Below are 115343 nucleotides of genomic sequence, written 5' to 3'. Positions count from 1 at the left end.
TTTGATACCGAAGTATCGAATTGGATTATCATCAACGAGTGCCCACACAGATTGATAGGTCTATATTTTTAAAGAGCACACTTCGAAGTTCTCTTCAAAGTGGACGGCTATTTTAGCTAGATAACTTATCGTGTCAAACACTTTTTTAAGTTATTTATCTGCGAGTTAATTTTAACTCACTAACCGTAGTTGTTTAGGTTCCGCTTCACTTGCTTTCCCGTGACAACGGAGGCGCATTATAGGGAGTTCATTAAAGAACACAAGTGCATTTTTTAAAAAAACTCACCTTTTTAGTTTATTCGTATAGAAAACAGACAAAAGACTCTAAAAAACTATAGAAAAGGGGCCAAACGGCCCCTTTAGTGTGATTTTTATCTCAATTTTACTGTATCCATACAATTATTGATGAGCACAAATTTGGTCATTAGTAACAATTAGCTGCACTGTCTTGTCTGGAACGATTTCACCAGAAAGAATTGATTTGGCTAACGGGTTCTCGACATTCTGCTGAATTGCACGTTTTAAAGGACGCGCACCATACACAGGATCGAAACCAACTTGAGCGATCAAGTCGAGTGCTTTGTCGGAAACTTCTAGTTGATAGCCTTTCTCCTCTAGTCGTTTCGCCAAACGTTCCAATTGAATAGAAGCAATGGACTTAATGTGCTCTTGACCAAGTGGATGGAACACCACGATTTCGTCAACACGGTTCAAGAACTCTGGGCGGAAGTGTTTGCTAACCACATCCATCACTTCACTCTTGATACCTTGATAGTCTAATGTTGCGAAATTCTCTTGGATACGAGATGAACCCAAGTTAGATGTCATGATCACAACCGTATTACGGAAGTCAACAGTACGACCTTGACCATCCGTTAAACGCCCATCATCGAGAACTTGCAGCAGAATGTTAAATACATCCGGATGCGCTTTCTCTACTTCGTCTAACAAAATTACCGAATACGGCTTGCGACGAACCGCTTCAGTTAAGTAACCACCCTCTTCATATCCGACATAGCCTGGAGGCGCACCCACCAATCTTGCCACTGAGTGTTTCTCCATGAACTCAGACATATCGATACGGACCATCGCATCTTCACTGTCGAACATAAAGCTCGCAAGTGTCTTACAAAGCTCTGTTTTACCCACACCAGTTGGACCTAAGAATAAGAAGGAGCCAATTGGTCGGTTTGGATCAGAAAGCCCAGCTCGACTACGACGAATGGCATTCGATACAACAGAGACCGCTTCGCTTTGCCCTACCACACGATTATGCAGCACGTCTTCCATACGAAGTAGTTTCTCTTTTTCCGCTTCTAGCATCTTGGATACCGGAATGCCGGTTTGCTTAGAAAGTACTTCTGCAATCTCGTTGTCGGTTACTTTATTACGCAATAGCGTCATTTCCTGCATTTCAGCTTGGGTTGCAAGATCTAACTGCTTCTCAAGTTCAGGAATACGACCATATTGAAGCTCCGACATACGGTTTAGATCGCCAGCACGGCGAGCAAACTCCATGTCCATACGAGCTTGTTCAAGCTCAGACTTAATATGTTGAGTGCCAGAAAGAGCTGCTTTTTCTGTATTCCAAACCTCTTCTAGTTCAGCGTACTCACGTTCTTTTTCATTGAGTTCTTCATTAAGCGCTTTCAAACGCTTTTCACTCGCTTCATCGTGCTCGTTACTTAGTGCTTGTTGCTCAATTTTGAGTTGGATGATTTTACGCTCAAGCTTATCCAAGGACTCTGGCTTAGAGTCAATTTGTAAACGAATGCTTGAAGCCGCTTCGTCAATCAAGTCAATCGCTTTATCCGGCAACTGACGGTCGGAGACATAGCGATGTGACAAACTCGCCGCAGCAACAATCGCTGGGTCGGTAATTTCGACGTGATGATGAAGCTCATAACGCTCCTTCAAGCCACGTAAAATCGCCACGGTATCCTCAACGGTCGGCTCATCCACCAGCACTTTTTGGAAACGACGTTCTAATGCTGCATCTTTTTCGATGTACTGACGATATTCATCCAATGTTGTTGCGCCAACACAGTGCAGCTCACCACGAGCTAATGCCGGTTTTAGCATGTTGCCCGCATCCATTGAGCCTTCACCTTTACCAGCACCGACCATAGTGTGTAGTTCATCAATGAAGAGGATGACGTTGCCTTCTTCTTTAGCAAGTTCATTCAATACTGATTTTAAACGCTCTTCAAATTCCCCACGGTATTTCGCGCCAGCAACCAGTGCGCCCATATCCAGTGATAGCACACGGCGACCACGCAGACCTTCAGGTACTTCATTGTTAACTATGCGCTGCGCTAAGCCTTCAACAATTGCTGTCTTACCTACGCCTGGTTCACCGATAATCACAGGGTTGTTTTTAGTACGACGCTGCAATACCTGGATAGTACGACGGATTTCATCATCACGGCCGATAACCGGATCCAATTTACCTTGCTCTGCACGTTCGGTAAGGTCTATGGTGAACTTTTCCAATGCTTGACGAAGCTCTTCTGCATTCGGATCATTGACCTTTTGACCACCTCTGATCTTTTCGATTGCCTGGCTGACTTTTTGCTCTGTTAAGCCGATCTCTTTGAGCAATTGCCCCAATGGTCCGCGATCTTCTAAAGCGGCAAGCAGGAAGACTTCAGACGAGATATAGGAGTCTTGACGCTTTTGCGCCACTTTGTCACACAGGTTAAACAATGTGCCCATCGAGCTAGAGAGCTGAACATCCCCACCGATGCCACTGACTTTTGGTAATCGATCTAACATTTCACTCAATTTAGAGCGTAAATGCGTTACGTCCACATCCAGCATAGTAAGCAATGGACGAATTGGACTGCCATTTTGATCAAGCAAAGCCACCATGAGGTGAACTGGCTCGATATATTGATGATCGCGCCCTAACGCTAGTGATTGAGCATCAGAGATAGCGATTTGAAACTTACTTGTGAATCGATCAAGACGCATATCTACCTTCCTAACCTCAACTAAAGGAAATTCTTTTGACAGTTAGAAAGATGGATACTCGGGTGGGGAATTTCAAGGGAGTGAATGAATAAAGATAGCTTTGCAAAAATAGTAGTATGCATCTTAGCACTTTGGTGCTTATAGCTAGTCTTCGATCCAAATAAAGGTTGCTTGTCGACCAGTCTTACCATCACGGCGATAAGAGTAAAAAGAGGCTTTATCTTGGTAAGTACAAAGTCCAGAATCAAACACTTGTGTCACACCAGCCCGGTTTAGACGTTGCGTTGCCAGCACCGACATGTCAGCAAACCATTTACCGTCGATATCGCGTGGAGCAAATGCTTGATTCGCCTGTGAATCAAAATCAACAAAAGCTTGCAGAACATCTTCACCCACTTCGAAGGCTTGAGGGCCAATGGCGGGGCCAAGCCACGCTATCACTTCACCAGAAAACAACGCTAACGCATTTTCGACAATGCCATTTGCTAAGCCGCGCCAACCTGCGTGAACAGCGGCTACTTGCGTACCTTGTGTATTAGTCAATAATACAGGTAAACAATCGGCGGTCATCGCTGAACAAACAACATGGCTTGAAGAAGTAAATACACCATCCGCATCAAGCACCTGTGTTGTTGGTTCATTTGCTTGAGCCACAACGGTTGAATGCGTTTGGTTTAACCAGATTGGCGCATTTGGCATGCTTGCCTGTTGCGCCAACCAAGCTCGGTTCTTCTCTACTAAAGACAAATCATCCCCAACGTGAGTACCTAAATTTAGCCCTTGGTAAGGGCCTGTCGAAAATCCGCCTATGCGTGTTGAGGCGAAAGCTTTGACATTTTTAGGCGCTGGCCAGTTCGGAATGATCGTCTTCATATTAGAATTCTTCCGGTAAGCCGTGCTCTTCTGTATCTTGACGAAGCGCTTCAGTCATCACAACCATGTCATCAGGCACTGGAGCATGAAACTCAAGAACTTCGCCCGTAATTGGGTGCTCAAAGCGCAGCATTACTGCGTGCAATGCTTGGCGATCGAAGCCCCGGATCATTGCCGTTAGCTCTTCAGACGCACCTGTCGGGATGCGAGCACGTCCACCATATGCAATATCACCGAGCAGCGGATGCTGAAGATAAGACATGTGCACACGAATCTGGTGCGTACGACCCGTTTCTAGACGCAAACGAATACGCGTGTGTTCGCGGAAGCGTTCAGCAACACGGTAGTGCGTTACTGCTGGTTTGCCCATTGGTGCCACCGCCATAAGCGTGCGCTTAGTAGAGTGACGACCAATAGGTTGATCCACTTTACCGCCCGCAGTCATACGACCAATAGCGATCGCTTCGTACTCACGAGTAATATTACGTTTTTGCAGTGCGCGAACCAGACGAGTTTGTGCAGGAACGGTTTTCGCCACCACCATCAAACCCGTTGTGTCTTTATCCAAACGGTGCACGATACCTGCACGAGGTACTTCTGCAATATCAGGGTAATGATGCAACAACGCATTAAGTACAGTGCCATCAGGCGTACCAGCGCCCGGATGAACCACAAAGTCACGAGGTTTGTTGATAACGATAATATCTTCATCTTCATAGACAATATCTAGCGGGATATCTTGCGCTTCCCAGCGTTCTTCATCTTCTAACTCGGCTTGCAATGTAATTTCCTCGCCACCCATTACTTTGGTACGAGGTTTAGTGACAACTTCACCATCAACTTGAACTTTCCCATCAAGCAGCCACTCTTTTAGGCGCGAGCGAGAGAAGTCCGCGAATAATTCGGCGATAGCTTGGTCTAAACGTTGACCTAACTGGCTATCTTTTACGGTATTTGTTAATACAATCTGCTGAGCCATATCGAACTTTTTTAAAAACTGTGAGACTAATGCTCACGACTGTGAAAAAATAGACTATTACGTCATTGTATCTGTTACTGGAAAGAAAGTAACGGCAGCTTAAGAAATATTTAGATTCAAGGAACAGACTCCTGATATGAAACGTCAGACTTTAACAGGCCTTTTAGCGGTATCCCTTCTGTTTGGATGTGCAAGCAAAGAAGAAATCGTTCCTGATGTGCCGCCTTCGGAACTGTATGCAGACGCACAGATTTCTCTTCAAAGTGGTAATTGGCTTTCTGCAATTGAGAAACTGGAAGCATTAGACTCACGTTACCCATTCGGTGCCTACTCTGAACAGGTGCAGCTTGACCTAATCTATGCGTACTACAAAAACGACGACCTTGCTTTGGGCTTGGCAACCATTTCTCGCTTTATGCGTTTAAACCCAACCCATGAAAAGATGGATTGGGTGCTGTACATGCGAGGTCTAAGCCACATGGCGCAAGATCGTAACTTTATGCATGATTTATTCAGCGTAGATCGAAGCGATCGCGATCCTGAACCGGTAAAAAAAGCGTTTGATGACTTCAAAAAACTACTTCAACGTTACCCGAATAGCCCATATGCAGAAGATTCACAAAAACGTATGGTCGCGCTGAAAAACCGTCTAGCGAACTATGATTTAGCGACTGCTGACTTCTACCTTCGCCGTGAAGCTTGGGTCGCTGCTATTAATCGCAGCCAAGAGCTACAAAAAGCGTATCCAGACACAGAAGCTGCACGTAAGTCACTGACTATCCAGCTAGAGGCCTACAAGCAACTTGGTTTGGAAGACGCCGTAGCAAGAACTGAAAAGCTTATAGAGCTCAACCCTGTGAAGTAATTGAACTTGCTTTAAACTGAACCGCCACCGTTTTTACCGTGGCGGTTTTTTACTACTCTCAATAGTGTATTCAGCCCTTTCTTGATGATCTTCCTAGCTCCACATATGCTTAAAGTTCTCCTCCCCCCTTTATAAAAAGGATGTGAACGTGACGATATCTAAGCTTTGCGCAGTTATGCTGCTCCTATTGTCTGCTTCCGTTTGCGCACTGCAAATCTCGCCGCTCAAACAGCCTCCTTATACTGGGGACCTCGATGTCATCAAGGAGAAGAATGTACTGCGCGTCTTAGTTTCTGCTGATTTAGGCTTTTACTACATTGAGGGCGGCACACCAAAAGGCATAGGCGCGGAATTGCTGGCGCATTTCGAAAAAGACCTTCGTAAAATCAAACCAAAGCTTAACGTACAAATTATTCCTGTTGCCCGCGACCAGCTACTGCCAGCCTTAGAAAACGGTTCAGGTGACTTAGTTGTCGCCAACCTGACTATTACCGACACGCGCAAACAGAAAGTGGAGTTCAGTTCACCCATTCTCACTGACATTCAAGAGTGGGTAGTGACAAACAAAAGCACACCAACGATGACGAAAATCGAACAACTGAGCGGCAAAGAGATTTGGGTGCGCGCCAGCTCTAGCTACTTTGAAAGCATTCAGACACTAAATAAGAAACTAAACAAAAAAGGCTTACCGCCTGTTATCGTGCACTTTATTGAAGAAACACTTCAAGATTATGAGCTGGTCGGAATGCTCAACAATGGTTACGTCAAAGCCATTGTTCTCGATAGCCATAAAGCCAAGCTTTGGCTGAAAGTGATGGATGATATTCGGGTGCACAAAAAAATCCCTATCCGCAAAAATGGCAAAATTGCTTGGGCAATGCGAGAAAATAGTCCCAAATTAAAAGCCGTCGTGAATAAGTTCATCCAGAAGTCTCGCTCTGGGACACTACTCGGTAACGTTATTTACGGTAAATACATCGATAACACGGGATGGTTGAACAGAGCTCTTAACCCTAAGAAAATTGCTCAACTAGAAAAACTCGCAGCGCTATTTTCACGCTATGGTGAGAAATACGATATCGACTATTTACTGATCGCAGCAATCGCTTACAAGGAATCAGGATTTAATAACGACCTAGTTGGAAGCCGAGGTGCCGTTGGCATAATGCAAGTCCTACCCAGCACCGCTCAAGATCCGAATATCAATATCAAAAATGTTCGACAATTAGAAAACAACATTCATGCTGGAGTGAAATACTTAGCTTTTTTGCGTAAGCAGTACTTCAGTGATCCTGATATTACTGCACAAAATAAACTCTACTTTACATTGGCGGCTTACAATGCGGGCCCCGGCAATGTAGAGCGTATTCGTAAGCGTGCAGCCCAACAAGGTTACGATCCTAATGTTTGGTTTAATAACGTGGAAGTCGTTATGCGGAAAAGTTTAAGCTCAACGGTTGGGTACGTCACAAGCATTAATCGCTACTACATAATATACAAACAACTAGAAAGTTTGGACCAAGTCAAAAGTCTAGAAAGGGTTTCACTAGCCCCAAAAGACCCCATTTTCATGATACCGCTACGAAAAGTCAGCCAAATGCCAGACAGTAAAAAGCCGCTTGTACAGTAAGCGGCTTTTTAAATGGATTCATTGGAAAGACTCAGTGATCGTCATCACACCTTACGTGTAGTTAAATTTTAACCACCTCAAATATTAGGCCGTAAAACTTCCCTAAAAACGAGGCCGTTTTCAGCTGAGTACTCTATTCAATCTACGGATTTACTAACCGATAACAAGCAATTTCACGATAAATCTCAGAAGTTCTTGAGTGAGATCACATTCATTTTTCATCATAAAAAACCCGAGCAAAATAATGATCTGAATCACATTTTTTTATGCTTAAAGCGGTAATCTGAACTCAACCCATGAGGGATGCAACAGAGGAAAAACACTTATGACAATGAATATCACTGGCAAAAACATCGAAATCACCTCTGCAATCCGAGCTCATATTGAGAGCAAATTTAAAAAACTGGAGAAATGGCAAGTAGACCTAATTGGTTGCCAAGCAACTTTCAGTGAGGAACCAAACAAACAGAAGAAATTCGAAGCGGTTATCAAAGTTCCTAAAGGCCAGCTCATTGCCTCAGCAACTCACGAAGATCTTTACGCAGCTATCAACGAAGTGGAGCAAAAACTAGAACGACAATTGAACAAGCTGACCCACAAACCTGAAGCTCGACGTGCAAGTAAGCCTGAGCTAGTGGAAGAAGAAGAGTAAACTGAACAGATTGAGGAAATAGCGCCGAAAGGCGCTATTTTTTTGCTTGACGCTCTCCCCAGCCTTGCTTATTGTGTTTAAACACTCATAAATTAAGCACTATTTATGCATTTAACCTCACTGTTTATTTTTGACTTCTTTTTCCTCCCATAGTTGGAGGGGCTAACTCGTTTGTGAAAGAAAAGTCAAAAACAAACAGAAAGCCTCCCAAATCGGGAGGCTTTTTTATAAGGAAAGAATTGATGACTGACCAACCTATTTCCCTCGAAGAAATTCGTTTACGCTTGAATGAGTTGGATGACCAACTTCTCAGCTTATTGTCTGAGCGCCGTAAACTCAGCATTGAAGTAGCCAAAAGCAAAGTACAAACCTCAAAGCCTGTTCGCGACGCCGTCCGTGAACAGCAATTATTGGTCAAGCTGATTTCTAATGGCCAAGATAAATACGAACTTGACGCGCAGTACATCACCAAACTTTTCCATACCATCATTGAAGACTCAGTTCTGCTTCAACAAAGTTATCTGCAAAATCTCGTTAACCCACAGCAAAGCCGTAAGCCACTTGCTCGCGTCGCTTTTTTAGGAGCCAAAGGCTCTTATTCGCACTTGGCAAGTCGCGAATACTTCAGTCGTAAAAATACAGAGCTTATCGAGCTCAACTGCGAGCACTTTAAAGAAGTGACTCAAACGGTTGAATCTGGCCATGCTGATTATGGCGTTCTGCCAATCGAAAACACCAGCTCAGGCTCTATTAATGAAGTGTATGACTTACTACAACACACGACGCTTTACATCGTTGGAGAGCTAACTCAACCAATCGAACACTGCTTGGTTGCGAAAAAAGACATTCGTCTGGAAGATATTAAAACGCTGTATTCTCACCCTCAGCCACACCAACAGTGCAGTGAGTTTTTAAGCCGTATGAAAGGGGTAAAGCTGGAGTCCTGCGCGAGCACAGCAGATGCAATGCAGAAAGTCCAAGAGATGGATCGTGATGATGTGGCTGCAATTGGTAATGCATCAAGCGGTAAGCTATATGGCTTGCAAGCAATTCAAGGCAACATCGCAAACCAAACCGAAAATCATACTCGCTTTATCGTGGTTGCTCGTAAACCGGTTGAAGTTTCTACTCAGATTCCAGCAAAAACCACATTGATCATGTCGACCTCCCAAGAGGCAGGCTCATTGGTTGAAACACTATTAGTGCTGCAACGTTACGGCATCAATATGACCAAGCTAGAATCACGCCCAATTATGGGGAACCCGTGGGAGGAGATGTTCTACGTAGACTTGACATCACATCTTGCTTCGACAGAAATGCAACAGGCACTTGAAGAGCTAACAAAAATCACTAAGCACTTGAAAGTATTAGGCTGTTACCCGAGTGAGAACGTAAAGCCTACGCAAGTAAAATTGAGTTAATAGACACCAGTGAGTAAAAAGATCATGGCAACCCAAAAAGTCGTAATCGCATCGCTAAACCCAGCCAAAATTAATGCAGTTCAAAGTGCATTTCGTAATGCATTTCCGCATCAAGAATTCAACTTCGTTGGCGTCAGTGTACCGAGTGAGGTCGCAGATCAGCCCATGACGAATGAAGAAACTCATCGTGGTGCGCTAAACCGCGTTAAAAACGCAAAAGTAGAGATGCCAAACGCGGATTACTATGTCGGTCTCGAAGCGGGAATTGAAGCAAACGTGACGTTTGCTTGGATGGTGGTTGAATCAGAGACTCACCGCGGTGAATCTCGTTCTGCAAGCTTAATGTTGCCGCCAAAAGTCTTGGAAAAACTCAAGGATGCGAATGAATTGGGAGATGTAATGGACGAAGTGTTTGGTACTGATAATATCAAACAGAAAGGTGGCGCTATTAGCCTGCTAACCCAAAACCAGCTAACTCGAAGCTCGGTCTATCACCAAGCCTTGATTCTGGCTTTAATTCCATTCACAAACCCTGAGCATTTTCCTTCAAATTTATAACACTCAGCCTAGTCTCTAGATACGCAAAAGGGCGGATATTTCCGCCCTTTGTAATACGTTATCTTAGTCACTTGTAACACCAAGGCCTAAAAGCAAATTGGATATACTGTCTACTTAGATACCGCAACTTGTTCTAACAAGACTTTCAACTTGTCTTTTTCTTCATCAGATTTCGACTTTAGTTCGTTAGAGCCACGAGTAATGGTGGCAATGCCCACACCAAGCATCTGACTGATCTGACGTTGAGATAATTCTCCTTTAAGAAGTTCGTTAATTATATTAACGCGTGATATTAATGACTCTCTCTCATCACGTGACATCAGCATAGTTAACAGCATGTCATCTTGCTGGGTGCCCATACTTGTTCGAATTAGCTCAATAATCTGTTGCCAGTCTTTGTACTCGGGTTCGTGCGACATCAAGTTACCTCACTCAATACTTGGTATTGATCTCATGTTGATTCAAGAACGCGCCATCGATACCCAAAAGATCACGATAGTATGTTTCAAACATCAAGATGTTTTGTACATAACCGCGCGTCTCTTTAAATGGAATTGCCTCAATAAAGGCATAAGCATCCACTTTTCCTTGGGTACGCTCTCGCCACGTTTTTACTCTGTTAGGACCTGCATTATAAGCAGCAAGAGCAAAAATACGATTATTATCGTAATCCTCTAATAAACCTTGCAAATAATGGCTACCAATTTCGATATTTTTTCCTACATTGTAGAGATCCTGCGTACCTTGATAACTCAACTTATATTTACGTGCCGTGTACTTCGCCGTCGCAGGCATGATCTGCATAAGACCACGAGCGCCAACTGGAGAGCGGGCTTCAACATCTAACGCACTTTCCTGTCGAGCGAGAGACATCATCGTGACGGGATCAATGTTGTGCTTTTTCGCATAAAAGTTAAACCACCAGCGGTGTGCTATTGGGAACCTAAGTTCGATATTATCCCACATCTGCGCTTGAATACTCGCGGTCACCGTTAGGTGATGCCAACGTTTAAATGATGCATAAGCCGCCAACATCGCCTTTTCATCTTTTCCTACGCGGCGCAGTAAGTGTGCCCATTCACTCTTCGCTGCTGCGATTTTATCCGTCGCGATCAACTCTTCGATACGAGCTAACGAGTCTTGATAGGGTTGAACAACTTTCTTATCCAACTTAACCGTATGCGTTGGGTATTTGATTGATTGTCCGATTGCATTGGCGGCAGCCACACTGTAGAAGTTTCGTTGCCCAAGCAGAGTTGCTAAACGCTGTTTCCCCGCGATGTCATCACCTAACGCTATTTCACTTCTTCCAAGCCAATATTGCCAGCGTAGCGTGGCTTGTTCTTCTTTATTTAGAACAGCAATCCACTCTTGTACGCCTTTCCAATCTGCATTTTGAATCGCTAAGCGGATGCGCGTTTCAATCAACGGTAAGTACTGACTGGTTTTCGTTTTATCATCGCGCCATTTAGCTAATGACTCAGACTCCGTACGAGTCAATCGAAATGCAATATAGTCGGCAAGTTCTTGCGCTTTTTCTGGAGAAAACTTCTGTCCTTTAATGACGGCATCGTACGCACCTTGTGCTTGGCTAGTGTTCATACGAGCCAACTTTTCTAACGCATATTCACTTTGCGCTCGATTAAAATCATTCGCAGGTTTTTTCTTCGCGAATTCCGCAACACTTGAAGGATTATCAAACAACGCTTTCATTTCTTTGGCTTGTTGCTTTGCCTGCGCTGATTTAGGCAGTTTGAGCAAGTAACTCATCAAACCGCCATTACGAGCATCAAACGCCAGTAACATACGCTGTAGAATCAGTTCATCGGTACGCTCACCCGCCTTGTCCCATGCCGCAAATAATGGGTCACACTCATCAGCAATGCTGATGCCACGTAACCACATATGTTCAGCCCCTTTAAATGCCGCGACTTTCTTGCCTTGCTTTAACTGAGCGACGTAGAAAATACATTGGTAACGCTCACCACTAGGAATGACTTTTTGAAACTCAGTAATGGTTTTCCAATCTTTTTGCTTATAAAGATGATTGAGGTATGGAGCGCGAACTCGACGAGAAAATGGAAAAGACTCGTGCTCAGAAATAAACTCGTTTACCTGTTGTGGTGACTTTTCCGGTAACTGTCTAATAAAAGTGCGGTAATCCACATAAGGCGTTAGTGGATAGTTAGAAATTTTAGGACGAATCGAAAGGTATCCATCGATGTCATTTTTATCTAATAAATCTTGAGCTTGCTCATATACTTCGCGCTGCTTTTCCAAACTCAGCGCGGCATTAGCACTCAAACTCATAGCACACAACGCGGCGGCGCAGCATACGTTTTTAGCCAATTCAGATACGTTGAATCTCATTTGTGTCATTTTCCCCAGACATATACTGCCCTAAAGCCTAGTTTTGTTAGAGTTCATGTGATGTTAAGGCAATTTTCACACATGCATCTATTTACACAGAATGCAGATGTCCATGTAAAGCAACTTAGTGTATTAAAAATTGTACTCGTCAAACTTTTAAGACGATGGAGACAAAGCGTTTCTAACTCGCATAGAAAACACTTCGTCATTCTTAACGAATAACAAAAGTGTATACCCTAACCGTGTAAGTTTCCGGTCAGCTCAAAATAAGAAATCCATTCGTTAGGGAAATTCTTGCAATGCGGTAACAAAAACAAAGCACTTGGTATAAAATGATGGGTTTGAATGACAGTTAATTTAGGAACGATCGGCAATGGCTGAATACGTATATACCATGTCGCGGGTGAGCAAAATTGTGCCACCTAAGCGTCAAATTCTTAAAGACATCTCTCTGAGCTTCTTCCCTGGTGCGAAAATCGGTGTTTTAGGTCTGAACGGTGCAGGTAAATCCACACTGCTACGTATCATGGCAGGTATCGACACGGATATCGACGGTGAAGCGCGTCCACAACCTGGTCTAAACGTAGGTTACCTACCTCAGGAACCAGTATTAGACGAATCAAAAACCGTTCGTGAAGTTGTTGAAGAAGCGGTTGCTGACGTTGCTGACGCTCTGAAACGTTTGGACGCAGTCTACGCAGCATACGCTGAACCAGATGCAGACTTCGACGCACTTGCAAAAGAGCAAGGCGAGCTAGAAGCCCTTATCCAAGCGAAAGATGGCCACAACCTAGAAAATGCGCTTGAGCGTGCGGCAAACGCACTTCGTTTACCTGAATGGGACCAAAAAATTGCGCACCTATCAGGTGGTGAACGCCGCCGTGTGGCTATTTGTCGCTTGCTACTTTCTAAGCCAGACATGCTACTGCTTGATGAACCTACCAACCACCTAGATGCAGAATCAGTGGCTTGGCTAGAGCGCTTCTTAGTGGATTACACAGGTACCGTAGTAGCCATCACCCACGACCGTTACTTCCTAGATAACGCTGCGGGCTGGATCTTAGAACTGGACCGTGGTGAAGGTATCCCATGGGAAGGCAACTACACCTCATGGCTGGAGCAAAAAGACGCTCGTCTACAACAAGAAGCCTCCCAAGAGAGTGCTCGCCAAAAGACTATCGAGAAAGAGCTTGAGTGGGTACGTAAAAACCCTAAAGGTCGTCAAGCGAAGTCAAAAGCACGTATGGCTCGCTTTGAAGAACTGCAAAGCTCTGATCATCAAAAACGTAATGAAACCAATGAACTATTTATCCCACCAGGTGAGCGTCTAGGTGATAAGGTTATTGAAGTGAAGAACCTGACCAAGTCATTTGACGGTCGAGTTCTAATTGATGACCTGTCATTCAGCATCCCTAAAGGTGCAATTGTTGGTATCATCGGTGCTAACGGCGCAGGTAAATCGACGCTATTCAAGATGTTAAGTGGTACTGAACAACCAGACTCGGGCACAATTGAGATGGGCGATACAGTAAAACTAGCATCTGTCGATCAGTTCCGTGACAGCATGGACGATTCTAAAACCGTATTCCAAGAGATCTCTGAAGGTGCTGATATCATTAAGATCAACAACTTCGAAATCCCAGCTCGTGCATACTGTTCACGCTTTAACTTTAAAGGCAGTGACCAACAAAAGATTATTGGTGAACTATCGGGTGGTGAGCGTAACCGTGTCCACCTTGCGAAGCTGCTTAAAGCGGGCGGTAACGTGTTGCTACTCGACGAACCAACCAACGACCTTGACGTTGAAACACTGCGTGCTCTAGAAGAAGCGTTACTAGAGTTCCCTGGTTGTGCAATGGTTATCTCGCACGACCGTTGGTTCCTTGACCGTATCGCTACCCACATCATTGACTACCGTGACGAAGGCCAAGTTAACTTCTACGAAGGTAACTACACAGAGTACATGGATTGGTTGAAGAAAACATTGGGTCCTGAAGCCGCAGAACCACACCGTATCAAATACAAGCGTATTGCGAAGTAATCGCAACCCACAAAGTTTGATTGTAATTTGTACAAAGGCCGCTATCATAGCGGCCTTTGTTTTCTTTGTTATAAAAAGAGCTCATTAGCCCGTCTCGTTCGTTAAGAACATGACATAGCACTTACGTCACTCTGTAGCGACCTCGACACTTTTCAAACAACAATCGAACATTTTTTGTTCGTATTGATATACTATTCAATTCTGTTTGACGACCTGACGAGAATATTCATATGACAGAGAGACGACGCTTTTCACGTATTCTCCATCAAGCTCCAGCTAAGATAGAACAACGTGACTTGGCAATTGAAGCTAGGATTCAAGATCTTTCCTTGCATGGTTTACTCATGAAAGTGGAAGAGACTGAGGCTTTGGATCCAACCCTTCCAGTCCATGTGACTTTTTCATTTGATCAATCCGAACAAGTGATTACGTTAAAAGCGCAAGTTGTGGATCTCTCTAAGTGTGAGATTAGGTTGAAGATCGCTAAGATAGACATCGAAAGCATTAGCCAACTAAAACGATTTATAGAATTGAATGTAGGCAATAACGACCTTCTGAATCGAGAGTTAGAGCACCTCTCTGGTTTTTAGGAGAAAAATAAATGAACGCCTATTTAAGTAACAATAACTATGTCTAAAAAAATCATCATGCAGATCCCGACGAAAGACGGCGATCAGCAGTTCTATTTGGGCCGCAGTTCGGTCCTAGCAGTATTTGCTTCAGTATTGGCATTACCCGCCGTCGTTGGTGGCGCGTGGTACCTTAATCAGCAGCAGATGCACAATAAAGACGAACTAACACAAATCATCGCCAAACTGGAAAGTGAAAAGGCCGAAGTGACGGCTCTTTACGAAGAACAGCTTGATACCAATCATTCGCTTTCCCAGTCTTTGACGGACAAAAACAATCAAATTCAGCTATTGGGCAAACGGGTATTCGACGTTGAATCGGTTTTAGGTCTCGCAGACGAAGAGTTGATGATCGATGAGAACAGCATGGGGTTAGAGGAGCGAATTGACGCAGCCGCTATCGATTCTGCTGTTCGCGCGACGATGTTCCGTTTGATACCAAATGACAGCCCAGTCACATACCAACGTATTTCTTCTTCTTACGGCAGTCGTATTAATCCGATTTCAGGTAAGAGGCATGTTCATACTGGTATCGATCTGACTTGTAAAAGAGGAGAAGAGATCCTGGCACCGGCTGACGGTGTGGTGGAAACCGTTCGCCCGAGCAATCGTGGTTATGGTAACTATGTCACCATTCGTCACTCATTTGGCTTTATGAGCTCCTTTGCTCATCTACAACGCTTCAAAGTGAAAAGCGGTCAGTTTGTTAGTAAAGGCGACATCATTGCTCAATGCGGTAACTCTGGCAACTCCACAGGGCCACACTTGCACTATGAAGTACGCTTCCTCGGACGAGCACTCAACCCTCAATACTTAATGGAGTGGACGCCAGAAAACTTCAATGACGTCTTTGAAAAAGAGAAAAAAGTGAAATGGGGACCTTTGGTTCAATTGATTGATAACGTTGTACGCCTACAAGTCAATTTAACCAATTCACCCTATCGCGATACCAGTATCAACACAGTATCAAGTGAAGATACGAGTAATACTGCGACGAACTGATTTGTCCATCAACACGAAAAAGAGCAGCTTACGCTGCTCTTTTTGTTTCGGACTCTGCACGGCTAAATGACCCGTGATTAGCCGCGATGAATATTATCATTCGCCTGTTTGAGTAAGTTTTGGCTCTCATTCATAAATTGTTGAGAATAAGTACCAAACCAATCACTCACCTGCTTAAAGCTTTCGATGAATCGCGCTTTGTCTCTGCTATCCAGAATCGCTACTGCATCACCTAAACGCTGATGGAATCGCTTGATCATATCGATATTCTCTTGAGAAGAGAAAATGATATCACCGTACAAGTTCGGATCCTGACCAAACAGTCGTCCCACCATCGCCAATTCAAGGCGGTAGATTGGCGAGCTTAACTTCAACAACTGATCGATGTTCGGATTCTCTTTGCTAAGGTGCATACCGTAAGCAAACGACGTGAAGTGGCGCAGCGCCTGAATCAACGTCATGCCATGATCGTGCTCTTGTGCATCGATTTGGCACAAGCTTGCGCCCCAAATCCCAAACTGTTGCAATAGCCATTGGTAATGCTCGTGACCACGGCCATCACAGTACACAATAACCTGCTTGGCAAGGCTCGGAACATCTGGGCCAAACATTGGGTGCAAACCAACCACAGGACCTTGATGCACATTCAACATTGCTTGCAGAGGCTTCGATTTGATAGAAGTCAGGTCACACAGAATACAGTCTTGCGGCAAGTTCCCCAGTTTTTCGATCACCCCTTCCGTTAGATGAATCGGCACCGTGACCACGACTAAACCCGCGTTGTCTAGAATCTCATCCGCATGATCCCAGTCTTTACTACCGAGAACTTTGACCTGGTAGCCCGACAATTTGAACATACGCCCAAACAGGCCACCCAATTGACCATTACCACCAATAATAACAACTGAGCGTAAATCAGGGTTCAAACACTTAAAACCGGAATCTTTCTCGCTGGCATAAGACTCACGCATTGTTCGACGCAGAATATCTTCAATAAGCTGTGGAGGAATTCCCATTTTTTCAGCTTCAGCGCGACGAGAAGCTAACATCGCCGCTTCGCGGTCTGGAGCATAAATTGGCAAACCATGTTCGCTTTTTACTTCCCCAACTTTCTCTACGAGCGCTAAACGCTGAGCCAATAGCTCCAACATTTGCTTGTCGACTGCATCAATCTGATCGCGTAATGCGTTAAGTTCAACTGCCATTGATGTTCCTTAAATCCTGTATTAATTAGCCTTTAGACGATTTTCTAAGAAAGGCACTAGCTCTTCATGTGCATGACGTAATAGTGTCTCAGTTGAATCCCAATTGATACATGCGTCAGTGATAGATACACCGTATTTCATCTCTTCAAGAGCTAAGTCAGAAGATTGATTTCCTTCATTGATATGGCTTTCAATCATAAGACCGATAATAGATTTATTGCCTTCACGGATTTGATGAATCACATCCTCCGCGACTAATGGCTGGCGACGGTAATCTTTACGTGAGTTGGCGTGACTGCAATCCACCATTAATGAAGCATCAAGACCAGATTTCGCCATCTCCTGCTCACACTCAGTGACGGATACCGAATCGTAGTTAGTTTGCTTGCCGCCACGTAAGATCACATGTCCATTAGCATTGCCCTGGGTGGTTAATAGTGCGACTTGTCCCTCACGATTAATTCCCATAAAACGGTGGCTAGAGGACGCAGCTTGCATCGCGTTAATTGCGGTTGCCAAACTGCCATCCGTGCCATTCTTAAAACCGATTGGCATAGACAGGCCGCTTGCCATTTCACGGTGAGTTTGTGACTCCGTCGTACGAGCACCGATGGCTGCCCAGCTAAAAGTATCCGCCAAGTATTGTGGGCTAATTGGGTCTAGAGCCTCAGTCGCGAGCGGGATTTCCATCTCTGCCAGCTCCACCAGAAGTTCGCGTCCAACATGCAGACCGTGTTCAATATCGAAACTGCCGTCTAGGTGTGGGTCATTGATCAGGCCTTTCCAGCCGACCGTGGTGCGCGGCTTCTCAAAGTAAACACGCATAACAATATACAGTTGGTCACTTAGTTGTTCAGAGAGTGCTTTAAGGCGCTTTGCGTAATCCTTCGCCGCTTCTACGTCGTGGATAGAACATGGACCGCATACAACAAGCAGGCGGTGATCCTTCTTGTGAATAATATTAGCGATAGTTTGACGAGACTCTTGAATAAAGCGACGTGCTTTTTCACTCAAAGGAAGCTTGGTTTTTAGTTCCTCCGGAGTAATAAGAACCTGTTCTTCGATAATATTAATATTGCTCAACTCACTTTTCTGCATAACTCTAACCTGTATATTTATTTTTACAACCAACCAAACCCTTGGTGAGACAACTAAGCTTTAACGACAAGATAACAGGCTAAAAAAGAAAAACAAGCGTACATAATAAAAAACATTTAGTGTAAATTAAAGTTTACAGTTAAATAAAAAGCCAAAGCATAATTAACTTTGGCTTCTCATCGCCGTTTTGAATCTTTTACAAGAGGTTTAGCTAGTCAAGCGTTTCATCGCTTCACTCGCCGCTTTCCACTCTTGAGATAGCTTAAGTTCGCTTGGAGAAAATGACTGTTTTTTCAGTAATGCATCCGCGAGTGGCACGGTTGAAACCGGTAAGTTGTCTAATACTTCAACGTGCGCTTCTCGTTTATTACACATTAACAACATATCGCAGCCAGCTCTCAATGCTTGAGCACCTCGCTCGGCTGGGCTGCCCATAATCGCAGCGCCTTCCATGGTCAAGTCATCCGAAAAAACCAAACCTTTAAAACCCAATTGCTGACGCAGAACCTGTTTTAACCAGTATTCAGAACCGCTGGCTGGTTGAGCATCATAATGTGGGAAAATCACGTGAGCAGGCATCATGGCATCTAAAATACCGGCATCAATTTGCGCTTTGAAGATCGCCATATCTTGTTCAAAAATATCACTGCGCTCGTCGTATGGTGTTTCTAGATGTGAGTCTGCAATCACGCCACCATGTCCAGGGAAGTGTTTGCCTGTCGTTGCCATGCCAACACTCTTCATTCCTTGCATATAAGCAGTGCTATAGCGAAGAATGGTATCGGCATCTTCACCGAATGCACGGTTACCGATCGCTTTACATTGATGGCCTTGGTCAAGTACCGGGGCAAAGCTTAAATCAATATCATGGGCAATCAGCTCTGCTGCCATTAACCAACCGCCCATACGAGCAAGCTCTTCACCATTTTGATGTTTAGCGTACTCATCAGCAGCAGGAATTAATGAGAAACCTTCACGAAAGCGCTGCACTCGGCCGCCTTCTTGATCCACACCGATCAAAAACGGGCGCTTAGCCGCCTTTCGGATGGATTGAGTAAGTGCTTGAAGCTGTTCGCTATCATGATAGTTGCGAGCAAATAGAATTAAGCCACCAACCGTAGGATGCTCCAAGATTTCTTTGTCTTCAGCGGTCAGTTCATACCCCGCAACGTCAACCCATAACGGTCCCATGTTTTCTCCTCAAAATCGGCTGAATATCTCGTATTCGATGAGGTTATTCGCTTCAGATTTGCTTTACAATAAGTGAATGAAGAATTGACGAGATCGGCTATGAAATTTAACGAACTGTACATTGGTGTGATGTCTGGAACGAGTATGGATGGTGTTGATACCGCTCTAGTTGAAATAAGCGATGAGCACGTTCGTCTGATTGCGCACGACGACTACCCAATGCCCGCAGCACTAAAAGACATGCTGTTATCTGTTTGTACCGGTCAAGCAACAAATTTAAAAGCCATAGGTGAACTTGACCACCAGCTCGGCCACCTATTTGCAGATGCCGTGTTACAGCTGCTCAATAAGTCTGGTTACGTCGCAGAGCAAATTCGTGCGATTGGTAATCACGGTCAAACAGTGTTCCATCAGCCTACCGGAAACTTGCCGTTTACCACTCAATTGGGCGATGCCAACATTATCGCGGTCAAGACAGGCATTGATACGGTAGCGGATTTTCGTCGTAAAGACATGGCGCTAGGTGGACAAGGTGCCCCACTCGTCCCTGCTTTCCATAAAAGCATTTTTGCGATGCAGGATTCCACAACTGTGGTACTTAACATTGGAGGCATTGCCAATATCTCGGTACTGCATCCAGAACAACCAGTCATTGGCTATGACACAGGCCCGGGCAATATGTTGATGGACGCATGGTGTGCGCTGCATACTGGGCAAAGCTTCGACGAAGATGCACAATTTGCACTTAAAGGAACGGTAAACGCTACTTTGTTGACTCAATTACTCAAAGAAGCTTACCTCGCCATGCCTGCCCCTAAAAGTACCGGGCGAGAACTGTTCAATATTGACTGGCTGCATCTACAACTGGCCCATCACAATTTACCAATCGAAGACGTACAACGTACACTTTGCGAGTATTCTGCAATTACCATTGCCAACGAAGTCGACAAGTTTTCTCATGGCATCACACCTCAACTATTGGTCTGTGGCGGTGGAGCAAGAAACCCACTTTTGATGCAGCGACTAGCTAAGTTATTGCCACAATGGAGCGTTGCGACAACGGCAGAAAAAGGCGTTGATGGCGACTACATGGAAGCAATGGCGTTTGCTTGGCTTGCGCAGCGCCATATTCACGGCCTCCCTAGCAACTTACCGGAAGTTACGGGGGCAAGTCGTCTCGCTTCACTGGGTGTACTCTATTCAAAAAATTAAGGGCAATAGATCCTAAACAAAAAGGCTTAATTCATTATGACGAACGATGCACTTATCGCAGCTTTATCCCATCTGGTATCTGAAGGGCGAAACCCAGACACCATGGACATCGACTTGCTGCCTTCTCTCGATATTGTTCAACGCATCAACCAACAGGACAAACTCGTTCCTCTTGCCGTTGAAAAAGTGTTGCCTGAGATCGCTGAAGCCGTTGATAAGATCACGGAAGCATTTAAGGTCGGAGGTCGGTTGTTTTACATCGGTGCGGGTACCAGTGGTCGACTTGGCGTTTTGGACGCTTCAGAATGCCCACCAACTTTTGGCACAGATCCAGAGATGGTCGTTGGTATTATTGCCGGTGGAAAAGAGGCAATGTTCCGTGCAAAAGAAGGGGCGGAGGACGATCCAGCATTGGGTGAGCAAGATCTTAAAGAGAATACTCTAACACAACGCGATGTCGTCGTTGGTATTGCGGCAAGTGGACGAACACCTTACGTGATTGGTGGCTTAGAGTATGCGAACGAGCTTGGTGCCACCACTGTAGCACTATCTTGTAACCCTGACTCTCCGATTGCAGATATTGCTGATATTGCGATTAGCCCCGTTGTTGGACCTGAAGCGTTAACGGGATCCACTCGCTTAAAATCAGGGACGGCACAAAAACTCGTACTAAACATGCTCACTACCGCAAGCATGATTCGCCTGGGCAAAAGTTATCAGAACTTAATGGTAGATGTGAAAGCGACGAATGCAAAGCTAGTTGCAAGAGCGGCTCGTATTGTTATGCAAGCAACAGATTGTACTAACCAAGAGGCTAAAACGGCGCTCAAAGAAACGGACTACGACGCCAAGTTAGCGATTTTGATGATTTTAACCGGGCTGGATAGAGAAAGCGCGACTGAGCAACTGAACGCCAAGCAAGGATATTTAAGAAAAGTCGTGATCGCGCAAACTAATCAATCTTAATCAATAAAGCGCCTCACTTATTTAAAAGTCAGGCGCCTTTTATGGCTTAATTTAGTAGTTCAATCGTTCAATGTGAGTAATACCGACTTTACCTTCAAGGTCACTGAACATATGAACCATTGCTGGGTATGGTTGTGCTCCAGGGTAGACAACTTCTGCATTACAGAAAAACGCATAGTTTTGTCCGGCTACGACTTGAGTAGCCACAACCAAAGGGGAGTATTTGACACCGACAAACCCCTCGATACCTTTAGCAAATACTTCTTTATTATCTGCTGTGAGTTCATGAAATGGACTCCAGCCACCAGCCATTTGCGTTGACATAATGTGATTCCTTTTTTCTGTGCTCACTATCAAGCAGTATGAACATAGTTTAATAAGAAAGATTTTGCCACATTTATGTGATGCAGACAGTGTAACAACGGCTTTATTGACTATTAATTTGAGTATTCATTCCAACCACGTTGCCATTCCATGCGGAATTTTTGCGCTTGCTCAGTACCTTCACAAACCCCTTCGTAATACTGACCAGATAACCCCATTTGATACGCAAAAGCAGGATTACAGTACTCACGTAAACCTTCTAAATAACCTTGGTCGTAGTCACTTTGCTTAACACTACCCAACTCACGAAGCTCGCTCATCGTGCGCGATGTGTGTCCGGTTATGCCATCTTGATATCCGATCTGATGCCAATCTCCCGACTTGGCAAGATCTGCTGTCGTTGCTGTGCATCCTGCAAGTAAAGCCAGTGCCAGACCTACCGTTACCTTTTTCATGGTTCTTCCTTAAGTAATTGTTTTCAAAAATAAGCTTACCACTAATTATTGGCGCTTGCCGCTGAGCTTGCAGATTGAACCACTGATGACTCAAATCAGCCACTCAAGACTGTCATCAACCTTTCGCCATTTTTAAAAACCGCTCAAGCAGCATATCGACCACTCAGTGCTCTATTCGACCACTCATCTACTAACCGAATGCATTTAACACAAGCGACGCATAACATGCATCCTGAGATTAAAAAATTACCCTACCCAACTAAGACCAAGGACAATTGCTATGATGTGGTTTCTAACCTGTGTCGCAGCCCTAATCGGCGGATACTTCATCTACGGCGCTTTCGTCGAGAAGATTTTCGGCATCAATGAAAAACGCCAAACGCCAGCTCACACCAAATCGGACGGTGTTGACTTCGTTCCAATGTCAACAAAGAAAGTTTACCTAGTTCAACTACTTAACATCGCAGGTGTTGGTCCAATTTTTGGCCCGATCATGGGGGCACTATACGGTCCTGCGGCGATGCTTTGGATTGTAGTCGGTTGTATTTTTGCTGGTGCAGTACACGATTACTTCTCAGGCATGCTTTCAGTGCGTAACGGCGGTGCATCTGTACCTACCATTACAGGTCGCTACCTAGGTAATGGCGCAAAACACTTTATGAATATTTTTGCCATTGTCCTATTGCTTCTAGTTGGCGTAGTGTTCGTTTCAGCCCCTGCTGGCATGATTACTAACCTCATCAATGATCAAACAAGCTTGAGCGTAAGCATGACTACAATGGTTATTGCTATCTTTGCTTACTACATCATTGCGACGATTGTTCCTGTCGATAAAATCATTGGTCGTTTCTACCCACTGTTTGGCGCCCTACTTATCTTTATGTCTGTTGGCCTAATGACAGCCGTTGCTTTCTCTAGCGAACACACAGTAATGGGTGACTTCCAAGTTTCGGACATGTTCTCTAACCTCAACCCAAATGACATGCCGTTATGGCCTGCATTGTTCATCACTATCGCATGTGGCGCTATCTCTGGCTTCCACGCAACTCAGTCTCCACTGATGGCGCGTTGTATGGAAAATGAGAAAAACGGTCGCTTCGTATTCTACGGTGCAATGATTGGTGAAGGTGTTATCGCGCTAATTTGGTGTGCTATCGCTCTGTCTTTCTTCGGCTCTCTAGACGCTCTATCAGAAGCTGTGAAAAACGGTGGCCCTGGTAACGTGGTATACAGCGCATCATTTGGTCTGCTAGGTGTGTTCGGTGGTATCCTTGCGTTCCTGGGGGTGGTTATCCTACCAATTACGTCTGGCGATACAGCGTTCCGTTCAAGCCGCTTGATCCTTGCTGAATACTTCAACATGGAACAAAAAACGCTACGTAACCGTCTACTGATGGCACTTCCACTGTTCGTTATCGGCGGTATCTTAACTCAAGTAGACTTCGGCATTATCTGGCGCTACTTCGGTTTTGCAAACCAAACAACAGCGGTAATGATGCTTTGGACTGCGTCCGCTTACCTTCTGCGTCACAACAAGCTGCACTGGATTACCACTATCCCAGCTATCTTCATGACCACGGTATGTGTCACGTTCATCTTAAACAACAGCTCGCTAGGTTTTGGTCTGCCAATGCAACTATCAACTATCGTAGGTATTGTGTTTGCCCTAGCTGTGACAGGTTACGTTATCAAAACCTCTAAGGGTAAAGGTGAAACTGAACTGGCTGACGAAGAGAAACCACAAGCCGTATCAGAAACAGCGTAATACTCGTCACATCTGAGTGACTAAGATAGGAGCCTGCCAATTGCAGGCTCTTTTTGTTTTATACCCAAGTCACTTTAAGGTTCAGAAAGCACAGCGCAGCATCATTTACTTAGCTGTTCTTATCTATCTGAGCCAAGCATCTTGAGGTTACTTAGGTATACAATAACAACATTGATTCTAGGTTAGGTTCACTATGGAACTGGTCATCTCCCTTTTACAACAGATGTGTGTGTACTTAGTTTTGGCTTACATGCTAAGTAAAACGCCAATCATCTTACCTTTGCTGAGTATTTCTTCGCGCTTAAGCCACCGCCTAATTTGTTACGTACTCTTCTCTGGCTTTTGTATTCTCGGCACCTATTTCGGTCTGCACATCAACGATGCTATTGCCAATACTCGTGCGATCGGCGCAGTTATGGGCGGGCTGTTTGGTGGACCTGTTGTAGGTTTCGCCGTCGGATTTACTGGTGGCATCCATCGATACTCTCTTGGTGGCTTTACTGACCTAGCCTGCGCAATTTCAACCACCGCCGAGGGCGTAATTGGTGGCTTACTCCACGTTTACCTTATCAAGCGAAATAAAGGCGCATTGCTGTTTAATCCAAGCGTCGTATTCAGCGTCACGTTTGTTGCAGAAGTGGTGCAAATGATTTTGCTGCTCGCCGTCGCGAAACCTTTTGATCAAGCCTATGAACTGGTGTCCGCTATTGCAGCGCCTATGATCATCGCGAATTCATTTGGTGCGGCGTTGTTCATGAGTATCCTGCAAGACAGAAAAGCAATCTTTGAAAAGTTTTCTGCGACGTTTTCGCGTCGAGCGCTCACCATTGCTGATCGCTCAGTGGGAATTCTAAGCAACGGCTTCAACACCGAAAACGCAGAGAAAATCGCGCGTATTATTTACGAAGAAACCAAAGTGGGCGCTGTCGCGATTACTGACCAAGAAAAAATCTTGGCGTTTGTGGGTATTAGCGATGATCACCATAAACCAAACACGCCGATTTCATCGCAAAGCACATTAGACTCCATGGAGAAAAACGACATCATTTATCTTGATGGCGCGGAGCGTCCATACCAATGCTCCATTGCAAAAGATTGCAAGCTCGGATCTGCGCTGATCATCCCACTGCGTGCAGGGAAAGAGGTCATTGGTACCATAAAGCTGTATGAACCGAAGCGTAAATTGTTCTCGACGGCCAACATGTCGATGGCGGAAGGAATAGCCCAGCTTCTATCTAGCCAAATCCTTTATGGCGATTACCAACAACAACAAGCCTTACTCGCCCAAGCAGAAATAAAATTGCTTCACGCTCAGGTGAATCCACACTTTTTGTTTAATGCACTCAATACTATTAGTGCGATTACTCGTCGTGACCCTGACAAAGCGCGCGAGCTAATCCAAAATCTATCGCACTTCTTCCGCAGCAATTTAAAGCAGAACATTAATACCGTGACGTTAAAGGAAGAGCTTGCACATGTGAACTCGTACTTGAGCATCGAAAAAGCGCGTTTTACGGACCGCTTAGAGGTTGAAATCGATATTCAACCTGAATTGCTGGACATCAAATTACCAAGCTTTACACTCCAGCCTTTGGTTGAGAATGCCATTAAGCATGGCATTTCAAACATGCTTGAAGGTGGTAAAGTTCATATATACAGCGAAGCACACCCACAAGGTCACTTGATTACCGTCGAAGACAACGCAGGCAGTTTTGAGCCGCCAAAAGAAAACCACTCAGGGCTAGGTTTAGAAATTGTCGACAAGCGTCTCACTAATCAATTTGGACGTGATGCAGCGCTAAAAATTACGTGCGAGCCACATCAATTTACTAAAATGAGCTTTATCATTCCCCCAAAATCATAAAAGCACGCTGAAGCAATAAAGGTAATGTTGGATGTTAACCGCACTCGTCATTGATGATGAACAGTTTGCTCGTGAAGAGCTAGCAGAGTTACTGGATGAAACAGGCCAAGTTGAGGTCGTGGGCGATGCCTCAAACGCAATCCTCGGCCTAAAAAAAATCAATGAACTCAAGCCTGATGTGGTGTTTCTCGATATCCAAATGCCTCAAGTCACGGGGATTGAATTACTAGGGATGCTTGATCCAGAAACCATGCCTTATGTGGTTTTTGTCACGGCTTATGATCAGTATGCGATTCAAGCATTTGAAGACAATGCCTTTGATTACTTGCTCAAACCTGTCGACCCATGCCGGCTAACTAAAACGGTAAAACGACTAAACAAAGTCATTAGCCAATCCGCCCTAACGCAACAACTGTCTGCTATTACACCTGACACGTTGGATCAAATACCGTGCATCGGACACAACCGCATCGTTATCATGGCCACCGACACGGTGGAATGTGCTTACAGTGATATCAGCGGCGTGCATGTACGCTCCACCAGCCAAACCGCGAGCACCCAACTGACATTAAAAACGTTGGAAGAGAAAACCCCTCTAGTCCGCTGCCATCGTCAATACTTAGTCAGTATTAAAGCGATTAGCGAAATCAAGTTACTGGAAAATGGGTTAGCGGAAATCATCACCAAAACAGGCTTTGAGATACCAGTAAGCCGCCGCTACTTAAAGGTGCTCAAAGAGATGCTCGGCATTAGCCACTAACACAAAAACTTCACACATCATCGCTGAGTTTCCGCTAGCGTATAAATAGGACGCTCTGAAAAGACGAGGCGATGATGTATAAAGTTTTATTCATATGTAAGCACAACGCTGGACGAAGCGTCCTCGCGGAGTCAATCGCAACCAATATCCTGCCAGCAGATTTTAGTGTCACCAGTGGAGGCTCACATCCCACAGGCAAGGTGCACCCAGTGGTGCAAAAATATTTAGATGACCACCAACTCCCCATTCCGCATATCCACACGCATTCATGGGAGGAGCGAACTCAGTTTCTTCCCGACATCGTTATTATTCTCTGTGATTCTTTACATCAAGAAACCGCTCCTCAGTGGCTTGCAGGTGGTGTTCGAGTAAACTGGCAAGTTGATGCTTTTCCGACCGATGGTTCTGATGAAGACATGTACGCACATTGCGAAAAGGTTGCTCAGTCGCTTGAGCGAAGAATCACGAAGATGTCTGATATGATTATCGATGGTTTAGGAAAAGACCAAATTCGTGATTACCTAAATGAGTTAAGAGAGATGTAAAAAAGGCGACCCACAGGTCGCCTTTTGAATATTCGATAAATGGAGACTAATCCACTTGCTTGATTTGCAGTTCTTTAGGTACTTCAAAGAACATATTCTCTTCACGGCCAAGTACTTCATCAACCGCTTCGGCACCGACGAGTTCTTTGATTCGCTCTAGAATCTGATTAACGAGCTCTTCCGGAGCAGATGCTCCCGCAGTCACGCCGACCTTTGTTTTGCCTTCGAACCACTCAGGTTTGATATCTTCCGGACAGTCGGTTAAGTAGCCAGGTGTCCCTAGCTTTTCAGCTAGCTCTTTAAGACGTGTAGAGTTTGATGAGTTTTTAGAACCCACCACAACCATCACATCTACGTCACCAGCTAATTCACGTACGGCATCTTGGCGGTTTTGTGTCGCGTAACAGATATCGTCTTTACGTGGACCTTGGATATCTGGGAACACGCGGCGTAGCTCTTCGATAACATCGGCAGTTTCATCGACAGAAAGCGTCGTTTGGCTTACGTAATGAAGATCGGATGGATCTTTCACAATCGCCTTCAGTTTCTCGACATCGGCTGGAGTTTCAACCAAGTACATACCACCGGTTTCACTGGCGTATTGCCCCATCGTACCTTCGACTTCAGGGTGACCTGCGTGACCAATCAGAACCACTTCCATATTACGACGGCTCGCACGCGCCACTTCCATATGCACTTTGGTTACTAAAGGACACGTTGCGTCAAATACGGTCAAATCACGCAGCTTCGCTTCCTGACGAACCGCCTGCGATACACCATGAGCAGAAAAAATCACAATGTTGTTGTCTGGCACTTCGTGCAGTTCTTCAACGAAGATAGCACCACGCTGTTTTAGACCTTCAACCACAAAACGGTTATGCACCACTTCATGTCGAACATAGATAGGTGGCTGATACATCTCTAGCGCACGCTCTACGATGCTAATCGCGCGGTCAACACCAGCACAGAAACCACGTGGGTTAGCTAACAGGATTTTCATTTCATTGCTCATGGAAGTTATCTTTTATTTGGTTCGCTATTCTACTGACAAAATTTCAACTTCGAAAGTCACGTCTTGTCCCGCTAGAGGATGGTTGAAGTCCACAGTGACTGAATCGCCTGCAATCTCTGTAATAATGCCCGGGATTTCCATGCCATCAGGGCCACTGAAGGCCATGATTGTACCAACTTCCACTTCTGCATCACCTACAAATTTAGTGCGATCCATATAGTGAATATGATCAGGGTTTGGCATACCAAACGCGTCTTCTGCCTTTAGCTCAATCGCTTTTTGTGCGCCTGTTTCGAGGCCTATCAAGCACTGCTCAAAGTTTTCACTCAAGCTGCCATCACCCATAACAAATTTCGCTGGTTTACCCATGTTATGAGTACTATCTGCAACCGATCCGTCTTTCATTTTAATCGTAAAGTGAAGGGTTACTACCGATTCATTGGTTATTGTTGTCACGTTAATGCTTCCTTGTTCTTGGGTTATTACGCTGTCAGCTTGGTCTTTTTATACATTGATATGCTGATTGGCGCTCCAACATAATAAAAAGCATCGCTCGAATCAACGGACGACGCTTAGGGTTATTCGATATACCGCAAAAGATTACTTGTCAGCGTCTTTTTTACGGAAGCCATCCAGAATAATCATTGCCGCACCAATACAGATCGCCATGTCAGCAAGGTTGAATGCTGGCCAGTGGTAGTTACCCCAGAAGAAGTCTAGGTAATCAACAACAAAGCCATGAACGACGCGGTCAAACACGTTGCCCACTGCACCACCAATAATCAGTGCATAAGCAATGTTGTTCCATTTTTCTTTTGCTGGAAGCTTACTCATCCAGTAGGTCAAAAGACCCGTAACAACAAACGCGATACCTGTAAATAACCAGCGCTGCCAACCAGCTTGATCGCTCAAGAAGCTGAAAGCGGCACCGTAGTTATGAACGTAAAGTAGGTTGAAGAATGGCAACACCTCAATTCGGTTTGCCCATCCGTAGCCCATGTTGTCCATCACCACCAATTTGATGCCAATATCTGCAATAAATACCAGAATTGCTAACCACAGCCAGCGAACTCCAGATTGCTTTAACGTCAGTGCTTTTTCACTCATTACTTTACCTACAAACAGCCCCAGTAAATACTGGGGCTGTTAATTTTAAAAAAAGTTCAGTCGTTCTAGGCAATTACGCGAATTTACGTACTTCACCTTCGCCGTCTACGTTAGACACACAACGACCACAGATCTTCTCGTGACCTTCAATTGTGCCTACGTCTGGCGTGTGGTGCCAACAACGGTCACACTTCTCGCCTTCAGCTGCTGCTACTTCTACAAACAAGCCTTCGATATCTGTGGCTTGTGCTGCATCCGTCTTCTCACCTAGAGGCTTAACTTTCGCCGCAGAGGTTAGTAGAACAAAGCGCAGTTCATCTTCAAGTTTGTTGATCTTCGCCGCTAGTGCGTCATCAGCAAATAGAGTCACTTCAGCTTGTAGTGCACCACCAATGGTTTTCTCTTTACGCGCATCTTCTAGAAGTTTGTTTACCGCACCACGAACCGCTTGGATCTCAGACCAGAATTCGTTGTTCAGCTCTTCACCTTCAGCAAGACCGAATAGACCGTCGAACCACTCACCAGTGAATACGAACTTGTCGCGTTGACCTGGCATTTCGTTCCAGATTTCATCTGCAGTGAACGACATGATTGGCGCCATCCAACGAACTAGCGCTTCTACGATGTAGTAAAGTGCAGTCTGACAGCTACGTTGAGCGTTGCCGCCACGTTTTGCTGTGTACTGACGGTCTTTAATTACGTCTAAGTAGAAAGAGCCCATTTCGATTGAACAGAATTGCATTAGACGCTGAGTTACACCGTGTGTGTTGTACTCTTCGTATGCTTTAACAATCTCTTCTTGTGCTGCTAGTGCACGACCAACCGCCCAGCGATCTAGCGCAACCATCTCTTCAACAGGAACGATGTCTGTTTCAGGGTTGAAGCCGCTTAGGTTAGCAAGGAAGAAACGCGCTGTGTTACGGATACGACGGTACGCATCTGCGCTGCGTTTTAGGATTTCATCAGAAACCGCAACTTCACCAGTGTAGTCTGTAGAAGCAACCCATAGACGAAGAATGTCAGCACCTAGCTTGTTGGTTACGTCTTTTGGCGCAACCACGTTACCGATAGATTTAGACATCTTACGACCCTGACCGTCAACCACGAAACCGTGTGTCAGTACTTGTTTGTAAGGTGCTTCGTCTTTCATCGCAATAGATGAAATTAAAGAAGATTGGAACCAACCGCGGTGTTGGTCAGAACCTTCTAGGTATAGGTCTGCACTGTTGCCGTTGTACTCTTCACGAGCATCAACAACAGAGAAGTGAGTGACACCTGAATCGAACCATACGTCTAGCGTATCTAGCACTTTTTCGTATTGGTCAACGTCAGCACCTAGTAGTTCAGCGGCATCTACATCCCACCATGCTTGGATGCCTTTCTCTTCAACCAGCTTAGCGACTTTCTCGATCAGCTCTAGCGTGTTTGGATGAAGTTCTGCTGTTTCTTTATGAACAAACAGAGCAATTGGCACACCCCAAGTACGTTGACGAGAGATACACCACTCAGGGCGACCTTCGATCATACCTTCGATGCGGCTTTGACCCCACTCAGGCATCCACTCTACATTCTTGATTGACTCTAATGCTTTAGCACGTAGGCCAGCTTGGTCCATAGAAACGAACCATTGAGGTGTAGCACGGAAGATGATTGGGGTCTTATGACGCCAACAGTGTGGGTAGCTGTGCTCGTAAGCGTGGTGGTGTAGTAGTGCACCTTTTTCTTTTAGTACTTCTACTACTGCATCGTTCGCTTTAAATACGTGCTGACCAGCAAATAGCTCTGTATCTGGTAGGTAAACACCGTTTGAGCCAACTGGGTTTGCTACTTCTAGGTTGTACTTGTTACCAACCGCGAAGTCTTCTTGACCGTGACCAGGAGCAGTGTGAACAACACCAGTACCTGAATCAGTCGTAACGTGATCACCAAGGATCGCCGGTACAGTGAAATCGTAGAATGGGTGTTGGAATTGAGAAAGCTCTAGGTCCGCACCTTTAGCAAAGCCAAGGTTGTGGAAGTGCTCGATACCCGCACGATCCATTACGTCTTTCGCTAGCTCAGCAGCAACGATGATACGCTCAGCGTTGTCGCCTTCTGTTTGGATAAGCACGTACTCTAGATCATCACGTAGACATACTGCGCGGTTTGCAGGCAGTGTCCAAGGTGTTGTTGTCCAGATAACGATAGATACGTCACCGTGACCTTCATGACCTTCTGTCAGTTCAAATTTAGATAGCAGTGCCGCTTCGTCAGCCGCTTTAAAACGAACGTCGATAGATGGCGATACTTTATCTTTGTATTCTACTTCCGCTTCAGCAAGAGCAGAACCACAGTCTGTACACCAGTGAACAGGTTTGAAACCTTTTAGAAGGTGACCATTGCTTGCAATCTTACCAAGAGCACGAATAATGTTCGCTTCAGTTGCGAAATCCATAGTGCGGTATGGCTTGTCCCACTCACCCATGATGCCAAGACGTTTGAAGCTCTCTTTCTGACCTTCAACCTGACCTGCTGCGTATTCACGACATTTCTCGCGGAATTCCGCTGCTGTCACTTTTTGGCCTGGCTTACCTACTTTCTTCTCTACCATTAATTCGATTGGTAGACCGTGGCAGTCCCAGCCTGGGATGTAAGGTGCGTCAAAACCTGAAAGTGTTTTGGATTTAATAATAATGTCTTTAAGAATCTTGTTTAGTGCGTGACCAATATGAATGTCACCATTTGCGTAAGGAGGGCCATCGTGCAATACGAATGACTTTTTGCCTTTCTTAGCTTTACGGATTTCACCGTAAAGATCTTCTTTGTACCAACGCTTAAGCATTTCTGGCTCACGATTGGCCAGGTTGCCGCGCATTGGAAACCCTGTTTCAGGTAAGTTCAGGGTATCTTTATACTCACTCATCGATTCTTAATTCCGTTATATTGGGCGAAAATTAGACATTATGTTGAACGGTGGAATAAACCGCTCAACGCTTAAGCTGACGCAGCCACACCCTTGCTGCTTCAGCATCCAATTCAATTTGTTGTTTAAGTGCTTCAAACGACTCAAACTTTTGCTCATCTCGAAGTTTATGCAAAAGTTCCACTTCTAGTTGCTTGCCATATAAATTGGCATGAAAGTCGAATAAGTGCACTTCTAACTGTTGGCGAACACCATTGACGGTTGGTCTTTGACCAATATTAGCAACACCACCAACTGGCTTATTTCCTAAGCCAAGCGCTTGAACAACATAGACTCCGGAAACCGGAGAAACACAGCGTTTCAAAGGAATATTTGCAGTAGGGAACCCAATGGTTCGACCTAGCTTTCTTCCATGAGAAACACGACCGCTGATGCTGTAGTTTCTTCCCAGCATCTGTTGCGCGGAATGCAAATCGTCACGCGCCAGCGCTTGACGGATAGCCGTACTGCTGACACGTAATTGTTGTAAACAAAAGCTCTGGGTACTTACGACATCAAAGCCGTATTTTTCCCCTGCTTCCTGCAGCATTGCAAAGTTACCTGTACGGCCTTTGCCAAAGCAGAAATCATCACCAACGACAAGAAACTTAACACCCAAACGCTCGACCAACAAGTCACGGATAAACTCTTCCGCGGTTAAATTTGCAAAATGGCGATTGAAATTGACACACAGTAAGCGGTCAATATCGAGCTTACTCAATTGCACGAACTTATCGCGTAATCGAGTCAACCTTGCAGGTGCCTTGTCTTTGGCAAACAGCTCCATCGGCTGAGGTTCAAAGGTCATCACAACAGAAGGCAAGGATAGCCTGTCCGCTTGCTCAGACACTTGCTGCAATACTTGTTGATGGCCTTTATGGACACCATCGAAATTGCCAATAGTCAGCACACAACCATGATGTCGCGGGTTGATATTGTGAATGCCTCTAATCAGTTCCATTGGATACTGCTTTCTGCCTCTGTTTTACTTTACACTGTGTGAAACTGACGGATTATATACTAATCACCCTCAGTCTGTCCCAGCTTTTAGGTCTTTTAAACGCGCACCAGTTAAAAATAGAACCACTAGGTAAACTACGGCTCCTAAACCGATCAACATCCCTAGCACCGCGCTTCGGTGAGCAAAGCTCCAGCCCAGCCATACTGACATATCTTCCAGTTGCCATAAGATTGCCGCCACCATCGCCGCGCCAGCAATAGCTAAACGTATAATAAAGAAGACGGTTCGCTTAGTGATTTGGTATACCTCTGCGATGTGCAGGCCACGATACAGCAGTGCCATATTCACAAATGCCGATAGTGCCGTCGCGATAGCCAAGCCAACGTAGCCATAGAAGTACGCAAAAATTGCATTAAATACCATGTTGGTCACCATCGCAATGATGCCGTATTTCACTGGCGTTTTAGTGTCTTGACGCGAGTAATAACCCGGAGCGAGCACTTTAATCAGCATAAAGTTCAACAAGCCTGAAGCGTAAGCAAAGAGTGACAATGATGCTTGATGTACGTCTTGTGGCGAAAACTCACCTCGCATGAATAACACCATCAACATAGGTTTTGCCAGTACCATCAAACCAAGCATTGCAGGAAGGCCAAGTAAGATCACCATGCGCACCCCCCAGTCCATGGTTTGTGCGAATCCTTCATTTTGTGCGTCAACATGTTTGCGTGATAATGCTGGTAAAATCACCGTTGCAATAGCAATACCAAACAGACCTAACGGGAATTCCAACAAGCGATCTGAATAGTACAACCAACTGATCGAACCGGTTTGCAGAAAGCTGGCAATAAAAGTATCAAACAACAAGTTGATTTGGCTTACCGACACACCGAACAAAGCAGGAATCATTAAGGTTCGGATCTTCACCACGCCCGGATCGCGCCAGCCCCATTTCGGCTTAACCATAACCCCCGCTTTAATAAGGAAAGGGATTTGAAATAAGAACTGAACCAAACCACCAAGGAAAACACCGATGGCAAGACCAATCTCTGGCTGTGGCATCTGCGGCGAGATAAACCATGCTGCCAAAATGATCATCACATTGAGGAAGACAGGAGTAAACGAAGAAACCGCAAACTTACCTAGTGTATTGAGAATGGCTCCCGATAGGGCAACAAAAGTGATGAACCATAAATAAGGAAAGGTAATCTTGAGCATCACGCTAGCAAGTTCGAACTTCTCAGCCGCGGGACCACCATGCATCCAGTCTAGGAACCAACCAAAACCAAACAGTGCAGTCACCACTCCGGAACCTAGAACACCTAAGATGGTAACAATTGAGACTATCACCCCTAATGTACCCGCCGCACGAGCAATGAGCTCCCGAGTTTTATCCATGTCGCCTTGAGCATGGCTTTCCGTTAAAACAGGTACAAACGCTTGGGAAAAAGCACCTTCAGCAAACAAACGTCGTAAAAAATTAGGAATTTTATTGGCGAAGAAAAAGACGTCTGCGCTTGCTCCTGCCCCCATTAAATTTGCCACTACAACATCACGAACTAGGCCAAGAACGCGGGAAATAAATGTCATAGCACTGACGATCATGCCAGACTTGAGTAGTCGTTTACTCACTGTAACCTCGGAATATCACCATAAGACAGCTAACCCTATACTGTTTCTCTGACAGGTGCTGTAAATAGACGTCAAAAATCTATCCGCGGGTTGTAAGGAATAAGTGTGCCTTTCGCGGATAATTATTAGCATTGGTATAAAAATGCTGTTAGAATCCCCGCCATCTTAACCGCGATAACCTCTCTTACCAAAATTTGTTTTGGCTTAGATCGGTTTTTGCACAAATCATTTGACATTTAAGCGCAAATGAGGGATATTCCTCGCCCTTAAATTGTCACAGAACTAAGTTTTTGGGAGTTAGACCCTTGGCAAATAGTAAATCTGCTAAGAAGCGCGCTATCCAAGCTGAGAAACGTCGTCAGCACAATGCTAGCCGTCGCTCAATGATGCGTACTTACATGAAGAAAACTGTTGCTGCTATCGAAGCAGGCGACAAAGAAGCTGCAACTGCTGCATTCGCTGTAGTTACACCTATCCTAGACCGCATGGCAACTAAAGGCCTTATTCACAAGAATAAAGCAGCTCGCCATAAGTCTCGTTTCGCTGCACAAATCAAAGCTCTTTAATAGAGTCCTGATTTTACAGTGAAGAAAAAACCGACCTTGTGTCGGTTTTTTTATATCTACAAAATTTTCTTAATAAAAAAAGCTGGCAATGCCAGCTTTTCTTTTTCTGAATGTCCCATTTAAAGACATCAGCTTATTCATTACCCATATAACGCTCAAACTAGAAAGCACTAATAAAACACTTGAGAACAAAGCAAATTGGTCGATGAGTAGTACCCTATCATCAAAAGTTTAACGCCACTCTCAAATATTCCAACAAGTCAGATTCACACTCTAAGATGAGCAGTATATTAGGACTATTTAATTAATGTTGAGCACTCTCAGCACAATAAAGACTATGCAGTGTTTTTATTAACGCTTTCACTTCATCACTCTTTAATGTGTAGTACACCGTTTGTGCTTCTTTCCTTGTCGTGACTAACTCATCACGGCGAAGCCAAGCAAGATGCTGAGATAATGCCGACTGGCTTAGCTCTAACTTTGCACACAGCTCTCCCACGGACAGCTCTTGGTTATGCAGCATACAAAGGATTTGTAGGCGTCTCTCGTTTGCCATCGCTTTGAGCAACACGACGGCTTTTGCGGAGTTCTGCTCCATTTCTTGTAGATTCATGTGTTGGACCTCTAGCTACAACTTACTTATTCCAACCCTGGCCAGCTTGTTGTGTTGCACTGATTTATATATCTAAGAAAATCAAGATACACTTCCAGAGTCTTCATTATTAGAACCTCTAATTTAGTTGTTAGTGATACACCAATATTATCCACCAAGGATTTTAATTGGTGCGCCATCAATAATTAATAGTTTTGCTCACTAAAACAAGTATCTTGCTTACTTAGATATTATTTAGAATTATATTTTTATTGATAGTAATCTATTTATTTACGCAACGATACGGGTTTACTCAAACATTTGACTGAAATCAGCATCACAAACATTTTTTACCGCGGGGTGTTGGATCATTCGTTCCGCAAAAATCACGTAGTACTCTTCTTTTAGCCCATCGACATGGCCAATTAGCTGTAAATTTCGGTCGTCTTCAATCTCCGACATGTATACGGTCGGTGCCAAGAAAATCACATCATCGTGGTACCGAGCAAAAGCTTTCATCAACGCAACATCATCAAACTCCCCCAGCACATTGGGTTGAAGACCTTGACGATCAAACCATTGAATAACTTTACGCCCCATAGCCGTTCGGCTCGCGGGAATCAGAAGTTTTTTTTGTTCCAAGATCTCAGGGAATCGCACATTTTCAATTTCAGAAGAAGCAAAAAAGCTCATGCTACTTTCACCTAACTTTTTGCTATAAAGGCCAGGACTTTGAGTAGAATCAACGGGACAATCCGAAAGGATCATATCTAGCTTGTGCTGAGAAAGGCGTTCAAGTAGCAGTTCGTGGGTCGATTCATAACAGCGTAAATGAATACTGTTATCTTCCGGGACGGTCGTCATCAGTACTTTACTGACCAAGCGTTTAGATAATGCATCGGCTACACCAACTTCAAATAGAATGTTCGAGTGCTGGCTGTAATTGACGATATCTAACATCTCATAGCTCAAACCGAACATCCGGTCGGCGTACTTAAACACAAGCTGACCTAACTCAGTGGGCTCAACTGTACGACCATTGCGCTTGGTTAACTTTCCTTTCATGCGCTCTTCAAGCGCTTTAATCTGTCCTGTCACGGTTTGCGGTGTCAGGAAGAGCGCGTCAGCCGCCTTAGTTACAGAGCCCTGTTTGCACACCATCCAGAAATAATAGAGATGGTTGTAGTTTAGATGTGACATGATCGAGTCCCGAAAAGAAAGTGATACTTTTTATACCAAATGTGACAGAGACAAACAATAAACTCGACAAAACCATACAATACCTTACAAAAGCATAAGTTTTACCGAAAGTATAAAGTCAACACTGTCATAAAAGTTGAACTGAGGCGCATTTTCTCTACAAAAAAACGCAAAAACCAAACAAAACTAAATCAAAATTTAACCATTAAAATCAATAAGTTAAAAATTAATTTTCTTCCTCTTTTACGCCATTATCAAAAAGAACAATAAAAATCTCTCACAGCAAGAAATCTGTAATATTACTGAAATATTTGTTCTCTAACATCGCCCGCAGATTCAACTACAGACCGAAAAATGAACTGAAAGGTCAACGGAGAAAATTATGATGAACCAAGCTACTTCAACAGTGGCACCAATTTCGAGCACAGCTCGTTGGTTACGCTGGGCTAACTTGGCATTCATGTTATATCTGCTTCTTCTAGCAGTATCTATGGTTGGTAGTGGCTTTAAATGGGCAACTGGCGATCAAGCTAAGGTGCTATTTGAATTTGCCGCACACCCAGTTGCAGGTCTAATGATCGGCTTGGTGGCAACAGCCTTAATTCAGTCTTCAAGTACTGTAACGTCTATTATTGTAGGCTTGGTTGCAGGTGGCTTACCTGTAGAAACCGCTATCCCTATGGTGATGGGTGCTAACATTGGTACCACAGTGACCAATACGCTTGTGTCTCTTGGCCACGTGCGCTGTAAAGAAGAGTTCAAACGTGCATTTGCAAGTGCAACCATTCATGACTTCTTCAACTTGCTTGCTGTCGCTATTTTCCTTCCGTTGGAAATGATGTTCGGCATTTTAGAGAAAGTTTCTCACTGGCTTGTTTCTCCACTGCTTGCTACTGGTGATATGAGCATTAAAGGCTTCAACTTTATTAAACCAATTACAAAGCCAGTCGTAGGCGCAATTAAAGAGCCACTTTCTACCTTCGGTGATACTGTTGGCGGCGTCATGCTTATTGCTTTGGGTATTGCGACTATCTTCGTTGCAATCACAGTGATGGGTAAATTGATGAAGAGCCTAATGGTTGGTCGCGCACGTGAAATTTTGAAAAACGCCATCGGTCGTGGTCCTATTCACGGCATCGTATCAGGCTCAATCGTGACCGTTCTAGTACAATCTTCCTCAACCACGACAAGTTTAATGGTTCCGTTGGTTGGTACTGGCGTGTTGAAAGTACGAGATATCTACCCTTTCACTCTGGGTGCTAACATTGGTACTTGTATTACGGCACTACTAGCAGCGACAGCGGTGTCTGGAGAGTTCGCAGTATTCGCACTACAAATCGCTCTAGTCCACTTAGTATTTAACATCATGGCGACGCTGTTTATCTTTGGAATTCCATTCCTACGTGAGATTCCGGTTAAAGGCGCTGAGATGATTTCTGAAATGGCTATTAAGAATAAAGCAGTTGTTGGTGGTTACCTAATGTCAGTATTCGTTATTCTACCAGGTGCAATTCTAGCCCTAACAACGTAACAACAACGACATACCATCGCTTATTGTTTAGGCTCCACATCGTGGAGCCTTTTTTATGATAATTAAACTGTTCAAATCGATTGTCCGGTGATAATTTGAGCCACATCAGCATGCTTATGCTGAGCTATCTCATTTGGAGTCGACAACATGACGCAGCTTAATGACGCTATTTCTGATCAGCTACTCGCAATAGACGAAAACCTAACCCAACTGGTTGCTGATATTGATATCCTCAGTAGCGTGAATCCTCTTAATTATGCTCAAGAAAGAGAACGTTTCATTAAAAACAAATATTCTCAAGAGCCTAATTTTCAATATTCAATTACTAACGTAGATACCCACAGCGCAAAGCGACGTCTATATGAGCTACCTCTAGAAAACATTCAAGACACCCAACTGCAGAGGCTGTACGCGGATGTAATTCAGTCTTATGCAGATAAACTGGATCAAGTGAATACCATCGGCACGCAAGAGTTTCTTTATAACTCCTTACGCTATTATGGGGAACCGAGCGCCAAAGATATTGCCAACGCCCATTTCATATTGCACCTTCCTACAGAAGAAGAAAAAGAACCTCAGCACGATAGCCGTGCAATAGCACGTTTCATGCAAAATTTTGCTCTACGCAATGGGTATGAATGTGAAATACAGGTGTTGGACGGGATGTTAGCAAACGCACTAGTTTCAGGATCTCGAGTCAAAATTAACCACGCGGCGTACATCACCACTGATGAGCTGGAGGCTCTTGCACATCATGAAATGGGAGTACATCTCCTGACTACGCTTAACGGTCGTCAACAACCGCTAAAAGTCCTGAGCTTAGGTTGTCCTGCCAATACCAACACTCAAGAAGGGCTGGCTATATTATGTGAGTATCTGTCAGGACATTTCAGTATCAAGCGCCTAAGAACCTTAGCCTTACGAGTTCTGGCAGTAGAGTCGATGATCAAGGATCGCGATTTCCGCCATACGTTCATGCTATTAAAAGAACAGTATAAAGCTTCTGATCTTCAAGCATTTACAACGACTGCCCGAGTCTATCGAGGTGGAGGTTTAACGAAGGATTACTTGTATCTTAGAGGATTCCGAGAGGTGCTCAATGCCTATGATAAATTGGGCGATGACTTTTCACTATTGTTGTGCGGGAAAACAGAGCTGAAGTACTTTGAGCTTATCCGTTCATTAGTGAGTAAAGAAATATTCACTCAACCTAAGTTTATTAGCCCGGCACTGTCCACACCGATGCAGACCAACCCAATTCACCGTTATATTGTCAGTGCACTAAAATAATACCTTCTAAGTACAAAAAAGAAAAAAGCTCCATTCGGAGCTTTTTCTATATCTTGAAGAACGATACTCGTTACACTGAGAATGGGTAACGAATAGGATCGTGATGCTCGTACCCTTCAACCCAAAAGTCATCCAGTGTGACCCATGTTTCCAAATCTTCTAGAGATTTAATCTCTGGGTTGATATGGAACGTCGGCGCTTTTAATGGCTCACGTTTCAACTGAACATCGCGCATCAGTTCAAGCTGATCTTCATAAATGTGAGCATTCACAATCTTATGAAATGCCTGACCAGGTTTCTTGCCCGTAATTTGCGCCATAATCACCAAGAACACGTAAACTTGAACCATATTGAAGTTTAAGCCAAGCGGTACATCACACGAACGCTGAGTACTATTCAGGTAAAGCGTATCATCCAGCAATGAAAAATGGTGACTGTACATACAAGGACGCAAGCACCCCATGTGGAACTCACCCGGATTGTAGAAGTTCAAGATTTCACCGCGGTCATCAACACCACGCGTTAAGTCATCCACTATCTTACGTAGCTGGTCAACATGACCACCATCAGGTTTCGCCCAGGCGCGCCCTTGAACCCCATAGACACGGCCCATGTCGTCTTCACCTTTACGGTATGGGTTATTCAACCAGGCATCATTTAGGTTGGCATTGGCATCCCAGGTTTTCGTGCCCAGCTTACGAAAATCTTCCGCATTATCGTAACCACGAATATACCCTAATAGCTCTGCAACGGCCGCTTTCCAAAAACTTTTACGTGTGGTGACCAACGGAAATTGATTGTTCGCAACATCGTAGGTTAAATCCGCGTTGATTACGGTCAGGCAGCGCTTGCCTGTACGCTCATTTTCAACCCAAACACCTTGGTCAACGATGCGTTGACACAAATCTAAATACTGTTTCACACCAATACCTTACTTCGTCTTTTGTGGTAATTCGTCTTTGTAATGACCACGTTTGTATGCCCAAACCATCATGAGGACACCGATAACCACCATTGGCAGGGATAAAACCTGTCCCATGGAAATAAAGCCACCGAATAAACCCAAATGAGCGTCTGGTTCGCGCACGTATTCTACTAGGAAACGGAAGGTTCCGTAACCCGCAAGAAAGAGTCCTGAAACAGAACCTAGAGGACGAGGTTTCTTGATGAACCAATTCAAAATGAAGAAAAGGACGATACCTTCAAGCGCCATTTCATAAAGCTGTGATGGATGACGTGGCAGTGGACCGCCATTTGGGAAAACGATCGCCCAAGGCACATCCGTTACTCGGCCCCACAACTCGCTGTTCATGAAGTTACCTAAACGCCCCATACCCAAACCAAATGGCACAAGCGGCGCGATAAAGTCAGCAACACCGAAGAAAGTTCGCCCGTTTTTGTGTGCATACCAGAACATCGCAGTAATCACACCCAGTAAGCCCCCGTGGAAAGACATACCACCGGTCCACACTTTAAATAGATACAAAGGGTCAGCCAGGAAGAGCTCAAAATTGTAGAAAAGCACGTAGCCTACACGGCCACCAATCACCACGCCAAGGAAGCCTGCGAACAACAAATCAGAAACCTGCTCTCGTGTCCAACCACTTCCAGGCTTATCCGCACGTCGGTTCGCTAACCATAGAGCAAACATAAAGCCAACAAGGTACATCAAACCGTACCAACGAACCGAAACAGGACCAATAGAGATTAAAACCGGATCAATATTGGGAAATTCAATATATCCCTGAGACATAAATCATTCTCTTCTTATCACAACAAAATAAATATACCCAAGTAACCTCTAGATGCTTGGTTCAGCGAGAATGACTTGGGTACAAACTTAGAGCAGCATGGTCGCTGCAACAAACATTAAGAACACCGCGAATATCTTTTTTAATACCGCAGTTGGAAGGTTAGTTGCGAGCTTCGCACCCACTTTTGTTGTGAGCATCGAGGCCATAGCAATCGCTAATAAAGCGGGAAGATAAACATAGCCAATACTGTATGAAGGTAAGCCTTCCACTTTATAGCCATGTAAGATGAAGCCGATCATACCAGAAATAGCAATCACGCAACCACAAACGGAGGATGAGCCCACCGCTTTACGCATCTCTATCCCATGTTTATTTAAAAATGGTACCGACAGTGAGCCACCACCAATACCAGCAAGGCTTGATACGACACCAATTCCCGTGCCGTAAACTACAGTCACAGGGCTGCTCGGCATAGGTTTACTGCTCGTAACTTTAATGGAACGAAACATTTGTACTGACAGGCAAAGAACAATGACACCAAACACTTTCGGCAAATAGTGTGTAGGGATCCACTCAGCAATATTGGCACCAACAAAGCCACCAATGACCACACCAGGCATCAACCATTTTACGACAAACATATCGACATTGCCGAGCTTAAGGTGATTCATCGCCGATGAGCCAGACGTGACAATAATACTCGCTAACGAAGTGGCTAAGGCCATGTGCATACTCATTTCTGGAGAGATCCCAGCAAGAGGAAGCAAATACAACAAGGCAGGAACAACAATCAAACCACCACCGATACCGAGTAACCCCGCCATCACACCCACAAAAGCGCCTAGCGCCAACAATAACAAAAATAAAGAGACGGTCACGATTTCCTACTTTTTACCTGCACGGATAAAGCCCGCAAAGCCCTGTTGAATGAAGAAGTCATGCATCATTTGATGAATGTCCTCCCCATAGGATTTTGTCATTGCTTGCTCCGCTAATTTTTCTAATTCTTCTTGTTGACTATGACGAATCAAATATTTCACCTTAGCCACGTTGGAGGTGTTCATACTCAAACTGGTATACCCTAACCCAAGTAAGAGAAGAGCGCCAAATGGATCACCCGCTAGCTCACCACAAATACACACGGGCACCTGATATTTATCACACACCTCATGGATTTGCTTAAGCGCTAACAGTACCGCAGGATGCATAGATTCATAGACATCCGCTACGCGCGAATTGTTCCTATCTACCGCTAATAAATACTGAGTTAAATCGTTTGTCCCGACAGAAACAAAATCAACACGGTGAGCAATCGTTGGCAACAGATACACCATCGATGGTACTTCAATCATGACCCCAATTTGTGGGAATTGAATTCTATCATCAAGCAAAACGGCTTCGCTGTGAGCTTGATTAATCAAGCTAATGGCATCGTCTAGCTCTTTTACCCCTGACACCATTGGCAATAAGATACTTAAGTTTCCGCTTTCTGCACTCGCTCTTAACATTGCACGCAGCTGGATCAAGAAAATGTCTGGATGATCCAATGTAAAACGAATGCCACGCCAGCCTAGAAACGGATTATCTTCTTCGATGGGCAAATACGGCAAAGGTTTGTCACCACCAATATCCAAAGTACGCATCACTACTCGTTGATTCGGATAGCTGTTAAGTATTGCTTGGTATTGATGATACTGCTCATCTTCCGAAGGAAAGTGATGCTGAAGTAAAAATGCAATCTCAGTTCGGTACAACCCAACACCATCAACACCTGTGTTGATGGCAATATTACTGTCTGCACTGAGTCCCGCATTCAGCATAATTTCGATATGGTGATTATCTTGCGTAACCGCAGGGAGTGCGAGGTCCTTGTTTACCATGGCAAACAGTTCAGACTCTTCGCTTACTAAGCTGCGATACTCTCGCAACAACTGGCGGTTTGGCTCTAAGAAGATCTCACCCGTATAGCCGTCGACTATCCCGAGTTTGCCATTCACCACATCCGGATTAATGTTGGCGCCCATGACTGCAGGGACCCCAAGAGCTCGAGATAAAATGGCAGCGTGAGAGTTTGCGCCTCCCTCTAATGATACGACGGCTAACAAAAACTCTTTAGGTACAGAAGCGAGCAAGGTGGCAGTGAGTTCGTTCGCCACCAAAATAATGGGACGATCAATTGCAGAATTTTCTTGCTCACTGTTGTGCAGAAAATAGAGCAGCCTTTGCCCTAACTCTCGGATATCTTGCGCTCTTTCACGCATGTATACATCCGACATTCTTGCAAATCGATTCGAGTATGACTCTACAACTTGGCGTAACGCCCAGTCTGCCCTATCTCCTTTTTCAATCTGCTTCTTCAAATCACCGCGAAGCATCGGATCATTCAGTAAGTGAGTAAACAGATCGAAGATCGCCAGCGCATCTTTGTTGATTTCACTGTCCAGCTTTTTCCGCATACGGCGAAAGTCATTTAACGCTCGCTCTATGGCCACCAGTAATGTCTCGTGCTCGCGTTCCTTATCTAACGTGGACGAAGGGAAAACATCCGATAAACTCGGCTGGGTATTGTCGAACCAAAACTCTCCAATCGCGACACCAGTAGACGCAGGCAAACCTTTTAATACCGTGGGTTTAGATGCTAACTGCCAATGCCCAAGATTCTGCGCATGTGCAATGAGCACCGCTAACTGAGCGGATAAGGTAACAAGAAACGATTCTTCCATTTCACTAAACAAGCGCGGCGTTTTTTGTTGGATCACCAACACACCTAAAACTTGTTTACGATGAATGATTGGAGTAGCTAAAAAAGAGTGGTAAATCTGTTCGCCGAGTTGAGGAAAGAATTTGAACTCGGGGTGTTTTGAGGCTTCGGCAAGGTTAAGGGGTTCAGCGCTTCGTTTTACCAACCCAACCAAGCCTTCATTGAAGTTGATATGAATACTATCACCTTCAAAAATAAGGCCTTGAGTTGCCATTAACTCAAGGCGCTGCATTTCTTCATTAGCAAGATAGATAGTACAGCACTCAGTACTAAGGGCAGCACAAGTCTCTTTCACCAATATATCGAGTGCCAGATGCACATCATCGACCCTGGAGACTTTCTCAACTATTTCCCTTAGCTGACTGAGCATGATTATCCTCTACGTTGCTTTTTTCTTTTCCCTTTCGCTTTTCTCTCTCGAAAAGGCATGGCTAAGGATGCAAATTCTTTCATCGCTCGTCGATAAACATCTCGCTTGAAAGAAACAACTTGCCTAACTGGATACCAGTAACTTACCCAGCGCCAACCATCAAATTCAGGGGATTTTCCGCGTTGCATATTAATGCGAGACTCATCGCATTCTAATCTCAGCAGAAACCATTTCTGTTTTTGGCCGATACAAACAGGCTTGGAGTCCCAACGCACCAATCGCTTTGGTAGCTTATATCTTAACCAATGACGACTTGTTGCAATGATCTTAACGTCTTTTTTCGTTAAACCGACTTCTTCGTATAACTCCCTGAACATGGCTTGTTCAGGGGTTTCACCTTCGTCAATCCCACCTTGTGGAAATTGCCATGAGTGTTGCCCGTATCGTTTAGCCCAGAAGACCTGACCATGGTTATTACATATCACAATACCAACATTAAGTCGGTAACCATCGCCATCTATCACTGGCTAACCTCTATGAATAAATTTTTTATTACCGTGATTTTTCCACATATCCCCATTACTAGCAAACTTACTGATGTGATATGAGCAAGATTTATTACCTTTTCACCATTTTTGGATATCTTTTAATCAAACCATACCTTATCAACACAAGAGTGAGACATTGCCCACATTTATTCACCTTTTCTGTGAATAACTTTGTGAAGAATTCAATTCAAATGAGTAATTCAGTTCAATCCCATCAAAAGCAAAACAGATGAAGAAACAAAAAAACAAACATAAAACATTGATAAAAAAGTATTTATTTTTAAAAACAACGATAATTCGATCTTCAGTTTCTTGATGATCTTTTCACCAAACTCAGATCGGTCAAAGATCCACCAACAGGCTATTTATCCACACTCACCTGCTATTCGTTTAGATGATTACAACAAAATCAACCCCAAAAATGCATTTTAACCCCTGTTTATTCATACAGACCCCGCCAGGATCTTATCAATACCTCCTCCACCTGTGGATAAGTTATGAATTGATCGTTCTTACACCGCCTCGGTGAAATCTTAAACAGTAGATTTGGTCGGAGTTTGATAAACTATATTTTTTGTAATACCACCTTGTAACTATGAAACCAGAACCACAAACAGAAGCAGAGCTATTGGAACGAGCGCATGATATGGCAGGACTCTGTTTTGCTGAGTTGGCCGCCGAGGCGAATATGATTGTTCCTGAAAACTTAAAACGTGATAAAGGTTGGGTGGGTCAATTACTCGAATGGCACTTGGGCGCTCCAGCTGGCAGTAAACCTCAACAAGATTTCGCAAAACTAGGGATCGAGTTGAAAAGTATTCCGATCAGTTACTCTGGCAAACCTTTAGAAACAACCTTTGTTTCTGTGGCGCCCCTCACTGGTGTTCATGGTCTTACATGGGAAACAAGTCATGTTCGAAACAAGCTATCTCGTGTCCTTTGGGTACCCGTAGAAGGAGAACGAGAAATCCCACTCCCTGAAAGACGTGTGGGCAGTCCACTCATTTGGTCACCAGATGAAGAAGAAGAACGGATTTTGCGAAATGACTGGGAAGAGTTAATGGAGATGATCGTCTTGGGAAGATTTGATCAAATTTCCGCCAGACACGGAGAAGCGCTGCATCTTCGCCCTAAAGCCGCAAATGCAAAAGCGCTCACCGAAGCATATAACTCAAATGGTAAGCCGATGAAAACTCTGCCCCGAGGCTTTTACCTTAGAACACAGTTTACTGAACAGATCTTACTCAAGCACTACATTAACACTCAACCAGAATAAAACTATATCAGCTATTTAGTGCGTCACGAGCGATAACTCAATATCGCAGTATGAGGCTGCCTCTTCAGTGCCACATTCGTCATACGCATTGCGCAGCCTTAAATACGCTTTATCGACCCCTAGCCTCAATAGTTCTTCTTTTACTAAGTCTAGAGAGCCAAAATGTATCGGGTCTTCACCGTCTTTAATCGGCTCAAGTTGATGCTTGTACTCCACAGCTAAAAGATAGTCAGAGACATCAGAACACCCAATCACAAATACTTTGGGAGTTTTATAAGTATCTTTATGTGGACCATGTAGCCACATGTCCAATTGATGCTTCTGCATAACATACCTCCTTCACACGATCATTTAAGTGTAGTTAGGCTAACTGTAGCTTTCGAGTTTGCTCTTCCTTTATACGTAAATCATTTGCGATTGCGGCTACAAATCCCCTATATTGGAGTCACTTATTTAGTCGGTAACTCTTCAAGGACGTGATATGCAATACACAAAACTACCGCACTCATCACTTGAGATCAGTAAAATCTGCCTCGGCACTATGACGTTTGGCGAGCAAAACACAGAAAAGGACGCCTTTGAACAGCTCGACTTTGCCCTCGATCATGGGGTGAACTTCATCGATACCGCAGAGATGTACCCTGTACCGCCAAACTCGGAAACACAAGGGCTCACCGAGCAATACATCGGTAATTGGTTAGCAAAAAGCGGCAAAAGAGAGAAAGTAGTACTGGCAACAAAAGTGGCAGGCCCTCGCAATGTTCCTCACATCAGAGACAACATGAGCCTTAATCGTCGCCACATCCATACAGCAATTGATGACAGCCTTAATCGTCTACAAACCGATTATGTCGATTTGTACCAACTACATTGGCCGCAGCGTCAAACCAACTGCTTTGGTCAACTCAACTACCCATACCCTGACAAACAAGAAGAAGTCACGTTAATTGAAACGTTGGAAGCGCTTACTGAATTAGTGAATGCAGGTAAAGTGCGCTATATCGGCGTATCCAACGAGACGCCGTGGGGTGTGATGTCGCTATTGCGTTTGGCAGAAAAACACGATTTGCCAAGAATTGTCTCCATTCAAAACCCATATAACTTATTGAACCGCAGCTTCGAAGTTGGCTTGTCTGAAATCAGCCATTACGAAGGCGTTCAGTTACTTGCCTACTCTCCTTTGGCATTTGGCTGCCTGAGTGGTAAATACCTAAACGGGGCAAAACCTGAAGGCGCTCGATGCACTAAGTGGGAGCGTTTTGCGCGCTACTTCACTCCGCAAGGTGTTAAAGCGACCGAAGCTTACGTCAATTTAGCTCAAGAGCATGGCCTAAACCCTGCACAAATGGCGCTCGCGTTTGTCAATCAGCGTCCATTTGTTGCTTCTAACATTATCGGAGCAACAAACCTAGACCAATTAAAAGCCAATATCGACAGTATTGATTTGCAACTTAGCGACGAACTACTTACTGAAATTCAAGCAATAGGTACAACTTACTCGAATCCTTGCCCTTAACAGTACCACCTTCAAACGAAAACAGCTGATCTTCAAGATCAGCTGTTTATCCAATGAAGTCATACTTCATATAAAAAGTTAAGCGTGTTGAATGACTCGTTAGCAACTCAGTCAGCCCAACACGCTAACGATTACGTCATTATTCGCGACGTTAAGACTCGACGAAGGTGACGAACTCGACGTTCAACTTTTACTGCATCCGGAACATTGGCACGTGTAGAACGACCATCGCGATCTAAACCAATATCCCTCAATAGATGAACATTCGTCCATGGAATATCATGAGCAGTTCGGCGTATGGTACGCTGCCATTGCTTTTCTTCGCGTTTAAGGTCTGCTTTCAATAGCAAAGTGGCCAATTGTAAGTAAATAGAGTGACGCATAATATTTTCTCCGATTATCGATGTATTCGACTGGGAAAAATAATGCGTAAAATGAACAGAAATATTCTGTTGATACTAAGCCGCTACTTTCCCGCAGCCTAGTAATAAATATGATAGGTTACGGATTAATTTTTATCTTGTGAGCCAGTGGTATTGGTATCATCCGATTTAAGGGTTATCGGAGCGATAGGCATACGATCAGCGCAAGCAGTGGTGTTAACAACGTAATGTTTCATCTTGCGCCTCCTAGCTAAAAATTAATCCGTTTATGAAAGGTATAACTCATTGAGTTACGGTTAAATTGTAAGCTTTGATGAATATATATCAAACATTTTTTGCCTTTTTGATTAAAAACAAATCAATACACCGCAATTTAGTTTCATATACTTTTATGTATAACATATTCACCTGAGGAATATATAAATTTGCGGATTTTATAAATCAAACCAAACAAAAATAAAAAGAGCGGCTCTGTGGCCACTCTCTTTTATTGTATTTATTCGCCTATTTAACACAGGGAAAGGCCAACTACATGGCTTGTTCGGAAATCAAGTTATGTTTATTAAGTAGTCGATACATGGTTGCACGCGAAACTCCGAGCTCTTTCGCCGCATTTGAAACTTGACCAGAATGAGATTCCAAAACAACCAGCAACGCATCACGTTCACTCTTCTCTCGGATTGATTTCAAGCTGCGCTTTGAGTCATTACGTTGAGGTAAATCTAAGTGATGATCTTCAATCATTACGCTGTCGGACATTAATACCGCTCGCTTCACTTGGTTCATCAGCTCACGCACATTTCCAGGCCAGAAATAACGTGTCAGTGCCTTGAATGCATCCTCAGAAAAGCTTTTTGCTTGCGAGTTGTACTCTTTTGAGAACTCTTGTAAGTAGAAACGAGCCAGCAATGCGATGTCACTCGCACGTTCTTTCAAGCTAGGGACATTGATGCGCAGAACGTTGATGTAATGGTAAAGCTCTTCATTGAAGTCACCGTCAATCAAAGCTTTTTCAACATCCGACGAGTTAGCAGCAAGAATACGCACGTTAACCGCTTTTACGCCATCTTTGGTATCAATGGTGCCTTCTTGCAAGAATCTCAGCAGATTCATTTGCTGCTCTTTTGAAATGGTAAGAATGTCATTAAACAACACGGTGCCACCATCTGCTTGTTCAAGCAGGCATGCTTCCATATCTTCATCGGCGTTAATACCAAATACTTCAGCTTGGAAACGTTGTTCATTGAGTGCGCGACAGTTAATTGCCATAAACGGTTTATGAGAGCGTGAAGAGACTTTATGGATGGCCCTAGCAACCGCCTCTTTACCAGTCCCACTTTCCCCAGAAATCAGAATGCTGACGTCCGTTGGACCAATGCGCTTCACTTGATCGCGTAAACGTTTCATCGGGATAGATTCACCGATCAAACCCATATCTAAACTGCTACCAAAACTAGGCCAAACTTTTTTCTCCAATTTAAGCATGCCAAGCTGGTGACCTATTGTGCTTAATAACTGTGCATCTGGGATCGGCGCTGTGAAAAAATCGATACAAAAGTTAACAATGAACTGGCATATGGTGTCAGTGCCAAGCTGAGATTCACGAATAAACGCTAACCAACGTACGTGTTTGTGAGAGCTGACTAAGTTCGCCAAACCATTCAAGCTGAACTCGTCATGGCTGAGATCAACAATACCGATACATGGACCAATATCTTCTAACAGCGTATTAGCTTTGCGTAAGTCACCTACTTGATGACACTTCCAGCCCACTTGCTCCAGTACCGATAACCAAGGCTCATAAGTACCGCCAACTACCACAAGCGATCCCGGGATGGAATCCATCTTAAACTGCCCAGCCATTCTCTAACCCTTTTTCATTGTTAATAGAAATTTTGTGCCACAAACTTATCTTTGCGAGCGGGTAACATTATCGAGACTCCGCCCCCTCACGTCTGTCTCAGTATTAAGACTATGCAATAGATTGAGATTTGGCGAATGTTTATTTGCATATCCCATTAAAAGGCAAGTGCAACAACTTGAATTACCTTAACTAAAAGGCAAAAAAAAACCACCCGAAGGTGGTTTTTTTACTCATCCTATCGAATTACGCTTGCGGGCGCATTGCAGGGAATAAGATCACGTCACGGATAGTGTGCGTGTTAGTCAGTAGCATAACCAAACGGTCGATACCGATACCTTGGCCTGCTGTTGGCGGTAGGCCGTGCTCTAGAGCAGTGATGTAGTCTGCATCGTAGAACATTGCTTCGTCGTCACCAGACTCTTTCGCTTCAACCTGTGCTTTAAAGCGTGCATCTTGGTCTTCAGCATCGTTAAGCTCTGAGAAACCGTTCGCTACTTCACGGCCACCGATAAAGAACTCAAAGCGGTCTGTAAAGAACGGGTTATCATCGCTACGACGAGCCAACGGAGAAATATCTGCTGGGTAACCAGTGATGAACGTAGGCTGCATTAGCTTAGGTTCTGCTGTTTCACCAAAGATCTCTTCAAGAAGCTGACCGCATGTCCAGAAAGGTTCTACTTCAACGTGAACAGATTTCGCGATAGAAACCATTAGATCACGGTTTTGTAGGTCTTCTTCTGTTAGCGCTTGGATTTGCGCGTGGTCTGGGTTGTAGTGCTTGATTGCTTCGAACATGCTCATACGAGTGTAAGTACCACCAAACTCAACCGTTTCATCACCGTAAGGCATTGACGTTGAACCTAGAACTTCTTGCGCCACTGAGCTTAGTAGTTCTTCAGTTAGGTCCATCAGATCTTTGTAGTCTGCGTACGCCATGTAGAATTCCATCATTGTGAATTCTGGGTTGTGGCGTGGAGAAAGGCCTTCGTTACGGAAGTTACGGTTGATTTCGAATACGCGATCAAAACCACCAACAACTAGACGCTTCAGGTATAGCTCTGGCGCGATACGTAGGTACATTGGCATGTCTAGTGCGTTGTGGTGCGTGATGAATGGACGCGCACTCGCACCGCCAGGGATAACGTGCATCATTGGCGTTTCAACTTCCATGAACTGCTTAGAGATCATGAAGTTGCGGATTGCAGACATTACTTTAGAACGTACTACGAACGCTTGACGAGAGTCTTCGTTAACGATCAGGTCAACGTAACGTTGGCGGTAACGCATCTCTTGGTCAGTTAGACCGTGGAACTTTTCTGGAAGTGGACGTAGTGCTTTGGTTAGCAACTCGTACTCTTCCATGTTCACGTATAGGTCACCCTTACCAGACTTATGAAGTGCACCTTTAACACCGATGATGTCACCGATATCTAGACCTTGGTATTTTTCTTTAAGTACTTTTTGAACCGCTTTGTCAGCATAAGCTTGGATACGGCCAGAAGTTTCTTGAATTACCAAGAATGGACCACGTTTAGCCATGATACGGCCAGCGATTGCTACTACGTGGTTAAGCTCTTCTAGCTCTTCCTTCGTCTTTTCACCGAACTCTTTCTGAAGGTCGCCCGCTAGTGCGTCACGACGGAAGTCGTTTGGATGGCCGTTCGCTTTGCAGCTCTTTCGGATTGCATCCAGTTTAGCGCGGCGTTCAGCAATCAGCTTATTTTCTTCTAGTACAGTTTCGTTTTGAACAGCATCAGTCATTTTCGATGTATCCTGTTTTTGTCGGTGAAAAGCTTTATAGACCTGATTTCAGGCTAGCTTCAATAAATTTGTCCAGATCGCCATCAAGAACCGCTTGAGTATTACGGTTTTCAATGCCCGTACGGAGGTCCTTAATACGTGAGTCATCCAATACGTAAGAACGGATCTGGCTACCCCAGCCAATGTCAGACTTAGCGTCTTCATTAGCTTGTTTTTCCGCATTTTGCTTTTGCAATTCAAGCTCAAATAGCTTCGCTCGAAGCTGTTTCATTGCCTGATCTTTGTTCTTATGTTGAGAACGGTCATTCTGACACTGAACCACTGTGTTCGTAGGTACGTGCGTAATACGTACCGCAGATTCTGTGGTGTTTACGTGCTGACCACCTGCGCCTGACGCACGGTAAACGTCAATACGTAGGTCGGAAGGATTAATGTCGATGTCGATGTTTTCATCAATCTCTGGATAGATGAACGCAGAAGCAAATGACGTATGGCGACGACCGCCTGAATCGAACGGAGATTTACGAACAAGACGATGGACGCCCGTTTCAGTGCGTAACCAACCGTACGCATACTCACCAGAGATGCGAACTGTTGCCGACTTAAGACCCGCGACTTCACCTTCAGAGACTTCAATCACTTCAGCTTTGAAGCCCTTCGCTTCTGCCCAACGTAGGTACATACGCAGCAGCATGTTAGTCCAGTCTTGTGCTTCTGTACCACCAGAACCTGCTTGCAAATCGATGTAACAATCAGAGCTATCGTGGTCGCCAGAGAACATACGACGGAATTCAAGCTTTTCTAGCTTCTCTTCCAACTCAGCAAGTTCTGGTTCAATTTCGTCAAATGTTTCTTGATCTTCTTCTTCTACAGCCAGCTCAAGAAGACCTTCTACATCTTCCACACCTTGCTCTAGTTGATCAATGGTTTCAACAACCGCTTCTAGTGATGCACGCTCTTTACCCAGTGCTTGCGCACGCTCAGGTTCGTTCCATACATCTGGTTGTTCAAGTTCTGCGTTGACTTCTTCTAGACGCTCTTTCTTCGCGTCATAGTCAAAGATACCCCCTCAGGACATTTGTGCGCTGAGACACGTCCTGCAGACGGTTTTTAATTGGATTGATTTCAAACATGTTTACTCAACATTTTAGAATAGAATTTAACCGAGAAATTCTACTGAAAAATGTGACCGAGATACAGGAAAATTTCGGATGAGAAATCAGATTGCGGTGAGAGAGAGCACGGTCATAAAATTTTACGCCCACTTAGGGGCAACCGTACTCTATAAGAAAGGTTAATCTAGGTATTACTTAGCTTCGATATGGTCGATCATCAATTGCAATGATTGATTACCACGAAATTCATTCACATCCAGCTTATACGCGAGACGTACTGTTTTAACCGATGCATCTGGCCATCGGCGTAGATCAACATTGAATGCAATGCCGTCGATCATCACATTGGTAGGGTGACCTTTATAAAGCGGCTCTAACATCAATTTAAGATGCTTCTCACCCACCAGCTTTTGATGCAGTACTTTAAACTCACCATCAAAGATTGGTTCAGGGAAGGCTTGTCCAAAAGGGCCACCCGATCGCAGCTGTTCAGCAACATGCATAGAGAACTCTTCCGGCTTAAGTTCACCATCTGACATGATCACGCCTTTTAGCGCCGCTTCATCGAGTTCCTTTTTTACCACTTCATCAAACAAACGACTGAAACGCTCAAAATCCTGCTCTTTAATCGTTAAGCCTGCTGCCATGGCGTGTCCACCAAACTTGATGATCAAACCCGGGTTTTGTGTGTCGATGAAATCCAACGCATCGCGCATGTGTAGCCCCGGAATAGAACGACACGAGCCTTTAATCGTCCCTTCTCCGCCATCAGCAAATGCAATGACTGGACGGTGAAACTTCTCTTTAATGCGCGAAGCCAAAATACCAATCACACCTTGGTGCCAATCACGCTGGAATAAGGCTAAGCCATAAGGAAGCTCATTGCCTTCACCAAACTGAAGGCGCTCACAGAAAGCCATCGCTTCTTGCTTCATGCCTTCTTCAATCTCTTTACGAGTTTGGTTCAAGCCATCCAATTCACTTGCCATGCGACGAGCAGCGTGGATGTTGTTACACATCAATAGTTCAACACCGAAAGACATGTCATCAAGACGACCTGCAGCGTTAATACGTGGACCTAAAGCAAAGCCAAAGTCAGACGCAACTAAACGACGCGCATCGCGCTTCGCGACCTCAATTAATGCTTGGATGCCGGGACGCGCTTTGCCAGCACGAATACGTTGCAAGCCTTGGTGTACAAGAATGCGGTTGTTTTCATCCAATGGAACGACGTCGGCGACGGTACCCAGTGCAACAAGGTCAATCAGTTCCATCAATTTGGGCTCTTGCATCCCCTGTTCTGCAAACCAATTGTGTTTTCGCATATGAACGCATAGTGCCATCATAAGATAAAACGCGACCCCTACACCCGCAAGCGCTTTAGATGGAAAGCTACAGCTCTCAAGGTTTGGGTTCACCATTGCATCCACATCAGGCAACACTTGTCCTGGCAAGTGGTGATCGGTAACAAGCACAGTAATGCCATTTTCTTTTGCGTAACGCACGCCTTCGATTGATGAGACGCCGTTATCCACCGTCATGATCATCTCAGCGCCAAGCTCTAAGGCTTGGTCAACGACTTCTGGGCTTAACCCATAACCGTCTTCAAAACGATTTGGCACTAGGTAATCCACATTGTGACTACCAAGCATACGCAGCGCGAGCACTGATAATGCTGAGCTTGTCGCGCCATCAGCGTCAAAATCACCGACAACGATGATGCGTTTTTGTTCTTTTATCGCCTGAAACAAAAGATCGACAGCTTGCTCAATCCCCCCGAGTTTTTGATATGAATGCAACCCACGGGCCGACGTTTCTAATTGTGAAAGATCCGTTATCCCACGGTTGATGTAGATACGTTTAAGAATCGGAGGAATGGAATCAGGAAGAAGGGAAAGATCAGGTTCAGGACGTCGTTGAATTTCTATCATGCTTAAAAGAGCCGACAACTTTGCCGGCTCTGCTCCTAATGGATTATAGTTGCTTTAAACGTTTCAATAGCTCTGCAGGTGGTAGGTAGCCACCAACCATTTCGCCATTCGGTAAGAAGATTGCTGGCGTACCAGAAATACCCAATTGGCGACCTAGATTGTAATGCGCCTGGATGGTTTCTTTACACTGTTTCAAGTCTTTCGCAGGGTTATCAAATGTACGATTCACTTTCGCGTTGTGCATTGCCGACGCCGGATCTTCAGCACACCAAATCGTTGCCATTTGCTCCGCTACAGGGCCAGTTGCACCTTGGCGAGGGTAAGCCATGTAACGCACTGTAATACCTAGATCATTATAGCCTTGCATTTGGCTATGCAGACGCACACAGTAACCACAGGTGATATCGGTGAATACGGTCACAACGTACTTTTCATCGTCGGCTTTGTATTCGATCATGCTATCGGAGAACTGCGCAATTTTCTCGGCGTTAAGCGGCGCTTGACGCTCTGCTATGACATCTTTGTAACTGCCATCATCATTAATGGCATAAAGCGTACCGGCGATAAAATGGCTACCATCATTTGAAGCAAACAGGATCCCGCCATTGGTTTGAATTTCCAATAAGCCAGCGACGTCTGATGGTTGAATATCAACGATAGATAAACCAAGCTTTGAGAACTTAGTTTTTAATGCTGCTTCATCAAAGCCGCTTTGTGCAGCTGGCGCCACTTGTTGCGCAGGAGTCTCCGTTTGAGCCTGACTTTCTTCTGCACCACAAGCGGTAACAAAAAATGGTAAAGTCAGCAGAGTTAGTCGGCGTAATACGCTCATGAAATTCACCTTAATGTAAAATCGTTTTTCCAAGAAGACATGGATGAATCTAACCATTGTTATGCTCTTGGGTGGTGTTGACTGTGGATCTGCTTCAATCGTTCAGTCGCCACGTGAGTATAAATTTGCGTGGTCGATAAGTCACTATGTCCTAAAAGCATCTGTACGACCCTGAGATCTGCGCCATAGTTCAATAAATGCGTGGCAAAGGCATGACGCAGTACGTGCGGCGACAGCTGATCCGTGTCAATCCCTGCTATCAAAGCATAGTACTTAATACGGTGCCAAAACGTCTGACGAGTCATTTGTCTTGCGCGTTTACTAGGAAAAACAATATCAGATGATGTATCACCAAGTAACGCAGGGCGCCCTTGTTGAATGAACGTCTCGATCCAATCGACCGCGTTTTCCCCCATAGGAACCAGGCGTTCTTTACCACCTTTACCAGTCACGCGCACCACCCCTTGGCGCAAGCTAACATTTTCCATGGTCAAACTGACGAGCTCTGTCACACGCAACCCTGTCGCGTAGAGTAGCTCTAGCATCGCTTTATCGCGCAATTCTATAGGGTCATTCGGGTCTGGCGCTTCGAGCAACGCGTCCACTTGCTCTTCACTAATATCTTTGGGTAAACGTTGTGGCAGTTTAGGGCTAACCAAGAGCGCACTCGGGTCATCAGCACGCACCTTCTCACGATGCAGGTATTGAAATAAACGACGAATAGCCGACAACATACGCGCACGGGACGTCTGTTTGTAATCTAAGTCTACAAGGTGGCTTTGATATTCTTGCAAGCCAGACAAACTGATAAAATCAAGACGGTATCGATGTTTTTCCATCCACACGAGCAGCTTCATTAAATCGTTTCGGTAGGAAGCCAACGTGTTCTCTGATAGACCACGCTCCATCCACATCGCATCTAAGAATTGCTCAACAAGCGAAAAATCTTGTTGATTGACAGGCTGTTGTGCCGTCATGAATGCTTCCTTATCTGTTTATATTTACAGTATTTAGATTAAAGCACCTGCCAATCCAATACCATAAAAAATCATCCCACATAGGATATTCGCTGCAATCTTCCTCAATTTATGGTTAGAATCTTCCACAACAGCAACACAAATAACGACGAATATAATGAAAATCGGACTCTTTTACGGCTCAACGACCTGCTACACAGAAATGGCAGCAGAGAAAATTCGTACCCTTATTGGTGAAGACCTTGTCGACATTCACAATGTGAAAGAGACACCGTTATCACTAATGGCGGACTACGACTTATTACTCCTTGGCATCTCAACTTGGGATTTTGGTGAAATTCAAGAAGATTGGAACGCGATTTGGCAAGACATCGCGACCACACCACTGAAAGGCAAAGTTGTAGCGCTGTTTGGTCTGGGTGACCAAGAAGGTTACGGAGAGTGGTATTTAGATGCGATGGGCTTACTTCACGATGAATTACAAGCCACAGGCGCAACCTTTATCGGTTACTGGCCAAATGAAGGCTACGAATTTGAAGCATCGAAAGCACTGATCGAAGATGGCAGCAAGTTTGTTGGACTTGCGTTAGATGAAGACTCACAGTACGAACTGAGTGATGAACGCATCGAAAAATGGTGTGAACAAGTTCTTGTGGAATTCCACGACACGCTTTAATAGCGCAAACACGTCATCATTAAAAAGTAAAAAGCCCGATGAAGTAATTCATCGGGCTTTTTATTATCTTGATAACGCGAAGTGATTACGCGGTTTCTTGTGCTAGTTCTGGGCGAGGTTTCGCGATGAAGAACATGCACACGATAGCCGCAAATGTTGGAAGCACCCAACCCATGCCGACTTCGAATAGTGGCAACATGTTAAACGCAGAAACATCAATACCCGATACTTTTGCCGCATCAACCAACGCAAACAACAGAGATACAAGCAGTACCGCGCGGTAAGCAAAACGTGGATTTGGCAGTTTGCTGCGCACAAATGTTAGTGCAACCAACGCAATCGCCACAGGGTACAGCGCAAACAATACTGGCACTGACAGAGAAATCAGCTGTGCAAGACCAACGTTTGCAACCAATGCACAAACAGAACCATTAATCAGTACCCATTGCTTGTATGACAGTGGTGTTTTCGAGCTGAAGAAATCTGAACACGCAGAAATCAAGCCAATCGCGGTTGTCAGACACGCTAGCAATACGATGACAGACAGAACGATTTGACCGTATGGACCAAACAACGCTTGAACGTATTGGCTAAGCACTAGGCCACCATTATCAGCACCAGCAGCAACCGTTGCACTCGTCGCACCTAAGTAAAATAGTGAGATGTAAACAAACGCAAGACCAGCAGCAGCAATACAACCTGCATAGATCAGATATTTAGTAGTTGCAGAGCGCTCAGTAATGCCTTTACCGCGCAGTGCATCAACCATCAGCATACCAAACATCAATGACGCGAACGTATCCATTGTGTTGTAGCCTTCTAAGAAGCCTTTGGTCAGAGGCTGCGTTAGGTATTCACCGTGCGCGCCAATCATATCGCCCTGAGGATCAAGGAAGACAGCGACAGCAAGAATGATCAAACCAACGAACAATGCTGGTGTCAGTACTTTACCGATAAGATCGATCAAACGGCCTTGGAACCATGAGAACATCATCGCCGCAATAAAGAAGATCACTGAAAATGCAGTGAGATGCGTTTGTGACGCTTCAAGGAAGAAAGGTTTCACCGCCATCTCGTAAGCCACTAGGCCAGTACGAGGCGCAGCAAACGCAGGACCGATGATGATGAAGATCAACGCAGCCATAATAACCGCTGCTTTTTTCGGAAGATCTTGCGTTAAGTGATCCCAAGAACCACCAGCAACAGCAATAGCAACGATAGTAATAAGAGGTAGACCTACCGCTGTCAGCAAGAAACCAAACATAGCTGGCATTAAGTTTTCACCCGCTAACTGACCCGCTAGAGGTGGAAAGATAATATTGCCCGCACCTAAAAAGAACGCAAATAGCATAAAGCCTACTGCGATAATATCTGTTAGTTTTAACGTCTGCTTCACAGATAACCCTTGTCTTTTAATTAATGAATGTTGTGTATGCTTAGACCACTTTTTGTATACCTAAAGTCAATAAGTACACGTGGTTCAATCTATAAAATTTTCGCCGCATAATGACGAAAGACTCATCATTTGGCAACCTTTAAGAAAAAAACACCATATTAATTTAGTTTTCAAACTTAAAAGCAGTGGATATAACCAGATCCAAATAACAGACCAGTTCTTTATCTCGATCAATTAACAATACAATTTAATAACCAACAAAACAACAATCTATACAATTAATAAACAATAGAGTAATCCACTTAATTATTGAGCAAATATAAAACAATCATGAAGAACAAAAAACTGAAAACTAAAGGTTTCAATTTTAAGCAATTTTGTATTGAGGGCGGCGAGAGTGGTATGCCAGTCAGCACAGATGGGGTAATGCTTGGTGCTTGGATTCAAAGCCCTAACGACGCTAAAATTCTCGATATTGGCACTGGCACTGGCCTGCTTGCCCTGATGTGTGCTCAACGCTTTACGGAAGCTCAAATAACCGCGGTCGATATCGAATTAACAGCCGTTGCTGCCGCGCAAAAAAATATGGCCCAGTCTCCTTGGTCAGATCGTGTAAGTGTGCATCACACCGACATACTGCACTTTACGCCGACACATTCATTCCAACGCATCATTTGTAACCCGCCCTACTTCAACAGCGGCGAGCAATCGAAACACAGTCAACGTGCAACCGCGAGGCACACTGATACGCTAGGCCATAACGCATTGCTACAGCGTTGCTATCATTTGCTTGATGACGAAGGGAGAGCTAGTTTTGTGTTGCCAATCACCGAAGGCGAGCAGTTCATTGAGCTAGCATTAAACCAAGGTTGGTATCTATCGAGGATCTGTCGTGTGCAACCATCAGAAAAGAAACCAGTACACCGATTGTTATTTGAACTGTCAAAACGACCTTGCGATTTGCAGACGTCACATTTAATTATCCGTTCAAATGACGGCTATAGTGATGATTTCATCCAGTTAACCCGCGAGTTTTATCTTAAGATGTGAAATAACATGTGATCCTTATCACCAATCACTTTATAATGTGCGACCTTTTTGTATTCTATGCTGTTGTGGCGAACCATTAACCAAGCTTTGCTTGTGGAGAACTCATTGTGATCAGAACCTTTGCTGAACTTGATCTAGACCAAAACCTACTTGAAGCCATTGAAGAGATGGGTTACGAACGCCCAACAAAAATTCAGGCAGAAGCGATTCCACAAGCGTTGGACGGTCGTGACATTCTAGCGTCAGCGCCAACAGGAACTGGTAAAACGGCCGCCTTCGTCCTGCCAGCATTGCAATACTTGCAAGACTTCCCTCGTCGTAAGCCTGGGCCTGCGCGTATTTTGATCCTAACGCCTACTCGCGAACTGGCGATGCAAATTGCCGATCAAGCACGTGCTTTGGCAAAAAATACCAAACTCAACATTTTCACCATCACTGGTGGTGTTCAGTACCAAGAGCACGCCGACATCCTTGCAACAACGCAAGACATTGTGGTTGCGACACCTGGCCGTTTAAAAGAATACATTGATGCAGAACGTTTTGATTGTCGTGCAATCGAATGGTTAATCCTTGATGAAGCAGACCGTATGCTAGATATGGGTTTTGCTCCTACTGTCGATCGTCTATCTAACGAATGTCGCTGGCGTAAGCAAACCCTTCTGTTCTCAGCAACGTTAGAAGGGAAAGGCGTAGAAGGCTTTACCGCTGATCTGTTGAATGACCCAGCAGAGATCGATGCAAAATCGCCGCTGCGTGAGCGTAAGAAAATTGCTCAGTGGTACCACCGAGCTGATGATGCTGAACACAAACTGGAATTACTAAAACACATTATTACTCAGCAAGCTGAGCGCACTATCGTCTTTTTAAAGACTCGTGAGCGTTTGGCTGAGCTACGAGCGCAGCTTGAAAGCGCACAGATTCCATGTTCTTGGATTCAAGGTGAAATGCCGCAAGATCGTCGTAACAATGCGATTTCTCGCTTCCGCGATGGAACTGTGAACGTGCTGCTCGCGACGGACGTTGCTGCGCGTGGTATCGATCTTCCGGATGTATCACACGTTATCAACTACGACATGCCGCGCACGGCTGATGTTTACCTTCACCGTATCGGCCGTACCGCTCGCGCAGGTAAGAAAGGTAACGCTATCTCAATCGTAGAAGCACACGACCAACCAATGATGGATCGCGTTGCACGTTACGTGAAAGAAGACATCAAAGAGCGTTTCGTGAAAGAGATGCGTCCTAAACACAAAAAGCCAGTGTTTAAGAAGAAAAAGAAAAAAGACGACAAGAAAAAAGTAGCGAAAAAGAAAACCGCTAAGAAGAAGTAATCTTGTTGGGGCGAAGTAGCTCAAGCTAAAAAACAAAGGGTTGGCAATGCCAACCCTTTTTCGTTTGTGCTGATAGAGATTAACGTAGACTACGTCTCAATCAGCTTTATTTTTGCTCTTCGCGTTTAAATACTAACTCTGTTGGCGTCGATTCATCTTCCACAAAGTAGTAACCCGCCGTATCAAACTTAGTCAGGTCTGCCACGCTCTCAACACGGTTTTCAATGATGTAACGCGCCATCATACCGCGCGCTTTCTTCGCGTAAAAACTGATGACCTTGTATTGACCATTCTTACAATCTTTGAATACTGGCGTGATCACTTGCGCATCTAAATTCTTTGGCTTAACCGCTTTAAAGTATTCATTTGATGCAAGGTTGATAAGAACATTATCACCTTGAGCAGAAATCGCTTCGTTAAGCTTGTCCGTAATTACATTGCCCCAAAACTGGTACAAGTTCGTACCCTTGTCGTTTGCAAGCTTGGTACCCATTTCAAGACGGTATGGCTGCATCAAATCAAGTGGTTTTAGTAAACCATAAAGACCCGATAGCATACGCAGATGATCTTGAGCATATTCAAAGTCCGCTTCAGATAAACTTTCGGCGTCTAGCCCTGTGTAAACGTCACCTTTAAATGCAAGAATGGCTTGTCGTGAGTTTTCCGTGGTAAACGTTTCACTCCACTCTTGGAATCGGCCCACATTTAAATCGGCAATCTTGTCGCTCACTTTCATTAAAGAGGCAACATCAGCAGGAGTCAGTTTGCGGCAAACATCGATAAGCTCTTTTGAGTATTCGACCAACTCAGGTTGAGTAAATTTTTCTGTCGCTAACGGAGACTCGTAATCAAGAGTCTTCGCTGGAGAAACTACGATAAGCATGACTTTCCCTTCTCTAATTTTGTTTTTAATAGGGTACAAAAAAAGCCATGCATTGTCTGCATGGCTTTTTACATCGTACTAATAGCTTTCAACTATGAGTGATAGCTCACTTAGTCTTTTTTATCGTTGTACCAAATGCCTTCTTCAAGCTGAGATTTCAGCTCTGGGAAATCATTCGCATCAAATGTTGGCACTTTGCCTTCACCAAGCTGGCGATTGTAATCTTTGGCCAGTTTAATCACGATGCCAGATAGCAAGATGATCGCCACCAAGTTGACTATCGCCATCAGACCCATAGAGACATCAGCAAGCGACCATACGACTGGTAACGAAGCTAGTGCACCAAACATCACCATACCAAGAACAATAACGCGGAAAATGCTTAAGCCCGCTTTATGATTGTGCTCTAGGAAGATTAAGTTCGTTTCAGCATACGAGTAGTTTGCAATGATTGAAGTAAACGCAAAGAAGAAGATTGCCACAGCAACAAAGATGCCGCCCCAATCGCCAACTTGTGAGCTCAATGCACGCTGAGTTAGCTCGATACCCGTCACTTCTGTTGCTTGACCGACATACTCACCAGACATCAGGATGATAGCCACTGTTGCAGAACAGATAACGATCGTATCCATGAACACGCCTAGCATCTGTACGTAACCTTGAGACGCTGGGTGTGGTGGGTAAGGTGTTGCTGAAGCTGCCGCGTTAGGTGCAGAACCCATACCTGCTTCATTCGAGAATAGACCGCGCTTGATACCGTTAATCATTGCCTGTGCAATTGCGTAGCCAAGACCACCTGCTGCTGCTTCTTGCAGACCAAATGCACTCTTAAAGATAAGCATCAATACATCAGGTAATTTCTCTAGGTTAGAGAACATGATGAACAGCGCTAGGGCTAGATAAAGTAGTGCCATGATCGGAACGATCATCTCAGCAACTCTTGCGATACGCTTGATGCCACCGAAAATAACAATTGCAGACAGTAAAACAACGGCAATACCGACATACAGGTTATTCCAACCGAATGCGTTGCTCATTGCATTGGCAATTGAGTTAGCTTGTACGGCGTTGAATACCAAACCAAAAGCGATGATTAGGAAAACTGAGAACAACACGCCCATCCAACGCATGCCCAGGCCTTTTTCCATGTAGTAGGCAGGGCCACCACGGTAGTTGCCATCATCATCTTTGGTTTTGTATAGCTGCGCCAGTGTGCTCTCAGCAAACGATGTTGCCATACCAAGCATTGCAATCAGCCACATCCAGAAGATCGCACCAGGACCACCCGCAGTCAATGCAACTGCAACGCCCGCCATGTTACCTGTACCAACACGTGCAGCAAGACTAGTACAAAGCGCTTGGAAAGAGGAAATACCAGCTTTGTCTGCTTTACGGCTGTTCTTAAGAACAGAGAACATGTGGCCGAAATGGCGGAACTGAATGAACCCTAATCGAACGGTGAAGTAAATACCAACACCAACAAGAAGATAAACCAGAATCGAGCCCCAGAGGAGATCGTTCATCAAATTGATTAAGTCTGTCATGTGTACCTCAAAGTGAGTTGCGCCAGTCTATGCGTCCTAGCCATCCACCAAATTGCCTGCTAAGTGTCAAAGTGTGCTTAGCTTTTTAAGTAATGTTTATGGGCAATCTAGAATCGTAAACGTCGCTTCATGCATCCATTTTACGTACCAGCGTATTTTTTGACGGGCGGATAATGCAACCTAGGAGCGCAAAAATCAATATGCAACAACATGAATAACATTGTTATTTTTCACTATAAAGTCACCAAAAAATAACATAAATAGAAGACTTAACACTCAAACTGCGCAACATTTCAATTACCAAACACCAACATAAATAATTATTCCTCATTAAATGGAATGGTAAACCGTATAAACAAGAACAAGCTAGTATTCACAAGGTGTTACATAAATTTACGCTAGTGACTTACCATCTAATTGAACACTATTTCATCAAACTGATTTTATGCAACTTTAACCTTTGCGCAGTACACCCATTCATCAAATCGAATTAACATAGAAAATCTCTCTATTTAATCGTTTTCTTGAGATCGTTTGTGCATTTTTTATCCACATCGTTGCAATAAAAAGTGTGATTTTGAGAATATTTTTGCACGAAAATGTCATGCTACCGACACAAATGCGAAATATATCATGGTTATTCTCACGGCTATTGTGGTACTTAAAAAACTCCACAAGGACTGGTTACAACAGTTTAGCTTAAGAAAGGTAAAGGTGGCTTATGGAAGGCTTTCAACTAGATGACATTTTTAATCTGGATACTACCTCAACAACCAAATCTCGTGCCAAACCAGTAAAGCGAAAGTGGCGTGAAATAGAAGAGATGAACGACAGACGCAATTTGCTTAAAGAGCTGCGCGAACTTGATGTCTGTACCGATTATAACTTGGAAGACATTAAACTCTAATTCAAACAAAAGGCACCTTACGGGTGCCTTTTGTTTTTTGTTTACAGTGACCGTAAACACCGTGAGTTTATGTACCAAGGTTTAAGTATGAATACCATTATTACTCAATGAGAATCTTCCGTACTTTTTGCCGAAAAATATGCACACGAGATGTTCGGTTGATTCCCAATAAATAAGAAATGTATCTCACAAACCCGAGATACGACTTTCGCTCGCTCAGGTTTCATCACTCAGGCTTAAACATACTCAGTATCACTTTGACGAACACGTTCGGCCAACTGCTTATAACGATCAGCAATCGTATCACCAAACACAGGGTCATCCTCACTAACGCTCCATAAGCTCTCGACATGCTGCCAATCTTCTGTGGTAAATAACTCTTCAATGAGAGGCAAAATTTTTCGCTCTTCTAGCTCCAAGTGGTGCCTTTGCGATTCTATGAAATCTTCTAGGTGAGCGACAAACATGTCTTGTGGCACAACAGCATCCTGAAGGATCATCTCTATCACGGATGAAAACTCTCTGGTTTTACTCGCTAACTCTAGATGTTCTTTCTCTAAATTTTCCATGGTTTGTTGCTTACCATAGTGTTCAAGAAAGTGGTGATAGAGGATATCTTCTTTCGGGTGGTGTACTTTCTCCGAATGATTAGAGAGGTAATCAACAATCTCGCTTACTAACGCATAGTTGATTACACGTTCTTTTTTTATCTCATTAAGCTTATGGCGCAGTATCGCCAACAGACGAACCATATAACCATGTTCTCGTCGAATTCTTTCGATCATCATAGCGTCTCTCCTTAACACCTACTTTTAGTAAGTGTACATGAGAAATTTACTATCAGCCTCGAGCGTGCTCAAAAAAACAGCGATCATAGCATCCATGATCGCTGTCTCTTCATTTATACCGTTAATGGCAAATGCCAGTTAATTGGTGCTTTTTCTTGTGATGTAAGCAACTGGTTTGCTTGAGAGAAATGCTTACAACCGAAAAAGCCTCGATGTGCCGATAACGGCGATGGATGCGGTGCTGCCAAGACATGGTGTTTATTGCGATCGATAAAACGACCTTTCTTCTGTGCATGTGAACCCCACAGCAGGAACACTACACCTTCTTGATGCTGATTAATGGCTTCAATCACTCGATCAGTAAACGTTTCCCAACCTGTCTTTGAATGTGAATGCGCTTTACCTTGCTCCACCGTTAATACCGTATTGAGTAACAATACGCCTTGTTCAGCCCAGCTTTGCAAAAAACCATGCTGAGGGATTTGGAAACCTTCAATATCTTGCGCCAGCTCTTTATACATATTAACCAGTGACGGTGGCGTTTTAATGCCAGGAAGTACAGAGAAACACAGGCCATGCGCCTGATTTGGGCCGTGGTATGGGTCTTGTCCTAGAATCACGACCTTAACGTCTTTGAACTCGGTAAAACGAAACGCGTTAAAGACATCTTTTGCGGGAGGAAAAATAGCTTTGCCTGCGGCGCGTTCGGCTTCAACAAAATTTAAGGTGTCTACAAAGTAGCTCTGCTTTTTCTCTTCGCCGATCACATCGTGCCAAGTGGGTGACTGATTCATGGAAAGTTCCTGTCCTAAATTTTGCTTCTATTCTAACGAGCGAAACTCAAACAAACAAAAACTTACCACGAACTTGAGACAAGTAATAAAAGACTAATGCTTCTGTGGCGTTCGAAAATGCCCCTGTCCGGTAATGTGACGATTAGGCATCGGTAAGCGAAGCACACGACGAGTGTAAGTATAAGGAGTAAAAGAGAATGGTCGAGACATGTTGGCATCCTTCTTTGCTAATTCAGAGATTGATGTTCAATGACTAAGAAAGAAAGGTGCCAACTTTGTGGTTACGCCATTAACTGGCAATAGCCGCTAAATGGAATTGACGCAACGTGTTGATCTCTTGCAGCCAAATATCTGGATCAATTGTTTCTAAAATCAGAGGGATACCATCAAAACGAGGGTCTTTCGCGATGTACTCAAAGCAATCCCACCCGATCTCTCCTTTACCTAGAGAATGGTGGCGATCTACTTTGCTGGCAAACTCTACTTTTGAATCATTTAGATGCATTGCTCTTAAATAGTGCATACCTACAATACGGTCGAACTCTGCAAAGGTGCGCTCGCAATCTTCTTTTGTACGTAAGTCATAACCAGCAGTAAAGGTATGGCAGGTATCAATACAAACGCCGACACGATCTTTATCTTCCACTTGCTCGATGATTTCAGCAAGGTGCTCAAACTTCCAGCCTAAGTTAGTGCCTTGACCTGCCGTATTCTCGATAACAGCGATCACATTCGGCACCGCTTTATGCGCAAGATTGATCGACTCGGCGATCGTCGCGAGGCACTCCTGTTCAGAGACTTTCTTTAGGTGACTACCCGGGTGGAAGTTAAGCAAAGTCAGCCCCAACTGATTACAACGCTCCATTTCATCAATAAATGCCGCGCGGGATTTATTCAGCTTTTCTTCTTCCGGCGCACCCAAGTTAATCAGATAAGAATCATGGGGAAGAATATGTTCTGCTCCGAAACCCAGCATTTTACAGTTCGCTTTAAACGCACTGATGGTTTTTGCTTCTAAAGGCTTCGCCACCCACTGGCGTTGGTTTTTTGTAAATAGTGCGAATGCATTCGCGCCAATTTCACGAGCTCTCAACGGAGCTTGATCGACCCCACCAGCAGCAGAGACATGTGCACCAATGAGTTTATTCCCAAGCTTGTTTTTCATGTTTGTCATTTAATCACTTTAGACTTTCAGTATTGCTACCTAAATACAGATAGTTGCGTTAACCAGTTTAAACTTTAATCTCAATTTGTAGTAAATTTACAACAAAACTAGTTATTAAATATTTTTTATATTATCAAATAAATTGTAATTAGTTTGTTTTCAAAGGTTTTATTGATTTAACTCAATAAAATTACCTTAATAAAAATGATGTTTTTGGTTGTTTTTTGACTTAAATCAATATTAAAATAGTGGATATTAGCTATATAATACTCAGCTCAACGAAAATTCGAAAATTAACACCAATAATCACCACGTAAGTGGTCTAGGAGATAGTGATGATCCAAGGTATCCAAATTACAAAAGCGGCAAACGACGACCTACTAAACTCTATCTGGCTATTAGATAGCGAAAAAAATGAAGCTCGTTGTGTTGCTGCAACTGCTGGCTACGAAGCAGACCAAGTTATCGCAATCAGCGACCTAGGTGAATACGAAAGCCGTGAAGTTGCAATCGAAACTGCTCCTCGTATCGAAGGCGGCCAACACCTAAACGTGAACGTGCTTAAACGCGAAACACTAGAAGATGCAGTTGCACACCCAGAGAAATACCCACAACTAACTATTCGTGTTTCTGGTTACGCAGTACGTTTTAACTCGCTAACTCCAGAGCAACAACGTGATGTAATCGCTCGTACTTTTACTGAGACTCTATAATCTCTCAGTAAACTAGCTCGCTAGAATTTAAAAAGCTTGGTCAGCAATGACCAAGCTTTTTTTGTTTCAGAATCCTTCTAACCCCTTTCTATAGTGGAAAGCAACTCGCCTCTAAGGTGCATTTCTTTGCGAAGGATCTTTCTGAAACGCTTGCGCTACAGAGGTTGGATCAAGCCTATCTCTTTGCAGTGACGCCCCTTCTGCCCACCAAATCAATTGATGCATCGTACGATTCATATAGTTGTCCCACTGCGTCTGCTCCGACTCATCCGTAGCAACGCCCTGTTCATCAAAGACTTCTTGCGCTTTCGGAATGTGGATCATCGCAGAGACAGGTAGACATCCAAGTTCAGATAAGAAAGTACGCATAGAAACAACAGCTCTAACACCACCCCATTGTCCGGCAGAATAGGTCACGATAGCACTCGGCTTGTAAGAAAACAGCGAACTGCCGAAATGGTTAAGCATGTTCGCCAAAGCAGGACTCATCGAATGGTTATATTCCGGGCTAACCATCACATACCCATCCGCATGTTTGATTTTGTCTGCCAGCTCACTTAGGTGCTGCGGAACTTTAGAGCGGTGATAAGCAAACTCGGGCTTAAACACATCGCCAAAGTCGTAATTCAAAGGGTCGATGATTTCGACCGTATGTTGCGAATGTTGACTCGCGATGAGTTTTTCACACGCTTTACTGACTCGCATTCCTAAACGGGCTGGTCGTGGTGGCGTGCTGTTTCTCACTGAGCCAAGAAAAATCAAAAAATGCATGCTTCTCTTTCTATCTCATTTAGTTAAGTTCGTTTCTCAATCATAAAGAGAGTTAAAACTTACCGGCAATAAAAAAGGTGAATGATTGCTCATTCACCTCTAGTTATTTGTGTTTTTGATACTGACTGTATTTTTGAAGCTTACTGCACGCGGCGCAGTACTTGTTTCAATGCGTCAAAGTCTGCGTCGAGCTCTTCCGATAGCAGCTCCATCGCAGCGTGCTTCGCTAGTGGCGCAGGAAGCTCGATATCGGATTCTAGAATATCATCCACGACTTCTTTGAACTTCGCAGGGTGAGCAGTACATAGGAACAGACCGGTTTCACCGTCTTGCAATTGTTCTTCAAGAACGCGGTAAGCAATCGCACCGTGCGGTTCGCATAGATAGCCTAGAGCATGTAAGTCTTTCACTGACTGTGCGCTTTGCTCATCAGATACTGCACCTTTACCTAGCGTCTCCAAGCCCCACTCTTTCACGCGGCACAGCTCTTCAATACGAGGCCAGTTGTTTGGTTGGCTCACGTCCATCGCGTTCGATGTTGTTGCGACTGTTGGTTTTGGCTCCCACTTACCTGTTTCTAGGTAGCGTGGCACAGTGTCATTGGCATTCGTTGCAGCGATGAAGCGCTTAATAGGTAGACCCAGTGCTTTTGCCAGTAGACCAGCAGTTAGGTTACCGAAGTTACCGCTTGGTACTGATACCACTAGGTTTTCACGCTCTTGCTTGCTCATTTGCGCAGCTGCTTCAAAGTAGTAACAGATTTGCGCCATCAAACGGCTGATGTTGATTGAGTTTGCAGAGTTCAGACCGATCTCTTCACGCAGTGCAGAATCATCAAAAGCTTGCTTAACCAGTGCCTGACACGCATCGAAGTCTCCATCGATCGCGACAGTATGGATGTTCTTACCAAGCGTACAGAATAGCTTCTCTTGCAGTGGGCTGATCTTACCTTTCGGGTAAAGAATCACAACGTTGATGTCTTCCATACCGTAGAAAGCATGCGCAACGGCTGCGCCAGTATCGCCGGAAGTTGCAGTCAGAATAGTGATCTTGCCGCCGTCCGAAACCGCAGCAAGAGATTGCGCCATAAAGCGACCACCAAAGTCTTTAAATGCAAGCGTTGGACCATGGAACAGTTCCAGAGCGTAAACACCGTCTTTGACCTGATTAATTGGCGCAGGGAATTGGAATGCAGCATCAACAAGAGCATTCACTTGCTCCTCTGTAAGTTCATCTCCAATTAACGCCGATAAAATCTTAGTGCTACGAGAGACAAAGTCTTCTGCAAGCAGCGCATCGATATCTTCAAATTTTGGTAATTCCGATGGGAAAAATAGACCTTGGTTACGGCCTAACCCTTGGCGAACGGCTTGGCCAAAGGAAACTTGTTCATCATTTTCTTTTATATTGTAAAGCTTCATAGCTCACTTCCTGTTACTTTCGAACCCTGCTTATCTAGACGACAAACGTGGACGAATCCTTCTTCGTTTTGTACGTAGTTTTGTTCTAACCAGCGAGCAACTCGCTCAGCGACATCTTTCTCTTTGCAAATACTGAACAGTGTCGGACCACTGCCAGAAATACCGGTTGCCAATGCACCCGCAGACGCTGCGTATTGACGTGCATTCGCAAAACCTGGAAGCAGTTTCTCACGATACGGTTCTGCGATCACGTCTTTGATCATTTTTGCAGCAAGTTCTGGCTGACCAGAATGACACGCATGAATAAAGCCCGCAAGGTGACGACCATGAGCAATGATATCTTGTCGGCGGTATTGAGATGGTAGGATCTCACGCGCTTCCGCCGTTGATACCTTGATACCCGGATACGCCATCACCCAGTACCAATCATCAAAACAAGGCACTTTTTGACTGATGATACCAAGCTCTTCAAGCATCAACTGGACACCACCAAGGTAACACGGCGCAACGTTGTCGTAGTGAATACCACCAGAGATCTTGCCTTCCATCTCTCCCATCAGCGCTAGTAATTCTGTCTCGTTAAGTGGCTGTCCATGGAATCGGTTCAATGCATCTAATGCAGCAACGATAGAACATGCACTTGAGCCTAAACCAGAGCCAATTGGCATGTTCTTTTCTAGCGTCATCTCAAGTGGTTTTAGCTCAACGCCTTTTTTGTCTAACTCACGAGCAAACACGAGCCAACAGTCATAGACGATGTTCTCTTTTGGTTCAGTTGGCAATTTCTCAACAAAATCACCCGCCGTTTTAAGGCTGAACGGGTCAGCCCCAGATTTCACCAATACACGGTCACCCAATAGTGTGCCATCCACTGGAGACACGGCAGCCCCCAGCACATCAAAGCCAACGCTTACATTACCAATTGATGCTGGGGCATAAACCACTACATCCATATCACTTGAACTCATTATTGTTATACCCCTAGTTTCCAACCTAAAGTACGCATCACGTCAGAAAATACACCCGCAGCCGTTACTTCGGTGCCTGCACCATAGCCACGTAACACTAGTGGGATTGGCTGATAGTAACGGCTGTAAAATGCCAGTGCGTTTTCACCGTCCTTGATTTTATACATTGGATCGTTTTCATCCACCGCAGCGATGCTTACTGTGCACTTGCCCTCATTAATCTCACCAACGTAGCGCAGTACTTTGCCTTCTTCCGCTGCCTTTGCAGATAATTCTTTAAAGTAGGCGTCTGCTTCAGGTAAACGCGCCATAAATTCATCAACGCTACCAGAATCATCAAAACCTGGTGGCAGTGCTTGATCAACCACAACGTCTTCTAGTTCTAGAGACATGCCTGCTTCACGAGCTAGGATCAGAAGCTTACGCGCGACATCCATACCAGAAAGGTCATCACGAGGATCCGGTTCAGTAAAACCATTTTCTTTTGCGATATTAGTTGCTTCACTTAGGCTCATACCTTCATCTAACTTACCGAAGATGTATGACAGAGAGCCAGAAAGAATACCGCTGAAGCGCTCTAGCTCATCACCCGCTGAGATTAGGTTTTGCAGGTTTTCGATTACCGGTAGACCCGCCCCCACAGTTGTTTCGTACATCAGCTTGCGACGAGAGCTGCGCGCAACATCGCGAAGCTGATGGTAGTAAGCCATGCTTGCTGTATTTGCTTTTTTATTTGGTGTAACGACATGGAAACCAGCAGCTAGGAAATCAGCGTATTGATTCGCAATATCTTCACTTGATGTACAGTCAACCAATACTGGGTTGATGATGTGGTTACGTTGAACCAAAGAAATCAAACGCGCTAGGCTGAACTCTTCTGTCGCTGCCGACATACGATCACGCCAATGATCGAGTGGCAGACCTTCACTATCAAGCAGAAGACCTTTGCTGTTTGCCAAGCCACACACGCGAATAACGATGCCTTTTTCCGCAAGCTTCGCCTGTTGACGCTCGATCTGATCCACCAGCTCACCACCAACGCCACCAATACCAACCACGAATACGTCTAAGAAGTGCTTAGAGTTGAATAGGTTTTCGTGACACGCTTTGATCGCTTCAGAGATTTTATCTTCAGGAATCACGGCTGAGATAGCACGCTCAGATGAGCCCTGTGCGATGGCTACAATGTTTACGTTCACTTCAGCAAGAGATGAGAAGAAGCGAGATGCAACACCGCGCGATGTACGCATGCCGTCACCAACCAACGTTATGATTGAAACATTATCAATAAACTCGACCGGCTCTAATAAGCTATCTTTCAGTTCCAACTCAAACGCATCGGCCAGTACTTGTTGCGCTTTTGCTTTATCTTCTGCCTCAATACAGAAGCTAATGCTGTACTCAGAAGAAGACTGAGTAATAAGAACAATAGACACACCAGCGGAAGACATTGCGCCAAATACGCGGCTTGCCATGCCAACCATACCCTTCATACCTGGGCCGGAGACGTTAACCATAGTTAGGTCGTTTAGCGTCGTGATACCTTTGATCGCCAGATTGTCTTCACCAGTGTCTTGCCCAATCAAAGTTCCTGCACCTTGTGGGTTAAAGCTGTTTTTGATCAGACATGGGATGTGGAACTGTGCGATTGGGGCGATGGTTTTCGGGTGCAGAACGGAAGCACCGAAGTAAGAAAGCTCCATCGCTTCTTGATAGCTAAGAGATTTAAGTAGGCGAGCATCTTCGACTAAGCGAGGGTCACAGTTGTACACACCATCTACGTCTGTCCAGATCTCACAGCAATCTGCGCGCAGACACGCCGCAAGAACCGCCGCCGAATAATCAGAGCCATTGCGACCAAGTGTTACCAATTCACCTTTCTCGTTACCTGCGGTAAAGCCAGGCATGATGTTCACATGACCTTGAGGAAGAGGATTCTGGCGGAAGTTCTGAGTCGAAACTTCAACATCGACCATGGCTTCAAGGTGATCACCTTTTGCGTATAGGTATTCAACTGGGTCGATAAGATGTGCAGGCTGGCCTTTGGCTTCTAACACCGCTTTCATCAATTGAATCGAAACGCGTTCGCCTTTGCTAATAATACGTGCATTAACATTGTTTGGGCACATGCCAAGAAGATTGATGCCATGAACGAATTGGCGTAATTGAGAGAGAGAAGTTTTCACTTGGTTATCGAAAGCTGAACCATCGATATTGGGTAGTACTGCTTGGACTTGAGTGAAGAGCGTTTTAAACGACTCCTCCAACTCTTTGATTTGTAGTTCTGCTTCACCATTGCGCAATGCGCCTTCAATGACCGCAACCAATTTGTTTGTTGTTTTACCAGGAGCGGAAAGAACAACCGCCACTTCTTCTTGTTGAGCGTTATTGGCAATAATGTCTGCCGCTCTCAAAAAGCGATCTGCATCAGCTAGTGATGATCCGCCAAACTTCAATACTCGCATCCCTTCCTCCGGTATATCTTCTTAAATTTGTCTAAATTCTGGATAAAAAAGCATAAAAAAAGGCCTGTATCTTGTTGGATACAGGCCTTTTTTGTGAATTTCTTTCGCTCAGCAGCCTGCCCCAACATGTGTCGTGTCGGTAATAATAATGGTCGTGGTCATTACTACTAGGCTGTTAGATGGCATAAATAAATATTCAACGTTAATTGTGTTTGCTTAACTCTACGTTTACCGAGTTTCTGATACATAGTCAACAAAAAATTGTTTGTTTTTCCATCTTTCAGAGAATTCTGCTAAGCAATGTCATTGATATTTATAGTTAATTACACATTATTGATCATTTAAAAATCTACAGTTAGTTTTTGTAAAGGACTTAACCATCATCACCAGTTCGGTTTTTTATCTAATAACTAGTCTGATCTTTGCCATAAAACGTACGATCAAATAATTCGAGAGGGTTGTGACACATAACAACAACTTAACTGTGACTTATGTTCATAGGATCGAATTATTTAGAAAATAGGTGAGCTAGCTTTCATATTCTATGCTTTAATAGTGAGAAGCTTTGGGCGCATACTAATAAAAAAGTTGACACAAGGAGTGGTGAACATGAAAAGAGGGCTTTTTCTGTTGCTGTTTTTTGTGCCTGGTGTTTGTCTAGCAAACGAGCTTCCGCCGCTTCCAGGTAAAATATCCCCTTCTCCTCATAAACTATTCATTTCCAGCGACAGTTATCAGTCTGACAGTTTTGATGTTTGGAATATCGATACGGGTTACGCTTACGAACTTTTTGATTCGGTAGACGTTTATGTCGGTGCGCGAGTCAATAACTCTCCTACCAAAAATCAAAGTGGTTTTTTGAGTGGGATCAGCTATCACTTTAATGATCGTGTCACGCTGAAAAGTACAGTTCGCTCTTACAAGAATGAAACAGCGGAAGGTATTCGCCAAGACGACAGTAGCCTCGCGGCTGAAGTATCAAGTCGCGTAAAAATTACCGATAAACTGGATCTTCACGCGACTCTTGATTACCAAGATTGGCAACAAGGCTTTGAGGTTGGTTTAGGCTTTCGTTTTTAGAAGTCCAGCTTTTGCTTAGAAATCAACACACCGTTCCAGTCCGCGTAAACGTAGTGCTTAGGTTGAACGATTTGGTTTTGCATCGTTAAGGTTACGTTTACCTCTCCTATCCCGCGTTTCTCTGTTTTAAACGGGTTAGTTCCAAGAGCTTGAACGCCAATGTCCATTTGAGATATTTGTGCTACGTCGCGTATTGCACCATAGACAATGATACCTTCCCACCCATTTTCTATTCCGAGTATCGCTAATTGATCGCCGAGTAATGCTCTCTGACACGATCCATGTCCGTCAACAATCAATACTTTACCCGTTCCATCTTCGCCCAGTACTTCACGCACTTTCGAGTTATCGTGATAGCAGCGCACCGTAACGATTTCACCGTAAAAAGCGCTACGTTGACCAAAGTTCTGCAATGGTAAAGTAAGCAAGCTCACTTGGTCTTCAAATTGGTCACAAATATCGGGTGTAATGTCTCTCATATTTCCTCCGTGAATTTTCTCACCCAAGCGGTGCTTCAGTGAGCAGTATCCTTTTCTATACCTTCTATACGAGCCGAGGTTTAATGGAGCCTAACGTATGAAAAACTTTCGGCTGCGAGCACGCAATAAGATAAAGTTGGTCATTAATGACGTAATAAATCGCGTTTTGTTGAAAGTCACTCGCCAATTCAACGGCTACCTCTGGCGACAACTCGACGGCAAAGCTTTCCTCATACCATGTAAAAGCGCTATCACCTACCGTGACAGGCGCGTAATTAACGTGCTGTAGCTGTTTTTCTAACGCGTGATTGTTTATGCTGTTCTCTTCTTTGGACCTCAAGTTACTGTATGGGTTCCAAGCGGTTATCACAGCATAGTTTGAAACACGCCACTCGGCTTCGAATCTGAAAAAAGATTCTGAATAAGCATTCCATAACGATGCGTCTATGTTCTTATTACTTTTTTCTATCATAAGTCTTAAACGATTAATAACAGTTACATTTCATCAATTGATATAAATCAACAAACTGAATGGAATTAACATTTGAGCATTGTTAGCATGCTGTTAACAATATAAAATCCGCTCAATATCTTAGGGTGTTTACGTTTCAGGCCCCACTGAAAGCAGGAAATGAAAGGTAAACAAGCCCTTTAGAATAAACGTCGCCATTGGATACTGGTGAGTTGGCAAAATTCCATGGAGGGCGGATAACTGAAAGAAGTGTTTTTTTGATCAACTTGATTTATTATCAAAATCACATTACCTGTATGTTATATTTTTGCCTAGAATTTATTCTATTAGCACAATTTTGTCACAAATTTAGGTACCGCCAATGCAAACCCCGCAGATTCTTATCGTTGAAGATGAGCAAGTAACTCGTAACACTCTTAAGAGTATTTTTGAAGCAGAGGGATACGCTGTTTTTGAAGCCAGTGACGGTGAAGAGATGCACCAAGTGTTGTCTGATAACTCAGTCAACTTGGTTATTATGGACATTAATCTTCCAGGCAAGAATGGCCTTCTACTAGCGCGTGAATTACGCGAGCAAGCGAACATTGCTTTAATGTTCCTGACAGGCCGTGACAATGAAGTAGACAAGATCCTAGGTCTTGAGATTGGTGCAGATGACTACATCACTAAACCATTCAACCCACGTGAACTAACTATTCGTGCACGTAACCTACTTAGTCGCTCAATGAGCTCTAACGCGGTGCAAGAAGAGAAGCGCTCGGTAGAAAAGTATGAATTCAACGGTTGGGTACTAGACATCAACAGCCGCTCTCTAGTAAGCCCTGCTGGTGATAGCTACAAGCTACCTCGCTCTGAGTTCCGCGCATTACTGCACTTCTGTGAGAACCCGGGTAAGATTCAAACTCGTGCAGATCTTCTTAAGAAGATGACTGGTCGTGAACTTAAGCCACACGACCGTACTGTAGACGTAACGATTCGTCGTATCCGTAAGCACTTTGAGTCTGTTTCAGGTACGCCAGAAATCATCGCCACTATCCACGGCGAAGGTTACCGCTTCTGTGGCGATCTAGAAGACTAGATTTAACCGCTAATATGCAAAGGGCTTGCTCATTGAGCAAGCCCTTTTTGTTTTAGGTCTAACGACTAATGCAACATCATTGCGGTTAATAAACCTTGTTAATCTTCACGTACTTTTCGACTAACCAACGCTGTTTACCCGCATCGTCTAGAAGCACTGCGATATCAACCGATTTTTCTGTGTTCACATCAATGTGAGACGAGAACGCCACCTCCCATCGGCTTTCACTGTGCGTTCGAGTATCTAAAGACGCACTGTCCACCAACCACTCTTTTTGCCCCTGTTTAATAATAAGAGCTTCTGCCGTTAGATTTGCAGGAAGTAACTGATCTCCTTCGAGGTAAAGTGCACCTTGAATACTTTGCTCTTCCACGTCCCCAATATTCGGCATGAGGTTCACCCATAAATTACTTTTGAGCTCAACATTAACCTCATTAATCGTAATCTGACTGTTTTGTTGCCAATTCACATTTGGAACGGAACTACAGCCTGCCATCAATGCCATGGCTAATGCCAATGGTGCGATTCTTTTCATGTTATTTCCTTTGTTCCAACCAACTTTTGAGGACTTGAATATCGTTTTGGTATTCATTTTTGATCTCTTCAACCCAGTCTGAAATGTTTTCCCACCATGCTGGCATATCGGGCGATTGCGCTTTTTGCGCCACACTTTGGATACGTTTCAGGCCAATTGAACCTGCAGCACCTTTGATTTTATGCGCTTCAGAAACAATCCCATCTTGATCTTTCGCTGTCATGTTCGAATCTAAGACATCGATATAGTCTGGCATCATATCTTCAAACATTTTTATGCTGTCGTAGACAGGTTTTGCACCAACAATGTCGACGTAAGACTCTAACATATCCATATCGAGCAAATGTGTCTCAATCACAGGAGAAGGCACTGGCTCTTCCACTGTTTCGGGACCGCTCACCACTTCCTTAGGTTGTTCTAACTGGTGAGCGAAGAATTTATCAATCACTGACTGAATAGCATTCACTGCCAGCGGCTTACTGATCGCATCATCCATGCCGTTATCTAAGTATTCACGACGATCTTTCATTACATTAGCAGTTAAGGCGACCAATGGAGGAAGATTGTTATAATGCTTGCGGTAATAATTGGCGACATCAAAGCCCGTCATATCAGGCAGTTGGATATCCAACAACGCTAAGTCGTATTTTTCTGGCACAAAGTTCACTAACGCTTCTTGGCCCGTCATTGCCACGGTGACAGAGTGCCCTAGGCTCTCTAGTAACGATTTAGCCACAGTTACGTTAAGCTCGATGTCTTCGACCATAAATATGTTGAGGCGCACATTGTCGCGTTTCGCATCAATGACTGGCTCAGCTAGTTCAACAATCGGAACGTGGATCGATACAGTAAAAGTGCTACCAAAGCCTTCCTCACTGGTAACCGTAATGTCACCATCCATCATATTGATCAGTTGCTTAGATACCGCCAAACCAATACCTGTACCGACCGCATGCAGGTTGTCCTTGCCTGATTTCACTTGGTAGTACATCGCAAAGATCTTATCTAGCTCTTCGTCTGGGATACCAATACCTGTGTCTTCCACTTCCATAATAATGGTCGCAAAATCGTCTTCGACATCCGCGCTCACTGTCATCACAACGCCACCTTCCTTGGTGAACTTCATTGCGTTGCTGACCAAGTTCCAAATCACCTGACGTAGACGGGTTGCATCCACTTCAATTGCTTTTGGCAAGTCGCTTAAACGTTCTAAGTCAAAGCGTAACCCTTTTTGTTCCGCCATCAGAGCTGAGATACTCTCAATCTCTGCGACGAAGTCTTCGAAGTTAAGTGGCGCAGGTAATAGTTCTAACTTACGGCGATCAAATTTATCCATATCGATAATATCGTTGAAGATGTTACCTAGAGTAATCGCACTCACATTGATGGTCTGCATGTGTTTACGCTGCTCTTCTGTCAACGGACTATCTAGAAGCATACGACTTAAGCCTACAATGCCATTCAGCGGCGTTCGCAGCTCATGACTGATGGTTGAGATGAAGGTAGTTTTGTCGCGGCTTGCTTTCTCTAACGACTCTTCATGGCGCTTACGTTCAGTGATATCACGACCGAACCCAACGAGACCAAGGTGGCGGCCATCTTTGCTGTAAAATGGCACTTTACGCAGCTCAAAGTAATGCTTGCGACCATCTGGGTATTCGAGCCATTGCTCGTAAGTAATTGCTTGATTATCGGCAAAAACCTTTTGGTCAGTATCAACGATATGCTCGGCGATTTCTTTGCTATACACATCCCAAGGGCTTAATCCGACTAACTGGTGCTCTTTCTTGCCCGTTAGCTCTTCCATCGCGCGGTTACAGCCAGAGAAAACACCATCCGCATTGCGGTAGTAAATTAAGTCTGGTGAGGCATCAATAAATGAACGCAGTAATGCGGTACGTTCTGCCAACTCTAATTGAGTACGTTCGCGTTGGAACACCTCATTTTCGAGGTCTTGCATCGCCTCTTCACGTGCTTCTTCCGCTTTAATACGCTCTTCAATTTCTTGGTTAAGCTTTTCAATGTTTTGTTGAAGTTGGTAATTCAGCTCTTGATCTCGCGAACGCATGTCCTTCAGTTTGGACACCAGCTTAGTTAAACGCTGGCGAGACTCTTCTAGTTGATCGACAACCACAGAGAGGAAGTAAACCGCCCAAGGGGTGATCAATAGACCAAAAAACACCGAACGGACAATGTCGATATCATCTACTCGCCCTTTGAGAGCTAAAGTAATCCCTACCTGCACCACAACAGCTAATGCCACCAGCGCAAGGGCTAGCAAAATAGAGAAGCGAACAATCCCCAGTTTGACTAGCAAGTCGACATAATACTGGGCGAGATTTTTCATGGGTTTCATTAACTACTCCATGGTGGTGGCTAGATAGCGCCATTCGATGATGAAAAACAGGTAAATGCACTCGACCTAACGCAATTTAGGTCTGTTTGATTAGTGAAAAACACACGGTGCGATCTGCTCTTGTGATACGAGATAAAAAGATAAACCAACGAGCGCACAGGCTTGTGTAAGTTTAACGTGTTTAATACGGTGATTTAAACAATCAGCTATCAACTTAGAGCAAGCGGTCACAAAGCGTTAGCAAGAACTGGGGTGAATACAAGTGCGATTACGTCCATCAGCTTTAGCTTGATATAACGCACTGTCAGCCATAGCGATGCCCATTTCGGGTTCATCACCATGCTGAGGAATGTAAGAGACCAGACCGATACTGACGGTAAGGCGTTCAGATGCTTCTGAACTGTCGTGTTCCATATCAAGCTGTAGAATTTTCTCATGAATACGCTGTGCTACGTTGCGCGCACCTTCCGTGGTGGTATTCGGCAAGATAAAACCAAACTCCTCGCCACCATAACGCGCAACACAATCCGAAGAACGATTGATGACTTGTGTAAACACGGTAGCAACACTGACTAACGCTTCATCACCTTGTTGGTGACCGTAACAGTCGTTGTAATCTTTGAAAAAGTCGATGTCACATAACATGATGGTGAGCGGCAGCTTTTCTCTAGCATGGTGGTACCACAATACCTGCAGTTGTTCATCGAAACGGCGTCGGTTCGATACTTGAGTTAAGCTATCCATAAAGCTCAATTTTTCTAACTCTAGGTTGGCTTTTTCCAACTTTTGTTCTGCAAGATAACGCTCAGAAATATCACGCGCCATGATCAGCACACCATTCGTTCCTGATGCTTTATCTTTAAAAGGCGATTTCACCACATCAAACCACGTACTTTTACCATCACTACTCACGACTTTATCTATGTATCGAACTGGCTCTAACTGGCGTAATGCTTCTAAGTCACTGTCTGCTAAGCGCGCGTACATCTCTTTAGGAATCACGTCTTGGAGGCGCTTACCTATCAAATCAGAAATTTTTGAAATTCCTAACGCCTTAACAAAAGGCTGATTACACGCTTGATAGACCATGTTCTCATTGAAAATACCAATAGAGTCCGGACTGGCATCCAGAATCGTTTGTAAGATAGTATCTCTTTGCGCTAGCGCCACCTCTGTATCTTTGCGACGCTCCATTTCATCTCGCAGATTCTGTTGCATCTTGTGCCATTCAGTCACGTCATGACTAATAGACAGCGTACCGATAAGCTCACCACTCGGCGAAACAAGAGAGTTTTGATTGACTTCCAGTAAGCAACTTCGACCTTGTGGATCCGTTGTCCATTTACGTTCGCTTTTTCTGGTCATCTCACCCAAGGTCTTGGATGCGCAAGCTTCTTCCCTTCGCCCTTGCCAGAATTGATCAAATGCTCGATTGGTCGTTAACAGATTGCCTTGGCGGTCTTGGGTACAAATCAGCTCTGAAAGTGAGTCTAATGCCGAACGTGCGATGATTAATTGGGCAAGTTCTTGTTGCTGATCTTGGTGAGTGGCTTGATATGGCTGAGCATAAAGAATCCAAACTCGATGATTGCGCAATAAACTCTTTCTGCCTGACAGCTCCACTTTAATAGATTCACTATCAGATAGTCGCCAGTCAAAAGCCTGCTGACGAAAATGACGACTAGAGAAGCGATCGAGAAACTGCTCAAGCTCATGAATATCGAATAAAGCAGGATACAAATACCCCGTTCCCAGAGAGCGAATGCCTAACAACTGCATCGCAGCCTGGTTAGATAGCAAGAGCTGAGCATGGCTAGTGTCCACCACTATGACTGGATAGGGAGAATCCGTTACTAGTTGCTTAAGTGATGTCTGAAAGTGCAAATAGATCAGTGCTAACGCGCACACGCCTGCGATTAACAACAAGACGACATAGCCATAACCGCCTTGACCACCCCAAAGCCAATTGAGTAACTGATCCATCGTTTAAACCTTCAAAGAACACTGGTTAAAATATATCAGTTATTTATTGAGCGATCTGCTATTAATTCCGGTTTAGTATAGATAAAGGTATTCCCCGTAAGACTCCCTTGAGCACCATGAGCACTGAGATCTCGACCAATTTCCGTCATCGCTAGCCAACGGTTTTCACACCACAGAGGCGATAATAACGTGGGCCTCCTGGCTGCTGATGAAACGCGATGATAAATCACATCTGGTGGTGTCATACGAATCATTTCACTGGCGATCGCAACATATTCTTCTAATTCAGGGGCTTCTAGCTTTCCAGCACGCCAAGCTTTCGCCATGGTGCTACCTTCGACAATATGCAAGCCATGTAACTTGATGCCATCCGTTCCCACGGCCAACACTTTTTGCAGCGTTTCAATATTTTCGGCGCGGGTTTCTTTGGGTAAACCCACAATTAAGTGAGTACAAACCTTGATTCCGAGTGTTCGAGCACGCTTAGTGATTTCGGCATAACATTCGAAATCATGACCGCGATTGATGCGCTTAAGGGTGTCGTTATTAGCGGTTTGAAGCCCTAACTCTAGCCAAATTTCATAACCTTGCTGTACATAGTCAGACAGCAAATCTAATACGGCATCAGGCACGCAATCTGGACGAGTCCCGACACACAATCCCACAATATCAGCCGCTTTTAGTGCTTCTTCATACATATTTTTCAGCACTTGCACTTCCGCATAAGTACTGGTGTAAGCCTGAAAATAAGCGAGATACTTCTTCGCTCGATGAATTTCGCCCGCACGATCTTTCAACTGATCGTGAATACTCTTTATCTGTACTTCTTCATCCGCAAACGAAGCCACATTACAAAAAGTACATCCTCCCCGACCAATCGTGCCATCTCGGTTAGGGCAACTAAATCCACCGTGCAACGTTAGTTTATGGACTTTTTCACCGTATCGACGCTGAAGATCTTGGCCGATTGTATTGACCAACTCATGTAACTGCATAAATTCTCACCAACAATGAACCGTAATCAATCTCACTACGATCTGTGTAAATAAATTACATCCCTGCAAGAAAAAACACACAATACTAGTCAATTCAAACAAACATCATACGGCTCAAAATCAATAAACCTGCATAAATACAGATAAAAAACGTTCATGTTGCGTAAATGTTAAACTAAAAATGCATAATTAAACGAAAAAATTGGGTCACAACGCCGACTTTTTCATTGCATTCTGAAGTGACAAAATTGTAGGATACTTACACAACCCCGTTATTTTTGTGACTTTTATTACAAAGCACACTGCGGGATTTGTCGGTGTTATCCCACTCCTACCTATATAAATCACTAGATAGTGATAATAAATAAAGGGATACCACCAAGGATTGTTTTTCTCGCAAAACTTTTCCTGCGAGATACGGAAAGGAATCAAGACCGGTCAACCTAGATCGGTGGCGATAATAAATATAAAGGACAAGACGTAATCAATAGTCTAGGTAGTATTTGCTGCCCGGTACTTTTGCGTCGACATTGAACTGGAAGGATGTATCTATGGTAGATAGAGAGCAAAATCCACAGGGTCTGTACACTCCAGAACTGGAGCATGACGCTTGTGGTATCGGTTTTGTTGCTCACCTTAAAAACCGTAAATCTCATGAAGTAGTGACTCAAGCATTGGATATGCTGGCTCGCATGGAACACCGTGGTGGTCAAGGTTGTGACCCATGCAGCGGTGACGGTGCGGGTATCTTGCTACAAAAACCTCATGAATTCCTATTAGAAGAAGCCGTTAAGCTAGGCATTAAACTGCCTTCGTTTGAAAAGTATGGTGTTGGTGTCGTTCTTTTCCCGAAAGACGAATACAAACGCGAGCAATGCCGTGACATTCTAGAACGTAATGCACAGCGTCTAGATCTTGAAGTTATCGGCTACCGCGTTTTACCAACCGATAACTCAATGATCGGTGCAGACCCACTAAGCACAGAGCCTCAGTTTGAGCATGTGTTTATCTCTGGTGGCCCTGGCATCACACCTGAAGAACTAGAACGCAAACTGTACGTTCTTCGTAACTACACTGTACGTGTTTGCCTAGAAAGCGTTTCGAACATTGGTGACGACTTCTACATTAACTCCATGTCTTACAAGACATTGGTATACAAAGGTCAGTTAACGACCGAGCAAGTACCTCAGTACTTCCTTGATCTGCAAAACCCGACCATGGTGACTGCACTAGCACTGGTACACTCTCGTTTCTCTACCAACACCTTCCCGAAATGGCGTCTTGCACAACCTTTCCGTTACATTGCCCACAACGGTGAAATCAATACAGTTCGCGGTAACTTGAACTGGATGAAAGCACGTGAAGCAATTCTAGAATCAGACCTGTTTACTCAGGCTGAAATCGACATGCTTCTTCCAATCTGTCAGGAAGGCAGCTCGGATTCATCTAACTTCGATATGGCACTTGAGCTCCTAGTTCTTTCTGGTCGCAGCCTGCCACACGCATTGATGATGATGATCCCGGAAGCATGGCAAGAAAACAAAAACATGGATCCTAAACGTCGCGCGTTCTATCAGTACCACGCGAACATCATGGAACCATGGGATGGTCCTGCTTCAGTATGTTTTACTGATGGTGTTCAAGTTGGTGCGACACTAGACCGTAACGGTTTGCGCCCTTCTCGCTACACAGTGACCAAAGATAACTTCCTAGTGATGGCATCTGAATCTGGTGTTGTGGATATTGAACCAGAGAACGTAGAGTTCCGTGGTCGTCTACAACCGGGTCGTATCTTCGTTGCAGACCTAGAGCAAGGTCGCATCATCTCCGATGAAGAAGTGAAAGACACCATCGCAACGGCACAGCCTTACGAGAAATGGGTAGAAGAAAACCTACTGAGCTTGAAGAAGCTGCCAGATGCGAGCAACCAGTTCAGCCAACCTAAGCCAGAACACCTTCTACACCGCCAACAAGCGTTTGGCGTAAGCACTGAAGAAGTGAACGAAATCATCGTTCCAATGGCGAATGACGCGAAAGAGCCATTATCAGCAATGGGTGCCGACTGGCCTCTTGCGGTTCTATCTCATCAGTCTCAACATCTTTCTAACTACTTCAAGCAGCTGTTCGCACAGGTAACCAACCCACCGATCGACCCGATCCGTGAGCGTATGGTTATGTCGCTGAACACTTACTTGGGTAAAGACCAAAACCTTCTGACTGAAACACCACTTCACTGTCAGAAAGTCGAATTAGAATCGCCGGTTCTGGCGAACTCAGAGCTTGAAAAACTGCGTGCGATCGATAACGAGCACCTACAAGCGAAAACGTTGGATATCGTATTCCAAGCTAGTGAAGATCAAGGCAAACTTGAGCGTGCATTAAAACGTATCTGCCAATACGCAGAAGACGCGGTTATCGATGGTTACTCAATCATCCTACTCACTGACCGCGCAGTGAATTCAAACCACGCGGCGATTCCAGCAATGCTGGCAGTTGGCGCAGTGCACCACCACTTGATCCGTAAAGGTCTACGTGCGAAGTGTGACATCGTGGTTGAAACTGGTGACGCGCGTGAAACGCACCACTTTGCAACGCTACTTGGTTACGGTGCGAATGCGGTTAACCCTTACCTAGTGATTGAAACCATCATTGAACTTCAACGTACGAAGAAGTTGGATCCAGAAGCGAACCCTCGTGATCTGTTCAACAACTACCGTAAAGCGATCAATGGCGGTCTTCTGAAGATCTTCTCGAAGATGGGTATCTCAACGCTACAGTCGTACCATGGTGCGCAAATCTTCGAAGCCTTGGGCATCCATAAATCCGTGGTAGACAAATACTTCACAGGTACAGTTTCTCGTATCCAAGGTCTAACCCTTGATGATATCGCCAAAGAAGTGCTGATCCGTCACCGCATCGGTTACCCACAACGCGAAATCCCAATTCAAATGCTGGATGTTGGTGGTGTTTACCAATGGAAACAGCGTGGTGAGAAGCACCTATTCAACCCAGAAACCATTTCTCTACTGCAAGAGTCTACGCGCAACAAGAACTACGATCAGTTCAAGCAGTACGCGACAGCCGTAGATAAACAAGGTGACAACGCAGTAACTCTGCGTAGCCAGCTAGAATTCATTAAGAACCCAGCAGGTTCTATCTCTATCGACGAAGTCGAACCAATTGAAAGCATCGTGAAACGCTTCGCGACGGGCGCTATGTCATTCGGTTCTATTTCTTACGAAGCACACTCCACACTAGCTGTTGCGATGAACCGTCTTGGCGCGAAATCGAACTCTGGTGAAGGTGGTGAAGACCCAATGCGTTTCGAGCGCAAAGAGAACGGCGATTGGGAACGCTCTGCAATCAAGCAGGTGGCTTCAGGTCGTTTCGGCGTAACCTCTTACTACCTAACTAACGCTGAAGAGCTGCAAATCAAAATGGCTCAAGGTGCGAAGCCAGGTGAAGGTGGTCAGCTACCAGGCGATAAAGTAGATGACTGGATCGGTGCAACGCGTCACTCGACTCCGGGCGTTGGCCTTATCTCGCCACCACCACACCACGATATCTACTCAATCGAAGATTTGGCTCAGCTTATCTACGACTTGAAGAACGCGAACCGCGCAGGCCGTGTAAACGTGAAGCTGGTATCAGAAGCAGGCGTAGGTACGATCGCTTCTGGTGTAGCGAAAGCGAAAGCGGACGTTGTACTAATCGCAGGTTTCGACGGCGGTACAGGTGCATCACCAATGTCTTCAATTCGTCATACCGGTCTTCCTTGGGAACTTGGCTTGGCAGAAACGCACCAAACGCTACTGAAGAACGGTCTACGTAACCGTATCGTGGTTCAAGCAGATGGTCAGATGAAGACACCTCGCGACCTTGCAGTGGCAACACTACTTGGTGCAGAAGAATGGGGCGTAGCAACCGCAGCATTAGTGGTTGAAGGTTGTATCATGATGCGTAAGTGTCATAAGAACACTTGTCCTGTTGGTATCGCGACTCAAAACAAGACGCTTCGTGAGCGCTTTGATGGTCGCGTAGAAGACGTCGTTACCTTCTTCCAATACATGGCACAAGGTCTGCGTGAAATCATGGCTGAACTTGGCTTCCGCACTATCGATGAGATGGTCGGTCAAGGTCAGAAACTGAAGATTCGCCAAGACGTTTCTCACTGGAAATACAAGAACCTAGATCTGTCTCCTGTTCTTCACGTTGAGCAACCACGTGAAGCTGATGGTGTATTCAACCAAGCTCAGCAGAACCACAACCTAGAAGAAGTACTAGACCGTAAGCTGATTCAAGCAGCGATTCCTGCACTCGAGAAAGGCGAAGCGGTAAATGCCGAGTTCCCTATCGTCAACACGGACCGCTCTGCAGGTACCATGTTGTCGAACGAAATCTCGAAAGTGTACAAAGATGCAGGTCTACCTCAGCCAATGAACGTGAAGTTCAAAGGTTCTGCAGGTCAGTCATTCGGCGCATTCCTAGCTAAGGGCGTGAAGTTCGAAGTGGAAGGCGACGCGAACGACTACTGGGGTAAAGGCTTATCCGGCGGTACTTTAGTACTTTATCCAGATGCGAAATCAAGCATTGTCGCGGAAGACAACATCGTGGTTGGTAACGTGTGCTTCTACGGTGCAACTTCGGGTGAGTCTTTCATTCGTGGTATGGCTGGTGAACGTTTCTGTGTTCGTAACTCAGGCGCGAAAGTAGTAGTAGAAGGCGTCGGTGACCACGGTTGTGAATACATGACTGGCGGTGCAGCCATCATCCTTGGGTCAACAGGTCGTAACTTTGCCGCAGGTATGAGTGGTGGCGTGGCTTACGTATGGGATAAATCAGGTGACTTTGAGTCAAAACTGAACCCAGAGTTAGTAGACCTAGATCCAATCGAGCAAGAAGACAGAGATCTATTACTCGACATGCTAACTAAGCATGTTCAATTCACAGGAAGTGAAGTCGCTCAGTCTTTCCTAGACAACTTTGAAGCAAGCCTAGCCTCTATGGTTAAGGTAATGCCGCGTGACTACAAAGCGGTTCTTCAAAAGCGTAAAGCTGAAGCACAGTCTCAAGGAAACGAAACTCAAGTGGAGGCCGTATAATGGGTAAGCCTACTGGATTTTTAGAGCATGGTCGTGAACTACCACAGAAGATCGACCCAGCTGAACGCATCAAGAACAACAAAGAGTTCGTTCTGAACGAGGAGTTTGGTGACAAGATCAATACTCAGGCTTCTCGTTGTATGGATTGTGGTGTGCCGTTTTGTCATAACGGCTGCCCTATCGGTAACATCATCCCAGAGTTTAACGATGCGGTTTATCGTGATAGCTGGGAAGAAGCTTGGAACATTCTAAGCTCAACCAATAACTTCCCAGAGTTCACTGGTCGTGTTTGCCCTGCTCCGTGTGAAAGTGCTTGTGTACTTGGCATCAACCAAGATCCAATCACTATCTGTAATATCGAGAAAACCATCGTAGAAACGGCGTATCGTGAAGGGTACGCCAAACCAAAAACACCACGCTCTCGCACTGGCAAAACCGTTGCGATCATTGGTTCAGGTCCTGCTGGCCTTGCGGCAGCAGAGCAGCTAAACAGCGCTGGTCATACTGTGACGGTATTCGAGCGAGACGAGAAAGTGGGCGGTCTGCTACGTTTTGGTATCCCAGACTTTAAACTGAGCATGGAAGTCATTGATCGCAAGATCAATCTAATGGCAGAAGCTGGCATTGAGTTTAAAGTAAACCAACACGTCGGTGTTGATGTAAATGCTCAACAATTGCGTCAAGAGTTCGATGTGGTTCTACTAACCGGTGGCTCAACGGTTCCACGTGATTTGCCCGTTCCGGGTCGTGAACTAAAAGGCGTTCACTTCGCGATGGAATTCCTAGGTCAAAATAACCGCCGTGCCAACGACATGGATCTTAAGGGTGAAGAACTTCACGCCGCGGGTAAACACGTTGTCGTTATCGGTGGTGGTGATACGGGTTCTGACTGTGTAGGTACATCAAACCGCCACGGTGCAGCAAGCATCACTCAGGTTGAAATCATGCCGATTCCACCAGAGAAACGTCCTGCCAATATGCCATGGCCACAGTACCCGATGATCCTACGTACTTCGACGTCTCATGAAGAAGGCGTTGATCGTCACTGGAATATCCTAACCAAAGAGTTCATCGGCAATGACAAAGGTGAAGTTACCGGTCTTCGTTTAGCTGATATCGTTTGGCAAGATGCGAAACCAGGCGAGCGTCCAAGCTTCAAAGAAGTAGAAGGCAGCGAGCGTGTGATTCCATGTGATATGGCATTTCTAGCGATGGGATTCCTACACCCTGAACCAACAGGCGTACTTGCTCAACTGGATATCGCGCTAGATGATCGTGGTAACGTAGCAACTCAAGGTTTTGCTACAAACCAAGAAGGTGTATTTGCTGCTGGTGATATGCGAACAGGCCAATCTTTGGTGGTTCGTTGTATCAACGAAGGCCGTGAATGTGCCCGTGCTATCGATGATTACTTAATGGGTGGCACAAACCTAGAAGCAAAAGCAGATTCACTGATGCTTTCTGCTTAACGAAGCAGTCATGCTTCTCTCTTTCAATTGCCTAATAGCCATCAGCAATATCGATGGCTATCGGTGAAGAAAGAAAACAATTCCTTCCAATCTTTCTATTTTGACCAGCATTTTATGCTGGTCTTTTTTATCTCCCACAGAATCAAATGTTACTTTTTTGTAACAATCAATTTTCTATCTATTTGAAATTATTAAACTATTTTAGCTTATTAAATGGTAAATCGCATATTCACGTGATGATCCACTAATAACTTGACCTTTTTTACAATAAGCTATAGCTTGTGAAGTTGATGAAAATAAAACACTCAAAAAATGTTAAATATTTCACAACTTTTACTGAATAATTATACATAAAGCTATAAAGATGACGCATAGTTAGTCATCGATATCAACGTAAGCAGTGTTGATATATCTGTCGGGATGACGGATAAGCAAAGGGAGAATTGCAATGGCTCTTTATGATCCAAGTCTTGAGAAAGACAACTGTGGATTTGGCTTGATCGCGCATATGGAAGGCGAACAAAGCCACAAGCTGGTACGTACAGCAATTTCTGCACTTGACCGCATGACTCACCGTGGTGGTATCGCCGCCGATGGTAAAACTGGTGATGGTTGTGGTCTTCTATTACAAAAGCCCGATTCCTATTTACGTCTTATTGCCGAAGAAAATGGTTTCAACCTTGGCAAGCAATACGCCGTAGGGATGATTTTCTTCAACCAAGATCCAGTCAAAGCTCAACTCGCTAAAGACATCGTCAACAAAGAACTGGCTCAAGAGACGCTAACTGTGGCTGGTTGGCGTGAAGTACCAACTAATTCAGAAGTACTCGGTCCAATTGCGGCCAACTCGCTTCCAAATATTCAGCAAGTCTTTATCTCTGCACCGGCAGGTTGGCGCGAGCGTGACATTGAACGTCGTCTCTACATCGCACGCCGTCGCATCGAGAAACAAATCACCGAAGATCCGGATTTCTACATCTGTAGCTTGTCGACTCAAGTTTTGGTGTACAAAGGCCTATGCATGCCTGCGGACTTACCGCGCTTTTATCTTGATCTTGCCGATCTACGTATGGAATCTGCTATCTGTCTGTTCCACCAGCGTTTTTCTACCAACACTCAACCGCGTTGGCCATTAGCTCAACCGTTCCGCTACCTTGCTCATAATGGTGAGATCAATACCATTGAAGGTAACCGACAATGGGCACGCGCTCGTGCTTATAAGTTCTCGTCACCACTGCTGCCTGACCTACAAACTGCAGCACCGTTTGTGAACGAGACAGGCTCAGACTCGTCTAGCTTAGATAATATGCTAGATCTCTTTTTAGCTGGCGGTATGGATATCTTCCGTGCCATGCGTATGCTCGTACCGCCAGCATGGCAAAACCACCCGGATATGGATCCGGATTTGCGTGCGTTTTACGATTTCAACTCCAAACACATGGAACCATGGGATGGCCCAGCAGGTATCGTACTGTCCGATGGTCGTTATGCTGCTTGTAACCTAGATCGAAACGGTCTACGTCCTGCGCGTTATGTAATTACCAAAGACAAGCTGATCACTCTGGCATCTGAGGTAGGGATTTGGAATTACGCCCCAGATGAAGTTGCCAAAAAAGGTCGTGTAGGTCCGGGGGAATTGCTCGTCATCGACACTCGTAAAGGTAAGCTTTGGCAGTCTAGCGAGATCGATAATGACCTGAAATCTCGTCACCCTTATCGCGAATGGATGGAGAACAACGTTCGCAAACTAACACCGTTCTCTAAGCTGCCTGAAGATCAAGTAGGTGAGCGCAGCTTTGATGAAGACTTGCTTAAGACTTATCAAAAGCAGTTTGCCATGAGCAATGAAGAAGTCGATCAAGTATTGCGTGTCCTCGGTGATATGGGGCAAGAAGCCGTCGGTTCGATGGGTGATGACACCCCGATGGCGGTTCTTTCTTCGAAAGAGCGCTTGGTGACTGATTACTTCCGTCAGAAGTTCGCGCAGGTCACCAACCCACCAATCGATCCGCTGCGTGAGAAACACGTCATGTCGCTAGCGACCAGCATCGGCCAGGAGATGAACGTCTTCTGTGAAACCGATGGCCACGCGCATCGTGTAACCTTTGATTCTCCAGTACTGCTCTATTCAGACATGCAGCAACTACTAGAGCTGAGTGACGATCATTACCGTAATACCATTCTCGATATCAACTACGACCCACAACAAAAAGATCTTAAACAAGCCATTAATGATCTGTGTGAGCAAGCAGAGCAAGTCGTTCGTGAAGGCACGGTTTTAGTGGTGCTTTCGGACAGAGCCTTGGTCAAAGGTAAGTTGCCAATTCCGGCAGCAATGGCAGTCGGCGCCGTTCAAACTCGTCTGATTGACGCGAACTTACGTTGCGATGCCAACATTGTTGTCGAAACCGCAACAGCCCGTGATCCACACCAATTTGCCGTCTTGCTTGGTTTTGGTGCCACTGCGGTTTACCCATACCTTGCTTATGAAGCGTTAGGTAAACTGATTGATGATAAAGCGCTAGAGAAAGACTACCGCGATGTGATGCAAAACTACCAATACGGCATCAACAAAGGCCTGTACAAGATCATGTCGAAAATGGGGATCTCAACCATCGCCTCTTACCGCTGCTCACAACTATTTGAAGCAGTTGGCTTGAGCCAAAATGTGGTCGATCTGTGTTTTAAAGGCGTCACAACTCGAATTGAAGGCGCGAATTTTGAAGACTTCCAGCAAGATCTTACAAACTTATCTCGTAAAGCATGGGCGAAACGCAAATCGATTGATCATGGCGGCTTGTTAAAGTACGTCCATGGAGGTGAGTATCATGCTTACAACCCGGATGTTGTCGGCACGCTGCAACAGGCCGTTAAATCTGGCGAAAGTAACGACTATCAGAGCTTTGCTAAGCAGGTAAATCAACGCCCTGTAGCCATGCTGCGTGACTTAATGTCGCTGAGAAAATCAGACTCACCGCTGCCACTTGAGCAAATAGAACCACGCACTGAACTGTTCAAACGCTTTGACTCTGCGGCAATGTCCATTGGCGCACTTAGCCCAGAAGCGCATGAAGCACTTGCAACGGCGATGAACCGTCTTGGTGGTTACTCTAACTCGGGTGAAGGCGGTGAAGATCCTCGCCGTTTCGGTACTGAGCGTAACTCACGTATCAAACAGATTGCTTCTGGCCGATTTGGTGTAACGCCGCATTACCTGACTAATGCGGATGTACTGCAAATCAAGGTGGCACAAGGTGCGAAACCGGGTGAAGGTGGACAGCTACCAGGACACAAAGTCACCGCTGAAATCGCAAAACTGCGTTATTCGGTACAAGGTGTGACTCTGATCTCCCCTCCTCCGCACCACGATATCTATTCGATTGAAGATTTGGCCCAGCTGATCTTCGACCTAAAACAAGTCAACCCGAATGCGCTGGTTTCGGTAAAACTCGTCTCCGAGCCAGGTGTCGGCACCATCGCAACGGGTGTAGCCAAGGCTTACGCTGATCTTATTACCATTTCGGGTTACGACGGTGGTACTGCAGCAAGCCCATTAACTTCGGTAAAATACGCTGGTAGCCCTTGGGAGTTGGGGTTGGCAGAGACACAACAAGCTCTGGTTGCTAATGGTCTGCGTCATAAGATCCGCTTACAGGTAGACGGTGGTCTAAAGACTGGTTTAGACGTAGTTAAAGCCGCAATTTTAGGTGCAGAAAGCTTCGGTTTTGGTACTGCGCCAATGGTCGCTATGGGTTGTAAGTTCCTACGAATTTGTCACCTCAACAACTGTGCAACTGGGGTTGCGACTCAAGACGAGACACTGCGTAAAGAATACTTCAAAGGTCTACCAGAAATGGTGATGAATTACTTCATCGGCTTGGCAGACGAAGTGCGCGGATTACTCGCCGAACTTGGCGTTGAAAAGCTGACGGACTTGATTGGTCGTACCGATTTACTTGAGGCAGTAGAGGGATTTACAGCGAAACAGACCAAGCTGGATCTATCCAATATTCTAGAAGCTCCAGTATCACCTGAGGGTCATCCGCTATTTTGGACAGAGCCAAACAAACCGTTTGATAAAGCTGAGCTCAACCAAAAGATCGTTGATGATGCCATGCATGCGGTCGAAAGCAGTCAATCGGCAAGTTTCTTCTACAATGTCATCAACACTGATCGTTCTGTTGGTGCACGCTTATCTGGCGAAATAGCAAAACGCTATGGCAACCAAGGATTGGCGGCTTCCCCTATCAAAATCTATCTTGACGGCACCGCAGGTCAGTCCTTTGGTGTTTGGAACGCAGGTGGTGTAGAGCTTTACCTCACGGGCGATGCGAACGACTACGTGGGCAAAGGCATGGCGGGTGGTAAAGTGGTTATCAAACCTCACCTTGGTACCGCATTTAAATGCAATGAAGCAACTATCATTGGTAACACCTGCCTGTACGGCGCGACTGGCGGCAAGCTGTTTGCGGCGGGTAAAGCAGGTGAACGTTTCGGCGTACGAAACTCAGGTACGATAGCCGTCATTGAAGGTGCTGGCGATAACGCTTGTGAGTACATGACTGGCGGTATTGTTGCCATTCTTGGTGCGACAGGTGTGAACTTTGGCGCGGGTATGACTGGAGGCTTTGCCTATGTTCTGGATGAGAACCAAAGCTTTGAAGGTCGAGTTAATACTGAGTCTGTCGAAGCCATCTCATTGTCCGATCTTTACATCCACCAAGAACATTTGCGTGGCCTAATTGCGGAACACCTTGAAGAAACAGGGTCGAGTCATGCAGAAAATATTTTGGCGAACTTTGATGAATGGATTCCAAAGTTCTATTTGGTGAAACCACAAGCGGCAGATCTTCGCACGCTACTTGGTCACCAGAGCCGCAGTGCCGCAGAGCTGCGTGTTCAAGCACAGTAATCATGGAGGATGTTTGAATCATGAGCCAGAACGTTTATCAATTTATCGATGTGCAGCGTGTAGATCCTGCGAAAAAGCCTATAAAAGTTCGTAAGATCGAGTTCGTTGAAATCTATGAACCGTTCACTAAACAACAGGCGACTGCACAAGCGGATCGCTGCTTAGATTGTGGCAACCCATATTGTGAATGGAAATGCCCAGTCCACAACTACATCCCTCAATGGTTAAAACTTGCCAATGAAGGTCGTATTCTTGAAGCGGTTGAACTATCGCATCAAACCAATAGCCTACCGGAAGTATGTGGGCGCGTTTGCCCTCAAGACCGCCTATGTGAAGGTTCATGCACGCTTAATGATGACTTTGGTGCCGTCACCATCGGTAACATAGAAAAGTACATTACCGACAAAGCGTTTGAAATGGGCTGGAAGCCAGATATGTCCAAGGTGGAGTGGACCGATAAAAAGGTTGCAATCATTGGAGCTGGCCCAGCTGGCTTGGCTGCCGCAGATATCCTAGTGCGCAATGGCGTTAAGCCAGTCGTGTTTGACCGCTACCCTGAAATTGGAGGCCTTCTGACCTTCGGTATTCCTTCCTTCAAGCTTGAAAAAGGCGTGATGGAAAACCGCCGCCGTGTGTTCACTGAAATGGGCGTCGAGTTCCGCATGAACATGGAAGTAGGCAAAGATGTCCAAATGCAAGAGCTGCTTGATGAATACGATGCTGTTTTCTTGGGCGTTGGCACCTATAAATACATGCGTGCAGGTCTAGATAATGAAGATGCGCCGGGTGTGTATGACGCGCTGCCATTTTTAGTTTCGAACACCTACAAAGTCATGGGTCTTGAGAGTAACCAACCCTTTATCGATATGGCAGGAAAGAAAGTCGTCGTACTGGGTGGTGGTGATACCGCAATGGACTGCGTTCGTACCTCAATTCGCCAAGGTGCCTCCAACGTAGTTTGTGCTTATCGTCGTGATGAGGCCAACATGCCAGGCTCTCGTCGCGAGGTAAAAAACGCAAAGGAAGAAGGCGTGAAGTTCATGTTCAACCTTCAGCCTTTGGGAGTGGAAGTGGATGCGTCAGGCAAAGTCTCGGGGGTCAAAGTGGTGAAAACCGCACTTGGTGAACCTGATGAAGCGGGTCGCCGACGTCCAGAGCCCGTTGAAGGCAGCGAGCACGTTCTACCAGCAGACGTTGTTATCATGGCGTTTGGTTTCCAGCCGCACAAAATGGACTGGTTAGCACCGTTTGATGTCGATTTGGATCAATGGGGTCGTATCAAAGCCCCAGCGAAGCAAGAGTTCCAGTTCCAGACCAGCAACGAAAAGATCTTCGCGGGTGGCGATGCGGTACGAGGTTCTGATCTTGTCGTAACCGCAATTGATGAAGGACGAAAAGCGGCAGAAGGCATTCTCGATTACCTCGAAGTTTAATCTCAGCTAACCTCACAAAAAGGGTCCTGTTATTGGATCCTTTTTCTTTTGTATCCATATAATTAGAAACAAAATTATAAGAGTAAATATAATGAAAAAAGCCGCTCTCCTTTCCATTACTTTGCTCGGCTTAACCGCTTGTAGCCAAGGAGTCACAACCATGACGGATCGTTCTCAATCACCTTGTGGTGACAAACCAAACTGCGTCTCCACCCAAGACACGCGAGAAAAATACAACCTAACGCCATTTATCTTAGTTGATTCAGCAAACATCGACGCTATTGAGCAAGTTGCGCTTGAACTGCCAGGCGCGAAAACCGCGGTGAAAGAAAGCAACTACCTTCGTATCGAGTGCACATCTAAAATCATGCGCTTCGTGGATGACCTCGAACTAAAAATAGCAGGAGACCAACTGATTGTGCGCTCGGAATCTCGTGTGGGCTACTCTGACTTTGGCGTAAACAGAAAGCGCGCCGATCAATTACGAGAAAAGCTCACTCAAGCTAAGCTCATCAAATAGAAAACTGCCAACGGGGAGTGCTATACTCTCGGCCAACTAAAATATTTACTTAAAGAGAGTGTTATGAAAGTTGGTATCATCGGTGCGATGGAACAAGAAGTGACCATCCTGAAGCAAGCAATTACAAACTGCAAAACTGTAAATAAAGCAGGTTGTACGTTTTTCTCTGGTCAAATTAACGATGTCGAAGTCGTCGTACTACAATCGGGCATCGGTAAAGTTGCAGCGGCAGTGGGCACGACAATCCTTCTTGATGAATACCAACCAGACGTTGTGATTAACACAGGCTCTGCTGGCGGTTTCGATTCAAGCTTAAACCTTGGCGATGTAGTTATCTCTACAGAAGTTCGTCATCACGATGCAGACGTAACCGCTTTTGGTTATGAAATTGGCCAAATGGCCGGTCAACCAGCTGCATTCAAAGCGGATGACAAGCTAATGGACTTAGCAGAAAAAGCCCTAGCACAAATGGAAAACACTCATGCGGTTCGCGGCCTAATTTGTACTGGCGATGCGTTTGTTTGTACTGCTGAGCGTCAAGAGTTTATTCGTAAACACTTTCCGTCTGTTATCGCTGTAGAAATGGAAGCATCTGCTATCGCTCAAACTTGTCACCAATTCAACACACCGTTTGTTGTTGTGCGTGCAATCTCTGATGTCGCTGATAAAGAATCACCAATGAGCTTTGATGAGTTTCTACCTCTAGCAGCAAAAAGCTCTTCCGAAATGGTATTCAAAATGCTGGAACTCATTAAGTAAACGACTCATTCATGGAAGAAGTTTTTCAGTCATTTTATGCCAACGGTGCGCTCCTTATAATGTGGGGCGCACTGCTCTTGCACCTTCTAGTGCCAATCCCCCATTCAGCGCACCCCATCACTTTATGGCGAAAGCTAGCAGAACAGCTAGCCAACAAAGTGAACAATAATCACAATTACTCACAGAGTGTAATCTCAGGCAGTCTTGCACTAGGCTTGATGCTGTTTCCTTGTTTGATATTACTGATTGCAGTAAAGCCATTTGTTTGGCAAATCCCTTTATATGAACTGGTTCTATTGATCCTTGCGCTAGACTGGCGCAACAGCGAAACGTTAACGAAACAGCTCGTCACAAGTATCTCTTCGGAAGACAAAGCCCAATGTCGAGCATTACTGCAACCATATCTTAATCGCGATACTGGTAGCCTCTCGCTCGTTGGCATAGGTAAAGCTGGCTCAGAAACCCTGATTATGGCATACAGCCGCAACGTGATCGGTGTGCTATTTTGGTACGCACTAACAGGTGGTATTGGTGCGTTAATGTATCGACTCACAACAGAATTAGCGCGAGTGTGGTCCCCTAGCCGACGCCAATATTTGCCCTTTGGTAAACCTGTGGTTCAACTGGTTGCTACTCTGGATATTATTCCACTTCGTCTCTTTGCCATACTTTTAGCTGCCGGAAAGAATACAAGTAATGTGCTCTCTGGAATACAACAGCAAGCGAAGTCTTGGCCCTTACCAGGACCTAGTTGGGTGTTATGTACTATCGGACACAAACTACAACTGTCTTTATGCGGCCCTGCTATCTATCAAGGTGTGCGTGCAGAGCGCGCAAAAATCGGTGGGCGCATTGCGCCATCGGCTATTCACCTTTCACAAATACATACGCTGCTCGTTTGGCGCGTCCTGGCTTGGATCGCAATCCAAAGTTTGCTTTTAGGAATAATTTATCAAGGATTATGATGAATAAATTATGCTTCGCATTAACGCTGTTTGTTTCGACAGCGACCGTCGCTCAACCCGCTCAACGCATTATAAGTTTAGCTCCACATGCCACCGAAATTGCCTTTGCTGCAGGGCTAGGAGACCAGCTTGTTGCTGTCAGCGAAATGAGCGATTATCCAGAACAGGCAAAGCAGCTAGAAAGAGTCTCAAATTATCAAGGAATTAAATTAGAGCGCATTATTGCTCTTCAACCGGACTTAGTGATTGCTTGGCCAGCCGGAAACCCCGCTAAAGAGTTGGAGAAAATTAAACAGTTCGGTATTCCTATCTATTACTCCACTACAGGTTCATTAGAAGATATCGCCAATAATATCGAGCAACTCAGCCAATACAGCGAAACTCCACAAGTAGGAAAAAAGGCCGCTGAAGATTTTAGAACGCAGCTGAGTACACTAAAAGAACAGTACAACACGAACGAGAAAGTTCGTTACTTTTATCAGTTGAGTGAAAAGCCTATCATCACTGTCGCTGGAAAGAACTGGCCAAGTGAAGTCTTTACTTTTTGCGGTGGTGAGAACATTTTCGCCGCATCCAGCGCGCCTTATCCTCAAGTTAGCATCGAACAAGTCATTACTCGCCAGCCAGAGGTTATTTTTACTTCTCGTCACGCAATGAGTAACGATGGTATGTGGGCTGAGTGGAGTAATGAGCTTCTTGCCCTTAAAAACAAACACATCTGGTCCCTAAACTCTGATTGGATTAACCGTCCGACACCACGCACATTGAACGCGATCAAGGAAGTGTGTGAGCACTTTAAAAGCGTTCGTCAAAAACGCTAACGATTTCGTGGCAAATACCGTACAATTTCCGCCCATTTTTTCTCACACTATTTAAAGGTACTAAGTAACATGGACTCCATGCTGCTTTATATGATCGATTTGTTCGGTACCGCTGTTTTCGCCATCTCTGGCGTATTACTGGCGGGCCGTTTAAAAATGGATCCATTCGGCGTTATCGTGCTCGGCAGTGTGACTGCTATAGGTGGCGGAACAATCCGAGACATGGCGCTTGGTGCCACTCCCGTATTTTGGATAACAGATACGACTTACTTATGGGTGATATTTGTTACGTGTCTACTAACCATGCTTGTTATTCGAAGACCCAAGCGACTCTCATGGTGGGTATTACCCGTTTGTGATGCCATCGGTCTCGCTGTATTTGTGGGAATAGGAGTAGAAAAGGCACTCGCCTACAATGCTTCTGGGATGGTCGCGGTGATAATGGGGGTTATTACTGGCTGTGGCGGTGGCATTATACGAGACGTGTTGGCTCGCGAAGTTCCTATGGTATTAAGAAGTGAAGTCTATGCTACGGCATGTATTATTGGCGGCATCTTCCATACGATGGCGGTAAACATGGGTTATGACCACTCAACGGCTTTACTCGCTGGTGTAATCTCAACGCTCATTATACGTCTCGGTGCGATTCGTTGGCATCTATCCCTGCCAACTTTCGCCATTAACCGTTAAACACCAACAACATCACTCATCATGGAGTCGACCAAGTGTCGGCTCCTCTCATTTATGCTCATTTGATTCGCCAATTCTTGGGCAATTCGCTAAATTATCTCAACCATTCCTAACTTTCATTAATCATTATGTTGCTTGAAGGTATTGAAACGTTACTTATCCTCAGTAAAGAAAAAACCATGAGCCGCACGGGCAGTCAACTCTATATTAGTCAGTCTGCCGTGAGTAAACGTATTTCAAATCTAGAGAAGAAGTTAGGAAAAAAATTGATAGAGCCAAATGGTCGGCACATAAAGCTGACCTCCGATGGCCTTGCCCTCATAAACACAATAGAACCCACGTTCAATGAGTTAAGAGGAAAAATCTACGATCAACAACAAATAGAAGACACTTCTTTAATCAAAATGGACTGCTCTGAAACCTTAGTGGCGGGATACCTCAGCATGATCATGGCAGAACACTTTGCCCATGATCAGTACATACGAATATCGACCAATCATACGCCACGCATTATTGAGAATGTGAAATCAGGTAAAGCGACACTGGGATTCTGTGCTGGTTATTTACCGCCTCACCATGGATTAATGAGCCTTCACCTCGCCGATGAACCTTTCTCAATTGTCAGTCGACATTCACTTTCACAACTACCTAAAGCTATTTTGACCAATGACCTAACTAACCCTGCCAACACATATCAACAAGCTATTTTATCCAAACACGGAATCGAACCTTTGATGGAAATGGATTCGTATACTGCGGCAGCACAACTGGCTTTGGGAGGTATGGCTCCCGCTTTAATCCCTACATCTATCCTAACGATACTTAATATCACACCTAAGTTCTGCTATGACTTTGAAGAGCTAGATCAGTTAGTTCGACCAATACATATCTGCTTACGTCACAGCACATATCGTAGCGAGCGAGTTAAAGCACTGACAGAATCCATTGCTGATGTTGTTGCCAAAGAAGTTTCGTTGCCATAAGCATCGACATCACTATAACTAGAGGACGAATCCATTTTTGCCCTTTACTTACCACGACCTTCGCCCCTAACTGAGCACCAAGAAAACCGCCAACAGCCATAGTTAAGCCAAGCTTCCACACTGGCAACCCAGCTAAGATAAAAAAGAGTAGTGCCGCAATGTTTGACGTGAAATTGAGGATTTTGGTTCTAGCTGTGGCTTCGACCAAAGAAAAGTGACCTAGTGCAACAAAACAAACAGTAAAAATAGATCCAGTCCCAGGGCCAAAAAAGCCATCATAGAAACCGATCCCGCCACCAATGCATAGCGCAAACATCGCTTCAGATAACTTTGGTTCTCCATCGATTTTTCGCGTACTTGGCGCGAGTAAAAAATAGAGGGAAATGGCTATCAAAAGAACAGGGATCAAACTGGTGAGTACGCTAGCATCAATAAACTGCACAGCCTCGGCACCGATTGCAGCGCCTATAAAAGTGCAGAGTATCGCAAAACGCATTTCCTTTAAGCTAACAATACCGTTACGCACGAAATACCAGCTAGCAGAGAAACTGCCAAACGAACTTTGTAACTTATTGGTCGCTAGAGCTTGAGTCGGACTCAACCCCGCAGCCAAAAGCGCAGGGAGCGTAATGAGCCCTCCCCCACCAGCCATCGCATCAATAAAGCCTGCGGCAGTCGCAACCAAAAATAAGGCCAACAAAATTTCAACCGTGATTTCCACTACACTTCCTTTTTGAAGAGGTATCAAAGAGGAAGAAACGGTAGCACTTATTCACAAAACTACCAATGGAAAGTCAAGACACCAATCTATTCCTAATTTTCATCAGTTAATAAATCTAGAGAATGATACATTAAAAATATCAATTACATCCAAATATAGAGCCTCACCTCAAGAGCCTCTTAATATTTTGATAGAAAAAGAAAATGCTGTCTTAATAGGAAATATTTAATCTGATAAAAAACGAAAATAATGGAAGCCTTACTGACTCGACCATCAATAAAAGAACAGCAATTACGCTTAAAAATCGAACAGATAGTGAATATTAATCAGCTATTCAGCGTTATTGACGCTAAACCAGAGACTAGCGGTGCGGGTGTAATTTATATTGATAACAAATTCACCGTTGTACGCTTAAGAGACTTTAAATCCACATGCCATATCAATCCTACCTTTATCATTCTACGAGAACCGATAAAATTACAATCATCTCAAGAATTTGCAAAAAAAATAAAACAGGAAGAGTCAAAATCAAGATTCAATCAAGAGCTTCTATCAGCGAGCATTAGCTGTATTGGTGCAGCGATTGGCTGGATTGGGGTAGTTGGTTCGGGGCTAACAATACCAGTAAGTGGTCCTGTGGGCGTAACTATGTCCTATATCTCACACGCCGCTACTGTTGCTGCCACAGCTCAATGTGCTATTGGAGTAGCAAGAACCCGTATGGTATCTAAATCACCAGACAAATTATCGGATATAGACAGTAATGAGTGGTATCAAAATACAACTAAAGCTTTAGATTACATCTCCTTAGCTGGAGCGGGCGCTAGTGGATATCAAACGATAAAAATGGTTCAATCTCTTAAGCAAACCACTAAGAAAGGCGTTCCCGAGATTCTAAAAGGCTTAAACAGACAAGAAAGAACAAGATTAACTAAAGAAATCATCCGTAAAAACCTTCCGAGCATTTCGAATAAAGCTCGTAAACAGCTAATGTTGTCAGGAGAAATTCCTAAGAGGTATTCACAAGCAACAATATCCGCATCCATTTCTCATCAGCTTCTAGATGCAATTGGAGGCTCAATTAGCATAGTAGGAAGCGGTTATTCGGGAGAGTTAAGAAATCTTGCTATTGGAATCTATGAGGAATTGAAAGTTGAATACTAAATCAATTAGCATAGCAAACATCTCACTAAGTATATGTTTATACTTGGCATTGACTATTGGTCTGGCTATTAGCTTAAGCATTTGGAATGACTGGTTTTCTTTCACTCAACACATTGCTCTAGATACTTACCTCCTTACATTGGGAGCTATTACGGTTGTTGTTGTATGCATTCCAAACATTCTGACAATAAGCAAAGGATTAAGTGTTGCTGCAAAAATAAACTTACTTACTATCTCTTTTATCATTCTCACTTGCAGCATTAATTTTGTTGTAGCAAATGGTAGTACTATTTCTTCATCTTTGGGTACATTGCTTGCCATCATTAGCTTAATGATCTTCAAAAGCGAAGCATACCAATCGTTCCTAGCACACTTTAATGCTCTTCATTTTAGAAAAACCTCGATATAAAAAAGCCCGCTCAAATGAGCGGGCAATGAGGTTGTCATGTAAGCCCTGATTAACGAGCTTACTGATTTTTATCTGTTACGCGTCTAGACTCGCTTTCACTTTAGCGTGTAACTCTTGAACCGAAGTTACTGACGCTTTTGCGTCTGCAGTATGAGACATACATGTAGCGAACGCTGCATTCAGTGTCGTTGTGTAGTTCACTTTTTCTGCCAGTGCACCACGGCGTAGAACTTTCGAATCTTCAATCGCTTGACGACCAGCAGCCGTGTTTACGATGTAGGTGTATTCGTTGTTCTTGATGCGGTCAAGAATGTGTGGACGACCTTCGTGTACTTTGTTTACCAAACGTGGGTTAATACCCGCTTCGCCCAGAATTACAGCAGTACCGTGTGTCGCATCCAACTGGTAACCCAGTTTCACTAACTTAGAAGCTAGGTCAACAACACGCTCTTTATCACCTTCACGTACAGACAGTAGCGCACGACCACCTTCAGGATAAACCGCACCACAACCTAGCTCTGCTTTCGCGTAAGCTTCTGCGAACGTTGCACCCACACCCATTACTTCACCTGTTGAACGCATTTCAGGGCCCAATAGAGGGTCAACACCAGGGAATTTGTTGAACGGCAGAACCACTTCTTTCACTGAGTAGTAAGGAGGGATAATCTCTTTAGTAAAGCCTTGTGACTCTAGAGATTGACCCGCCATTACACGTGCAGCGATTTTCGCTAGAGGAGCGCCTGTCGCTTTCGATACGAATGGTACCGTACGAGCAGCACGAGGGTTCACTTCAATTAGATAAACGTCGTTATCTTTCACAGCAAACTGCGTGTTCATCAAACCGCGCACACCGAGTTCGAATGCTAACTTCTCAACTTGCTCACGCATCTTGTCTTGAATTTCCTGACTTAGCGTGTATGCAGGCAGTGAACATGCAGAGTCACCAGAGTGAACACCCGCTTGTTCGATGTGCTCCATGATACCGCCGATAACGACGCGTTCACCGTCACAGATAGCATCAATATCAACTTCGGTTGCATCATCCAAGAAACGGTCTAGCAGAACTGGAGACTCGTTCGATACGCTTACTGCTTCGTTGAAGTAGCGACGCAGGTCTTGCTCGTCGTATACGATTTCCATCGCACGACCACCGAGTACATAAGATGGACGAACAACTAATGGGAAGCCAATTTCTTTCGATTTCTCAACCGCTTGCTCCATCGTTGTTACTGTCGCGTTTTCTGGCTGAAGTAGACCTAAACGGTCAACAGCGGCTTGGAAGCGTTCACGGTCTTCCGCACGGTCGATAGCATCTGGGCTAGTGCCAATGATTGGCACACCAGCCGCTTCTAGAGCACGAGCCAGTTTAAGTGGCGTTTGACCACCGTACTGAACAATCACACCTTTTGGTTTTTCAACGCGAGCGATAGACAGTACATCTTCCAGAGTTACTGGCTCGAAGTACAGACGATCAGACGTATCGTAGTCAGTAGATACCGTTTCTGGGTTACAGTTAACCATAATGGTTTCGTAACCGTCTTCACGCAGCGCAAGTGATGCATGAACACAACAGTAATCGAATTCGATACCTTGGCCGATACGGTTTGGACCGCCACCAAGAACCATGATCTTATCTTTGTCTGTTGGGTTTGCTTCACATTCTTCATCGTAAGATGAGTACATGTAAGCCGTGTCAGAAGAAAACTCTGCTGCACATGTATCCACACGTTTGTAAACCGGATGAATATCAAACTGCTCACGAGCACGGCGAATTTCACTTTCAGCGACACCAAGCAATTTAGACAAGCGAGCATCAGAGAAGCCTTTGCGTTTCATCTGACGAAGCACTTCTTTGGTCAAACCTGCGTAGCCGCCCGCCTTGACTTGTTCTTCGAGTTTTACAATTTCTTCGATTTGAACCAGGAACCAGCGGTCGATTTGAGTCAAGTTGAACACACCGTCGACTGACATACCCGCTCGGAATGCATCGGCGATGTACCAGATACGCTCTGCACCTGCTTCTTTAAGTTCGTGACGAATCTTAGTCAGTGCATCTGGCGCTTCCAGATCGACCATCTCATCAAAACCAGTTGCGCCAACTTCTAGGCCACGCAGTGCTTTGTGAAGAGATTCTTGTTGGTTACGACCAATCGCCATTACCTCACCAACCGATTTCATCTGAGTTGTCAGACGATCGTTTGCACCAGCAAATTTCTCGAAGTTAAAGCGAGGGATCTTAGTTACGACGTAGTCGATAGTTGGTTCAAATGACGCAGGTGTTGCACCACCTGTGATGTCGTTTTGTAGTTCGTCTAGCGTAAAGCCAACAGCCAGTTTCGCTGCAATTTTCGCGATTGGGAAGCCTGTTGCTTTTGATGCTAGCGCAGAAGAGCGAGATACACGCGGGTTCATCTCGATGATGACCATACGACCATCTTTCGGGTTGATACCAAACTGTACGTTTGAACCACCTGTTTCAACACCAATCTCACGTAGAACGGCTAGCGATGCATTACGCATAAGCTGGTATTCTTTGTCAGTCAGTGTTTGTGCTGGAGCAACCGTGATTGAGTCACCCGTATGGATGCCCATTGGGTCAAAGTTCTCGATTGAACATACGATGATACAGTTGTCCGCTTTGTCACGAACGACTTCCATTTCGTACTCTTTCCAACCGATGAGTGACTCATCGATAAGAAGTTCGTTGGTCGGAGATAAGTCCAGACCGCGACGACAGATTTCTTCGAACTCTTCTTTGTTGTACGCAATACCACCACCAGTGCCACCCATGGTGAACGATGGACGAATGATACAAGGGAAGCCAACCATATCTAAAACTTTGTAAGCTTCTTCCATGCTCTTCGCTGTATCTGCGCGAGGACACTCAAGGCCGATAGACTTCATCGCTTTATCAAAACGAGAACGGTCTTCCGCTTTGTCGATTGCATCAGCCGTTGCACCAATCATCTCTACGCCAAACTCTGCGAGAACGCCGTGCTTCTCTAAATCTAACGCACAGTTAAGTGCTGTCTGACCACCCATAGTTGGCAGAACTGCATCAGGACGTTCTTTCTCGATGATCTTGCGTACAACTTCCCACTGAATCGGCTCGATGTAAGTCGCATCTGCCATCTCTGGGTCAGTCATGATGGTTGCTGGGTTAGAGTTAACCAGGATAACTCGGTAACCTTCTTCGCGAAGAGCTTTACACGCTTGTGCGCCAGAGTAGTCAAACTCACATGCCTGACCGATAACAATCGGACCAGCACCAAGAATTAGAATACTTTGAATGTCAGTACGTTTTGGCATTATCTACTACTCCGAATTAAGCGCTGTGTTTTTTGATTAGTTCGATAAAGTGGTCAAATAGCGGTGCCGCGTCATGTGGACCAGGGCTCGCTTCTGGGTGACCTTGGAAGCTAAATGCTGGCTTGTCTGTGCGGTGGATACCTTGCAAAGAGCCATCAAATAGCGATACGTGAGTAGCACGTAAGTTTTCCGGTAATGTTGCTTCATCTGCCGCAAAGCCGTGGTTTTGCGAAGTGATCATCACAACGTTACGCTCTAAATCTTTTACTGGGTGGTTTGCACCGTGGTGACCAAACTTCATTTTCACCGTTTGCGCACCTGATGCTAGCGCCAGAATTTGGTGACCTAGACAAATACCAAAAATTGGCAGGCCTTTTTCTAGGAACACTTTGGTTGCTTCAATCGCGTAAGTACATGGTTCTGGGTCACCAGGGCCGTTCGATAAGAATACGCCATCTGGATTTAGTGCCAGAACTTCTTCCGCTGACGTTTCTGCAGGTACAACCGTTAAGCGGCAGCCGCGGTCAACCAACATTCGTAAGATGTTGCGCTTTGCGCCGAAGTCGTAAGCGACAACGTGGTATGGCAGCTCGCTGTCATCTTTCGCCTCTGGAAGTCCACCTTCAAGCGTCCACGAACCTTGCTTCCATTGATACGCTTCTTTTGTTGTAACTTCTTTCGCAAGGTCCATGCCTTTTAAGCCTGGGAATTCTTTTGCTTTCGCTAGTGCCAAAGCTTCGTCTAGGTTGTTGCCCGCAACAATACAGCCGTTTTGAGCACCTTTTTCACGCAGGATACGAGTGAGCTTACGAGTATCGATATCAGCGATGCCAACGATATTTTGAGACTTAAGATAATCAGAGAGGGATTGTTCGTTACGGAAGTTAGAAGCGATTAGAGGAAGATCGCGAATCACAAGGCCTTGTGCATGAATGGAAGAGGACTCTTCATCTTCGGAAGTGGTTCCGGTATTGCCAATGTGAGGATAAGTGAGAGTGACGATTTGCTGAGAATAGGAAGGATCAGTGAGGATTTCTTGATACCCCGTCATCGAGGTATTAAAAACGACTTCACCAACGGAAAGACCATCTGCCCCTATGGACACTCCGCGGAACACTGTCCCATCTTCTAGGACCAACAGTGCTAATTTACCCAAGACAACCTCCAGAATAAAAATGCAAAAAAAATAAATCAAACTGCAAACATGCCTTCCTTTACCTATAAAATCTACATAAATAGGTATTTCAGACAAATTGGCGGTATTCTAAAGTTGGACTCGAAACCTGTCAACCTACAATCAAAAATAAATGATTAATTTCTAGCGAGTAAGGTCATTTTGAATCAGTAAGGCCCAAAAAGATAACTTTTACATGCTATTACATAGAGAGGCATAGAGGTTTAATGAATTTTACAAATTTGAACTTTTTAGAGATCACAAAAAAGTATGAGTTTTTCACGCAAACGTTCACCCAACAAAAAAGACATTAGTTTTTGGACATCAAAACCCAAAATACCAACAAGACAACCAAAACAACAACAAAAGTAAGCACCAAAATACTTTCTGTTAGAATCATTTCATTTACAAATAATTCTATAGATATAAAAAAGCCGGCTACCGCCGGCGAATAATTATGTATTTAGAGTTCATTCAATCCCAAAACATCTGTCATGGTATAAAAGCCCGCTGGTTTGGCACTCAACCAAACAGCGGCCTTGACGGCGCCATTAGCAAACGTCATACGATCGGTCGCTTTGTGCGTTATCTCCACTCGTTCCCCGATATCAGCAAACATGGCTGTGTGCTCACCGACAATATCGCCAGCGCGAATTGTAGCAAAGCCGATCTCATCTTTAGTACGTTCACCTGTGATACCTTCTCTCGCATAGACAGCTACATCATTCAGCTTGTTGCCCATCGCACCAGCAATGGCTTCGCCCATCCCGATAGCAGTACCAGAAGGAGCATCAACTTTATGACGATGATGTGCTTCGACAATCTCAACATCACAGTAGTCGCCCATCACTTTGGCTGCTTTCTCAAGAAGCTTAAATACTAGGTTCACACCAACAGAGTAGTTAGGAGCCATGACAACAGGCACTTGCTTAGCGGCTTCGTCAATCAGTTCACGCTCTGCATCACTGAAACCAGTCGTCCCAATCACAATACTCTTTCCATGCTTCTTACACAGTTCAAGATTCGCCAACGTACTTACTGGGGCAGTAAAATCGATGATTACATCAAAATTATCGACGTCTTTAGCAAGATCATCCGTTAAGAACACATCGAATTTGCCTTCACCACAAAGTTCACCGATATCGACACCGACAAGTGAGGACTCAGGTCGTTCTGATCCCGCGCTCACTGTCGCCTCTGGATTAAGGTGTGAAGCTTTAACCAAATTACGGCCCATTCGGCCTGCTGCTCCTGCGATTGCAATACGAACCATTGCGCTTTCTCTCCTTCTCTGGATAACGAGGTTTGCTCTCGTTCTCTCGTTTCGCTTAATCTGTTTAAACTAACAACATACCGTGGTTACCACAAGCAAGTTCATCAGGCTTAAGCGAACTCTTTTACGACACGCTCCAAGATAGGCACGTTCGCTTCAGGAAAGGCATAGTTACCCAATTCTCTTATCTCAACCCAGCGACCTTCTTGACCTTCTCGGCCGTAAGGCTCATTACTGAACTTAGATACCGTAATAAAATCAAACTTAAGTGATTTGTCTGGATAGTCATATTCCAAATGCTCGAAAAGGGCTTGCTCAGTAACTTCAATTCCTACTTCTTCTTCAAGTTCTCTTGCTAGAGCATGTTCAATACTTTCTCCTGACTCGACTTTCCCGCCGGGAAACTCCCAAAACCCGCCTTTATGCTTGTCGTCTGGACGCTTTGTAATAAAAATTTTTGATTTGTCTTGGTTAAAAATAATAGCCGCGACTATGTGAATTCTTTTCATAGGGGTTCCTAACTCTCAAGCCGTTACGCTTCAACGGTCTTTGCATCTCTAAAACTATCCGATGCTATCAAAACTTATGAAATTCGACAGCCACAGAATTTGCTTAAAAAAAGAGCCGCCTAGGCGACTCTTTAAAAAATTATCTGACTAATACGTTAGTCGATTTTGCCGTGGCACTGTTTATACTTCTTACCACTACCACAAGGGCAAGGCTCATTGCGACCTACTTTACGTTCATCACGTACCATTGGCTGACTTGAACCTTCTTCAGATTCTTCACCTTCAGAAAGAGGGTTTTGTGCTGCTGCGTGTTGCGCTTGAGCACGACGAGCGGCCTCTTCAGCTTGCGCACGACGTTGCTCTTCCATACGTTCAACTTCTTCTTGTTGCTGAACTCGAACGCGAGATAGAACAGTAATCACATCAGTTTTCAGCGCTTCTAGTAGACCTTCAAACAGTTCAAACGATTCACGCTTGTATTCCTGTTTCGGGTTCTTCTGCGCATAGCCGCGTAAGTGAATACCCTGACGCAAGTGATCCATTGCTGCCAAGTGCTCTTTCCAAAGCGTATCCAGAGTTTGAAGCATAACCGATTTCTCGAAGTTACGAAGCACTTGGGCACCCACCACTTCCTCTTTCTCTTTGTACACTTCAACGGCTAGATTGATGATCTTCTCGCGTAGCGCCTCTTCGTAAAGCTTATCGTCTTCTTCAAGCCATTGCTTCACTGGCGCATCAAGATCGAAGTCTGCTTTCAAGCGCTCTTGTAGACCTTCAACGTCCCACATATCTTCTAGTGATTGTGGCGGGATGTACTCATCAATAACCGCGGTTAGCACATCTTCACGGTTTTGCTCGATCATACCGCTGATGTCTTCAACGTTCATCAATTCGTCGCGCAGCTCGTAGACAACCTTACGCTGATCGTTCGCCACATCATCGTATTCTAGTAGCTGCTTACGGATATCAAAGTTACGGCCTTCCACTTTGCGCTGTGCTTTTTCAATTGAGCGAGAAAGCATTTTCGATTCAATAGCTTCACCTTCTTCCATACCACTTTGAATAAGGCTCGCCATACGATCAGAAGTGAAAATACGTAACAAAGAGTCTTCCATAGATAGGTAGAAGCGCGATGAACCCGCATCACCTTGACGACCAGAACGACCACGTAGCTGGTTATCAATACGGCGAGATTCGTGGCGCTCAGTACCAATGATGTGTAGACCACCAGCATCTAATACTTGATCATGTACCACTTTCCACTCTGCTTTAATCGCATCGATTTGTTCTTGAGTTGGGTTCGCCAAAGCTTCCACTTTTGATTGCCAACTACCGCCAAGCACAATATCCGTACCACGACCGGCCATGTTGGTCGCGATAGTTACCGCACCAGGCATACCCGCTTCAGCAACAATTTCCGCTTCCTTCTCATGGAATTTTGCATTCAGTACGTTGTGTTTGATCTTAGCCTTCTTCAATGCGTTAGAAAGAAGTTCTGATTTTTCAATCGATACGGTACCAACCAATGTTGGCTGACCTTTCGCAACGCGCTCTTTGATATCTTCAATGATTGCAGCAAACTTCTCAGCTTCGGTGCGGTACACCACATCCGGCATATCGTTACGAATCATAGGTTTGTTGGTTGGGATAACCACCGTTTCCAAGCCATAAATAGATTGGAACTCAAACGCCTCAGTATCCGCAGTACCTGTCATACCAGACAGTTTTTCGTATAAGCGGAAGTAGTTCTGGAAGGTAATCGAAGCCAAAGTTTGGTTTTCGTTTTGAATCTTAACGCCTTCTTTCGCTTCTACTGCTTGGTGAAGACCTTCAGACCAACGACGACCTGGCATTGTACGACCAGTATGTTCATCAACAATTACTACTTCACCTTCGTCAGTAACGATGTAATCAACGTTGCGCTCAAACAACACATGAGCACGCAAAGCGGCATTCACGTGATGTAACATGCTGATGTTAGTCGGAGAGTAAAGTGTGTCACCCTCTTCCATAAGACCATTTTTCACCAACAGTTCTTCAACGTACTCTTGGCCCGTTTCTGTGAGGTATACTTGCTTTGATTTCTCATCAACAGTGTAGTGACCATCACCACGATATTCTTCAGAGTCTTCTTTGTCTTGCTTTTTAAGATGCGGGATCAAAAGGTTGATTCGGGTGTATAGCTCAGAGCTATCTTCAGCAGGACCAGAAATGATTAAAGGGGTACGAGCTTCATCAATTAGGATTGAGTCCACCTCATCGACAACTGCAAAGAAGCGTTCACGTTGTACGCGATCTTCGCTACGGAAAGCCATATTGTCACGAAGGTAGTCAAAACCAAATTCATTGTTGGTTCCGTATAGAATGTCAGCTTGGTACGCTTCTTTTTTCTCTTGAGGAGGCATGTTTGGCACGTTTACGCCAACAGTCATACCTAAAAATTCAAATAGAGGGCGGTTTGTCTCTGCATCACGTTTAGCTAGATAATCGTTCACTGTTACAATATGAACGCCTTTACCAGCTAGGGCATTTAGGTAAGCAGGAAGCGTTGCCGTCAGCGTTTTACCTTCACCCGTACGCATTTCAGCGATTTGACCCGCATTTAGAACCATACCACCGATAAGCTGGACGTCGAAGTGGCGCATACCGTAGACACGCTTAGATGCTTCACGAACCGTAGCAAAAGCTTCTGGAAGTAGTTTATCAAGAGTTTCACCCTTCTCTAGGCGCTCACGGAATTCAACCGTCTTTGCTTTTAGCTCTTCGTCACTTAGAGCCTCGAATGTTGGCTCATAGTTATTAATTTCTTTTACAATTTTTCTAAGGCGGCGCAGTGTTCGGTCGTTGCGACTGCCAATCACTTTTGTCAGTAGCTTAGTTATCATTTTTCGTGAATCTCTCTTTATTCAGACCGTTCCCGATCTACTCATAATGCCTTCAGTCTCTGCCAGTTTGGAACTAAGAATACTGAGATAAATCATTTATCAAAGATATTGAGTTCAAACATCCATATTTCAAGGCTAAGTTTTGAAACAATGTGGCTTAGTGTAAGGATTTTTAATCGATACAACCATAAATAGACGTATTTGTTTGAAGCACTCTGAAGTTTTTACTTAAAGTGGTGACTGATTAGCCGATATTGCATACCGCAATATGTGTAATCCATCCAGAGCAAACTTTGCTTTTTACCTTGCTACATTGTAAAACTGAAGCTAAAGACGTTAATGTAAACTATACCTTGATAGAAAGCTGCTCTAGAATAGCTATATCTCAACAAAATTAGATTTTACCTATGCGTGATCACCGTCCAACCTCGACTGAAGATGTTATTGCTGAGTCACAGTTCAAGCAGATTCAAGAACATGCTGGAGAAATCTTACAGCTTAACCAAGCTTTGCAAGAGGTCTTACCCACGGGGACGGCCGATCATTGCCGAGTAGCGAATGTTCGTAACGGCCATCTATTGATCGATGTCTCTAGTGCCGCGATCAAAATGAAGATCGATTACGATCGCCTCATGATCCTAAATAAACTTCGTACTCAAGGCTTTGCCAAGCTGATGAGCGTTGAAGTGAGGATCAATCCTTCACTATATCGAAACCGCTTTCAACAAGGCGACAGACCTAAGCGTCCACCACTAACCGAATCTGCAGCAAAGTCATTAATGACGATTGCCGACATGGCGCCACCGAAAATTCAAGAGCGTTTAAAACGATTAGCCGATATGGCAGAAAAGGAAGATCGTAAGTGAACGTTATTTCAATATGCTGAAAGCTTGAATGTTATTGATAAATCCAGGATTAAAGCCAAATAGCAAAAAACCAGGCATAAGCCTGGTTTTTTTATTAATTCTAATGCCAAGTATTTACGCAAGCACCATATTTGGTTCTGCGAATGCTACTGGTGAGCCGACTTCTTCTTCGAATGTAGTCCACTCCCACGCTTCCTGATCTGCAAGAACAGCACGTAACAGTTGGTTATTTAAACCGTGGCCAGATTTAAAGGCACGGAATTCACCAATGATTGGGTGGCCACACATGTAAAGGTCACCAATCGCATCCAACACTTTGTGAGTCACAAACTCATTTTCAAAGCGTAGACCTTCTTCATTAAGAATACGGTAATCATCCAAAACGATAGCATTGTCAAAACTACCACCCAAAACTAGGTTTTGAGATTGTAGATATTCGATATCACGCATAAAGCCAAACGTACGTGCTCGAGAAATCTCACGAACAAAGCCTTTTGACGAGAAATCAAACAGCAAACGTTGCTCGTCTGATTCAATCGCTGGGTGATTAAACTCAATTTCGAAGTCCATACGGAAGCCGTTAAATGGTACAAATTCTGCCCATTTATCACCATCTTCAAAACGAACTGGCTTTTTGATACGGATGAAGCGTTTTGGCGCATTTTGCGTTTCGATACCTGCTTGTTGTAGCAAGTATACAAATGGGCTTGCACTACCATCCATGATCGGAATTTCAGGTGCGTCTACTTCGACAATAATGTTATCGATGCCCATACCAGCAAGTGCCGCATTCAAGTGCTCAACAGTTGAAATACGCACACCTTCATCGTTTACCAATGCAGTACAAAGCATGGTGTCACGAACCGAAGCTGGATCAGCTGGAAAATCTACAGGTGGATTTACATCTGTACGACGGTAAATGATACCTGTATTTGCAGCAGCCGGGCGCAGAGTAAGTGTGACTTTACGACCAGAGTGGAGACCCACACCAGTTGTTTTCACTATTTCTTTCAGAGTACGTTGTCTGATCATCTGCTTGCCTCTCAAAAATTTGCTACAAAACACGGCCGTCTGTAACGTCGACCGTGAATGCTACCATAATTTTGAGCCATGTCAAATTTATGGGTTAAAGATTAATCAGCCTGACGACGCAAAAATGCCGGTATGTCTAAATAACCACTTTCCTTTTCTTGCTTTGGAGCCGCAGAACTTTGGCTCGACGAAGCTGGAGAAGAAGGAGCAGTGTTTGTCGGCTGAGGAGTTACCTGTGGCTTCTCTTGCACTTGATTATTCTGCAAAGTCTGTGCCGGTTTTTCTTCAGCTTGCGTTGCCGCTGCTTGTTGCTGTGGTTGAGCTTGCGGCGTCGGTGCCACTTTAGCTTTACCACCCGCAACTAGCGTGATATCTGGCTTTTTCTCATTACCAATACCTGTCGCTACAACTGTTACGCGGATTTCGTCAGTCATATCAGGGTCTAGAGAAGTACCGATAACAACAGTCGCATTGTCAGAAGCGAATGCCTTCACTGTATTACCAACCGTCTCAAACTCGTCAAGACGCATATCCAGACCAGCAGTAATATTGACAAGAACACCACGAGCGCCCGCTAGATCGATGTCTTCCAGAAGTGGGCTAGAAATTGCCATTTCAGCCGCTTCTTCAGCACGGTCTTCACCTTTGGCGATGCCGCTACCCATCATTGCGTGACCCATTTCAGACATTACAGTTCTTACGTCCGCAAAGTCGACGTTGATCATGCCAGGGCGAGTAATTAGCTCAGCAATACCTTGAACGGCATTCTTAAGAACATCGTTAGCGCTTGCAAAAGCTTCTAGTAGTGTTACACCACGACCAAGTACTTTAAGTAGCTTTTCGTTTGGAATCGTGATCAAAGAGTCAACATGCTTAGAGAGCTCATCGATACCTTGCTCAGCAAATGCCAAACGCTTTTTACCTTCAAAACTAAACGGTTTAGTTACTACCGCTACTGTTAGAATGCCAAGCTCTTTAGCCACTTCAGCAATAACAGGCGCTGCACCAGTACCGGTACCGCCACCCATACCAGCTGCGATAAACACCATATCGGCGCCAGTCAGGGAATCTTTAATTCGATCTCTGTCTTCGAGAGCTGCGTCACGGCCAACCTGTGGATTAGCACCTGCACCCAGACCTTTAGTGATATCACCACCGATCTGAATTACATTGCCAACGCTTGTCTTACGAAGTGCTTG

95 protein-coding genes and 2 other annotated features are annotated in these 115343 nt (G+C 44.7%); of the genes, 39 read left to right on the top strand and 56 right to left on the bottom strand.

Translation table 11 applies throughout. The annotated features are described in order from the left end of the window. Window positions 1-399: 399 nt before the first annotated feature. From clpB to rluD, 3 genes are all read right to left on the bottom strand, one after another. Window positions 400-2973 carry an ATP-dependent chaperone ClpB gene (clpB, locus tag R7Z10_RS17315; RefSeq protein ID WP_005381873.1) on the bottom strand — a complete coding sequence of 858 codons (2574 nt, stop codon included), beginning with the start codon at window positions 2971-2973 and terminating at the stop codon, window positions 400-402. Window positions 2974-3117: 144 nt separating this feature from the next. Next, window positions 3118-3846: a peptidoglycan editing factor PgeF gene (pgeF, locus tag R7Z10_RS17310; RefSeq protein WP_005381874.1), complete on the bottom strand. Its 729-nt coding sequence runs from the start codon at window positions 3844-3846 to the stop codon at window positions 3118-3120. Between the two features lies 1 nt (window position 3847). Then, on the bottom strand, window positions 3848-4825 hold the full coding sequence (rluD, locus tag R7Z10_RS17305) for a 23S rRNA pseudouridine(1911/1915/1917) synthase RluD (protein WP_005381875.1): 978 nt from the start codon (window positions 4823-4825) through the stop codon (window positions 3848-3850). 136 nt (window positions 4826-4961) lie between these two features. On the opposite strand from rluD, the gene bamD reads away from it, so the two are divergent. The 5 genes from bamD (at window position 4962) to yjjX (ending at window position 9951) form a co-directional block, all read left to right on the top strand. Next, window positions 4962-5690 carry an outer membrane protein assembly factor BamD gene (bamD, locus tag R7Z10_RS17300; RefSeq protein ID WP_005381876.1) on the top strand — a complete coding sequence of 243 codons (729 nt, stop codon included), beginning with the start codon at window positions 4962-4964 and terminating at the stop codon, window positions 5688-5690. A 148-nt stretch (window positions 5691-5838) separates the two neighbouring features. Next, window positions 5839-7320, top strand: coding sequence for a lytic transglycosylase F (locus tag R7Z10_RS17295; protein ID WP_315956861.1), 1482 nt, complete (start codon window positions 5839-5841; stop codon window positions 7318-7320). Window positions 7321-7645: 325 nt separating this feature from the next. Then, window positions 7646-7972: a ribosome-associated translation inhibitor RaiA gene (gene raiA, locus R7Z10_RS17290; RefSeq protein WP_005381889.1), complete on the top strand. Its 327-nt coding sequence runs from the start codon at window positions 7646-7648 to the stop codon at window positions 7970-7972. A gap of 108 nt (window positions 7973-8080) precedes the next feature. Then, window positions 8081-8202, top strand: a sequence feature (Phe leader region). Window positions 8203-8214: 12 nt separating this feature from the next. Next, window positions 8215-9393 (top strand): prephenate dehydratase, encoded by a 1179-nt coding sequence (pheA, locus tag R7Z10_RS17285; RefSeq protein WP_017636154.1) that lies wholly within the window; start codon window positions 8215-8217, stop codon window positions 9391-9393. 24 nt (window positions 9394-9417) lie between these two features. Beyond that, window positions 9418-9951, top strand: coding sequence for an inosine/xanthosine triphosphatase (gene yjjX, locus R7Z10_RS17280; RefSeq protein WP_199267684.1), 534 nt, complete (start codon window positions 9418-9420; stop codon window positions 9949-9951). A 110-nt stretch (window positions 9952-10061) separates the two neighbouring features. Here the strand turns inward: yjjX and trpR are convergent, their stop codons facing one another. Together trpR and R7Z10_RS17270 are read right to left on the bottom strand one after the other, a co-directional pair. Continuing rightward, entirely contained in the window at window positions 10062-10370 is a 309-nt protein-coding gene (trpR, locus tag R7Z10_RS17275; RefSeq protein WP_005381892.1) for a trp operon repressor, read from the bottom strand. A gap of 13 nt (window positions 10371-10383) precedes the next feature. After that, a complete protein-coding gene (locus tag R7Z10_RS17270) occupies window positions 10384-12321 on the bottom strand; it encodes a transglycosylase SLT domain-containing protein (protein WP_203345674.1) in 1938 nt (645 codons plus the stop codon). 373 nt (window positions 12322-12694) lie between these two features. On the opposite strand from R7Z10_RS17270, the gene ettA reads away from it, so the two are divergent. The 3 genes from ettA (at window position 12695) to R7Z10_RS17255 (ending at window position 15993) form a co-directional block, all read left to right on the top strand. Then, entirely contained in the window at window positions 12695-14362 is a 1668-nt protein-coding gene (gene ettA / locus R7Z10_RS17265; RefSeq protein ID WP_005381894.1) for an energy-dependent translational throttle protein EttA, read from the top strand. A gap of 230 nt (window positions 14363-14592) precedes the next feature. After that, window positions 14593-14952, top strand: a complete 360-nt coding sequence (locus R7Z10_RS17260; protein WP_033906113.1) for a PilZ domain-containing protein — start codon at window positions 14593-14595, stop codon at window positions 14950-14952. A gap of 39 nt (window positions 14953-14991) precedes the next feature. Further along, entirely contained in the window at window positions 14992-15993 is a 1002-nt protein-coding gene (locus tag R7Z10_RS17255; protein ID WP_005381900.1) for a M23 family metallopeptidase, read from the top strand. Window positions 15994-16070: 77 nt separating this feature from the next. Here the strand turns inward: R7Z10_RS17255 and tyrA are convergent, their stop codons facing one another. The 3 genes from tyrA to nagZ form a co-directional block, all read right to left on the bottom strand. Next, window positions 16071-17198 carry a bifunctional chorismate mutase/prephenate dehydrogenase gene (tyrA, locus tag R7Z10_RS17250; protein WP_005381901.1) on the bottom strand — a complete coding sequence of 376 codons (1128 nt, stop codon included), beginning with the start codon at window positions 17196-17198 and terminating at the stop codon, window positions 16071-16073. 21 nt (window positions 17199-17219) lie between these two features. Further along, window positions 17220-18296, bottom strand: a complete 1077-nt coding sequence (locus tag R7Z10_RS17245) for a 3-deoxy-7-phosphoheptulonate synthase (RefSeq protein ID WP_318105371.1) — start codon at window positions 18294-18296, stop codon at window positions 17220-17222. Between the two features lie 207 nt (window positions 18297-18503). Further along, window positions 18504-19487: a beta-N-acetylhexosaminidase gene (gene nagZ, locus R7Z10_RS17240; protein ID WP_064369000.1), complete on the bottom strand. Its 984-nt coding sequence runs from the start codon at window positions 19485-19487 to the stop codon at window positions 18504-18506. A gap of 99 nt (window positions 19488-19586) precedes the next feature. Between nagZ and R7Z10_RS17235 the strand changes: the two genes are divergently transcribed. Further along, window positions 19587-20699 carry an anhydro-N-acetylmuramic acid kinase gene (locus R7Z10_RS17235; RefSeq protein ID WP_158157247.1) on the top strand — a complete coding sequence of 371 codons (1113 nt, stop codon included), beginning with the start codon at window positions 19587-19589 and terminating at the stop codon, window positions 20697-20699. A 36-nt stretch (window positions 20700-20735) separates the two neighbouring features. Then, window positions 20736-21665 (top strand): N-acetylmuramic acid 6-phosphate etherase, encoded by a 930-nt coding sequence (gene murQ, locus R7Z10_RS17230; RefSeq protein WP_017636161.1) that lies wholly within the window; start codon window positions 20736-20738, stop codon window positions 21663-21665. A 51-nt stretch (window positions 21666-21716) separates the two neighbouring features. Here the strand turns inward: murQ and R7Z10_RS17225 are convergent, their stop codons facing one another. Next, window positions 21717-21989 (bottom strand): hypothetical protein, encoded by a 273-nt coding sequence (locus R7Z10_RS17225; protein WP_053350226.1) that lies wholly within the window; start codon window positions 21987-21989, stop codon window positions 21717-21719. Window positions 21990-22102: 113 nt separating this feature from the next. Beyond that, window positions 22103-22444, bottom strand: a complete 342-nt coding sequence (locus R7Z10_RS17220) for a DUF2799 domain-containing protein (RefSeq protein ID WP_005381912.1) — start codon at window positions 22442-22444, stop codon at window positions 22103-22105. 280 nt (window positions 22445-22724) lie between these two features. On the opposite strand from R7Z10_RS17220, the gene R7Z10_RS17215 reads away from it, so the two are divergent. From R7Z10_RS17215 to R7Z10_RS17200, 4 genes are all read left to right on the top strand, one after another. Continuing rightward, window positions 22725-24209 (top strand): carbon starvation protein A, encoded by a 1485-nt coding sequence (locus R7Z10_RS17215; RefSeq protein WP_005381914.1) that lies wholly within the window; start codon window positions 22725-22727, stop codon window positions 24207-24209. A gap of 193 nt (window positions 24210-24402) precedes the next feature. After that, window positions 24403-26073, top strand: coding sequence for a sensor histidine kinase (locus R7Z10_RS17210; RefSeq protein ID WP_318101988.1), 1671 nt, complete (start codon window positions 24403-24405; stop codon window positions 26071-26073). Window positions 26074-26104: 31 nt separating this feature from the next. After that, complete coding sequence (gene btsR / locus R7Z10_RS17205) at window positions 26105-26833, top strand: two-component system response regulator BtsR (protein WP_005381917.1); 729 nt, start codon at window positions 26105-26107, stop codon at window positions 26831-26833. Window positions 26834-26904: 71 nt separating this feature from the next. Beyond that, window positions 26905-27378 (top strand): low molecular weight phosphatase family protein, encoded by a 474-nt coding sequence (locus R7Z10_RS17200; protein WP_017636163.1) that lies wholly within the window; start codon window positions 26905-26907, stop codon window positions 27376-27378. Between the two features lie 46 nt (window positions 27379-27424). Here R7Z10_RS17200 and ispH read toward each other — a convergent pair whose 3' ends face one another. The 6 genes from ispH to murJ all read right to left on the bottom strand — a co-directional run bounded on the left by ispH (window position 27425) and on the right by murJ (window position 35031). Further along, window positions 27425-28390 carry a 4-hydroxy-3-methylbut-2-enyl diphosphate reductase gene (ispH, locus tag R7Z10_RS17195; RefSeq protein WP_017636164.1) on the bottom strand — a complete coding sequence of 322 codons (966 nt, stop codon included), beginning with the start codon at window positions 28388-28390 and terminating at the stop codon, window positions 27425-27427. Window positions 28391-28414: 24 nt separating this feature from the next. Further along, the gene (fkpB, locus tag R7Z10_RS17190; protein WP_005381922.1) at window positions 28415-28846 is read right to left on the bottom strand and encodes an FKBP-type peptidyl-prolyl cis-trans isomerase; all 432 of its coding nucleotides are present in this window, start codon (window positions 28844-28846) and stop codon (window positions 28415-28417) included. Between the two features lie 144 nt (window positions 28847-28990). Next, window positions 28991-29497: a signal peptidase II gene (gene lspA / locus R7Z10_RS17185; RefSeq protein ID WP_005385948.1), complete on the bottom strand. Its 507-nt coding sequence runs from the start codon at window positions 29495-29497 to the stop codon at window positions 28991-28993. Between the two features lie 73 nt (window positions 29498-29570). Further along, a complete protein-coding gene (gene ileS / locus R7Z10_RS17180; RefSeq protein WP_017636166.1) occupies window positions 29571-32399 on the bottom strand; it encodes an isoleucine--tRNA ligase in 2829 nt (942 codons plus the stop codon). Between the two features lie 64 nt (window positions 32400-32463). Continuing rightward, window positions 32464-33399 carry a bifunctional riboflavin kinase/FAD synthetase gene (gene ribF, locus R7Z10_RS17175; protein ID WP_017636167.1) on the bottom strand — a complete coding sequence of 312 codons (936 nt, stop codon included), beginning with the start codon at window positions 33397-33399 and terminating at the stop codon, window positions 32464-32466. Window positions 33400-33468: 69 nt separating this feature from the next. After that, window positions 33469-35031, bottom strand: coding sequence for a murein biosynthesis integral membrane protein MurJ (gene murJ, locus R7Z10_RS17170; RefSeq protein WP_005385957.1), 1563 nt, complete (start codon window positions 35029-35031; stop codon window positions 33469-33471). A gap of 305 nt (window positions 35032-35336) precedes the next feature. Between murJ and rpsT the strand changes: the two genes are divergently transcribed. Beyond that, the gene (gene rpsT, locus R7Z10_RS17165) at window positions 35337-35597 is read left to right on the top strand and encodes a 30S ribosomal protein S20 (RefSeq protein ID WP_005381938.1); all 261 of its coding nucleotides are present in this window, start codon (window positions 35337-35339) and stop codon (window positions 35595-35597) included. 304 nt (window positions 35598-35901) lie between these two features. Here the strand turns inward: rpsT and R7Z10_RS17160 are convergent, their stop codons facing one another. Further along, the gene (locus R7Z10_RS17160; RefSeq protein ID WP_005381940.1) at window positions 35902-36210 is read right to left on the bottom strand and encodes a metalloregulator ArsR/SmtB family transcription factor; all 309 of its coding nucleotides are present in this window, start codon (window positions 36208-36210) and stop codon (window positions 35902-35904) included. Between the two features lie 288 nt (window positions 36211-36498). Continuing rightward, window positions 36499-37389 (bottom strand): transcriptional activator NhaR, encoded by an 891-nt coding sequence (nhaR, locus tag R7Z10_RS17155; protein ID WP_005381942.1) that lies wholly within the window; start codon window positions 37387-37389, stop codon window positions 36499-36501. A 385-nt stretch (window positions 37390-37774) separates the two neighbouring features. Between nhaR and R7Z10_RS17150 the strand changes: the two genes are divergently transcribed. Then, a complete protein-coding gene (locus R7Z10_RS17150) occupies window positions 37775-38920 on the top strand; it encodes a Na/Pi symporter (protein ID WP_025768431.1) in 1146 nt (381 codons plus the stop codon). A gap of 147 nt (window positions 38921-39067) precedes the next feature. Next, window positions 39068-40210 (top strand): flavohemoglobin expression-modulating QEGLA motif protein, encoded by a 1143-nt coding sequence (locus R7Z10_RS17145; protein WP_262635009.1) that lies wholly within the window; start codon window positions 39068-39070, stop codon window positions 40208-40210. Between the two features lie 70 nt (window positions 40211-40280). Here the strand turns inward: R7Z10_RS17145 and R7Z10_RS17140 are convergent, their stop codons facing one another. The 5 genes from R7Z10_RS17140 to rppH form a co-directional block, all read right to left on the bottom strand. After that, window positions 40281-41132: a thymidylate synthase gene (locus R7Z10_RS17140; RefSeq protein ID WP_025768429.1), complete on the bottom strand. Its 852-nt coding sequence runs from the start codon at window positions 41130-41132 to the stop codon at window positions 40281-40283. Between the two features lie 9 nt (window positions 41133-41141). Beyond that, window positions 41142-41963, bottom strand: coding sequence for a prolipoprotein diacylglyceryl transferase (gene lgt / locus R7Z10_RS17135; protein WP_318105367.1), 822 nt, complete (start codon window positions 41961-41963; stop codon window positions 41142-41144). 87 nt (window positions 41964-42050) lie between these two features. Then, entirely contained in the window at window positions 42051-42842 is a 792-nt protein-coding gene (locus R7Z10_RS17130) for a sulfite exporter TauE/SafE family protein (protein ID WP_005385965.1), read from the bottom strand. A gap of 6 nt (window positions 42843-42848) precedes the next feature. Beyond that, window positions 42849-45095 (bottom strand): phosphoenolpyruvate--protein phosphotransferase, encoded by a 2247-nt coding sequence (gene ptsP, locus R7Z10_RS17125; protein ID WP_005385966.1) that lies wholly within the window; start codon window positions 45093-45095, stop codon window positions 42849-42851. A 2-nt stretch (window positions 45096-45097) separates the two neighbouring features. Continuing rightward, entirely contained in the window at window positions 45098-45619 is a 522-nt protein-coding gene (rppH, locus tag R7Z10_RS17120) for an RNA pyrophosphohydrolase (protein WP_005381953.1), read from the bottom strand. Window positions 45620-46238: 619 nt separating this feature from the next. Here rppH and mutH point away from each other — a divergent pair. After that, window positions 46239-46919, top strand: a complete 681-nt coding sequence (mutH, locus tag R7Z10_RS17115) for a DNA mismatch repair endonuclease MutH (RefSeq protein ID WP_005385968.1) — start codon at window positions 46239-46241, stop codon at window positions 46917-46919. A 15-nt stretch (window positions 46920-46934) separates the two neighbouring features. On the opposite strand, the gene R7Z10_RS17110 is transcribed toward mutH, so the two are convergent. Further along, window positions 46935-47246 (bottom strand): DUF6482 family protein, encoded by a 312-nt coding sequence (locus R7Z10_RS17110; RefSeq protein ID WP_005381772.1) that lies wholly within the window; start codon window positions 47244-47246, stop codon window positions 46935-46937. A 154-nt stretch (window positions 47247-47400) separates the two neighbouring features. Between R7Z10_RS17110 and R7Z10_RS17105 the strand changes: the two genes are divergently transcribed. Next, entirely contained in the window at window positions 47401-48435 is a 1035-nt protein-coding gene (locus tag R7Z10_RS17105) for an NADP(H)-dependent aldo-keto reductase (RefSeq protein ID WP_005381774.1), read from the top strand. Window positions 48436-48566: 131 nt separating this feature from the next. Here the strand turns inward: R7Z10_RS17105 and R7Z10_RS17100 are convergent, their stop codons facing one another. From R7Z10_RS17100 to xerD, 7 genes are all read right to left on the bottom strand, one after another. Continuing rightward, a complete protein-coding gene (locus R7Z10_RS17100; protein WP_005381776.1) occupies window positions 48567-48818 on the bottom strand; it encodes a hypothetical protein in 252 nt (83 codons plus the stop codon). Between the two features lie 528 nt (window positions 48819-49346). Next, window positions 49347-50681 carry a cyclic-di-GMP-binding transcriptional regulator VpsR gene (gene vpsR / locus R7Z10_RS17095; RefSeq protein WP_005385970.1) on the bottom strand — a complete coding sequence of 445 codons (1335 nt, stop codon included), beginning with the start codon at window positions 50679-50681 and terminating at the stop codon, window positions 49347-49349. Window positions 50682-50925: 244 nt separating this feature from the next. After that, a complete protein-coding gene (lysS, locus tag R7Z10_RS17090; protein WP_005382861.1) occupies window positions 50926-52443 on the bottom strand; it encodes a lysine--tRNA ligase in 1518 nt (505 codons plus the stop codon). Window positions 52444-52477: 34 nt separating this feature from the next. Next, window positions 52478-53576, bottom strand: a protein-coding gene (gene prfB, locus R7Z10_RS17085) for a peptide chain release factor 2 (RefSeq protein ID WP_100068604.1) whose coding sequence is annotated in 2 segments (ribosomal slippage) — window positions 52478-53500 and window positions 53502-53576 — 1098 coding nt in all. Because the reading frame shifts where the segments join, the coding sequence is not laid out codon by codon here. A gap of 173 nt (window positions 53577-53749) precedes the next feature. Beyond that, entirely contained in the window at window positions 53750-55489 is a 1740-nt protein-coding gene (gene recJ, locus R7Z10_RS17080; RefSeq protein WP_017821504.1) for a single-stranded-DNA-specific exonuclease RecJ, read from the bottom strand. 43 nt (window positions 55490-55532) lie between these two features. Beyond that, entirely contained in the window at window positions 55533-56321 is a 789-nt protein-coding gene (gene dsbC / locus R7Z10_RS17075; protein WP_005381786.1) for a bifunctional protein-disulfide isomerase/oxidoreductase DsbC, read from the bottom strand. Window positions 56322-56380: 59 nt separating this feature from the next. Beyond that, window positions 56381-57298, bottom strand: a complete 918-nt coding sequence (xerD, locus tag R7Z10_RS17070) for a site-specific tyrosine recombinase XerD (protein ID WP_005381788.1) — start codon at window positions 57296-57298, stop codon at window positions 56381-56383. A gap of 157 nt (window positions 57299-57455) precedes the next feature. On the opposite strand from xerD, the gene fldB reads away from it, so the two are divergent. Next, window positions 57456-57974 carry a flavodoxin FldB gene (gene fldB / locus R7Z10_RS17065; RefSeq protein WP_005381790.1) on the top strand — a complete coding sequence of 173 codons (519 nt, stop codon included), beginning with the start codon at window positions 57456-57458 and terminating at the stop codon, window positions 57972-57974. Window positions 57975-58059: 85 nt separating this feature from the next. Here fldB and brnQ read toward each other — a convergent pair whose 3' ends face one another. After that, window positions 58060-59370 carry a branched-chain amino acid transport system II carrier protein gene (gene brnQ, locus R7Z10_RS17060; RefSeq protein WP_005382851.1) on the bottom strand — a complete coding sequence of 437 codons (1311 nt, stop codon included), beginning with the start codon at window positions 59368-59370 and terminating at the stop codon, window positions 58060-58062. Between the two features lie 330 nt (window positions 59371-59700). Between brnQ and R7Z10_RS17055 the strand changes: the two genes are divergently transcribed. Both R7Z10_RS17055 and srmB read left to right on the top strand, forming a co-directional pair. Beyond that, entirely contained in the window at window positions 59701-60420 is a 720-nt protein-coding gene (locus R7Z10_RS17055; protein WP_104978805.1) for a tRNA1(Val) (adenine(37)-N6)-methyltransferase, read from the top strand. 107 nt (window positions 60421-60527) lie between these two features. Next, a complete protein-coding gene (gene srmB, locus R7Z10_RS17050; protein ID WP_005381797.1) occupies window positions 60528-61751 on the top strand; it encodes an ATP-dependent RNA helicase SrmB in 1224 nt (407 codons plus the stop codon). A 106-nt stretch (window positions 61752-61857) separates the two neighbouring features. Here srmB and yaaA read toward each other — a convergent pair whose 3' ends face one another. Both yaaA and R7Z10_RS17040 read right to left on the bottom strand, forming a co-directional pair. Beyond that, window positions 61858-62634, bottom strand: a complete 777-nt coding sequence (yaaA, locus tag R7Z10_RS17045) for a peroxide stress protein YaaA (RefSeq protein WP_005382848.1) — start codon at window positions 62632-62634, stop codon at window positions 61858-61860. Between the two features lie 110 nt (window positions 62635-62744). Then, on the bottom strand, window positions 62745-64178 hold the full coding sequence (locus tag R7Z10_RS17040) for a sodium:alanine symporter family protein (protein ID WP_005381800.1): 1434 nt from the start codon (window positions 64176-64178) through the stop codon (window positions 62745-62747). A gap of 721 nt (window positions 64179-64899) precedes the next feature. Here R7Z10_RS17040 and R7Z10_RS17035 point away from each other — a divergent pair. Next, window positions 64900-65085 (top strand): DUF3545 family protein, encoded by a 186-nt coding sequence (locus R7Z10_RS17035; RefSeq protein ID WP_005381805.1) that lies wholly within the window; start codon window positions 64900-64902, stop codon window positions 65083-65085. A gap of 236 nt (window positions 65086-65321) precedes the next feature. Here the strand turns inward: R7Z10_RS17035 and R7Z10_RS17030 are convergent, their stop codons facing one another. From R7Z10_RS17030 to nfo, 3 genes are all read right to left on the bottom strand, one after another. Further along, window positions 65322-65873 (bottom strand): hemerythrin domain-containing protein, encoded by a 552-nt coding sequence (locus tag R7Z10_RS17030; protein WP_005381807.1) that lies wholly within the window; start codon window positions 65871-65873, stop codon window positions 65322-65324. Between the two features lie 113 nt (window positions 65874-65986). Next, a complete protein-coding gene (gene ung / locus R7Z10_RS17025; protein WP_005382846.1) occupies window positions 65987-66667 on the bottom strand; it encodes a uracil-DNA glycosylase in 681 nt (226 codons plus the stop codon). A 289-nt stretch (window positions 66668-66956) separates the two neighbouring features. After that, complete coding sequence (gene nfo, locus R7Z10_RS17020) at window positions 66957-67841, bottom strand: deoxyribonuclease IV (protein ID WP_318105365.1); 885 nt, start codon at window positions 67839-67841, stop codon at window positions 66957-66959. 326 nt (window positions 67842-68167) lie between these two features. Between nfo and grcA the strand changes: the two genes are divergently transcribed. Next, window positions 68168-68545, top strand: a complete 378-nt coding sequence (gene grcA / locus R7Z10_RS17015) for an autonomous glycyl radical cofactor GrcA (protein WP_005381814.1) — start codon at window positions 68168-68170, stop codon at window positions 68543-68545. 111 nt (window positions 68546-68656) lie between these two features. Here grcA and R7Z10_RS17010 read toward each other — a convergent pair whose 3' ends face one another. From R7Z10_RS17010 to thrL, 5 genes are all read right to left on the bottom strand, one after another. Beyond that, window positions 68657-69316 (bottom strand): NAD(P)H-dependent oxidoreductase, encoded by a 660-nt coding sequence (locus R7Z10_RS17010; protein WP_318105362.1) that lies wholly within the window; start codon window positions 69314-69316, stop codon window positions 68657-68659. 140 nt (window positions 69317-69456) lie between these two features. Then, a complete protein-coding gene (thrC, locus tag R7Z10_RS17005) occupies window positions 69457-70737 on the bottom strand; it encodes a threonine synthase (protein WP_005381818.1) in 1281 nt (426 codons plus the stop codon). Beyond that, window positions 70734-71690, bottom strand: coding sequence for a homoserine kinase (thrB, locus tag R7Z10_RS17000; protein ID WP_054728792.1), 957 nt, complete (start codon window positions 71688-71690; stop codon window positions 70734-70736). Before thrB ends, thrC begins: the two co-directional genes overlap by 4 nt. 20 nt (window positions 71691-71710) lie before the next feature. Beyond that, the gene (gene thrA, locus R7Z10_RS16995; protein WP_017821509.1) at window positions 71711-74170 is read right to left on the bottom strand and encodes a bifunctional aspartate kinase/homoserine dehydrogenase I; all 2460 of its coding nucleotides are present in this window, start codon (window positions 74168-74170) and stop codon (window positions 71711-71713) included. Between the two features lie 53 nt (window positions 74171-74223). Continuing rightward, window positions 74224-74343, bottom strand: a sequence feature (Thr leader region). Then, entirely contained in the window at window positions 74279-74356 is a 78-nt protein-coding gene (thrL, locus tag R7Z10_RS16990; protein ID WP_074192076.1) for a thr operon leader peptide, read from the bottom strand. It overlaps the preceding feature by 65 nt. A 423-nt stretch (window positions 74357-74779) precedes the next feature. On the opposite strand from thrL, the gene R7Z10_RS16985 reads away from it, so the two are divergent. Beyond that, entirely contained in the window at window positions 74780-75250 is a 471-nt protein-coding gene (locus tag R7Z10_RS16985; RefSeq protein WP_017821468.1) for a hypothetical protein, read from the top strand. Here the strand turns inward: R7Z10_RS16985 and R7Z10_RS16980 are convergent. Then, window positions 75247-75729 (bottom strand): putative 4-hydroxy-4-methyl-2-oxoglutarate aldolase, encoded by a 483-nt coding sequence (locus R7Z10_RS16980; protein ID WP_005381822.1) that lies wholly within the window; start codon window positions 75727-75729, stop codon window positions 75247-75249. The two genes, R7Z10_RS16985 and R7Z10_RS16980, sit on opposite strands and share 4 nt — an antisense overlap. Window positions 75730-75793: 64 nt before the next feature. Next, window positions 75794-76201: a DUF3293 domain-containing protein gene (locus R7Z10_RS16975; protein ID WP_005381823.1), complete on the bottom strand. Its 408-nt coding sequence runs from the start codon at window positions 76199-76201 to the stop codon at window positions 75794-75796. Between the two features lie 361 nt (window positions 76202-76562). Between R7Z10_RS16975 and arcA the strand changes: the two genes are divergently transcribed. After that, entirely contained in the window at window positions 76563-77279 is a 717-nt protein-coding gene (arcA, locus tag R7Z10_RS16970; RefSeq protein ID WP_005381824.1) for a two-component system response regulator ArcA, read from the top strand. Between the two features lie 85 nt (window positions 77280-77364). Here the strand turns inward: arcA and R7Z10_RS16965 are convergent, their stop codons facing one another. From R7Z10_RS16965 to R7Z10_RS16950, 4 genes are all read right to left on the bottom strand, one after another. Next, the gene (locus R7Z10_RS16965) at window positions 77365-77814 is read right to left on the bottom strand and encodes a hypothetical protein (protein ID WP_005381825.1); all 450 of its coding nucleotides are present in this window, start codon (window positions 77812-77814) and stop codon (window positions 77365-77367) included. A 1-nt stretch (window position 77815) separates the two neighbouring features. Further along, window positions 77816-80170, bottom strand: a complete 2355-nt coding sequence (gene arcB, locus R7Z10_RS16960; RefSeq protein ID WP_005381826.1) for an aerobic respiration two-component sensor histidine kinase ArcB — start codon at window positions 80168-80170, stop codon at window positions 77816-77818. A gap of 237 nt (window positions 80171-80407) precedes the next feature. After that, entirely contained in the window at window positions 80408-82153 is a 1746-nt protein-coding gene (locus tag R7Z10_RS16955) for a diguanylate cyclase (protein WP_318105359.1), read from the bottom strand. A 35-nt stretch (window positions 82154-82188) separates the two neighbouring features. After that, on the bottom strand, window positions 82189-83148 hold the full coding sequence (locus tag R7Z10_RS16950; RefSeq protein WP_213987298.1) for a TIGR01212 family radical SAM protein: 960 nt from the start codon (window positions 83146-83148) through the stop codon (window positions 82189-82191). Between the two features lie 551 nt (window positions 83149-83699). On the opposite strand from R7Z10_RS16950, the gene gltB (R7Z10_RS16945) reads away from it, so the two are divergent. From gltB (R7Z10_RS16945) to R7Z10_RS16900, 10 genes are all read left to right on the top strand, one after another. Further along, complete coding sequence (gene gltB, locus R7Z10_RS16945; RefSeq protein ID WP_047102029.1) at window positions 83700-88250, top strand: glutamate synthase large subunit; 4551 nt, start codon at window positions 83700-83702, stop codon at window positions 88248-88250. Next, window positions 88250-89719 carry a glutamate synthase subunit beta gene (locus R7Z10_RS16940; protein WP_042521841.1) on the top strand — a complete coding sequence of 490 codons (1470 nt, stop codon included), beginning with the start codon at window positions 88250-88252 and terminating at the stop codon, window positions 89717-89719. The genes gltB (R7Z10_RS16945) and R7Z10_RS16940 overlap by 1 nt, the downstream gene beginning before the upstream one ends. 448 nt (window positions 89720-90167) lie before the next feature. Further along, complete coding sequence (gene gltB / locus R7Z10_RS16935) at window positions 90168-94631, top strand: glutamate synthase large subunit (protein WP_318100751.1); 4464 nt, start codon at window positions 90168-90170, stop codon at window positions 94629-94631. A 20-nt stretch (window positions 94632-94651) separates the two neighbouring features. After that, a complete protein-coding gene (locus R7Z10_RS16930; RefSeq protein WP_053304346.1) occupies window positions 94652-96064 on the top strand; it encodes an FAD-dependent oxidoreductase in 1413 nt (470 codons plus the stop codon). A 91-nt stretch (window positions 96065-96155) separates the two neighbouring features. Then, on the top strand, window positions 96156-96584 hold the full coding sequence (locus R7Z10_RS16925) for a DUF1499 domain-containing protein (RefSeq protein ID WP_025768418.1): 429 nt from the start codon (window positions 96156-96158) through the stop codon (window positions 96582-96584). A 63-nt stretch (window positions 96585-96647) separates the two neighbouring features. Then, the gene (gene mtnN, locus R7Z10_RS16920) at window positions 96648-97343 is read left to right on the top strand and encodes a 5'-methylthioadenosine/S-adenosylhomocysteine nucleosidase (protein ID WP_005381837.1); all 696 of its coding nucleotides are present in this window, start codon (window positions 96648-96650) and stop codon (window positions 97341-97343) included. 11 nt (window positions 97344-97354) lie between these two features. Further along, a complete protein-coding gene (locus R7Z10_RS16915; protein WP_318105353.1) occupies window positions 97355-98308 on the top strand; it encodes a cobalamin biosynthesis family protein in 954 nt (317 codons plus the stop codon). Then, a complete protein-coding gene (btuF, locus tag R7Z10_RS16910) occupies window positions 98308-99129 on the top strand; it encodes a vitamin B12 ABC transporter substrate-binding protein BtuF (protein WP_025768416.1) in 822 nt (273 codons plus the stop codon). Before R7Z10_RS16915 ends, btuF begins: the two co-directional genes overlap by 1 nt. 69 nt (window positions 99130-99198) lie before the next feature. After that, a complete protein-coding gene (locus tag R7Z10_RS16905; RefSeq protein ID WP_005387377.1) occupies window positions 99199-99819 on the top strand; it encodes a TRIC cation channel family protein in 621 nt (206 codons plus the stop codon). 128 nt (window positions 99820-99947) lie between these two features. Next, a complete protein-coding gene (locus tag R7Z10_RS16900) occupies window positions 99948-100802 on the top strand; it encodes a LysR family transcriptional regulator (RefSeq protein WP_213885735.1) in 855 nt (284 codons plus the stop codon). On the opposite strand, the gene R7Z10_RS16895 is transcribed toward R7Z10_RS16900, so the two are convergent. Continuing rightward, entirely contained in the window at window positions 100744-101523 is a 780-nt protein-coding gene (locus tag R7Z10_RS16895) for a TSUP family transporter (protein ID WP_017821480.1), read from the bottom strand. The genes R7Z10_RS16900 and R7Z10_RS16895 overlap by 59 nt on opposite strands. Before the next feature lie 249 nt (window positions 101524-101772). Between R7Z10_RS16895 and R7Z10_RS16890 the strand changes: the two genes are divergently transcribed. Together R7Z10_RS16890 and R7Z10_RS16885 are read left to right on the top strand one after the other, a co-directional pair. Then, window positions 101773-102687: a hypothetical protein gene (locus R7Z10_RS16890; RefSeq protein ID WP_025768414.1), complete on the top strand. Its 915-nt coding sequence runs from the start codon at window positions 101773-101775 to the stop codon at window positions 102685-102687. Then, window positions 102677-103096 (top strand): hypothetical protein, encoded by a 420-nt coding sequence (locus R7Z10_RS16885; protein ID WP_155396149.1) that lies wholly within the window; start codon window positions 102677-102679, stop codon window positions 103094-103096. Before R7Z10_RS16890 ends, R7Z10_RS16885 begins: the two co-directional genes overlap by 11 nt. Window positions 103097-103171: 75 nt before the next feature. On the opposite strand, the gene carB is transcribed toward R7Z10_RS16885, so the two are convergent. The 5 genes from carB to secA all read right to left on the bottom strand — a co-directional run bounded on the left by carB (window position 103172) and on the right by secA (window position 112246). Beyond that, window positions 103172-106405, bottom strand: coding sequence for a carbamoyl-phosphate synthase large subunit (carB, locus tag R7Z10_RS16880; RefSeq protein ID WP_005381854.1), 3234 nt, complete (start codon window positions 106403-106405; stop codon window positions 103172-103174). A gap of 16 nt (window positions 106406-106421) precedes the next feature. Then, entirely contained in the window at window positions 106422-107561 is a 1140-nt protein-coding gene (gene carA, locus R7Z10_RS16875) for a glutamine-hydrolyzing carbamoyl-phosphate synthase small subunit (protein ID WP_017821483.1), read from the bottom strand. Between the two features lie 481 nt (window positions 107562-108042). Next, on the bottom strand, window positions 108043-108852 hold the full coding sequence (gene dapB / locus R7Z10_RS16870; RefSeq protein ID WP_005381860.1) for a 4-hydroxy-tetrahydrodipicolinate reductase: 810 nt from the start codon (window positions 108850-108852) through the stop codon (window positions 108043-108045). 110 nt (window positions 108853-108962) lie between these two features. Next, on the bottom strand, window positions 108963-109361 hold the full coding sequence (gene mutT, locus R7Z10_RS16865; RefSeq protein WP_005387387.1) for an 8-oxo-dGTP diphosphatase MutT: 399 nt from the start codon (window positions 109359-109361) through the stop codon (window positions 108963-108965). Window positions 109362-109516: 155 nt separating this feature from the next. Continuing rightward, window positions 109517-112246: a preprotein translocase subunit SecA gene (secA, locus tag R7Z10_RS16860; protein ID WP_176311268.1), complete on the bottom strand. Its 2730-nt coding sequence runs from the start codon at window positions 112244-112246 to the stop codon at window positions 109517-109519. Window positions 112247-112653: 407 nt separating this feature from the next. Here secA and R7Z10_RS16855 point away from each other — a divergent pair, with 407 nt between their 5' ends. Continuing rightward, window positions 112654-113112 carry a DUF721 domain-containing protein gene (locus tag R7Z10_RS16855; protein ID WP_025768411.1) on the top strand — a complete coding sequence of 153 codons (459 nt, stop codon included), beginning with the start codon at window positions 112654-112656 and terminating at the stop codon, window positions 113110-113112. Between the two features lie 114 nt (window positions 113113-113226). Here R7Z10_RS16855 and lpxC read toward each other — a convergent pair whose 3' ends face one another. Then, window positions 113227-114144, bottom strand: a complete 918-nt coding sequence (gene lpxC / locus R7Z10_RS16850; RefSeq protein WP_025768410.1) for a UDP-3-O-acyl-N-acetylglucosamine deacetylase — start codon at window positions 114142-114144, stop codon at window positions 113227-113229. Between the two features lie 101 nt (window positions 114145-114245). After that, window positions 114246-115343 (bottom strand): cell division protein FtsZ (ftsZ, locus tag R7Z10_RS16845; RefSeq protein WP_318105348.1); only part of this gene is annotated, 1098 nt, incomplete at its 5' end.

Source organism: Vibrio sp. Vb1018 (genome assembly GCF_033338775.1).
Classification (GTDB): domain Bacteria; phylum Pseudomonadota; class Gammaproteobacteria; order Enterobacterales; family Vibrionaceae; genus Vibrio; species Vibrio alginolyticus.
Note: the sequence above shows the minus strand (reverse complement) of the source record. Positions and strands in the feature narration are given on the sequence as shown.

What these genes read in the sequence shown, in the direction of transcription:
- lpxC (WP_025768410.1), bottom strand. Translation starts at nt 114,144, where the DNA reads ATGATCAGACAACGTACTCTGAAAGAAATAGTGAAAACAACTGGTGTG.
- gltB (WP_047102029.1), top strand. Translation starts at nt 83,700, where the DNA reads ATGGTAGATAGAGAGCAAAATCCACAGGGTCTGTACACTCCAGAACTG.
- thrB (WP_054728792.1), bottom strand. Translation starts at nt 71,690, where the DNA reads ATGGATGTAGTGGTTTATGCCCCAGCATCAATTGGTAATGTAAGCGTT.
- arcA (WP_005381824.1), top strand. Translation starts at nt 76,563, where the DNA reads ATGCAAACCCCGCAGATTCTTATCGTTGAAGATGAGCAAGTAACTCGT.
- R7Z10_RS17200 (WP_017636163.1), top strand. Translation starts at nt 26,905, where the DNA reads ATGATGTATAAAGTTTTATTCATATGTAAGCACAACGCTGGACGAAGC.
- R7Z10_RS16915 (WP_318105353.1), top strand. Translation starts at nt 97,355, where the DNA reads ATGGAAGAAGTTTTTCAGTCATTTTATGCCAACGGTGCGCTCCTTATA.
- xerD (WP_005381788.1), bottom strand. Translation starts at nt 57,298, where the DNA reads ATGACGGCACAACAGCCTGTCAATCAACAAGATTTTTCGCTTGTTGAG.
- dapB (WP_005381860.1), bottom strand. Translation starts at nt 108,852, where the DNA reads ATGGTTCGTATTGCAATCGCAGGAGCAGCAGGCCGAATGGGCCGTAAT.
- thrA (WP_017821509.1), bottom strand. Translation starts at nt 74,170, where the DNA reads ATGCGAGTATTGAAGTTTGGCGGATCATCACTAGCTGATGCAGATCGC.
- R7Z10_RS17245 (WP_318105371.1), bottom strand. Translation starts at nt 18,296, where the DNA reads ATGCAGAAAAGTGAGTTGAGCAATATTAATATTATCGAAGAACAGGTT.
- thrC (WP_005381818.1), bottom strand. Translation starts at nt 70,737, where the DNA reads ATGAAGCTTTACAATATAAAAGAAAATGATGAACAAGTTTCCTTTGGC.
- R7Z10_RS17220 (WP_005381912.1), bottom strand. Translation starts at nt 22,444, where the DNA reads ATGAAAAAGGTAACGGTAGGTCTGGCACTGGCTTTACTTGCAGGATGC.
- R7Z10_RS16900 (WP_213885735.1), top strand. Translation starts at nt 99,948, where the DNA reads ATGTTGCTTGAAGGTATTGAAACGTTACTTATCCTCAGTAAAGAAAAA.
- tyrA (WP_005381901.1), bottom strand. Translation starts at nt 17,198, where the DNA reads ATGGCAGTTGAACTTAACGCATTACGCGATCAGATTGATGCAGTCGAC.
- mutT (WP_005387387.1), bottom strand. Translation starts at nt 109,361, where the DNA reads ATGAAAAGAATTCACATAGTCGCGGCTATTATTTTTAACCAAGACAAA.
- R7Z10_RS17145 (WP_262635009.1), top strand. Translation starts at nt 39,068, where the DNA reads ATGACGCAGCTTAATGACGCTATTTCTGATCAGCTACTCGCAATAGAC.
- R7Z10_RS17150 (WP_025768431.1), top strand. Translation starts at nt 37,775, where the DNA reads ATGAACCAAGCTACTTCAACAGTGGCACCAATTTCGAGCACAGCTCGT.
- nhaR (WP_005381942.1), bottom strand. Translation starts at nt 37,389, where the DNA reads ATGTCACATCTAAACTACAACCATCTCTATTATTTCTGGATGGTGTGC.
- R7Z10_RS17105 (WP_005381774.1), top strand. Translation starts at nt 47,401, where the DNA reads ATGCAATACACAAAACTACCGCACTCATCACTTGAGATCAGTAAAATC.
- R7Z10_RS17010 (WP_318105362.1), bottom strand. Translation starts at nt 69,316, where the DNA reads ATGCATTTTTTGATTTTTCTTGGCTCAGTGAGAAACAGCACGCCACCA.
- grcA (WP_005381814.1), top strand. Translation starts at nt 68,168, where the DNA reads ATGATCCAAGGTATCCAAATTACAAAAGCGGCAAACGACGACCTACTA.
- ispH (WP_017636164.1), bottom strand. Translation starts at nt 28,390, where the DNA reads ATGAGCAATGAAATGAAAATCCTGTTAGCTAACCCACGTGGTTTCTGT.
- R7Z10_RS17055 (WP_104978805.1), top strand. Translation starts at nt 59,701, where the DNA reads ATGAAGAACAAAAAACTGAAAACTAAAGGTTTCAATTTTAAGCAATTT.
- mutH (WP_005385968.1), top strand. Translation starts at nt 46,239, where the DNA reads ATGAAACCAGAACCACAAACAGAAGCAGAGCTATTGGAACGAGCGCAT.
- secA (WP_176311268.1), bottom strand. Translation starts at nt 112,246, where the DNA reads ATGATAACTAAGCTACTGACAAAAGTGATTGGCAGTCGCAACGACCGA.
- R7Z10_RS17210 (WP_318101988.1), top strand. Translation starts at nt 24,403, where the DNA reads ATGGAACTGGTCATCTCCCTTTTACAACAGATGTGTGTGTACTTAGTT.
- R7Z10_RS16980 (WP_005381822.1), bottom strand. Translation starts at nt 75,729, where the DNA reads ATGAGAGACATTACACCCGATATTTGTGACCAATTTGAAGACCAAGTG.
- R7Z10_RS16930 (WP_053304346.1), top strand. Translation starts at nt 94,652, where the DNA reads ATGAGCCAGAACGTTTATCAATTTATCGATGTGCAGCGTGTAGATCCT.
- R7Z10_RS17215 (WP_005381914.1), top strand. Translation starts at nt 22,725, where the DNA reads ATGATGTGGTTTCTAACCTGTGTCGCAGCCCTAATCGGCGGATACTTC.
- rluD (WP_005381875.1), bottom strand. Translation starts at nt 4,825, where the DNA reads ATGGCTCAGCAGATTGTATTAACAAATACCGTAAAAGATAGCCAGTTA.
- R7Z10_RS17260 (WP_033906113.1), top strand. Translation starts at nt 14,593, where the DNA reads ATGACAGAGAGACGACGCTTTTCACGTATTCTCCATCAAGCTCCAGCT.
- nagZ (WP_064369000.1), bottom strand. Translation starts at nt 19,487, where the DNA reads ATGGGACCGTTATGGGTTGACGTTGCGGGGTATGAACTGACCGCTGAA.
- R7Z10_RS16940 (WP_042521841.1), top strand. Translation starts at nt 88,250, where the DNA reads ATGGGTAAGCCTACTGGATTTTTAGAGCATGGTCGTGAACTACCACAG.
- R7Z10_RS16985 (WP_017821468.1), top strand. Translation starts at nt 74,780, where the DNA reads ATGAAAAGAGGGCTTTTTCTGTTGCTGTTTTTTGTGCCTGGTGTTTGT.
- btuF (WP_025768416.1), top strand. Translation starts at nt 98,308, where the DNA reads ATGAATAAATTATGCTTCGCATTAACGCTGTTTGTTTCGACAGCGACC.
- R7Z10_RS16890 (WP_025768414.1), top strand. Translation starts at nt 101,773, where the DNA reads ATGGAAGCCTTACTGACTCGACCATCAATAAAAGAACAGCAATTACGC.
- R7Z10_RS16855 (WP_025768411.1), top strand. Translation starts at nt 112,654, where the DNA reads ATGCGTGATCACCGTCCAACCTCGACTGAAGATGTTATTGCTGAGTCA.
- trpR (WP_005381892.1), bottom strand. Translation starts at nt 10,370, where the DNA reads ATGTCGCACGAACCCGAGTACAAAGACTGGCAACAGATTATTGAGCTA.
- mtnN (WP_005381837.1), top strand. Translation starts at nt 96,648, where the DNA reads ATGAAAGTTGGTATCATCGGTGCGATGGAACAAGAAGTGACCATCCTG.
- R7Z10_RS16950 (WP_213987298.1), bottom strand. Translation starts at nt 83,148, where the DNA reads ATGCAGTTACATGAGTTGGTCAATACAATCGGCCAAGATCTTCAGCGT.
- R7Z10_RS17110 (WP_005381772.1), bottom strand. Translation starts at nt 47,246, where the DNA reads ATGCAGAAGCATCAATTGGACATGTGGCTACATGGTCCACATAAAGAT.
- R7Z10_RS17235 (WP_158157247.1), top strand. Translation starts at nt 19,587, where the DNA reads ATGAAATTTAACGAACTGTACATTGGTGTGATGTCTGGAACGAGTATG.
- R7Z10_RS17100 (WP_005381776.1), bottom strand. Translation starts at nt 48,818, where the DNA reads ATGCGTCACTCTATTTACTTACAATTGGCCACTTTGCTATTGAAAGCA.
- R7Z10_RS16965 (WP_005381825.1), bottom strand. Translation starts at nt 77,814, where the DNA reads ATGAAAAGAATCGCACCATTGGCATTAGCCATGGCATTGATGGCAGGC.
- pgeF (WP_005381874.1), bottom strand. Translation starts at nt 3,846, where the DNA reads ATGAAGACGATCATTCCGAACTGGCCAGCGCCTAAAAATGTCAAAGCT.
- lgt (WP_318105367.1), bottom strand. Translation starts at nt 41,963, where the DNA reads ATGTCTCAGGGATATATTGAATTTCCCAATATTGATCCGGTTTTAATC.
- R7Z10_RS17040 (WP_005381800.1), bottom strand. Translation starts at nt 64,178, where the DNA reads ATGACAGACTTAATCAATTTGATGAACGATCTCCTCTGGGGCTCGATT.
- R7Z10_RS16975 (WP_005381823.1), bottom strand. Translation starts at nt 76,201, where the DNA reads ATGATAGAAAAAAGTAATAAGAACATAGACGCATCGTTATGGAATGCT.
- btsR (WP_005381917.1), top strand. Translation starts at nt 26,105, where the DNA reads ATGTTAACCGCACTCGTCATTGATGATGAACAGTTTGCTCGTGAAGAG.
- fldB (WP_005381790.1), top strand. Translation starts at nt 57,456, where the DNA reads ATGAAAATCGGACTCTTTTACGGCTCAACGACCTGCTACACAGAAATG.
- thrL (WP_074192076.1), bottom strand. Translation starts at nt 74,356, where the DNA reads ATGCCATCTAACAGCCTAGTAGTAATGACCACGACCATTATTATTACC.
- R7Z10_RS17030 (WP_005381807.1), bottom strand. Translation starts at nt 65,873, where the DNA reads ATGATGATCGAAAGAATTCGACGAGAACATGGTTATATGGTTCGTCTG.
- bamD (WP_005381876.1), top strand. Translation starts at nt 4,962, where the DNA reads ATGAAACGTCAGACTTTAACAGGCCTTTTAGCGGTATCCCTTCTGTTT.
- ptsP (WP_005385966.1), bottom strand. Translation starts at nt 45,095, where the DNA reads ATGCTCAGTCAGCTAAGGGAAATAGTTGAGAAAGTCTCCAGGGTCGAT.
- ung (WP_005382846.1), bottom strand. Translation starts at nt 66,667, where the DNA reads ATGAATCAGTCACCCACTTGGCACGATGTGATCGGCGAAGAGAAAAAG.
- R7Z10_RS17035 (WP_005381805.1), top strand. Translation starts at nt 64,900, where the DNA reads ATGGAAGGCTTTCAACTAGATGACATTTTTAATCTGGATACTACCTCA.
- ribF (WP_017636167.1), bottom strand. Translation starts at nt 33,399, where the DNA reads ATGGAACTGATTAGAGGCATTCACAATATCAACCCGCGACATCATGGT.
- vpsR (WP_005385970.1), bottom strand. Translation starts at nt 50,681, where the DNA reads ATGGCTGGGCAGTTTAAGATGGATTCCATCCCGGGATCGCTTGTGGTA.
- R7Z10_RS17225 (WP_053350226.1), bottom strand. Translation starts at nt 21,989, where the DNA reads ATGTCAACGCAAATGGCTGGTGGCTGGAGTCCATTTCATGAACTCACA.
- yjjX (WP_199267684.1), top strand. Translation starts at nt 9,418, where the DNA reads ATGGCAACCCAAAAAGTCGTAATCGCATCGCTAAACCCAGCCAAAATT.
- gltB (WP_318100751.1), top strand. Translation starts at nt 90,168, where the DNA reads ATGGCTCTTTATGATCCAAGTCTTGAGAAAGACAACTGTGGATTTGGC.
- raiA (WP_005381889.1), top strand. Translation starts at nt 7,646, where the DNA reads ATGACAATGAATATCACTGGCAAAAACATCGAAATCACCTCTGCAATC.
- pheA (WP_017636154.1), top strand. Translation starts at nt 8,215, where the DNA reads ATGACTGACCAACCTATTTCCCTCGAAGAAATTCGTTTACGCTTGAAT.
- dsbC (WP_005381786.1), bottom strand. Translation starts at nt 56,321, where the DNA reads ATGAGCGTATTACGCCGACTAACTCTGCTGACTTTACCATTTTTTGTT.
- ileS (WP_017636166.1), bottom strand. Translation starts at nt 32,399, where the DNA reads ATGAGTGAGTATAAAGATACCCTGAACTTACCTGAAACAGGGTTTCCA.
- nfo (WP_318105365.1), bottom strand. Translation starts at nt 67,841, where the DNA reads ATGACAAACATGAAAAACAAGCTTGGGAATAAACTCATTGGTGCACAT.
- clpB (WP_005381873.1), bottom strand. Translation starts at nt 2,973, where the DNA reads ATGCGTCTTGATCGATTCACAAGTAAGTTTCAAATCGCTATCTCTGAT.
- murQ (WP_017636161.1), top strand. Translation starts at nt 20,736, where the DNA reads ATGACGAACGATGCACTTATCGCAGCTTTATCCCATCTGGTATCTGAA.
- yaaA (WP_005382848.1), bottom strand. Translation starts at nt 62,634, where the DNA reads ATGCTTATCGTAGTTTCTCCAGCGAAGACTCTTGATTACGAGTCTCCG.
- R7Z10_RS17255 (WP_005381900.1), top strand. Translation starts at nt 14,992, where the DNA reads ATGTCTAAAAAAATCATCATGCAGATCCCGACGAAAGACGGCGATCAG.
- R7Z10_RS16925 (WP_025768418.1), top strand. Translation starts at nt 96,156, where the DNA reads ATGAAAAAAGCCGCTCTCCTTTCCATTACTTTGCTCGGCTTAACCGCT.
- R7Z10_RS16955 (WP_318105359.1), bottom strand. Translation starts at nt 82,153, where the DNA reads ATGGATCAGTTACTCAATTGGCTTTGGGGTGGTCAAGGCGGTTATGGC.
- R7Z10_RS17160 (WP_005381940.1), bottom strand. Translation starts at nt 36,210, where the DNA reads ATGAATCTACAAGAAATGGAGCAGAACTCCGCAAAAGCCGTCGTGTTG.
- arcB (WP_005381826.1), bottom strand. Translation starts at nt 80,170, where the DNA reads ATGAAACCCATGAAAAATCTCGCCCAGTATTATGTCGACTTGCTAGTC.
- R7Z10_RS17270 (WP_203345674.1), bottom strand. Translation starts at nt 12,321, where the DNA reads ATGAGATTCAACGTATCTGAATTGGCTAAAAACGTATGCTGCGCCGCC.
- carB (WP_005381854.1), bottom strand. Translation starts at nt 106,405, where the DNA reads ATGCCAAAACGTACTGACATTCAAAGTATTCTAATTCTTGGTGCTGGT.
- lysS (WP_005382861.1), bottom strand. Translation starts at nt 52,443, where the DNA reads ATGACTGATGCTGTTCAAAACGAAACTGTACTAGAAGAAAATAAGCTG.
- R7Z10_RS16905 (WP_005387377.1), top strand. Translation starts at nt 99,199, where the DNA reads ATGGACTCCATGCTGCTTTATATGATCGATTTGTTCGGTACCGCTGTT.
- lspA (WP_005385948.1), bottom strand. Translation starts at nt 29,497, where the DNA reads ATGAGTGAAAAAGCACTGACGTTAAAGCAATCTGGAGTTCGCTGGCTG.
- ettA (WP_005381894.1), top strand. Translation starts at nt 12,695, where the DNA reads ATGGCTGAATACGTATATACCATGTCGCGGGTGAGCAAAATTGTGCCA.
- recJ (WP_017821504.1), bottom strand. Translation starts at nt 55,489, where the DNA reads ATGATAGAAATTCAACGACGTCCTGAACCTGATCTTTCCCTTCTTCCT.